Raw genomic sequence first — 115343 nt, forward strand, 5'->3', positions numbered from 1 at the left:
AAAGAAAAGGCTGCAGCCGATTACATGAAAGAGCAGCTACAGAACGTGGGCTGGGACAGAGCCACCGGCATGATGCTGTATGGCGTGCATTATGGCTTTGCCGTGGCTGAAGGCATGTATGCCCGTGATGGCAATACTATTGCCCTGGCCGACATTAAAGTACGTGATCGGCGCCGCTTTGGCTTTGACGGCATGGGCCGCCTGCGCATGAAAACCCAGGCTAACCCGAAAGGCGAGCTGATGCCCGATCGTAAATTCTGGGCTTTTAGCACCGGCGCGGATCACGACGACGAACCGTATGGGGTTGGCCTTGGCCACTGGCTATACTGGCCGGCCTTTTTTAAACGCAACGGCTTAAAGTACTGGCTGCTGTTTTTAGAAAAGTTTGGCCAACCCACAGCCAAAGGCACCTATGGCCCGAATGCCACCCCGGAAGAAAAGAAAAAGCTGCTGCAGGCACTGGCAGCCATATCCACCGACAGTGGCGTGAGTATACCGGAAGGCATGATCATAGAGTTACTGGAAGCAAAACGCAGTGGCACCGCCGATTATGTATCGCTATATGACAGGATGGACGCCGCCATTGCCAAAGTAATACTGGGGCAAACAGCGAGCACCCAAGGCACGCCCGGTAAGCTGGGTAACGACGAGCTACAAAGCGATGTACGTATTGACCTGATAAAAGCCGATGCTGATTTGATTTGTGAAAGCTTCAACCGTGGCATGGGAAAATGGCTTACTGAATGGAATTTCCCTGGTGCGGTACCGCCGCGTGTTTATCGAAAAGTTGAGCCAGACGAAGACACTGCCAAGCGCGCTGATCGTGATAAAAAAGTATTCGATATGGGCTTTAAACCTACGTTGCAGTACGTGCAAGAAAACTACGGCGATGGCTGGGAAGAAAAGCCGGCAATTGATAATGTACCGCTGGCCGCAACGGGTAGCCCTGCGGCAGCGCCAGATCCTGTAGCCGCGGCGCCTGCTGTTGAGTCAGTGCAGCAAACGGCGCTTAACGGTGCACAGATTAAATCGCTTAGCGATGTGATTGCCCAGGTGCAAACTGGCGAGCTGGACCGCAACCGTGCCAGGGCGCTTATTGAAGCCGGGTTCCCAGCCATACAGCCAGATCAGATAGAACGCCTGCTGGGCGGCAATGCCAGCTTTGCAGAGTTCGCAGCGATGGTTGCGCCAGTTGATGCACCGGTACCTCAGCAAATGTTGGAACAAACCCGCACAACTCTGGCACCAGCTACTAACGTATGGATAAACCAGATCCGGGAGTTGGCCAACAGTGCCAGCAACATGGAAGACCTACGCGACAAGCTGTTAACGGCTTACCCGGATATGTCACTGGAGCAATACGCTGATGCGCTGGCCAATGCCACAGTTGCCGCTAACCTGGCTGGGCGCGACAACGTTGTGTCGGGTACCAACTAATGGCCAGCGTTAGTTACGGCTCTGTGCCATTCGAAGAGCAGCTGGCGTTCTTTCGCAAAAAGCTGAACATACCCACTACCAGCTGGACGGATATCTATAACCGCGAGCATGACTATGCGTTTGTTGTCGCCGGCGCGAACCGGGATGACTTGCTGGCAGATTTTAGAACTGCAGTTGATAAAGCCATAGCCGATGGCACTACGCTGGAGCAGTTCCGTAAAGACTTTGACCGCATTGTGGCCAAGTACGGCTGGGACTATAACGGCGGCCGCGAATGGCGTAGCCGGGTAATTTACGAAACCAACCTGTTTAGCAGCTATAACGCCGGCCGCTATGAGCAGTTGCAGGCACAAACAGCCGCGCTGCCTTACTGGCGGTACCGGCACAGTGACGCGGTAGAAGACCCACGGCCAGAACACCAGGCGTGGGATGGCTTGGTATTACGTGCCGATGATCCGTGGTGGAGCAGCCATTACCCGCCCAATGGCTGGGGCTGCCAATGCTATGTTGAGGGCTTAACTGAAGATGATTTGCGCGCCCAGGGCAAAACTGGCCCGGATAAAGCACCGGCGATAAAGCTGCAAACCCAGCTGATTGGGAAGCGCAGCCCCGGTGGCCCGTTTGAAGTACAGGTACCTGCCGGTATCGATCCGAGCTTTGAACATGCGCCAGGGCAAAGCCGGCTGCAAAGTGCCATACCACCAGAGCGGCCAGAGCCAGCAATTGACGGCGCTACCGGCGGGCCAGGGCTACCAAATGCCAGAGCCACTGACGCCTTGCCTGCGGCCCGCAACGTGCCTGCAGAAAGGCTATTGCCAAAAGGTTTGCCCGAGGCCGATTATGCCAGCGCATTTTTGGCAGAGTTTGGTGCTACGCTGCAGCAGCCTGCAGTATTTAAAGACGTATTAGGCAGCGCGCTGGTAATGGGCAGCGAGCTATTCACCACCCGTAAAACCGGCACCCTAAAAGCCGATAAGCGCGAGCGCGGCCAGTATTTACCCCTGATGGCAGAGGCCATTAAACAGCCTGATGAAATTTGGATTCGCATGGAGTACCACAACGCCAGTGGCAAAACCGTAGTGCGTCGGCGTTACATTGCACGCTTTGCTTTGCCGGGGCAAAGCTTACCGGCCTTGGCGGTATTTGAGTGGGGTAAAGATGGTTGGTCAGGTATTACTACGTTTAACCCGGATACCGATATTAATGATTTGCGCGTGGGTGTAAGAGTTTACCGAAGGGAGTGACCGCCAGCCGACACTGGCGGAACCGGTGTAGTTGGTGGTCCTATATTGTCGGGAACAGACCCACACCAGCAAAGTAATTATAGGAAAGATCATGGCAGGCGTAAAGGCAGTAATCACATCAGACATTGGCCCCAAGCTGGCCGGGCTTATTCAAACCATTGAACACCCGGCACCGTTGTTTGGCGTAATTAACGAGTACTTGCTGCAAGCGCACCGTGCCAGGTTTAAGCAGCAGGTGTCACCTGATGGCGTCGCCTGGCAGGCTTTGTCGCCACGCTACGCCAAAACCAAGCGACGTAACGCGGATAAAATCCTTACTTTTCGCGGGTTCTTGCAGGGTACACTGCGCGGCCAGTATGACGATAAAGGGCTAGAGTTTGGTACCAACAGCCAGTATGGTGCCATACATCAGTTTGGTGGCGACATAAAACGCAAGGCCAACCAGCGCGACCTGTACTTTCGCCAGGGCAAAGATGGCAGTGTGGGCAACCGCTTTGTGAAAAAGAAAAAAAGCAACTTTGTGCAGACGGTAAATGTGGGGCCGTACACTATTCGCATACCAGCCCGCCCCTGGTTGGGTACCAGCAAAGCCGACGAGGCGACAATACTGCAAAAAACGCAACGCTACCTGCAAAATGCTGTGGCTGCCAGAAACGCGCTGTAAGCCATTTTAAGCGCTTGTGTGCTGTCACGGTGTGACAGCACCCCCTACACCCAGCTTGTAAACGTTTATAAATGCCTTTAAGCGGTATTTAAAAGTTTAGCCCCCGTTCAAAAGACACTGGATCAAGAAAATCTTACGCTGACCTCTGAAACCTGAATTGTTAATTAGGAACCAGAGGCCACCATGCCAAAACTGCTAGAAATTTTTAAATCCGGTAAGCGCACAGACAGCCAGGGCCGGGAATGGGATGGCGATAGCATTATTAACGAAGTGATTCGTGAGTACGATCCTGCCGTGTTTGCTGCGCCACTGGTTATCGGCCACCCTGGAATGGATGCGCCGGCTTATGGGCTGGTAAAAAGCCTTAGCCTGGACAAAACCATTTTACAAGCCGAACCGATGGACGTAGAGCCGCAGTTCGCTGAAATGGTCAATAACAAGCGGTTCCCCAAAATATCCTCCAGCTTCTTCACTCCCGACAATCCGGCCAACCCTACGCCAGGCAAATGGTACTTGCGCCATGTTGGCTTTTTGGGTGCGGCAGCTCCAGCTGTGCCAGGGCTGAAGATGGCGCAATTTGCCGCAGATGACGACGTTGTAACCATTGAGTTTGCCGCCAGCGATTTAGAAGTGCTCTGGTCGTTAAGTCGGCTGGCCCGCGGCATGCGCGACTGGATGCTCGAAAAATTCGGCGCCGAAGAAGCAGACCGGGCCTTGCCTGATTACGTGGTGCAGGGTTTGGAAAACCAGCGTGAACGTGAATTTATTGCGGAAGAACCATCACCGGGGTTTGCTGCCCCGCAACAACAACCGGAGGTACCCAACGTGGACCCTAACGAAAAAGCTAAACAAGAGCAGCAGGCCGCTGATTTTGCTGCGCGTGAAGCCAAGCTGGCCCAGCGTGAACTGGCCATTAAAACCGCTGAAGCTAAAGCCAGGCGTGAAGAACTGGCCTGCTTCTGCGAAAGCCAGGTAGTAGCCGGTAAGTTATTGCCGGCAGAGAAAGACGCCATGGTGTCGTTTATGGCCAGCGTGAACGATAGCGAAACGGTGTCGTTTGCGGCTGCTGATGGCGACGTTAAAACGCCAGCTGGCGAGTGGTTTAAAGGGTTCCTGCAGGCGCTGCCTGTGCGGGTAGATTTTTCAGAACGCGGCGCCGATGCCGGCACAGCAGATTTTGCCAATGACGCAACAGCCATGGCAAAAGCGGCTGGCCAGTACCAGGCAGAAATGGCAGCTAAGGGCGTGACAGTTAGCGCTACGGATGCTGTTAAGCATGTAAACGGAGCAAAACAATGAATATTCCAGGCTTAATTACCCCGCGTCGTGCACAGGCAGCGATTGCCAAGCGGCGCATTGTTAAAACCGGTACCGCAAACGGCTCTGCCGTGCAGGCTGCCAGCGCTGTTGCACCGATGCTGGGTGTTAGTACTGACATTGACGCCGATGCCGGTGAAGTAATGGACGTTGTGCGCAGCGGTCTTACGCCGGTGGAATACGGCGGTACGGTGACGGATGGCGCTTTGCTAACGTCTGATGCCGATGGCCGCGCTATCGCGGTTACCTTTCCGGTCGGCGCTAATACCTACACCATTGGCTATGCAGAAGTAGCAGGTGTGGTTGGCGACATTGGCTCTGTCAACGTAGTGCCTGGTTTTATCCCGGCTTAATACCAGCAATGCCCCAGGCATTTTAGGAGCAACAAGTTATGAGTAAAGCACCATTTCCAACCAACCCGGTATTAACGGCCATTGCTATTGCCTATCGCAATATGCGGTTAATTGCCGACGAAGTACTGCCTCGCGTGCCAGTTTCAGCTGAAGAGTTTAAGTACTTAAAGCATAACCTGGCTGACGGTTTTACTGTGCCCGATACCCAGGTAAGCCGTAAAGGCCGGGTTAACCAGGTAGAGTTTAGCGCTACTGAAGAAACTGCCAGTACCAAAGATTACGGACTAGATGCACCGGTACCGCAAAAAGATATTGATAACGCCAAAAGTATGCCTGGCTATGACCCTTTAGCCAAAGCGACCGAACAAACTACTAACCTGATTTTGTTAGACCGCGAAGTGCGCGCCAGTCAGCTGGTATTTAACAGTGCCAGCTACGGCTCCAACAACAAAGTTACGCTAAGCGGTACAAGTCAATGGAGCCACCCGGACAGCAGCCCACTGCCGGTTATTACCGATGCGCTGGATGACTGCGTAATGCGCCCGAACATAGGCATATTTGGCCGGCGTACCTCCACCATGCTGCGCCGTCACCCCAAAATTGTTAAAGCCTTTAACGGCACGCTGGGCGACGACGGCATGGTGCCGCTGCAGTTCCTTGCAGACATGTTAGAGCTGGAAGCCATTATGGTGGGCGAAGCCCGGTTAAATATTGCCCGCCCTGGGCAAGCGGTGAGCCTGGCACGGGTATGGGGTAGCCACGCTTCCTTTATTTACCGTGATCGCCTGGCAGATGCTAACAGCGGTACTACTTTCGGCTTTACTGGCCAGTTCGGCTCGCGTATTTCGGGCAGCGAATATGACCGTAATATTGGCTTGAAAGGTGGCCAGATGGTGCGCGTGGGTGAACAGGTTAAAGAGCTGATTACCGCACCTGATTTGGGCTATTTCTTTGAAAACGCAGTAGCCGGATAAACCGACTAAACCGACTACTACAACAGCTATATAGCGGGCGGCGTTTCGCCGCCTGCAGGAGAACGAAATGGAAAAGATTAACTTTGTGGTGCTGCCAGGCCAGCGATTGGACCATAACAACGAGCGAGTAACTGCAGGCGGCTCAGTACTGCTGACTGAGCAAGAAGCTGCGCCATTGTTAACAAGTCACGTTATTGCGCTGCCCGCAGATGCCCAGCAAAAGCTGCTGGCCAGTGGCGAAGGTGATGCCACAGCCGAGCTTGAAGAACTGCTGCAACTGAAGCAACAGCAGTTAGAAGAGCTGTCTGGTTTTGTCGGCACGTTACACGAGCAGATCGCAACCCTGCAAAAGGATGTTGAAGCAAGGGAAGAAGCAATGGCAGCGCTGGAAGCTGCCAGGCTGCAAGCCGAAGAAGCGGCCAAAGCAGCTGCAGAAGCCCAAATTGCTGCAGAGGCAGAAGTTACCCGGGTGAGCGCTGAACTGAAAGCCGCGACCGCTAAAGCGCCGGCTAAAACCGATAGCAAACCAAAGTAAGGAGCTGATCATGGCCGAGCAGTTAATACAGCCAAAAATAACCGGGTATCGTCAGTTAAATGACGAAGAAGCCCAGTTAATGAATCTGGTTAAAGCGAAAGGCCAGGAGTTTGGCGCCTTGCTTAATAAAGTTGAAACCTACCTGGCCGCGCAGCGCCTTGATGCTGAGCGCGTAAGCGCTGGCCCTGAAGGTACTGATTGCGATACTGGCAAAGCCGAACTGGCACGCATTGAAGCGGCGCAGCCAGGCCGCTGGTTGAACATTGGCCGCACTGATTTGCAAACCGGTGTAATGGCCGTTATTCGTGCCATTGCGCAGCCGGGTGGATTTTAACCATGTACATCAGCTTAACGCAGTTAGCCGCCCGCCCTGGTGCACAGGAACTTGCCCAAGTGGCCACACCGGCGCAATCGCGGGTAGTGAATACCGATTTAATGCTGGCCACGCTAAACGGTGCAGACCGCAGCGCCTGGCCTGCTGATGAAATCGCTGTTGCTGATGCAGCCCTGGCGCGCATTAACGACGCCATTGCTGATGCCGTAGCGATGATAGACGGCTTTCTTGGCCGCCGTGGTTACCTGCCGCTTAACCCGGTACCGGGCATTGTTACCACCTGGTGCCGGGCTATTACCCGGTACTTTTTGCACCAGGACAGATTAAAGGCCGACGACAAAGACACCATTACGCGCGACTACAAAGACGCGCAGCGGTTATTGCAGTTGACGGCCGAAGGCAAGTTTAGCCTGGGCGGCGATGATGCGGTGGTTACCACGGGTGCCGGTGAGCCGGAGTTTACCCAGGGTAGCACGACGTTTCGTGACGCGTTAAAGGATTACTGATGCTGGATACCACTCTGATAGAACAACGCTTGCGCGATGCGGTGCCCATGTATCAAACGGTAGAGGGGGCAGCAGATTACGCAGCAGTGCGGTCGCTAAGCGATTTTCGTACGCCTAGCGCGTATGTGGTGCTGGCAGAAGAACGTGGCAGCCAGGATAAAACCGCGCGTGATGTGCAACAAGCGACCGCCGTGTTTGGCGTAATTACCGCCGTGCGTAACTACCGCAGTGGCAACGGCGAGCAGCAACTGGATGACGCAAGAACCCTGGTTAAAGCAGCGCGTGCTGCGCTGGTTGGCTGGGGCCCGCAAAGCCGCGAGTTTTTCGCCTGTGCTTGGGTGCAAGGCGATGTAATGGACTACGACGAAAACACCCTGCTTTGGATTGATGTGTTTGAAACCACTTACTTTGTAAACGGAGCCTGAAAATGACCAAGAGAACTGAACAGGCAGAGGCCAGCGCCGCTGCTGTAACAGAAACCCGCGTAACAACTGAGCCGAAAAAAACGGCACCGGTTGTTAAAACTGACAACAGCAAGAATGGGCACCTGGCGGCACGCCGCGCGGCCCGTGCTAAAGCGCACCAGGAGAAAAACTAATGGGCGAGCGTATTTTTGAACAAGATACCTGCGTACTTGCAGCCGTTGAAACCACTTATGGTACCGACGCTGCCCCCACGGCTGCGGCTAATGCTATGCGTGTTAAAGCTGACATGACGCTGTTAGACGGCGACCAGGAAGCGCTGGAGTTTGATGCCGGGCGCGGTGGTAGCAAAGGCAGCATTCAGCGCAACAAGCGTATTACCGGCACCTTAACGGCCTATGTGGCTGGCAGTGGCGCAGTAGATACGCCGCCGGCCATTGCACCACTGCTGCAAGCTGCAGGGTTAAAAGCCACGATCACCGCCGCTGAAAAAGTGGTGTACACGCCGGTATCAACCGACCATGACAGCGCAACGCTGCATGTTTACCGCGGCAAAATTAAACACCCTATTGTGGGCGCCCGCTGCAATATGGAAGTAAACCTGGGCACCAGTGCGTTGCCGAAATTTACTTTCAATAACCTGATTGGCTTGTTTGTTGACCCAACCCAGGCCGGTGCATTCCAGAACTGTGATTATTCTGCGTTTACTACGCCGATGAAAACCGATCCGGTATCTATTACCACCATGCAGTTGTTTGGCCAGAACGTGAATATGTCTGATTTAGTATTCCGCCTGGGCAACAACGTGGTGTACCGCAGTGTTACCAATGACGAAAGCGTGCAGATTGTTGCGCGGATGCCACAAGTTGAGATCACCTTTGAAGAGCCGCTACTGGCAGACTTTAACTGGTGGGAAAAGCTTTCAACGTTCGGCGCCCTGGCGTACCAGATTGGCCAGGACGTGGTGGATGCTGGCCATATCTTTGAGCTGGCTGTCCCCAACCTGCAGCTGAACAGCATTACCCCCACGATAGTGGATGGCATTAGCCATTTACGTTGTGTGTTGGATGTGGTGCCAACTGAACGTGATAACGACTTTGAAATTACGTTCCGCTGACAGTGATAGCCAGGAGGTTGGCTTGTAAGCAGCCATCCTTTAAAGAAAGCGTAATAGCTCACTGGCTGAGTTAGCAGCAATACCGTGTTTCATTCCGGCAAGGATGCCGCCACCCTTTTTTGAAAGAGAGTTTTACATTATGAAAATTAAAGCGTCCGCTCTGGCGGCAAAGTTGTTTAAAGCCCAGGTTGCTGTGGTATTCCCAACCGACGAGTTAAATAAAGACGGTGAAACCGTTTATGCCACAGCCCGGTTTATTGGCCATTTCCGTGCGGTACCGGTAAGCGATGCCCAGGCTGACATGGACAAGTTAAAAGAGCTGCGCAATAGCGGTGATCACGTTGGCATGATTGGTGTTGAAGCCAAGCGCCTGGAACAGTGCTTTGTGGGTTTTGAGCCATTACCAGGGCAGGATTTTCCGGTGACCGACGACAACGACCAGCCGCTGGCTAACACCCCTGAAAACATCAAGGTGTTGTTAAACAGCCGCGAAGTGCGCGATGCCGTGCGCAAAACCTTTGAAGCCGCACGTAGCGCGGATGTACTGGAAAAAAACTTACAGAAGTAGCGCAGTGGTGGGCTGGCGGTAGCGCCAAAAACGGCCAGCGCTGTGCAGAAGCACTGCAGGCCGCCGGCGCGCCGGCTGAAGTAGTTGAACGGGTAGCAAAGCAGCAAGCGGCGATACCCGACATTCAGCCGGCCAACCAGTTAATTGTCAGCCTGTTTTTTACCTGCGCTACCCAGTGGAACTATGCCGGCATGGCTGGCGTTCGAGTGGGCTTGAACTATCAGGCTGTTGATGTACGGATATCAAAAATACCTGATTATGTTGAGCTGCCGCTGCACCTGCAGAGTGATGTATGGCAAGGCTTGGCGGTTATGGAACGCGCCTGTTTAACAGTGTGGAGTGAGCAAAGCAAATGAGTGATTTAGCGTTAGCCATTAAACTGACCACCGAAGGCGGCCAGATTGTTGTAAAAGAGCTGACGCACATCGGCCAGGCTGCAGGCACGACCAATAAAGAACTGGTTAACACCGGCGCGGCCGGTACCGCCGCTAAAAAAGGCTTTGATGATGCCGCGGGCGGTGCTAATGCGTTAAACGGCTACATGAACACCCTGAAAAGCACTGCCGCGTTGGTTATCGGCAGTTTTTCAGCCATGCAATTGATCGATAAAGGTGACGAATGGGGCCAGTACGCGGCACGTATACGTAAAGCAACAGAAGACACCGACGAATATGCCTATGTGCAGCAGCGCATGATTAGCTCTGCTAATGACACCTTCCGGGCTATTAACGAAACCAAAGAAAGCTTTATTCAAATGTCGCCTATTCTGCGTGATATGGGCTACCAGCTTGGCCAGAGCATTGATATTGTCGACAGCTTTAGTTCGCAGCTGGTCATAAACGCGGCGAACTCTGACCGGGCATCAAGTGCACAAGCCGCTCTGGCAAAATCAATTCAGGCCGGCAAAATTGACGCTGACGCCTGGCAAAGCATTTTTAGCGTAATGCCGACTGTGTTGGATAACATTACTGCAGCAACAGGTAAAACCGGCACCGAAATTCGCCAACTCGGTGTAACTGGCAAGCTAAGTATTACCGACCTAACCAATGCGCTGTTACTGAGCTACGAAGAAAATCGTAAGGCCGTTGAAGCCATGCCGACAACCGTGCGCGATGCGTTGCAGTCATTTAATACCGTTTTCAGTGAATACATCGGCTGGCAAAATGAAGCCAAAGGTATCACTGCAGATGTTGCAGACGGTATCGGCTACCTTGCTGAGAATTTTCAGGCTCTGATAAACGTGGTCGGCGGTGCTGCAATTGGTGCATTAACGTTGTACACCGCTCGAACTGTTATCGCCACGAAAGCCACTGTTATCAGTTACCGTGAGAAGCAAATAGCAGCAGCACAGGAACTGCGCCTGGCACAAGCACAGGTTATCCAAACACAAGCTACACTGGCGCAGGTTACCGCTCAGTCGACGTACGCTACTGGCAGCGCCAGAGTGATGGCCGCCACTGTTGCACATGAAGCAGCGGTTAAAAAATTAACAATAGCGCAAGCGGCACATACTACTGTTGCCAGAAGCCTGTTGGGTGTTTTAGGTGGCCCGGTTGGTTTAGCGTTAATGGCTGGTGTGGCAGCTGTCTCATTCTTATCGTTCAGCTCTTCGGCTGATGACGTTAAAGCCTCTTTGCAGGAGCTAGAGCAACCGTTTGATTCATTAATTAAAAAGTTTAAAGCATTCAATAATGACCAAAAAGCCGCAGCTTTGATTAAATGGGGTGATGCGGAAAACGAGGCAGTTTCTAAAGCAAACAAAGCATTTGATGACTTGTTGGGGCGCTACACTGGTGTAATGAGAGCATCAGTCAGTTTTGGTGAATCACTGAGTCTGGCTAATCAACTGCGTGATGCTAAAGCTGCTGGTGAAGATTTAACGCCAATTTTAGAGCGTGTTGGTGCTGAAGCTGGTGTATCACCTGAGCGTATTCAAGAATGGATTAAACTGGCGGGTGTATACGCCGACAACAAAGCGGCTGCTGAACAAGCAGCTAAAGCAATAAAAGCAGTAAAAGATGCTAGCGGTGGACCTGATCCTGTTGACGCAAAACCCAAACTGCCTACTGAAGAGAACAAAGAATTAGAGAAAGCCCTGCTGGGTGTGTACAACGCCCAGTTGCTTAATGCTACTGCAGTGGATGCTTACGGCGCGTCGCTAGATGGCATTGATCTGGAGCTGTTTAAAGCCGAGTTTATCGCTGCTGCAAAACTGCCAGACGATGCTGCAGCTGCCATTAAACGATTTGCCGCTGAAGCCAAAACCGCCAAAGCGAACTTAGACATTGGCACTTACAGTAAAGAACTGACCCAGCAAATAGCGTTGCTCGATATTCGCTTGGCCAAGGGCCAACAAGAGTTTGAAATTCAAAAAGCCCTGGCACAGTTTACCGGCGCAGATCCGGCCAGACTCACTGCGCTGCAGGCAGAACTGACCATACTGCAGCAAAAGCAGGCGCTGGCTGCTGACAAAACCACGCTGGAAGCCCTGACCAAAGAAAACGATCTGCTGATGGTGCGCCTGGCCCAGGGTGAAAAAGAGTATGAAATTCAAAAGGCGTTGGCAGCATTAAAAGGTGCCGATCCTGCTGTGCTGGAAGCGATTGAAGCCGAACTGCGTTTGCGGCAGCAGCTAACAGAACAGATCACAACCAGCGAAGAAATAGCCAGTGGTGCTTTTAGCCAGGCACTAGATGATATGACGGCCCTTAGCAGCGCTGGCCAGACATTTGGTGATGCACTTACCCAGGCGTTTGGTAGCGTGGCGCAGCAAATAAATAGCATGACTGCCGCCCAGCTTAGCTATAACAAACAGCTGGATGAACTGAGCAAAAAGAAGAAAGCCGCCCAGGCACTATCTGAAAACGACCCAAAACGAGCGACAGAACTGCTGAATATTCAGCGCACTGAAGCTAGATTATCAAAAGAAAACTTCCAGGCGCAGCTGGGGCAATTCTCCGCCTTGTCAGGTGCTGCCAGCCAGATGTTTGGCGAGCAAAGCAAAGAACGTGAAGCGCTGCATAAGCTAGAAATGGCGTTTGGTGTTGCTGAAATTGCAATGTCGATGCAAAAAGCCGGTGCCAATGCGTTAACGGCTATCACCAGTGCATTTAGTGCCCCGTTTCCGCTGAACTTTGCTGCCGGTGCCGCAATGATAGCGATTATGGCGGGCCTCGGCGTATTTAGTGGTGGCAGTTCTGCCAGTGTTCCCAGCGCTGCCGATAGACAAGCAAGCCAAGGTACCGGCACGGTATTTGGCGATTCAGACGCTAAATCTGAATCTATAGCAAATGCACTGGAACGCATCGAGTCGCTGGAGTTAGATCAGTATGTAGAACTGCGTGAGATTAATGCCAATATTAAATCGTTGTCTGCTGGCATTGCTAACCTGGCTGTGTCGCTTGTGGGCAATTACGGCAAGTTTAACGAAGATAACTACGGCGGCGAATTGGGCACCGTCAAGCGCTTCGGTAACCAAGCGTTTATTGATTTTACCCATAAGTTAGATCAACTAAGCGGTGGTATTGTCGGTGCAATTGACAAGTTGCTGGGCGGCGCGTTATCGGATATTGCCGGGAGCATTATTGGCGGCATTAGCAAAACCACCAAAAAGCTGATCGATAGCGGCATTAGCTTTGATGCGCAAGAGCTGGGCGACATATTAGCCACTGGCCTGGTTGAAGGTAGCTATTACAATGTTGTTGAAACAACCAAGCGTAAGCTGTGGGGCCTGAGTAAAAAAACCAAACAAAGCACCGAATACACTGCGCTAGACAATGCCCTGGAAACGGAGTTTGGCCGCATCTTCTCTTCTATTGGTAACTCTATTACTGCTGCCGTGGATATGCTTGGGCTAGATACCACCAAGCTTTTAGAAAACTTTGTTATCGACTTGCCGGCGCTAAGCTTTAAAGACCTGAGCGGCGATGAGATACAGGCCGAGCTGGAAGCCATTTTTAGTGCCCAGGCCGATTTGATGGTGCAATACCTGGTGCCGGCCATTGGCGAGTATCAGCAAATGGGCGAAGGGCTATACGAGACGCTTATCCGCGTTGCGCAAGAGCAGGCTGTATTTAACGCTCAGCTGGATGCGCTGGGGCTGGGTTTAAGCCGCTTTGGTGATGTGGCTGCTGAAACCCAGATTGCCATAGCGCAGTCAATCATTGAGCTGATGGGTGGCATTGACGAATTCCGCGATGCGACGTCACAGTACTTTGCAAGCTTCTATGATGAGTCTGAGCAGTTTGCGTATTTAAGCAGCTCGCTAAGCTCTGTATTTGCTGATTTGGGTGTTGCGTTGCCAGCCAGCCGTGATGGGTTTAGAGCCATTATTGACGGCATTGATTTAACCACTGAGGCGGGCCAGGCGCTATACGCAGCGCTGATGGCGCTGGTGCCGGGCCTGGATGAGTACTTTAAAGCGATGGAGCGCCAAACCGAGGCAGCAGATAAAGCCGCCGAGGCTGAGCGGAAACTTGCAGAGCAACGCGCAGCGTATAACGCGGGTAATTTATCTGAGCTAGCACGCTTTGATATGAGCCCGTTACAGCTTGCGATAGACGATTTAAACGAGTGGTACCAGAACGCTATAAAAGAAGCCGAAGAGCTGGGCGCGGATACTGGCCTGTTAACATCTATTTACGCCAGGCGCAAAGAGAACCTGGCTGAAAAGACCCTGCAGCAAGCGATCGACACTGCAAACACCGCCATGACACGCTTAGTTACCGACTACGAGCGCGCCAGTGGCGCATTGCAAAGCACGCTGCAGCAGCAAACTAATGCCATAAACGGCATGGTTAGCACCATAGCCGGCACCATTAGCAGTATTCAGCAGACGCTACCGGGTTTTGATAACGTAGCGTTTTTACGTGGCCGGGTATCAGAATTAGCTGGCGGTGTAGGCAGCGGCAGCATTGATGAGCAGTTAAGCAAAGCCGGCGAACTGCAGCAGGCTATTCAGGCACGCTATAACGCTGAGTTGGCGGCAAACCGCGAACTGCAAAGCGCAGCGCAAGGCCGTTATGATGCGCTGGCGTCTGAGCTAAACACACTACAAAGTGATTTTGAAAGCGCGGGCAATGCACTGCGTGATGCGTTTGACCAGGTTGTCGACCGTATTGCCGGCGCGGCTAAGGGCGTGGCCCAAACAGCAACGCAGATACGGCTATCAATGCCCGGTGCCGATGCAGCCGGCTATTACGCCAGCCTGGTCGGCAGCTTACGCGGCCAGTTAGGCAGCGGTGATATTGATAGCCAGTTAATGTTAGTCAGTGAACTGCAGCAAGCAATACAAGCGCGTTACAACGCTGAACTGCAGCAGCTGGAGCAAGTGCAGCAAGTGGCTGATGAGCAGTACCAACTGCAGCTAGACCAATACAACACAGCGTTAAGTACGTACCGTGAATTAGCTAAGGCTGCAGAGGCGCTGCGCGATGCGGCTGCAGCGCTGCAAATTGGTGATTTATCGCCACTTACCACAGGCGAGCGGCTACGCGAAACCCAAAGCCAACTGCAAGATGCAATGCGTGCGGCGCTTAGCGGGGATGCCAACGCGTATAGTGATGTGCAGCAGCTGGGGCAGCGTTATTTAGAGTTGGCACGGGATTTTAACCCCGCCAGCTACCAGGGCGCATTTGACTACATTACCGGTTTGTTTGACCAGCTGGGCGGTACAACAGCTACCGAGCCAACAGCACCCCGGCCGCACGCGGATACAACGCGATATGAGCAGGAGCAAATTAGCCTGGCGCAGGCGGCCCTGGCAGAGCTTGCCCAGCTGCAGCAGTTTACTCAAGCCCTGGAAGCCACGGCTGCGAACACGTTGCATAACGATTTAACCGCGTTAGAAAGCACCTATAACGCCAATACTGCCGCAGTAAATGCCCAAATGCAGCAGCTGCAAGATGAGCTGGCAGCGCTGGAGCAACAGCAAATTGTGCTTGCCCAGGCCGCGATTAGCGAGCTTGCAGCACTGCAGTCGACTGTGGCCGGCCTGCAAACGCTGGCAAATACTGAATATGCAGCCGGTGTTGAGGCATTAAAGGCCCAGTTTGCGCAGGACTCTGCAGCTATAACGGCCTCGTTTGAAACCAGCCTGGCAGAACTGACAGACCTGATGCCGGTAGAAACTGATCGTGTTGTTGCCAAGCTGCAAGAGCAGATAGATGCACTTTATCAGATGGGTACCGACATTAGCGGCGCAATACGCGAAACGCCGGCACAAACCCCTGATGTGGTGGTAAACGTGCCAGAAATTGTGGTACCGCCGGTTGTATTTCCGCCTGAACTGATTGACTCCATTATCAAGCGGCCGCCGGATGGGATTTATCCTGATCCTAATCCGATTTTAAGCGACATCCGCGATGAGTTAGCTCAGTACCGTCAGCAACCTGAAATTGTTGTCACGGTACCGCCAATTACGTTCCCAATTGAAATTTGGGATCCACTTATCAACGGTTCGATTAATGCAGTGCAACCGGCCTATCCGGATCCTTTGCCACTGCTGCGAAATATTCATGATGAGCTGCAACAGCAGCGGCAGCAAACGGCGCAAATCGCCGAGCGTCAGCAGTTCTTACAGGAGCAACAAAACCAACAGATGGCACAGCTGACAGTGGTGACAGAGCGCTTTGGCCGTGAGGTGATTGATTTATCAAACGAGCAGCTTGATCAGAAGAGGTCGATAGCATGACATATGAGCAGTGGTTAGCTACGCCTGGGCTGTATCGATGCGTGCTGGTTGAGCTGGATTATATCGATGCAGGCACATTGAAAACGGCATATTTTAGCAGCGCCGCCTTTGTTAGTGCCGGCACAGATAGCCCGGCGCATACTGCGTATGATCCATTCGTGCTTGGTGGTTTGGATTTTGAGCGCAGCCTGGCTGAGATTTTCACCGGTGCCAGCTCAAGCCGTACAGCTGATGTTGAGCTGGTAAGTATACCGGCAACTGATTGGTTAGCCGCGGCCAATGTTGCGGGCCAGGCAATACGTATTTACCTGGGAGATAAAGCCTGGCCAAAAGCCGAATTCCGGCAGGTGATTACCGGTGTTTGTGACAGCGTTTGGCCAGAAACCAGCAGTATAAGAATTAAGTTTAAAGACCTGGCTAAAGTACTACAGCAACCAGTATTAACCAGCCGACACACTTCCGGCGCGGCAAATGGCGAGCTGAAACCGCTGTGCTTAGGCCGCTGCTACAACATTAGCCCGCAGTTGATAGATGCCGGCAGCCACATTTATATGTTTAACAGCGTAGCAAGCCAGGCGGTAACCGCCGTGCGTTTTAACGGTGATGTTGTCGCGCCGGCAGATTACACAGTGAATTTAGCCGCCGGTACCATTACGTTTAGCGTGTTTCCGATTGGCGATGTAACGATGGATGTAGACGGTGCAAAGATAGCCGGCACTTGGTTGCAAACCTCAACACAAATTATCAGCTACTTGTGCAGCCGGGTTGGCATTACTGCTGATATTAGCGGTTTGCCAGGCTATCAGCTGGGGCTATATTTAACTGACGACACCCAATTAAGCGCTGCGCTGGACGACATTTGTGCCAGCGTGGGCGGCTACTGGTTATTTGACCGCCTGGGCCAGTTTACATGCCGGGCATTTAACGGTGTGCCAGTAACACAAACTGCCGCCATTACCGACGACCAAAACCTGTTCGCCAGCCGCCAGCCGCGCCGGCGCATAGCACCGCTGCACGAGTTAACCCTGGGCTATGCCCGCAACTGGACACCATTAAATACCATTGCTGCCAGCATCTATGAAAACACGCCAGACGTTGCAAAGCGTCTGGCCAGTGAAGAGCTAACAGTAACGCAATCGGCCCCAGCAGTATTGGCAGCCTATGCAGACGCGCAAACGCTGACCGTTAGCACTTTAATAGTAAGTAACACTGATGCAAATGCCGAAGCCAGCCGCCGCATGGCGCTGAGTGCTTTGCCGCGTTACGTGTACGAGACACAACAACTGGCCGCGCCGCTGCAGTGGCAACTAGGCGATGGCGCGACATTACAAACCCCCGGCGTTAACGGCAGCGATGCAGTTATAACAAAACTGGCGGAAAACCCGCTAAAAGGCGTAGTGAGAGTGGAGTTTTGGCAATGAGTAATGTGCGCATGGTGATCATAAATGAGTTTGATAGCGGTACCGTTGCGCAAAGCGTGGGTACAGCGGTTGCAAGCCTGCCTGCAACCAACATGCAAGCGTATAACAACAGCCGAATCTGGCGCAGCCTAACGGTGGCCAATTCAGTGCTACAGGGAAACTTTGCTGACATCCAGTTGATTAGTGCGTTTGTACTGTGGCGGCATAACTTGACCAACGCCGCAACCATTCGCCTGCAACTTTACGCCAGTGCAAACCAAACCGGCACAGTTGTCTATGACAGCAGCGACATTCCAGCAGTGCAGCAAATTAGCTTCGGTGACTGGGATTGGCGTATTCAGCCAGTAGTGGCCAGCGCGCTGGATGATTGGGCGGTGCGATATAGCCAGATGTGGTTTGCCGCAGTTTTCGCGGCAAGCTATAAAATCACCATTAAAGACCCGTTAAACACCACCGGCCAGCTCGATGCTACACGTATTTATATGGGCCGCCATTTTGAGCCTGCTGTGAATTTCAGCTATGGCCGCCAGTGGCAGATTGGTAGTAATGCACAGCAACTGCGTACGGACGATGGTTCACTGTTTACAACGCAATCGCCCACGTGGCGCACTAGCCAGTTTTCGCTGGATTATATAGATGAAGGCGACCGCGCAAACTTGATAAAAGCCCTGCGTTACGCCGGTACCAGCCGTGACTTTTTTATCAGCCTGTTCCCGGAGCAAGGCGGCCAAAAAGAAGTGGAAAACTCATTTGCGGCCAAGTTCAAACAGCAGCCGGTTATTACCAATTCAGCTTTCAACAATAACAAAGCGCCACTTAGCGTGGAGGAATGCTAATGCAAAAATTACCCGTACCAAACGTTGTCCTTGAGACGCAAGACCAGGGAAGTGTGTTTCAAAGTAAAATGAACAGCTTGGCAAGTGCCTGTAAAACGGCTGTTGAGGCGTATAACAACCAGATCGATGCGGCTACTACTGCTGAACAGTTCAGTGATGCCGCACAGCAAGCGTTGGCTGATGCTGATGTGACGCCGATATTGCGACAACTTAATTTGCTAACCATTGAAACTCCATCTATTAGCTTAGATTTTCAGCACGGGCTCTATTTTGCTTATGTGGCTGGAGCCGGTGTAAATAGCAATCAACTTAGCGAACTGATGCAAACAGTAAGGGATACGCCTGCTATAAGTAACGGTTTGTTAGGATTTGAAAACATCCCCTCACATACTCCCATCATTGAGGTGGACCCTGTATCACGTGAGATAATAGGACTTAAGTCAGCAGCTGCTAGGGTTAATAAACTAATAAAATCTAATAATTTTGCAAACCCTCAATGGGTTAAGAGCGGAGTTACAACATCTGAGTTAATTGCAACGCCATTGATAGAAGGTGCAAAAATCTGGAAAATCAATGAATCCTCGGCTTTTGGCGTGCACTGTATAACGCAAAATGTTTTATTAGAAGCTAATAAAGTATACACAATTGTGGTGGTAGCAAAAGCAGCAGAGCGCCAACAATTATCATTGCAAACATCATCTACAATTAACTGGCTAGAGTCCAAATCTTCCAGAGTTAACTTGCTTGATTCTACCGTAATTGACGGTCAGGGTAAGGCTACCCAATTATATGATGGCTTTATCGAATTTTCCTTAACTGCTCAGTTCGGTTCCGTCGGTGGCAGTGGTGGCGTTAATCTCTATTTGTCAAAAGATGGAGTGAACTCATACCAAGGTGACGGTGTTAGTGGTATTGAAATTTTTACAGTTGATCTAGTAGAGGGGCCAATTGCAGGTCCTCCTATAATCACTGACACTACTTCTTTAGCGACTTCATCAGATAAGCATTCTCTACCAGTGACTCACAGAGGCAGTTTTACGATCTACGGTGAATTTATAGTTTACGATTTTCCGGTCGATACTTTTGCAGCCATATGTCGCCTGGCTGACGCTGCCAATACCTCAGTACGTGGGGCGGCTATTAGGATTGGCAGAACTTCTCAAGGTACCATTTCAGCTGCTGTAGCAGTAAGGGGAGCCGACGGCATACTAACGTCTGTCCCTGCGACGAATCAGAGTGACCTCAGGATAGGCATTAATAGACTTGCTATGTCGTTTGATGCTTTGAGCAACGAATTATCAATATCATTAAACGGAGTTACAAGCAAAAATCAGGTTGATAGTGCAGATTTTTTAGAACTTTACGCAACTCATTTATATCCTATAAGCCGTATTAATATCACTTCAAGTAACACCAATCCAGAAGCAGTTCGATGTAGACGCTGTATATTTTGGCCCTACAAACTGAGCACCGAATCTCAAAACAAGTGGACGTTAATATGACAATACGAGTTATAAGCACCGATCAAAGTGGCTGCCGAATTAATTCTTCGCGTCCTTTGCAAGGCATGGATTTTTTTATAGCCTTACCAGTAACGCCTAGCGAGCAGTTTTTAGGTATCGATACATATTATTATGTTTTTCTTGATGAAGACCAGGCGAAGCAAATGTTAAATTGGTCGCCTGATACTGGCTATCAACCGCTGTTTATGCAACCCAAAGTGGTGCCACATTCTATCACTCGTCGTCAGGCCAGGCAGCAGCTACTGCTCATGGGCCTGCTAGATAATGTCGACCCGACCATTGCATCGATACCTGACACAACAGCCAGGCGCCTGGCTGAAATCTATTGGCAGGATGCCACAGACTTTGATCGCAATAACCCCTACTTGCTTAGTATTGCCGCTGCACTTGGGCTAACACCCGAGCAACTAGACGATGCCTTTATAGCAGCGGAGGCGCTATGATTTTTTACGTTGATAAAATTAACGGTGTTGCGGCTGGGCGTAAAGTGACTATGTTGCCCGTCGCAATAATTGAGAGACGTTATAAATGTGATAAAGGACTGCGGGCCCACGAAGTTGAGCACATCAAGCAGTATTGCGTTCTGTTTGTTATCGTTGGTACTTTAGGTTTGCTGCTTACCAATGCAGCTGTGGCACTGCCGGCTGCAATGATGGCACATGATTTGGCATATACAGCGATCGGCAAATACAGACTGTGGTGCGAAGTAAAAGCATACAAGAAGCAAATACAGCACGGTCTATCAATAGACAAAGCAGCTTCATTCATTTCAAAATATTACAAACTTCAGCTAACAGTAGACGAGGCCAAAAAGCTGTTAGAGTGATTGTGTATTTTGAAAAGTTTTTTCACTATGAGCAAGAATCAATTTTCGCAATTATCGCACAACAGGCGCGTTAATTTTCGCGCGCCGCTTCAGTCAGGGTATGTACTACCGACACAAACCAGTGTTCTGAGTCAGCTAAAGTTAAGACTGATAAACTGCTAAACGTACCGCCAGCCTGCTTGTAGTATTTGTTACTGTGCTGGTTGGATACGACAAGGGGCTTATAAAATGGCAGTAGCGGGTTTCTAGCTAATCCGCAGCGCTATGCCATAGTGCTGGAAAACTGCCAGGTCACGATGAAACCAGTGCTGAAACGCGCTGGTGTTGTATCCATGTAGCTCTGCAAGCTCGGCATAACGTACGGCAGTATGCAGTAAATCGGCGTAACGCCATATTCTGCCGTAAGCAACAACGTTAAGTTGCGGCTGCTCACCTAATATTTGTATCGCCTGCATAACTTTATGCAGGTAACGCAGTTCATTGGTTTGCTGTTCAGTCACGTTATGGGTTATGTATTGGCTCATGGCGATGGCTCCTTATTGCATAGCCTGAGCTTAGGTTGTCGGCTGCGCAATGAAAAGTATTAATCGCTTGAGTTAAATTTAACCTGTATCTTTTGGTTACATATGGTGGAATTAAAACGCATGCTGTTTCACTTCGTCCAGGTTCGCCACCATAATTTGCTGCGCCTGCGGGCGCGCTGCTAATTTGGTTAAATCCAGTATCAGGGTGTTAAGTCGTTCTGGACGAGTGATCTGCATCAAACACACTCCACCAGATGTACTTTGTTGGGAATGTATACGCCTCACCGTAATTTTTGTCAGTATACGCTAAGGCGTAAGTTGCATCTGTATGCGCTGTAGCGTAATAAAAGAAGTTGAGCTTGGTGGTTTACGGCTGCAACATAGTGGGTACTTATAGCAGTTCGAACACCAAAAATTATCTAAAAAGTGTCGAAAATTTCCGACAGGAAACAGCTGATGTAACGACATAACCTGTCGCGCCTATTTGCAAAAATACTCCCAGTCAGTAGAGGAGTGTTGTAATGCAAACCGCAAATCGCCAGCAAGATGATAATCATGGGTATCTTTCACAGCTAATTGACCCTGACTCCCCGGCAATTTGCCGGTTGTGGGCAATCCGGATGATTAAAGGTCGGCGCTTAACAGCTAGTATCTTTGAATCGTTGGTATTAGATGATGTGCCAGCCTTTTTACGCAAACCAGGCCGGAAATCACAAAAGCTAACCGAGGCGGCGCTGCAAGGTTATATTGAGCAGCAACTGCAAGCATTAGAGCAGCTTAATAGCCTTCAGCTGCCCGATGTACTGACCAAGAATATCGACAGCCTAAGCAAAATGATGGGGTTCAGTTTAGCGGAGCAGGCCATTTTCACCTTCGCAGTTCTGCTTAAAACAGATACCACCCTGATTAATGTCACCTCTACCATGCGGCCGATTAAAAAAACGGAGTTGGTTAAACTGCTGGCACAGGTACTGGGCCTATCAGAGCTGTTGGTGAAAAGTGCACTGAAACGAGACAGTAACTTACTTAAATCAGGTCTTTTAGTGGTGCAACCCGGGCCTGCTTTGGCGCTGGAAGAGATCTTCGACTTTGTAACCTTTAGCTTTGTAAATAGCTTATTTGAAGAGCATAAAGATGCTTCCTGTATGTTCAGGGACGTATTGCAGCAGGCCTCTTTACCTACGTTAAAGCTCAGCTATTACCAGCACATCAATACCGATCTGCAGATCATGTTGCCCTATCTGAAAAATGCGCTAACCAAGGGGATGGTTGGCGTTAATATCCTGCTATATGGCCCGCCTGGTACCGGTAAAAGTGAGTTAGCCCGGGTAATGGCAAAGAAGCTGAAAGTATCGCTATTTGAAGTAAGCAGCGAAGATGATGATGGTGATGCGATGAGCGGCTCACAGCGTTTGCGCGCATACCGTGTTGCTCAGAGCTTTTTAGCGAACACAAGCAACTTGCTGTTATTCGATGAAATCGAAGATGTATTCGTGCAAAACCCGTTTTCCCGACAGGCAGATCTTCGAAAAGGCTGGATGAACAAAGCGCTAGAGCAAAATACCGTGCCCTGTTTTTGGATAACCAATGACCAAAGAATTATTGATGATGCGTTTATCCGCCGCTTTGACCAGGTTATCGTGCTTAATACACCGCCTAAAGCACAGCGTGCAGCCTTGCTGCAAAGTGCATCAGCAAATCTACTCACGGCGCAAGAGGCAACCAAGCTGGCAGAGCATCCACAACTTACGCCGGCGATAATCAGCCGTGCAGGTAAGGTTGTCGCGCAGTTGAGCCCGCGCTTAAATCGTTCGGCTAAGGTAAGCGCATTGCAGCATCTGATGCAGCAAACCCTGCGTGCTCAGGGCTATAAAGTACAAGATACGCTGCACCAAGATGTTTTAGGGCCGGTGTACGATGCAAACCTGGTAAACACCGATGTGGCTCTTGATGAATTGGTGGCTGGCTTAAAAAACGCAGCTAGTGGCCGCTTGTGTTTATATGGTCCTGCCGGTACCGGCAAAACGGCGTTTTGTCATTACCTGGCTAACCAGCTGCAAAAAAACTTATTAACTAAAACGGCATCACAGCTTATTAGTAAATATGTTGGTGAAACCGAGCAGAATATTGCCGCAGCCTTTGCTGAAGCCAAAGAAAACGATGCGGTGTTACTATTGGATGAAGTCGACAGCTTTTTACAAGATCGCCGACAGGCCCAGCATAGTTGGGAGGTCACCGCGGTAAATGAAATGCTGGTACAAATGGAAGCCTTTGAAGGCATATTCGTCGCCAGCACGAATCTTATCCACAATCTGGATCAGGCATCACTGCGCCGCTTTGATCTTAAAGCCTGCTTTAACTATCTAAAGCCTCAGCAAGCTTTGGCACTGTTCAATGCGCATTGCCAGCAGCTTAAACTGGCGCCCTGTAAAGCCAGTGAGCAGCTCATTAAGGCACAGCTTCAACTTACTCCCGGTGACTTTGCTGCTTTGGCCAGACAAAGCCGCTTTCGGCCGTTTAATTCTGCCAAAGACTTTGCCACTACTTTGCTGCAAGAAGTGAGCTTGAAACAGGCTAACGCGACTAAGACTATTGGCTTTTTGCAGTAGCTTTAGCTTTTGCCGCCTTGCAGTAATTCGGGATAAAGCGCCATGCTCTTTTTTAAGCTCGATACAGTCCGCTGTCTCAAGCTTGCTGGCGCTAACACCTCAATGCTGCTGCAATGCGACAAAATCCACCACTGTAACTGCCAGCCATCGGGTAGGGTAGCGCTGAGCAGTTGCCAGTCGGTTTCAGTTGGGCTGAGTGTCATATCTGCTGAAATTGGCGCTTCTTGTAGTAACTGGCTTAGGCTTGGGCTTACCCTTGCTTGCAGAGTGATAATTTCACCATTAGAGAACTGCAGCGCGCCGCTTTGCAGGTATCGCTGTAAGTTGAACCCAGCAGGGCTTTGCAACTGGTTATCCGTTAAACTCAGCTTGCTAAAGCGGTGTAAGGCAAATAAGCGAACATCATCGTATCCACTAACAGTGGCAACCAAATACGAGATATGGCCACGCTGTACCAGACCTAACGGGTTTAGAGCATATTGTTTTTGCTGGCCGTCTTGCAGCGCTGTGTAAGTGACCTGCAGTTGATGGTTTTGGCTTAGGGCTTGTTGTACTTGCTCGTATAAATCGGCTGAAGTTGCAGGCGGCAGCATGGGTAAAGCAGGCGGTACCACGGCTATTTTATCCGCCAACCGGCTATTGCTATTACTGCCCTCCAGTGCCTGTAATTTGCTTTTAGCTTGGTTAAAGCGGCTGCTTAGGCCGTGCAGCAGTGCCTGCGGTAAAACGCTGTTCAGTGTGCCCTCAACCAACTGCAACATCATGGCATCGGCAACGCTAATGCCCGGTAGCTGAATATCTTTATTGTCCATCCAGCGCCATAAGTTAACGCCTTTGCTGTCGTCGCTAACGATTGGAAACACCATCGACAAGTCATTTAAGTCACGCTCTACCGTGCGTTTACTAACCTTAAACCCCTGGTTATCTAGCATAGCTTTAAGCTGCGATGCCGTTTTACCTTCGCCACGAGTGGGCAGTAAGTTCAGCAATTCCCATTGCCGGCTTAATGTAACATGTGACTTAGCAGAAGACATAAAACCCCATCCCTGAAATAACTACAAAACAGCAGCTAAAAAGCTTGCTCGGTTATTAATCTTTATGGCAATAATAGAGACGCAGCCAGGAAATAGGAAGCTACACTGCTATGCCACTAACGGACTTATCGCACGACGCACTAAAAACCTATCAACGACAGCACCGAGATGCGTTTCCCGAAAACCTGTCATTGCGTGTGCACCGGGCGTTAAGCTGGCTTAAGAAAGCCGAGCAAGCACGAACAGTGCAAGATGCCGATACTGAGTTTATTTATTATTGGATCAGCTTTAACGCCGCTTATGCCAATGAATTTGGCGAAACCGAACGCTTGGCAGAGCAGCAACACTTTCAGGCGTTCTTAAGCAAAATCGCGGATCTTGATAACGACAACCTGCTATACAAAACTATCTGGCAGCAGTTTAGCGGCAGTATCCGGCTGTTAATGGACAATCAGTATGTTTATCAGCCTTTTTGGGATTTTCAGCGCGGGCGCATTTCAGAAGCCGATTGGCAACAGCGTTTTAATACATCTAAAGCCAGCTTGAATAAGGCCCTCGCCGAAAAGAATGTACCAAAAGCATTAGCATGTATCTTCGGCCGGTTTTATACACTGCGTAACCAACTTATTCACGGTGGTGCGACCTATAACAGCAGCGTAAACCGCGAACAGTTAAAAGACGCCTGCAATTTACTGAATAAGGTTATACCGCTGATTATCGCCCTGATGATGAGTGCACCAGGGCAGCTATGGGGTGATGCGTGTTACCCGGTTATTAAGTAATTTTTTGAGTTTAAGGTTGAGGTGATTTAATGAAGCATATTGTTGAAATTTCAAAACAGGCGTTAACGCAAATGCTGCTTAATGGCTTTGAAGCTTTTGTTATTAAACACGGAGATAAAAAACGTTCGGGTATCGAGTTTCATGCCTCCTTATACGGTGATATTAAAATCTTAGATAAAGGGAAGAAATACCGTCATGTAATTGAATTTATCTCTGTAGATACATCCGCAGAGATGAATAGTGGTTCGGTAAGCTTTTCTATAGAGGCGTCTGATTTAAAAGAAGATATTGCGGAGCAGATGGGATTTTACCAACTGGGGAAAATGCACTCACATCCTTACCTCGCGCATGAAATGTCGGTTGATGAAGTTCGAAAACAAGGCTTTGATTTTTCTCCAGGTGACTTAGAAGCAATTTCCGACGCGATAGATCGATACGAAGAAGGCCTCGGCTACCATTTAGAGGTGTTATTAACGATCACGGAAATGAAGCAAAAGAACACATCATTGGACGGTCGTAAGGAATCTAATTTATTTGAGTTCTCTGTTGGCAACTGTAAATGCTTTTTGCACGCTCAAGTGTTTTCAAAGTCTGATGATAAATTGCATTGGGACGACACCGAGTTGCGTTGTAGCTTTTTAGAGCAAAACGGCCATCTCGAAGCGAATTTTGGACTTATAAAAGCCAAGAAAGGCCGCAAAAGAGTGCTGGAGTATAAGCCAAATAACTAGACGCTAGTGAGTTGTCAGCATGTCGCAACTTGCTGACGGCTAAGTTGAGGTCGATACATTTTCAAGCTTTAAAAAGTAGCGGTCTTCCAAATTGTATCCTTTCAAGAGTGCCTCTGGCAGCAACAACAAATTGCCCTGGCGCTCTAATTCTTGGTAGGTGCCTTGAAGTATCAGATGTAGCCTTTGCTGATCACAGGGCTCAACATTAGCCACCAAGCGTCGCAATAGCTGGTTGTTTAGATCAACGGGCAAAATATGCCAGCAGTTGGCATCGTCTGCCTGGCAAATCACATAGCGTTGCTCGGGCAGGTGGTCAGGTAACACCAGATAATTTTCGAAACGTTCTAATTGAATACTTTTCATAATGCTTGTTTACGGACTCATTTAACTACCACTACACTAATTAGAATTAGCGACAGCTTGCGTCGCGATAACCATAAAATCTGCGGTGGTAATGATTTATCAGGGTCTGTTGTATTTGCTGGATAAGTAAATTTTCCCCATCGCGACTTCAACTTTTGAAGTCAGCTTTTACTAAAGTGCTGATCTAACTACTAAGAGGTCAGCCTATGGAACAAGTCTTTTTAAAACCAATTTCTGCCACCACTTATCATGTCAATCCAACGGTATCGGCAGATTTAGCCATTGCCGTGCGCTGGGTGTTGCAGATACAGCAGCGCTATTACCGCTATCGTTGCGCCAAGGCACTGGAGTTTCTTGGTTTTAAAGAAGACTGCGCCGAACGTCTAATCACAGATGAGTCAGCTATAGGCTATAACCAGCTTATCAGTACCCTTGATGAGTATATTGCTTCCCAACCTGCCTTATCACTCGAAACCAATATTCAGCAGTTTGGCCAGTTATTTGGGTTAACAGCGCTGGAAGTGAGTATTTTTCGTTTTGTGCTCATCGCCCGCAGCTGGCGCCTGGTGTTCAGTGATGTGCGCGCATCAAGGTATTACGCTACCAGCAACGATGTGTTTGAGCTGGTGGCACATTGCATTAACGCTAATGCCGATGATGTGGAAATGGCCCTGATGCCAAGCTCTACTTTAGCGTTGTGCAATCTGGTAACCATGGAGCGTGGCAGTGATTTGGCTGACCATTTTAGATCGCTGCGGGTGTTTGATAAGTTGTTTGCTAACGACTGTAATCCAAACGATTTATTGCAGAAGTTCAGCCATACCGCTGAAGCTCCGGAACTTAATGCCACAGACTTTCCGTATCTTGCTGATGCCGTGCAATTAATGCAGCGTTTGTTGTCATACGCGCTTAGTAATCGTCAAACCGGAGTGAATTTTTTACTTTATGGCCCGCCCGGTACCGGTAAAACCGAGCTGGCGAAGTGGCTTGGTCATCAGGTTGGCCGCCATGTAATGGGCGTCAGCGCCTTTTCTGGTGTTGATGTGCATGGCGCAAAATCACGGCTTAATGCATTGTTGATGTGCCAACGGTTATATGCGGCCAGCGGAGATAGAGTGCTGATATTTGATGAAGCTGATGACGTACTACCCAGTCAGGTCGGCATTGCTGTGGGGAATACCGATGCGTTAAAAATGGCGATTAACCAGTTACTTGAAACTAACGCAACACCCTGCATCTGGATTTGTAACAGCATTCGTCATTTCGACTCGGCACAGCTGCGACGGTTTAGTCAGATCATTCACGTTGAAACCCCGCCGCAAGCCGTGCGGCAAAATATCGCAGAGCGTTATCTGGCTGATACCGGCGTGAGCAAAGCTTATATTTCAGCGCTGGCTTACGATGAGCAAATCAGCCCAGCACTGTTGGCGCAGCTTGCCAAAGGTAATGCAGCACTGAGTAATAGCTCGCTGCCAGACAAAGAACGTGACTTTGATTTACTGCTAAACCCATTATTGCAAGCGCGCTTAGGCCGTCGTCGCAAAGTTACTGGCCAGGCTGAGATTAACCCGGCCTATTACAATACCTCCGTGTGTATGGCGGAGTTAGCCAGGCAGTTTAAACACACGCCAGATATACGCTTATGTCTTTATGGGCCGCCGGGTACTGGCAAAACCAGCTATGCGGCTTTTTTGGCCCAGCAAGCGCAAAAGCCTTTGCTGAAAAAAAATGCCAGTGAATTACTCGGTAGCTTCGTCGGTGAAACCGAAAAGGCTATCGCTGATGCTTTTGCCGAGGCGCAGCACAGCGGCGCAATTTTATTGCTGGATGAGGTAGATAGCTTTCTTGGCAAGCGCCAGCAGGCCGAAAGGCACTGGCAGAAAACCATGACCAACGAGTTGCTGGCGCAACTCGACCAATATCAAGGCGCTTTGGTGTGCACCACTAATTTTATTGAGCTGTTAGATCCGGCGGCGGTGCGTCGTTTTGATTTAAAAATTCAGCTGGATTACTTAACAGCCGAGCAGGCCTGGCAACTGTTTTGTGAGCTGACACAGATGCTAAGCATGCCGCCGCCATTAACTGTGATCCAGCAGCAGCTTACAGCACTTAAACTCACGCCAGCAGACTTCGCCATTGTTAAACGACAAATGCGTTTGCAACCCCGTGAAGCAATTAGCAGCGATAATGTTATTGCGGCGCTGCGGGCAGAAGCCGACTTACGCCAGCCGGTAATCAATGCCATTGGCTTTGTGCATTAAGTTATGGCTAACAAGAAAGTTAAAGTTGTTGTATAACAAAGCTAATCTATTTCCACAGGGCCCATTATGGAACCGTTAATTGATGCCATTTATCGTCTTTTACCTACTAGGGCTGAAGCTGCGTTAAGTGCCAGCTTGCTGCGTGACAAGCTGGAAAATCATCATGAGTTACTTGAGTGTACTAACAAGAAAACCAGGTACCAGAAAGTGAAGCGGCAACTTGATAAGTTAGAGGCCGACAAAGCGGGCAAAATCTTTGTGCAGCCCCAGGGTAAAGAGAACCTTTACTGGAAACGATGTGAGCCAGAGCAGCAACTGCACTATTTGTTAACGCAATTATCCTTGTTTCAGGATGTGATAAAACAGCGCTTACCTGCATCACAACAGCAGCAACTTGCTGATGTGATGCAAAGCCTGCCTGACAACAAAGCGAATTGGCTGCGTAAAATCTATATTGCACCATCCAGTGTCTGGCAGCCACCCAAACTTGATCCTGCTGTTACATCTGTCGTGTATCAAGCGATAGAAGAAAACAAGGTCTTTAGTTGTGACTACACCACCTTAGATGGTATCACCCGTCGCCAAACCCTGGTGCCTTGGGGGCTAATGACCAAAGCTGAAAAGGTCTATGTGCTGGCGATTAGACGCGGCAGCACCAAGCCAGCCCCGATAACCTATGCGCTGATAAGTATCCGCAACGCTGAACTGGGTGATCGTCAAGCCTTACTGGAAGGCTTGCCGCCCGATACCGATTTGCGCACTTATTGTGAAGCTCACAATATTGGCTCTTTTGCCGCAGAGGCAAAGCAAATTACATTAGTAGTGCGCTTTTATGGTAATGCCGGGCGTAACATAAAAGAAACCCCGTTAAGTGACGATATGCAGGTGCATGAAATTAACGAGCGATGTCGCGAGGTGATTGCAACGGTGCAAAACTCGGTTGAACTGAGAAAATACCTGCGCGGCTTTGGTGAACAAGCCGAGGTTATTGCTCCGCCAGAGCTCCGCCAGCAAATGGTGGCAGAATTACATGCTTGGTTAACACGTTACCAAACAAAATAATTTGTTTAGTCAAAAGATAGCTTCATTAATTGAAGCCAGCTATTGCTAGCATTACCTCCAACACGGGGTTACATCACCCGCCAACACTCCGGAGGTCTGTATGCATGACACTGTCGCCGTATTTAAAAAACTGGTAATGCCGCTAAAACAACTGGGTTTTCACTCCGAGCGCCCGTTATTACCTATAGTGCGTGAGTTAACCCAATATACGTCGTTATCTGAAGAGGCGAAGTTAGTATTAAGTGCATGCCTGGCTGCTGATTTACAGGTGGAGGAAGACTTTGACGACAGCGCCCGATATATCACCCAAAACGTGGCTTTTTACGGCGTGTATTATGACCACAATAGCGCGGAGATTGTATTTACCAGTGAGGCTAACGGCGAACTGCTGCGTTTATCACGTCATCAAGCCGTTGGTTTACCGGTGCCGATTAAAACCGAGTTTCATCAAATCTACTTTGGTTACCTGCTAAGGCGCCAATTACTTCGCCAACAAGATGTGCTGGTGGTTACAGTCTGCCAAAGCGAGCATAACGGAGGACAAAATCATGAAATTTAATAATCGTTATGTTTCAACCGCGCTTATCCATTTGCTGGCTGACATTACCAATGAAGCGGAACAGCCCAAAAGGTTGCGAGACATGTCGATGCCTGCAGCACTTTACAGCCTGTTCGAAACCGCCTGTATCGGGTTTGGCTGGTTAATGTTCTCCATTTTTATGGGGCTTGGCTTTGAAAGCGAACTGGCCGTGGCCATTACCTGGTGTTTTGGTGCTGCCCATGTGATTACCCGGCTGTTTTTTATCAAACACTTTAACCAGTTTATCGTTGATTGTGAGAATGAAGTCAGCGACTGAGACAACACGCTAAAACGTCTTAATTTTACCAATAGGTGCCCTATGATTATATTTATCCACGGTTTCGGCTCAGACGGCTTTGGCAGCAAAGCCAAGCTGCTGCGACAATATTGCGCCCAGCAGAATATCGCGTTTATTGCGCCATCATTATCGACCATACCCGACCTGGCGATATCCACCTTAGAAGAGCTTATTCAGCAGTGGCAACGTTATGAAGAGGTCAAGCTAGTAGGCTCATCGCTGGGCGGCTTTTATGCCATGTACCTGGCAGACAAATACAACCTGCCAGTCGTGCTGATTAACCCCTCAATGGCGCCGGGCTTTACCTTGCAAAAACGAGTAGGCCAAGCTGTTAATTTTCATGATTTCTCCAGCTATGAATGGAACGAGACTCACGTGCAAAGCCTTGAAAAGTATCAGTGTTCTTTCAGTGGACAGCGTTGTTTATTATTGGTACAAACAGGTGATGACGTGCTGGACTACAAACTGGCAGTAGACAAACTACCTGACGCACAGCATGTGATAGAGCAGGGGGGCAATCATGGGTTTGAAGGCTTTGAGCGGTATTTGGATGAAGTCTTTGAGTTTATCTTAAGCCATTAACAAGGAGAGATTATGCCGTTGTATTCAGAAATTTTAAAAGAAATCCAAGACAAAAATGTACCGGAAGAGTTTAAAGTTGGTGACTTGATAAAAAAGCCTACTAGCAATAATTTGTTTAAGGTCGGTGATCAGGTTTATGCGCTAAGCACCCTCAGAACGATGCTCGCAAATCTGGCGATAGATAAAAAAGACAATTCTTTTGGCCATCATGTCCAACATGCTGAGGATGTCAAATACATTCGGGTATCAAGAGGGCTTTATCGGCTCAACTGTAACCCAGAGCAGTTGCATGCTTCGGTAGTCTCTGATGAGAATGCTGAACAAACCATCCAGGATAACAGTTCAGAACTCATTCAATTTGATATCAAGCTAACTACAGCGCCTAACAATGTTGCAGCATACGTTGTTGATTATCTTCAGCGTGTGCCGTTTCAGTATTTCTTTAAAAAGCAAAATAAAACACATCCCAAAAAACCTGCTCAAGGCTTAAATGAACGGCTAAACGCGTATTTTTGGCCCGATCTCTCTGTTAGCTGGCATAGTACCCAACAAGAAATCCAAAGCTATGTAACGCAGTTTAGAAGTATAGAATGTAATAAAGATCAGCCAGATACTGCAGAAAAATTACTAGCTTTGTTCAGCGAAATTTGTCGTTGGGGCGGTGTTAAATTACCCAGCATATCGGCTGCAGATTTGAAACTACAAGTATTTTCAGTGTTAGACATACTGGATGACGGTGGAGTCCCAGATAACAATTTTACAATCAATAGTGCGTATACCAAGCTCTATGCTATTGCCCGTCCAGATAGTTTTATTATTTTTGACTCTCGTGTGGCAGCGGCGCTTACCAGCATAATCGACTCGAAATACCACGATTTGGTTAGTCTGCCCGACTGGTCAAAATACAAAAACTTGGGATTCGTAAATGGCCGGGGAGGAAGTAGGCCAAGGTTATTACTCAATAAGTGGAAAAATGGCTATCAAAAATGGTCAGCACAAATTTCAGCCAATATGCTATGCCAAGACATTATCAGCATAATAAACACAACCCCTCTGCACTATGGCTTTGCTCAGGCAATAACGCTTCGTGAACTAGAGGCAATATTGTTTATGGAAGGTTATTAGGTGTTATGCATTAGGAATTGGAGTATGGTCGATTATTCAACTAATTTTTAAAACTTCAATTCCATAGTGTTCGAATAAAGCCCTGTCCCTCTTGAACCATTCTTTGAAAGGACTTGCATTAAAACCATGCAGCTCTGGCAGCTCAACATAACGCACTGCAGTGTGTAATAAATCGCCGTAGCGCCATATTTTGCCGTAAGCCACTACATTCAGGTCTGGCTGCTCGCCTAAAATCTGAATAGCTTGCATGACCTTGTGCAGGTAACGCAGTTCATTAGTTTGCTGTTCAGTGACGGTTAGTGTTGTGTGTGGGCTCATGGCGATGGCTCCTTTTTGCATTGCCTGACCTTAGGGTGTCGGCCGGTTTTTGAAAAGCATTAACCGGCCAGAGGAAATTTAATATGTATCTTTTGATTACATATTTGAATCAAAACGCATGCCGTTTAACTTCATCCAAATTCGCCACCATAATCTGCTGCGCCTCCGGGCGCGCTTCTATTTTAGCGAGATCCAGGTTTAGCGCTTGCACGGCATAGGGTACCAACGCAGAGCGAACGGAGATTACCCGCTTACCGTCTGTCATATTGTAATCTTCAGCAATTATGGCTTTTTGATAATCAGATAAGCGTGAATCCGGCACCAATATAATGTTCACTATAGTGTTCCAGCGCTCATCATCCTCGCGTTTTTTATCCGCATCGCCTTCAATATCATTAATGCCACGAAAGCGGCTTAGCACAAAGTCCCGAAAGTCGCGGTTTTTCTCGCAATAGGCACGCACATGCCAGCGCAGGTGAGTGCACACTAAAGTATGCGGTGCAATAATGCGGCTTTCTTCATCCGGGCTGGTTAGCGACATATAACCCATATCAATCTTTTTGCCCTCACGCGCTGCCTGCACCAGCGCCCGCAATATATCCGGGTTCACATGGCGTATGGGGTTACTAAGCATTTCAGTGTGAGCAAAGCCAAAATCCAGCTGGCTAAAGGTGTGGGCGAAATCTTTCGTGCTGGCCAGCGCATGCAAGTATTCATCCGCGAGGCCACTGGTGACTTTCGGCGTAAAAGTATCACTAGGCTTATAGCCTTTAAGTTTACTGTCATACACCAAGTTACCAGGCGCAACGTCGCGTAAATACGCATTAATGTCTTTTGACGCCTGCTGGCGGGCGATACCAAAGCTATTACACAAATGGTTGGTGGTAAGCCGGCCTTCCCACAGCGCGACAATTTCAATTAGCCGGTAGCGCATTAACAGCTCCCAGCGTAAAGGCCAGGGGGAAGGGGCTTTGTCTTTTGTTGTTGTACTATCCAGTTTTTTATCCATAAACCTGTTAGTTGTCCTTTTAATAAACATACCAGTGAATCAAAACGCAGACTCAATCAAAGCCATCATTCCTAATTTGGGAATCAATATTTCCCTGGCATATTTCGGTCGGTGACCACTAATCCCAATGTTATTGCTGATAGAGCCAGCCTAGCATCTCAGTGATACGCGTCACATCTTCTGCATCGTCAGTGTTGCCGTATTGCGATGCGTCGCGGTTTACTTTGGCGCTGACAGCTCTTAACTGATTACCCTCGGCAACAAATTCAATGACATCAATACAATGCCCACTCCAACTTCGGTGTTGGTATAAGGTATTGTTGTCAAAATAACAAAACCATTTCTCGCCCATGTCATCGGGGATAACACCACGGCGAATGGCATCACTTTCGTTCTCATCAAGCAAAATATCGAGTTTAAGCGTTGTGTATTGTTCGGGTAGGGCGTGAATATCCCAGTCATCTGCTTTGGCAACAACTGTCATAACGTTCTCCATTACGCTTTTTAAATACTGTTGCAGTTTCAGAGCATTAAGACAATGATTTTCCTGCAGTAACCTGAGAATGTGTATGATAAATCGACACTGAGTATTTACACAGCTTCTCAAATTTACCTTTTTAAGGGATGATGCAGCAGAGTTACTTTTTTCAGAGCAGGAGGCTTATGTACGATATTGTTGGTGATATTCATGGTTATGCCGATGAACTGGAATTACTACTCGCCAAGCTAGGTTATCAAAAAAAGAATAGCATTTGGCAGCACTCAGAGCGTACCTTGATTTCTGTGGGTGACCTTATTGACCGAGGTCCACAGCAAAAGCGCGCTGTAGACATCATTCGCGCCATGACAGCCAATGGCTTTGCCAAAACCATAATGGGCAATCACGAATTTAATGCGGTTGCTTATTACGTGAGAGATAAAAACGGTGAGCCGCTGCGTGCCCATACTGTTAAAAATCGCCAGCAGCATCTTGCGTTTTTAAATGAAGCAGAAGCAATACCCACCTGGTATCACGAAGCAATTAGCTGGTTTAAGCAGCTACCTGTATTGCTTGACTTGCCTGAACTAAGAGTCGTGCATGCCTGCTGGCATCCTACTTCTGTTGAGGTACTCAAAGACTACTGCACGGATAATTTCACACTTAAACCATCATATTTTAAACAGGCTAATGATTCGGCACATCCGTTATATCATGCGCTAGAAGTGCTGATGAAAGGCTGGGAGTTGAGCCTGCCAGAAGGTGTCAGCTTTAACGATAAGGATGGCCACAAACGAGACAAAATTCGTACGCGGTGGTGGTTAGAGCAAGACGGCAATTATCAGGATTTAGCTATTGGAGTGCCTGATGTCAGTATTTTGCCTAATGAGCGTGTACCATCAAGCCAAATGCCAGGATACGACAACGCCAAACCTTTGTTTATAGGGCATTACTGGCTGCATGAATCGGCAGAAGCCGTATCAGCGCATATTGCATGTGTTGATTAATCAGTGGCTGAGCAAGGCGCGTTAGTTACGTACCGCTTTAATGGGGCATCGTTTGAAAATGCGAACTTTGTCAGTGTGCCCACCCGGCCAACTGGCCACTTTAGCGCTGAGCAGCTAAACCAAGCATTTTATTTAGCCGATCCCATGCAAACCTGCTGCGTAGAAAATGAGATCACAGATGAATATCAACGTATCGCAGAGCATGCAAGAGCACTGCTGGTTGAGAGGTTTGCACTTTATGACGCCATCGAGCAGGCGTTAATAGCGGCATTCGATGAAGATTGGGTTGAGCCAAAGCATGTTATTGCTGTGTTGGAAAAACTCGCATCTAGCTGAAAACCGTACACTGGGTAAACACTCAGCATAGCCTTAATTTTTTAATTCAATACCATAACCGTATCGCAGCAGGATGCGGTTATGAAACGGAGCCCCTTCAGGATGCTGGGGAATTGGCAAGGATGCCAGGCATGGACGCAAGATTAACAAGAAGGAGGTGACTATGTGGTTTAAACATCTAACCGGTTTTACCGAACAGGGCGCAGCACAAGTTCAGCAAATGCTTTCGTTAGAAAACGGCGTGCTGACCAGCCGTGCCAATGGTAAAACATTTCAGGTAGGGCATTTAGTCACTCCGACTTTGGCTGATTTGAAAGCGGAATCTGCCGCAGTTATGCAAAGCTCTGCTTTTAATGCTCAGCCAATCAGTGTGCAAGAAGTGATCGCCGATGTACAAAGTCTGCATGCGGATCCAAAGAATGCTGGCGCACTGTTTCAGGTAGCATCACAGTTTAACTTGCTTGAAATGATAAACCCCGATGTCACACCAGACATGGGTGTAACCGGATACGAAAATGACCGCACCCAAGGCCCTGCCTGCGCTATGGCATGTGGCGGCGGGCTTATTTACCGCAATTATTTTGTACCGGTAAATGGTGAGATTGGCCAAACTGCTGAACGGCAGCTAAATATGCTCGACCAGTTCGAGCAACAGTTGCTGCCTCTAGTCAATGAACATGCTAAGCAATCCTTTGAAAGCTTGTGGCAGATGAAAAATGGCTATGCGCTGCCAAGCGCTGCACAATTAAAGGCGATTAATCTCACCCTCGAACAACTATCGCCTGCAAAAATTGAAGAACTTTCCGGTTCGATAAAAATCGGTGTGCAATACGATACCCAGGTAACCCTACAGAATTACTCGCATTTAGTTAGCCAGGCTTATTGTTCTGCCATGCCAGTAGCCTACAGTCACCAAAGCAGTGAATTGTGGCAACCGCTGGCGAGTTTAATTTTGCAGGCAGCGTATAACGCAACCTTGGCTGCCGCAGTGATTAATGCCCAGAGAACCGGCAATAATCAGGTTTATTTAACGCTGTTGGGCGGAGGGGCCTTTGGTAATACGGTAGAGTGGATTATTCAGGCGATAGAGAACGCTAATGATTTTTACAAACACAGTGGACTGGAAATCAAAATAATCAGTTTTGGTCGCAGTAAACCAATTCTGCGCTCGTTGTTGTCATAATAGTGCCAAGTTAATTTCGTAGGAAAAAACTAATTATGGATCTTAACCAAAGATTTGAAGACTATAAAAGTTATGTCAGTAATTTTTTATCTGGCTCAGAAACTAGGAAGCCGGATTTTTATGCTATCGCAGTATTTAAATGCCTTGCGGAACTAGAAAATGAGAACAAAGGCGAAAGTCATGACAGCGGCATCAAAATAATTACCAGAGAAGAGCTTCAACAGCGTGTTCAGTCATCTTTTACCGCAATTGGTAATAAACGAAGAGGTGAAGTAAACAAGTATTTATCTCATAGATACGAATATACAAAGGCTATAGAGCCAGATTTTATTAACTTTGTTTTGGAAGAGGATGGTCAAATTCACTCCAGACAAGAAAAAGTACGTGAAGGAGCAAAGAAATCAGCATATTTGATCATCGATTTCCCTAAAAAACTCGAGCTAATTAACTTTTTAACTAATCTTGACTTGAGTGGCGCCTACGAAAAACTTTCAACACAAGTTGAAGAGCAGTTTGTAGACGATGACTCTGAAAGTGTGGAGTATGAGAGTGATAGTCTGAACATGCCATTAAACCAAATCCTTTATGGCCCTCCAGGTACTGGTAAAACGTACCTCACAGTTCAGCTAGCTGTAGACGCTGCAGAACCAAGATTCAAAAAATTAATTAATAGTGAAAGCAAAGATGAAATTCGAAAAACTTACAAAATTCGATATGACGAATTGGTAAAAGAGCAACGGATACGATTTGTCACTTTTCACCAGAGTTATGGTTACGAAGAGTTTGTTGAAGGGCTGAGTGCAAAGACTGAGGGGAATCAATTAACTTACTTTGAAAAAGACGGCGTGTTTAAAGCTATTTGTGATGATGCAAAAGCTTATAGAACTGCAGCATATGAAACCGATAAAAGTGAGTTTAAAGAACGTTGGTTGGAATTTTGTTGGACATTGTCAGAAGCTGAGTCAGGAATACAAATTTCAACATTGAGTAAGAAAACTTTCTTCACCATCACTGATATCACGAATAACACTATTCGCTTTGATAAAAGCAAAGGGGATTCGGTTCATTCACTAAGTGTGAAAACACTTGAAGCAATTTACAACAACGAAAAAACTATCAAAGGTGGTTTGCAACCCTATTACCTAGCATTAATAGAGCATTTGAAACTCATTACTGTAAGATCGCAGAAAGACAGAAAGCGTAAAAACTTTGTATTGATTATCGATGAAATTAACCGCGGCAATATTTCCAAAATTTTCGGCGAGCTTATCACTCTGGTTGAGCCATCCAAACGACTTGGGCGGCCAGAAAGCCTCGAAGTGATATTACCGTATTCCGGCGATAGCTTCGGGGTGCCGGATAACCTGTACATTATCGGCACCATGAATACCGCCGATCGCTCTTTGGCGTTAATGGATACGGCACTTCGACGTCGTTTCGATTTTATTGAAATGATGCCTGACTATGATGCTTTAAGAGATGATAACGGTAATGCATATACCGTTAGTGGAGTCGATCTTGTAAAGCTTTTGGATACGCTTAATGAACGTATCGCAGCACTTTATGATCGAGAGCACATGCTTGGCCACGCCTTTTTCATGCCGGTCGTTACTGCGATAAAAGCCGGAGAACAACAAGCATTAACCGAATTAGCAAAATGCTTCCAAACAAAGATTATTCCACTGATGGCCGAGTACTTCTTCGAGAGTTGGCAGAAAATCCGTTTAGTTCTTGCTGACAATCGAAAAGAAAAAAGCATGCAACTGATCAAAAAAGAAAAAGTAGAATTTTCAGATTTGTTTGGTGATACGGATGATGAGGAAAGCTTTGACAGAGGGGTTGATACATTTAATCTTACTAAATTTGATGATGTTTTATGGCACAGTCCTGCTACCTACATAAACATGTATGAAAAAGCAAAAACCGAATGAAGCTTCAAGCTAAAGGTGGTAAGCCGGTTAACATTACTGTATTTGAATACGGCTTGCTAAGCGCAAGTGATAAGCCTGCCCATGATTCAGTGAAAACAATATCGACAGCGGCATTTGATTACCTGAAAAAATGCTGCTTATGCGATGAAACAGAATCACGGTTTTTAAAGCTAAAAATAGCGTTGGGCAGAGAGGTATTACAAGTACAAAACTATGCCGGTGTTGTGCTATGCCCGGATGGAACTCAAATCGAAATTCTGCCTAAAGTGGCTAAAGCAGCTTCGGATGCCACAGAGGTGGATAGTGCCCGACAATCTCTGTTTATGATGCTGAAATCGCTTAAACAGTTCAGGCATCTGCAAACCGAGGTTGCAGGTATTAAAACGCAAAAAATGCCACTGCTGGAAGTATTCATCGCGCAGTTTTTGCATTCAGTTAACCAGCTGATTAAAAAAGGTATCAGAAGTGAGTATGTGCGTGAGCAAAGTAACAATACGTTTTTAAAAGGCAAGTTACTGCATAGCCAACAGCTGAAACACAACTTTATCAACCAGCATCGGTTTTTTGTTGAGTTTGATAACTATTTGACCGACAAACCGGCTAATAGAGTCATTCACTCGGCATTAGCTATCGTTTCCAAGTACACCAAACTGAATAGAAATCACAAGTTGTGTCAGGAGCTGCTATTTGCCTTCAACGAGATCCCATTTAGTAAAGACCACAAACGCGACTTTTCGGCGATAACTTTGCAAAGAGGCATGGTGCACTATGACGTGCCACTTAAATGGGCGAGATTAGTGTTGGATGGCCTGTCACCGCAAGCAATGTCCGGTAAGCACCAGGCTTATTCTTTGCTATTTCCTATGGAAGCATTGTTCGAAAGTTTTGTTGCTCATTACTTAGGCAAAAATTTACCCGCTGCAACTCAGCTAACAGCGCAGGTGCAGGGAAAATCTCTTGTGCTCTACGGTGACAAAAAATATTTTTTGTTGAAGCCAGATTTGATGTTAATGCCAGCAGGACTGCCATCCATTATTCTGGATACAAAATGGAAGCTTTTAGACCAGACCAAAAGCGACGGCAAAGACAAATTCGGCTTGTCACAGGCAGACTTCTATCAAATGCTCGCATACGGTTACAAGTATTTATCGAGCAGCGGTCAGCTGGTTCTTATTTACCCCAAAAGCGCCCAGTTTGATAAACCCTTGCAGCATAGCTTTGTGTTTGACGAAGAACATCAGCTTCGGTTGTATGTGATCCCATTTGATATAGGGCATCGAGCAAAAGTACGTCTAGATTTAACCGCAGTGGGGTTACCTCATTTAAATCCTGCATAAGGTTAATCATCGCTCCCTTTAATCAGGTTATCTGCCTGAAAAACGTACACTGAGCATCTGCACAGTATGGCGTGAATTTCGAAACGCCCTAATATGACAGCACACGGATGACATGTCACTGTTGGTTACATAAAGTTAAACGCAGATGACAAGGAACAGGTGCAGGGCGCACCAACAGGATGTAATAGAGATTAACCAGGCAGGGATGCCACCTTAAGCGAACCAAGGAGAGCAAAATGAACTATGCCCAGCGCGAGCTGTTTTTAATTGCGCTTAAACAGCAATTTACCGACATTTTTAATACCAGTAAAGCGAGTAAAGATACTGCTGAGTTACGCTTTCGTGCCCAGGGGTTTGTGCATGCTGGCGAGCTGCTTGAACTGTGCAGCAGAGCGGAAGTAAAGCAGTTGATGGAAGATGTACACAAAGACGTGTTTGGTATTTCGGTGGCAGAGCGCAAGCCAAAAGAATACGACCGTCGCCAACAGGCATTAAAGCTGGGTGATTATGACTACTTTGACGAACCGGCGTTTAACCGGCTTAGATAAAAGTATGTTACAGAACTATTGTAATTCACCCCGAAAATCAATGTTCTGACAGAGCGTTATGCCTTGAACAATTTTAAGGGGGCTTGATTATTTATACTGTACAGTGATGATTTTTAGAGTTAAATTCGATAGGTATTGCTAATTCAGGGACGAATAATTGTGTCAGTCAGTTTGATGCTACTAACAAAAGATAATATCCAAGCCGATTGATACAGGAACAAATGCAAAATATGAACTCGACTAATTTTGAATTTTTACGACCAGATAACAATAATCTGGCTAACCTTTGCGGCCTGGCCGAAGCGGTTCTGTATATCGATCCGGGTAGCACACTCGTGCGTCTGCGTAGTTTTGCCGAAGAACTTACCAAAACTATCTATAAAGAAGAGTTGCTACCGCGTATGCCGCAAGCAAGCTTCTATGAGTTGATTAAAAGCCCGGTGTTTGAAGACTGCGTAAGCAAGTCACTTATCTATCAAATCAACTTTATCCGTATTAAAGGTAACGATACTGCACATGGTGCCGAAGGCGAACTGCAAAATGCGCAATTGGCACTGCATACGGCTCATCAACTGGCAATTTACCTGGCAGTAAAATATTACGGCAAAGATAAAAACAGCATCCCAGCCTTCGTTGAAGTACAAGACCCATCCAAAGCACTTAATCAGCTGCAGAAAACGGTGTCAGAATACGAGAAGGAACTGAAAAAACAGCAAGAAGATTTGGAAAAGGTTTTCGAAAAGCTTGATGCTGAGCGTGCAAAGAATGCCGATAAAATCGGCTTGCCGCCGAAGCCTGTACTGCAACGGCAAAAACAACAAAGCCAGCAAGTTGCTGACAGCCTACAGTGGAGTGAGGCTAAAACCCGGGCGTTAATGATTGACGCCATGCTGCTGCAAGCAGGCTGGGATGTTACTGACCCAGATAAAGTGGGGCAGGAAGTCGAAGTTGAATTTCCGAATAACCCCAGCGGTAAGGGGTATGTAGATTATGTGCTATGGGCCGACAACGGCCAGCCACTGGCAGTAGTAGAGGCAAAAAAATCAGGCAACACCAGCCTGCAGGCCGGGCGTGAGCAGGCGCGTATGTATGCAGACTCGCTTGAGCGTATGGGGTATCAGCGGCCGGTAATTTTCTACACCAACGGCTACGAAACCTTTATCTGGGATGACGCCCAGTACAACACCTACCGGCCGGTTTATGGCTTTTATAGTAAAGACAGCCTCGACTACGTGATTTACCAGCGCCAATATCGCGCGGCAGAACTTGAGCGGTTTAACCCGGATTTGAATATCGCTGATCGGCCATATCAAATTGAGGCGATAAAAACGGTCGCAGCACATTTTCAAAAGCAGCGACGCAAAGCATTAATTATTCAGGCCACCGGCACGGGGAAAACCCGGGTTGCCATTGCTTTGGCAGAATTGCTGCTAAGAACCGGCTGGGCTAAGCGCGTGCTGTTTTTATGTGATCGAAAAGAGCTGCGGGTGCAAGCCGATGATGCGTTTAAACAAAGCCTGCCCTCTGAGCCACGATGTGTTATTGGTGAAACTAACAAAATTGACCAAAGTGCCCGCGTATATATTGCCACTTACCCAGGCATGATAAACCGCTTCGCCCAGCTCGATGTCGGCTTTTTTGACCTTATCGTTGCCGATGAGTCGCATCGCAGTATTTATAATAAGTACCGCGACCTGTTCGATTACTTTGATGCTTTGCAGGTAGGGTTAACGGCAACGCCGGTGAAGTTTATCAGCCGTAATACCTTCGATATCTTCGACTGCGAAACCACCGATCCCACTTTTGAATTTGGTTTAGATGCGGCAATCAACAACGAGCCCGCCTACCTGGTGCCGTTTAGAGTAAAAGATCTCACTACCGATTTTCTGCGCGATGGCATTCACTACAGCCAGCTAACGGCAGAGCAGCAGCGACAGCTGGAAGAAGATCTTGGCGAAGAAGAAGCCCGCAACACCACTATTGCCGGTAAAGACATTGGTCGCAAAATTTTCAGCGAGGATACTGACCGTATCATTCTGGAAAACCTGATGAATAACGGCATTAAAGATGAAACCGGTTCATTGGTAGGGAAAAGCATTATTTTTGCCCAGCGTCAGGACCACGCCGAGCATTTAGCCAAGTTATTTTGCGAGAAGCTCTACCCGCAATACGGCAGCAAGGTATGTAAGGTTATCCACAACGATATTCCACATGTAGAAAGCCTGATTAAAGAATTTAAAAAGGCCGACAACGATTTTCGCATTGCTATCTCGGTCGATATGCTTGATACCGGTATCGACGTGCCAGAAGTGGTTAACTTAGTTTTTGCCAAACCGGTTAAAAGCTGGGTAAAGTTCTGGCAAATGATAGGCCGGGGAACACGCTTGCGGCCAAATTTGTTCGGGCTGGGTAAGCATAAAACCGAATTTTTAATTTTTGACCATTACGGCAATTTTGAATTTTTTGAACAGGAATACCAGGAGCCGGAAGATACCGGCGGTAAATCGCTGCTACAAACTACCTTCGAAGCAAGGTTAGCATTGGCTCAGGCTGCCTTAAAACATAACCATGCCGAGGCGTTTGATACGGCCGTTTCACTTTTACGCGCCGACATTAATGACTTGCCGGATAACAGTGTTGCCGTCAGACGAAAATTGCGCGTGGTGCATCAACTACAACAGACAGATTTACTGAAAAAGCTGGATGCTAAAACCCAGCACCTGTTAATAAACGATATTGCCTCACTGATGGCCGCTCGCGTGCTGCGCGATAAGCACGCCACGCAGTTAGATAAACTGATGGCCGCTATAGAGCGTTGCCTGGTAGAGCAAGCCAGCTGTTTTGAGGATGGCCGCAACGAGTTACTGGCCGAGCTGGATAAACTCGCGGTAAATATTCAGGCGGTAAGGCAAAAAGATGCGGTAATTGCCAGGGTTCGTACTGGGGCATTCTGGCAAAACCCCAGTGTAGCCATGTTAGAACAGGTGCGGGAAGAGCTGCGGGGCATTATGAAATACCGCCAACAAGCAACTGGTCCGGGTTATGACACCGCAACCACCCGCACCCGGGATGCTGGGGTAAACGAAACCGAGCGGGAAGTAAAAATTGCCGGTGCCAATGAAGCCATGCTTTATCGGCGCAGGTTAAAAGCCATCTTAGAGCAGATGGTTGCAGCAAATCCAACCTTACAAAAAATTCGCAAAGGCGAACCTATTGCCGAGCAAGAATTACAAAGCCTGACCTCAACCATTTTAACCAGTCATCCGGGTGTCAGCCTTGAGGTGTTAAACGAATTTTACGGCAGAACGGCTGAGCAGCTGCATATTACGGTGCGGGAAATGATCGGCGTAGACGTGCAAGCTATAGAAGAGCACTTCAAACGCTTTTTGCATAGCCATCCCACCCTTACTGCTAAGCAGGTGAGTTTTATGAACCTGCTTAAAACCTATATTGCCCAGCATGGCAGTATTGTGATTGAAAAACTTTATGATGCGCCTTTTACCTCGCTCTCGCATGAGGGTATAGATGGCGTATTTGCAGCTGATGACATTACCGATTTAATTTCAGTGCTTAAGCCTTTTATGCAATCCGCAGCGGCAACACCCCAAAATCAACTTAAAGGTTCACAGGAGTGACAATGCAAAATATTGAATGGACCACCAGTTTAATCGTGCTCGCTATCGTCGCTGCAGTAGTCTTAGTGGCACTCGGTTACTTTGTCGCTAAAGCATTAGCCAGCAGTACTGTGGCAGCACTAAACATGCAGTTACAACAGGCACAGCAAGCGCTGGATCAAGCCAGCAACCAAAACCAGCAGTTGCAGCATAGGCTTTCTCAAGCAGACGAGGCTTTACGGCAAAAAGAACTGGCAGAGAGTAAACTGCAGGGCCAGCTCGATGCTGCAAAAGCGAATGAGCAGCGTTTAACGGATGAGCTGGCCAGTCGCAAGGCTGAGTATCAACAGCAGAGCCAAACACTCGACACTGCTCGAGATCAAAAGCACCTGGCAGAGAAGAAGCTTGAAAATGCATTAACAGATAATGTTGCTCAAAAAGAGCTAGTGCAGGAGCTGCGTGATCGTTTAAATAAAGCCGAGAATGATATATTACAAGAACGCACACAGGTCAGCCGGCTAAAAGATGCTCTGGCGCAAGAAGGAAAAAATGCCAAAGAGCTTGAAGCCTCAAACAACGATGCCCGTGAACAGTTAAAAGAGGTAAAACAGCAATCGGTAGAGCAGCAAGCAAAATACAGCCAGCTCCAGGAACGCTATCAGACGTTAAGTAACGAACACACTGAACTGCGAACCACTCTTCAGCGCAAAGAAGAGCATTTTAAAGAGCAAATGCAGCAGCTAAGCGAAACAAAACAGTCGCTTACCAAAGAGTTTGAAAACCTGGCCAACAAAATATTCGATGAGAAAGGTAAAACCTTTACCCATACCAGCCAGGCCAGTATCGACAATATGCTTAAACCGTTCCGTGAGCAAATTGAAGGCTTCCAAAAGCGGGTTAATGAAGTGCATGACGTGTCGCTACAAGGTAACAGCACCCTGAATGCAGAAATTAAAAAGGTGCTGGATATCGGCCTGCAAATGAGCAAAGAAGCAAATAACCTCACGTCTGCTTTAAAGGGTGACTCACAGCAGCGAGGAGCCTGGGGAGAGGCGCAACTGCGACGTACCCTTGAAATGGGTGGGTTAATTGAAGATGCGCATTTTGAAGTACAAAGCCCGTTTAAAGATGCTGAAGGACGAAATAAACAAACTGATTATTTAATTAAATTGCCCGATGGTAAGCACATCATTATCGATAGTAAGGTTACTCTCAACGCCTATGATCGTGCTATATCGGCAGAAACACCAGAAGAGCACAATCTGGCAATGCTTGAGCACGCCAAAGCCGTACGCAAACACATTGATGATCTAGCCTCTAAGGACTACACCAATTTAGTTGGCATGCGGAGTCCCAGTTTTGTTTTGATGTTTATGCCCATTGAACCTGCCTATATCGAGGCACTGAAAAACAACAAAGACCTGTTTGAATATGGTTACAAGAAAGGCATTGTGCTGGTGTCACACACCACACTAATCCCAATTCTTCGCACCGTGTCAAACTTATGGATGATCGAACGCAGCAATGCTGAGGCACGTGAAATAAGTGAGAAGGCCGGTGATATCTTTAATCAGGTTTGCCTGGTGGCTGAGCGCTTAAGCAAATTGGGCGGCACCTTAAGCACCGTCAGCAATCACTATAACGCCACGGTAACTGCGCTTGCTGGTCAACAGGGGTTATATGGCAAGGTAGACCGCTTTAATCAGTTGTCCGTTAAGGTGAGCAAAAGTTTGCCACAGCTGGAAGCGGCACATATGGATTTTGAAACCGAGCGGCTATCGTTAATTGTCGAACCGATTGAAGAAAATACACAGCAACCAGAAAACAGCCGCATAGCAGGCGATGTTCTGCTAGCATCCCAGCCCGAATCAGAAACAGCAGTAAATTAATAAGCGAGCGATGCAATGCTAACAGGCCAAATTCGTAACGATATCGACAAACTCTGGGAGAAATTCTGGACCGGCGGTATCACCAACCCATTAACGGTAATTGAGCAAATCAGTTATCTGATGTTTTCCCGCATGCTCGACATGCAGGAAGACATGGCCGAACGCAAAGCCAACCGCACGGGTAAAGACTTCTCCAGGCTGTTTCCCAATACACCGGAAGGCCAACTGCTACGCTGGAAAAACTTTAAGCAAAAAAGCGGTAAAGAGCTGCAAAACCACTTAAAACAACAGGTGTTTCCGTTTTTCGCCACGCTGGGTAAAAAGTCTGATCAGCAAGACGGCTTAGGCGAAGAAGGCAGCGCCATAGAGGCGCTTGGCCATATTGGCGAGTATATGCAAGATGCCGACTTAGAGATAAAAAACGAGTCGGTACTGGTAAGTGCTATTGAAATGGTGGACGCACTGCCGCTAACGCAAAGCGATGTTAAAGGTGATATTTACGAATACCTGCTTAGTAAGCTGACTACCGCCGGTATTAACGGCCAGTTTCGCACCCCAAGGCACATTATTGATGCCATGATTGAGCTGATGAACCCTCAGCCAACAGACATTATTTGCGACCCGTCATGCGGCACCGCAGGTTTTTTGGCCCGCACCATGGAATACCTTAACCGCGTGCACTCCAGTGACGCGGGTATTTTTACCGATGAAGACGGCAACAAGCACTTCACCGGTGATAAGTTAGAGCCGTATCGTGACCATATCAACAAGCAGATGTTTTGGGGCTTTGACTTTGATACCACCATGCTGCGCGTATCCAGCATGAATATGGCGCTGCACGGGGTTAATGGTGCCAATATTTTGTACCAAGACAGCTTAAGTAAATCGATTAAAGAGCACTACCCACGCCAGGAAGAGAACTTTTTTGACATTGTGCTGGCCAACCCGCCGTTTAAAGGCAGCCTGGATGAAACCAACACCAACCCAGATGTACTGGGCTTGGTTAAAACCAAAAAAACTGAGCTGTTGTTTGTCGCGCACATCATACGCTCGCTTAAGCTTGGCGGCCGCGCCGCGGTGATCGTGCCCGACGGCGTACTGTTTGGCTCATCCAAAGCACACCAGCAATTACGCCAGCAACTGCTGGAAAACAATCAGCTTGAAGGAATCGTCAGCTTACCTAGTGGCGTGTTTAAACCCTACGCTGGGGTAAGCACTGCCATTTTACTGTTTACCAAAGGCGGCACTACCGAGCGGGTATGGTTTTATGATTTACAAGCCGATGGCTACTCGCTGGATGACAAACGCACCGAGCTTAAAGGCGAGGGCAGTAATGACTTGCCAGATGCGATTGCCAAATGGAAGCAATACCGCCAGCTGGTGGAAAGCAATGCCGCAGAGGCTGACATTGAAAAAGCTTTTGGCGATAAGAAACAAAAAGCCTTTGTGGTAGATGCCAAAGATATCATCGAGCACAAGTTTGACCTGTCGATAAACCGCTACAAACAAGTGGTGTATGCCGAACAGCAATACGAAGACCCTAAGCAAATTCTGAAAAAGCTTAAAGCGCTGGAAAGCGAGATTATGGCTGATCTGGATGAGCTGGAGGCCATGCTGTGAGTTGGCCGATGGTGAAATTGGGAGATCTTTTTAAGGTCACATCTGGCGGAACTCCTTCTAGGTCTGTTCCTGAATATTACGAGAATGGTGACATTCCGTGGATAAAAACAGGCGATTTGCATCATAGGTATATTGAGCATGCTTCGGAATACATTACCTCTGCTGGGTTAAACGCATCTTCGACGAGACTTTATCCTTCTGGGACTGTTTTAGTTGCCATGTATGGGGCAACCATCGGTGCCTGCTCAATACTCAGAATCACAGCCTGTACGAATCAAGCGTGCGCGGCTTTCACGCCTGTTGAGAAGGTAGACACCGACTATCTTTATTACTTTTTAAAACACAGTAAACCTGTATTTGTAAATGCTGGGGCCGGTGGGGCTCAACCGAATATTTCAGCCGGTTTTTTAAAGAACTTTGAAATCCCACTTCCACCACTAGCCGAGCAAAAACGCATTGCCGCGATACTGGACAAAGCCGATGCCATCCGTCGCAAACGCCAGCAAGCCATCCAACTCGCCGACGACTTCCTCCGCGCCGTGTTTTTGGAAATGTTCGGCGATCCGGTGACCAATCCGAAGGGGTGGGAGGTTAAAAAGCTCGGGGATATCGTCAGAATTCGTCGGGGAGCTTCACCTCGTCCAATCAAAGAGTTCCTCGGGGGAACAATTCCATGGATAAAAATTGGAGACGGATCAAAGGGTGATCAAATTTACCTTCATGATACTAAGGAATATGTCACTAAGGCTGGTGCTGAAAAAAGCCTTTATCTAAATGAAGGTGCTTTAATATTCGCAAATTGTGGAGTAAGCCTTGGATTCGCCCGCATACTGAAAAAAGCGGGCTGTGTGCACGATGGATGGTTAGCATTTGATGAAATAAATCCCAGTTTTAACAAAATTTTTCTTCTGAAGTGGCTCAATCAGCTTACAAGTCATTTTAGAAAGATTGCTCCTGATGGCACTCAACCAAATCTCAATACGGGCATTATGAAGCAGCAAGAATTGATATGCCCTCCTGTTGAGTTACAAGAGCGATTTGAAAACATCGTTCATTTGACGGACTCGATGCTAAATAAACTCAAAACTGCTGAGTTGGCTGACGAGCAGCAATTTTCGGCGATTAGCCAAAAAGCCTTTTCCGGCCTGTTATAACGTAAATAACAAGGATGTTATGAATATCGAACTAACCACCATTAACGATAAATACGTTTATGCCTTAAGTGCCGCGGCCGATTGGCTGACGGTATCGGAGTGGGCGCTACAGGTAGCGGAGGTATTCCCCGATTTACTGGCTAATGCCGACGCGCAGGCGGCTTGGCTCGTCAAAGGTTTTTAAAGGTAGCTGAAGAACAGATTTAAAGATGAAAAGGAGTGAAGGTGTCTGAATCAAGCGTTGTTGAAGTATGGCTACCAGTCAAACGGTATCGGTTGACAATCAAGCATCGCATTTTGACTGAATTGGGCGAGATTTCACATTTCATCCTGAATGTTCTGCATAAATATGAGCTACCTTTACAATCAATTTATGACATTACAGGTCTTAATGAGCACCAACTTCAACCTGTAATTGAGAGATTACAAGGTCTGAAGTTTATTAACGATGATCTTCAGCTAACAGAATCGGGAAAATTAACCGCTTATGCTCTTAGTCACTTACATGGTAAAGAAATTGAAGTCTATATGGATCAGAATTATGGCTCTTATTCCAGTTCTTGGTTCTTAGCTTTAAGCAATTGCGAATCCATACAAGCACTACCTGTTTCTGCTATCCAAGTCGAAACTCCGGGAAATAAAAAGTCTAATTACACTGAAGATTGTTTCCAACAAACGCAGAGATTTAAGAAAAGTCTTCCTGAGATTTTGCCGTCGCTTATTTCAGATTTTCAGCATTTTGCAGATTTAAAAAATGGCAAGTGGGGAATGGAATGGGATATCACTTTATTTAGCGTTGAGGAAAATCAACAACATGGTATCTGCATAACATTGCCGCTAAAGCGACATGATAATGCGATGCAACGCAATGATAACCTTAAAAAACCACTGCGTTTATACACCAGACTTTTAGTTTTAACGACCAACTGTAAGCAGCCAACGGGCTTTGAATGGCTGGACAAGCGAAGCTTAGCGCCTTTGGTAAACGTCTATTCTGAACATGACAACGAAGTGTATAACGACATTCCTTTATTTTATGACAGTGTTGACGGTACTGAATTAGTAGATGGTACGTTAAAAGATAACTCAACTTTTCATGAAGGTAAGGCTAATAAATTACTGCTGCATGCGATAGAGAACGAGATGTTTGACCCTTTATTGTCGATAGAGCACTATTTTTCACTAGCCTGGCAATTGCATGAATTTAGCTACTCTGAAGTAATTGAAAATATAAGTTTTTCAAATCTAATTAGGATCGATTAGTGATGAAGGTGGTAGATAAATATCAGTCGTTTGCTGAACATTTGTTTGAAGATAAACATGTAAGAAAGTATGGAATGATGCTTGTAAAGCATGGCTTTAAAGGCGCGGCAAAAAGGGTAAATCCTGTAGCCATCTATGCTGATGCAGCCTTATCAGTTATCAGTGCCTTTAATAGTTACTTTGAATATGCTCGTGAGCGTGAGATAACAAAGCAGATACTCGCCCAAAATAAGCGCATTGAAGCGGAATTAAAATCACAATTAGAAATAATGAATATTAAGTATGAAACTGCACTGGCGTTGGGTGATGAGAGAATTAAAGAGCTGTCAGACAAAGCTAAACTATCTGAGCTACAAATGAAAAATTTTATTGTGCAAATTGGCAAGCAGGTAAATATAGCTAAAACAATGCAGACGTGTATTCGACATGAGCGTGAAAATGGTTGTAGTTTCAAACAACTTCAAGATTTACAGGGTAATTTAGATCATTATTTACGCTCTTGTTTAATGATATTAATGGAAAATGTTGAATAAAGGAGAGTTAGGATGAAGAAACCGCAGCCAATCCAAGGTGAGTATGTTCCCCGAAATAGAACAGCTGAACCTACGAAAAGTACTTCTGAAACAAAACCTGATACTGGTCCAGCAATCCTGAATGACATGTTAGGAAAGCTTGATGGTGCTCAGGTGCAGCAAATTTTTACCTCATTAGCGAGTGGTTTAGTCGAGCTGGGTTCCAATGCTCTTAATTACGGTAAAGAGCGTGAAATAACAAAAAGGGTGTATGCCCAAGCTGAAGCTGATATTAAGAAATATGCAAGCGATGTTGCTCGAACTAAGGAAGAAGAGAAAACAAAGCGAAAAGAATTAAAAGTTAATGGTGACAACAACCGAAATAAACATCTTGAAAACATGATCTCAGAGACTAACTCGCATGTTCAAGTAATGGCAATCTTAAGACAAGTTGAAAGTGGTGCAATATCTCCTCAGGATTTAGTTAGTCTTATACACCTAGTTAAAACTAAGGAGGCTTAATGATTCACTTAGTGATTGGAGGTGGCATTATTTTAACGGCTGCTGCCGTTTCCTGGCTCTACAATCAAAAGACTGATGATGAATTAAGACGCCAAAGACAAGCATACCAAGACCGTGATGATATCCGGAGTAAATACCAAAATGCGTCAAGTCGGTTTCGTGAGAATCATATCACGCAGCGAAGAGAGCAGGCGTTGTCCTATAAGAGCTTGTTATTAAAAGAGCTTGATACTCATGCAAAGAAAGTTCAACCAATAGTTAACGCCTACAATGAATTGTTCGAAATAATACAATCAGAAATTAATGCCGACAGCACTAGCCCATATCGAAAGTCTGCTTTAAGAAAAGAATATGCAAGATTAGAAGATGCTAAATTACGTATCATAGAGTACGATAAGTACCTTAGCCATGAGCGTAGTAAAATTAGCGAGCTTTGGGCGAAAGGGCATTATGATTGGCTGATGCAGCGAAAAGTACCTGATGCGCTTTTACCCGTAGAGTGGCTGTATCTAGGTAAATTACTGGTTGTTGATTTTTCAGATATCGATAAGCCCCTTGAAGGAAGTCGGCATATTCTGAATTTTACAGGTGTTAACGGTGAGGCAGAAAAACAAAAAGCGTTAGCTTTGAGCTACGGCAATGAATTTCCAATTTTAGTAGTGAAGGGCCAGAGAAATCGCTTTTTTGGTTGTGTTGCTAAGGGAATTGCTTTCCACGACTATATTAGATTAAACCGACCTTTAGAGATCGTTGTTGAGCGTTATACCAGTGTAAAAAAACAGTATCTGTGTAGTTATTTTGACGGACTTGGAAGTGTAAGTCTGCCCGCTCAGAATTTAATACATACCAGCTTACGTTGCATTTCTGGGCAGCGTTTGGAGGTATATTTTGATAGTTTTGACGCAACGTTGGCGCATGATCCTTTCGGAACCAAAATTGATGGCAAAAAACTGCCACCACCATCAGTCACTGAGAAAGCACCATCTATTCAAAGGTATGACGAACTAGAGTTATATATCGAGATTGATGATAACAATTTGGTGAAAATTCCGGCAGAGTCTTCTTTTTTTGAAACTGATACAAATTGGTCTTTCTTATCTTTTGAATTAAACGATTACAGCATCCGTCTTACAAAAGGGCAGGTAGAGTTGGAGTGCGAGCTTACTGAATCACTAGACGGTTTGAGAGTTAAGAGCGTTTTTATCCACAAAAAACCACAGATTGGAACAGACTTGCCGTTTGAATTCATCTTAATCACTGCTGAACTCGATAGCAGCGATTTGTTTGGTTGGAAATATGGTATAGAACAATTACTTAACTTTGTAAGCCAGCTAACAATTAGTTCAACTTTGGCATTCGAACGAGCTAAACAAATAGAGTTTTTTAAACGCTGGCAACATGTTGTGGAGTACCAACGTAGGCAAGAGAGTGAGCGAAGTGTTGATTTTGAATGTATCCCAATGATTAATCAGGATAAAAACACTTATTACCAGTTGAAAATTGATAACGGTATTATCCAGGCTGCAACTGTTAACGATAGCTCTGTGTATTCTTTTATGAGTGATATAGAGAAATCTGATAGTGCACATTTTTTTCATTCCTGTCGTTTGCTTATTTGGGACGAGTTTCAAGCAAAATATATCCCAGCAATAGAGCGAAAAAAGCTTAATAAAGTTAGCTACTTACTGGAGCAAGGTAATGTTTTTATCGACGCACCACTATTCAGTTATCAGAAATTTGATTTTACAAATGCAAACAAGTTTCGATTAACTATAACTAAACCTAACGCAGCCTTGCAAAGACAACAGCAAGCATTAGATGCATTTTTTGAAGACCGGTTAATTGAGCCAAGGCTCAAAGAGATATTTTTAGCTCCCACTGCCTGCGCAGCAGATATGATTGCTAAGTGGTGGGATTACGACATTGATTGGAGCAGTCAATTAACTGAAAGCCAAATGAATGCTGTTAAAACAGCGTTATCGGCTAAGCATATTGCAATGATACAAGGCCCACCTGGTACTGGAAAAACAACCGTTATTGTTGAGATGCTCTATCAAATTTTAAACGACAACCCTAAACAAAGAATATTAGTTGTTTCCCAACAAAACACTGCAGTGGATAATGCGATAGTAAAATTTAAAGAAAAACACCCTCATTTAGTATCTAAAGGAGTAAATGTCGTAAGGGTAGGTAATCTGACCAAGATAGCCGACGAAATTATAGAAGATCACTTTGACACTATATTTACGCAATTCATTGAATATTGCTTAACACAGTCGTTAAATAAAGTTAATTCAATTGAAGATGTGAAATTAGATGCTTTGTATGAGTGGCGCGCGCTTTTAACTCAGATCAAAGAGTCCGGAGGGCAACATAATGTTTCGGACGAGTTCTTCACTACGATGTTGATGGACAAAAATATTATCGGTGCTACATGTGTAGGTCTTGCTGCTAGAAAGGCTGGAGTTGATCATTTGAGCTTTGACGTTGCTATCGTTGATGAGGCTGGTCGAGCTACAGTGCCGGAACTTCTAATCCCTTTGCTACGTTCAAAAAAAGCGATATTGATTGGAGATCATCATCAACTCCCGCCAAGTATTGCACCTGTTCTGCGTGAGGATAGTGCAAAAGAAGAAATGTCATTTCTTGAAGAAACTTTTTTGGAGCACAGTTTTTTTGAGATGCTATTCGAACAGTTACCTAAAGCGTGCACAGCGCAGTTGACTGAACAGTTTCGCATGGCCGCCCCAATTGGCAATTTAGTAGCGAAGTTGTTTTATTCCAAAGATGGCGAGAATCGACTAACGAATGGTTCAAAAGATCCATTGAATACCAGTGACTTCGCTGAGCGGGATTGTTTAATTTGGGTTGATGTCTGGGGCAGGCAGCAAAAACCTCATGGCACAACAAGTTTTGAGAATGAAGCAGAGGCAAAAGCCATACAAATCTATCTGATAGATTTATCAAATAGATTTACGCGAAAAATTGATGTTGCTGTGATAACGCCTTATGGAGCTCAAAAGAGGTTAATCCGCAAGCTTCTTCAGCCATATGGTACTGGTCAAATTATCAACGTCGGTACACTGTCGATAAAAGTTGATACTGTCGATAGTTTTCAAGGTAGTGAGGCTGAGCTAGTTTGTTATTCAACTGTAAGAACACATGGTTCACTGCAGTTTATCTTAGATAAAAAGAGGCTTAATGTTGCATGTTCACGAGCTAAAGAGAATCTAATTTTCTTTGGCAATAAAAGGCATCTTGAGAGCCATGAATCTGAAGGTAAGAACCTGTACCCAGTTATTATAAGTTCTGCAGAGAAGTATGCTTGGAAGAACAGTAAAATAAGTAAAATCGACAAGAAGTCATTAAGCTCTGCCTCTGTGGCCGATTAATCACAAAAGGTCACCCAATAAGGAAATTTATGCCTATACAAACCCCAGCTTTTAAGCTTATTTGCCCGTCTTGCGGCTGGAGTAAGCTATTTCCGCCGATGGGCGATGTTCGTTTTCCAGGTCAGGTGCCGGATATATGCCCTTCTTGCGGCGGTGAGCAGCTAAACCGAGTTAAACCAAACATCGCTGAAAAAATGCTAGTTAGCATCAAATCCAAGCTCTGACCAATCGGGAAAGTATAATGGCGCTATTTAATACCGACTGGACCAAAGAGCTTGAGCAGGTAAACCAGGTGGCGAAGAAAATTATTGATGATGATATCTCGCCACTAATCGACCAAAAAATAGGCTTAATTAACACCCATGCTGACGAGCTGATGCGCAAGTCAGCCTATCAGGCCGAAACCCTGGCCGATAAGCTGCTAAAAGAAATTACCATACAGCGCCAACAGCTGGTGGCTGATGTAACCAAAATAGGCCTTGTTTTTTTACTGGCGTTTACGCTTTCAGGCGCGTTGCTGATTTGGTTGTTTTTCATGTTTAAAAATGGGTTTGTTTGACCAAAGCAATTAGCGAGATTGCAGGCAAAAGCTTTACTTGGTATGACAATGGTGTTGTTAGCAGAGCCTACAGTGAGTTACAGCAAGTTTCTGGCGGAAGCAAAACATGAATTACATGAAGAACACCAAGTAAAAGAACAACCTCAAGAACAAGAAGCGTCTCAACTAAAAGACGAGACATTTGCAGAAAGCATACTCGAGTAGATATGCACGAATAAACATTATAACAATTGGGAAATGCAGTGATGAGCATGGACAGCAATATGGATACAACCAATTACAGCTTAACAAAATTATGGCCTGAGTTTTCCAGGCTTTGGGCTGGTGACTTTACCTCGCCGGAGGGCCTAAGTGCGGTATTTATAGCGCTGTTATTCGCCTTGGCAATATTCTTTTCAGTGATGTCTGTCATCAACTATTTTCGGGCAAGCCGGCATTTACGTTTTTATAAACGATTACTAAAAGGGCTGACGCTAGAGCAGTTGTTGGATAAGCGCCGTGAGTTGGTGAATACCGCCTTACAGAACCAAACCTATGGCCGTTTATGGCGCGAGTTTGATGAATCTTTGGTGCATATTCCGCAAAAGCAGAGATTGTGCAATACATTGGATGCCGGTCACTTTTTTAATACCCATACCATATCGCGTGGTTTAACCGAAAACCGCTTGCTAGCTGCGGTGCCAGGTTTTCTAACGGCTATTGGCGTTATTGGTACTTTTGCCGGTTTGCAGCTGGGTTTGGGGCCGCTTGGTGCGCTGGACCCGGCTAATGCCAAAGTGGATGATTTAACCCACGGTATTTTCGGCATGATTGGTGGTGCTTCTATCGCCTTTATGACCTCGGTATGGGGCGTATTAATCAGTGTGCTATTTAACTTCTTTGAAAAATGTTTAGAGCGCAATATTCGTTCTGCTATCAGCTCATTTCAAAACGAAGTGGATTATCTGTACCCGCGCATTACCGCAGAGCAAAGCCTTTCAAACATTGAAGATTTTACCCGCCAGAGTAATGAGCGGTTAGCTGTGCTGGATGAGAAAATTGGCAATAAAATGCAGGAGGCGATGAAAGAAGCGTCGAATGTTATTAGTGATAGCGTGGCGAATAGCTTGAACACCATATTGGGGCCTGCTATTGAGCGTTTGGTAGATAACGCACATTCAGGGTCAGAAAAGGCATTAGAGACATTACTTGACCGTTTTTTACAAGGGGTTGGTTCTGCCGGCGATTCACAAAAAGCCATGATGGAGCAGGCTGCAAAAGAAATAGCCGCAGCTTCTGTGGGTATGACTGATGGTTTGAATCAGTTTGCCACCAAACTTGATGGCCAGGTAAACAGCATGATGCAAAGAAATGCCGATGTGCTTAACCAGGTTAATGGCGCGGTGCAGCAGCAGCTTGAATCGCAAAGCCAGCAGGAAAAGCAGCGTCAGGAGCAGCTTAGCAATAGTATGGCTGACTTCATGGGCGGCCTGAAAACCCAATTGTCAGCATTAGCTGAGCAAAATGCCATGACGCTGAAAACTGTGCAGGGTGAGCTGTCCGGCCAAATAGCAGAGCAGCAAAGCCGTGAAGCTGAGAGGCAGCAACGGCTGCAACAACAGCAAGAAGCACAAAGCCAGCTGGAAAAACAACGTCAGGAGCAGTTAACCGGCAGTATGGCAGACTTTATGGGCAGCCTTAAAACCCAACTGTCAGTGTTAGCTGAGCAAAATGCCAGCACTCTTAAAACTGTGCAGGGTGAGTTATCCGGTCAGATGGAGCAGCAGCAAGGCCGGGAGTTGGCGAGGCAGAAACAACTGCAAGAACAGCTTTCAGGGTTTCAAGCTGCGCAAGAGCGGGTAACTCAAAGTATTGATAATGTGCTTGCGGTGCAACAGCAGCAAAACACAGAGTTACTAACAGGACTACGGGCAGTTATTGACCGTTTTGAACAGCTTTCAGGAAGTCACCAAAGCGCCACTTCAGCAATGCAGACTGTGTCGGCTGAATTAAAAGCCGGTTCAAACCAATTGGGATTGCTGTCGACAAATCTTAAAGCGGCTATTGAAACTTTGGGCAAGCAATTGTTAGATGCTGTTGAGGCTGCAGACGATGTAACTAAGAGTAATGCAACAACATCTGAAGTGTTTACGCAAGTTTTGGGATCACTGCAACAGGCGGGCGATCACATTACTACTGCATCTGGCACATTAAATGAGGCCGCTGGTAAAGCAGAGAGCGGTTTTATTGCGGTCGATAAGCATTTTAATACCTTGGCACAATCACTACAGTCGCATTTAACTGAAGTACAACAGCAAGTTGCTGACTTACTTAGCAACTATAGTGATCGCGTTAAAGATCAAACTGTAGCGCGGCTTAACACCTGGAACGAACACACCAACAATTACATTTCATCTATGACCGATGCTGTAAGAACACTAAGCGGTGTAGTGGATGAAATAGACGGAAAAGTCAGCCGGCGTAATGAAGGTGCCTCTGTATGAGAGGAGTAAACGGCCGCGGCAGTAATCATCAGGTTGATGAAGAGAATCCTTATTGGATCTCTTTCTCAGACATCATGGCCGGTTTATTGGTGATTTTTGTACTGGCAGCGGTGGCGTTAATTCTGGAGCTGACGCAAAAGAGTGAGCAGTGGGATGAAGCTATTCGAGAAATTGCCAAAGCCGAGCAGGTAAGAAAGGATTTACTGCGGGAGATAGAGCAAGAGCTTAATGCGATGAATATTCCGGTGAAAATAAGCGATAACGATACTGTTCTGCGTATTCCTGAAGATGTTCTGACCTTTGCACAGGGCCGCTTTGATATTCCGGATGATGAGCGTTCGCAGCAAAATGCTTTGGATATAGGCAGGGTGTTATTTAATAGCATTACCAGGGAAGAGCGCTGGAAATACCTGGATACTATTTTTGTTGAGGGGCATACCGACCCGGTGCCGTATCGCAACCAGGCGATTAAAGGTAACTGGGGACTATCGACATTTCGTGCCATTTCCGTGTGGAATTACTGGAACCAGGCAATGTCAGAAAGCTCCCGTCTGGATGCTTTGACCAACCATGTTGGTAAAAAATTGTTCTCGGTTAGCGGTTATGCTGAAACCCGGCCTGTACCGTGCTCTGTCGGCAGTACAGAAATAACGGATGGCAGCTTATGCCCTGATGGCGTAATGACGGATGAAGAATCGCTGCGCAAAAATCGCAGGATTGATATTCGCTTTACCGTGCGCCGGCCGGCGTTAGAAGATTATCAAGCCGTAAAACAGGTGATGAACTAACGATGCGCTTGCCTGATTTACTCTTTAATCTGCCTGATTGGAAAGACTCGGACTTTACGCTGGTAAAAGATGCCGAGAAAAAGGTAAAGCTTATTGGCCGTAAAGCAGGCACGGGCTCAGACACTTTTCAAAAGGCTTGCTTAAAGTTACTTAATATTGTGTTACAGGGGCGCACAGAGCAGCTTGTTGCAAACATTAATAACGCTGTTGATGTTAGGGCTTTTACCTATTTGCTCGGTGCGTCGGAGGAATTTGTCAAACATGTTTCTTTGACCCATGCTCTGCTGGATGTATTGGTATTGCCGCGTAACCCGATCAGCAAGTTAACTCTGCTGCAGTTGATCCGCGCTTATTTCGTTCGCTATGACACTGTCGCCAATACTCAGGTATTGGCGGATTGGTGCACTTTTATCTGCTTGCAGCTTAATCAACTTCATCTAACTGCTGCGCCAAGTGACTTAGCCTCTTACATTAAGCATGCATCAGTATTGTTTTCGGCCGCAGGCCCATCAGAGGTGGTGGCATTTGCCAAAAACAAGCAGAGTGATTTAGATGGTGTGTTGCGAGAGCTGGGTCTTAATGGCTTTAGTAATGGCCGTTTTCTTACCTTGTGCCGCTATCAGTATTACCTTGAAACATTAAAAACCATGCCTGTTGGTGCCGAGCACGAGATCCTGCATGAGGTTGTAAAAAAAGACGTGGTAAATGCCCCGTTTGATGAGGGGCATTTACTTGGCCATGCCATTTTAGAAATTCTTATTGACCGCTCTGCTGGTGCAGCCATTTCGGCTGCCTGGCAAAGTGCCATCCTGACTATTGCTGGCGACCCTAGGGTGCCAACATCAAACCCCAACTATCAAAAATGGTGGGTATTGTTAGGAGAGCAACGTATTGGCTTAATGCGTGGCTGGTTGAGCCGTTTTGACCTCGCCTTGTTTTTGAAGGTACTTGAGCAAAGTGCCCGGGATGGCAACATCGGCGATATGGAGCGCATGTTCGAACCACGTAAGCAGTTTATGGAGGGCTTACTTGAACAAGGGCTGGTAAGCCATTCGCGGTTGTTTTTAAGCAGGCATGCAGAACATTATTTGCGACGTTCATTTAAAAAAGAAGAGTTGCCTGAATATGCACTGGTAGATTCGGCTGAAACCTCGATGATCTATTTAAACCTTGCAGGTAAGGTGCACATGATTGAGGGTAGCCACAGCTTCAAGCTGAAATTGCTGGATAAATTGCCAGCTCAATTCAAGCTGCTGGACTACGGCAAACGGCTTTATTTTGACTCCGAATTCAGGGCGAAAATCGCCCGTATTTATCATGAAGAGTTCGGCTACCGTCGGGGGGTAGAAGAGCTGACGCATGATGTGCACTTGAATTGGCAATATAACGCCATTCGTTTCTTAGCCGAACAGGGGATTTCGGTCTCTGTACATGAGTTAATTGGTGCGGCGCGGTATCGAGAATATAAGTCGAAGTTTGGAGTGTATTAGTATGGGGATCCGCGATCTTATTCAGAGCTTTAAATCATCAGGCCAAGCAAATTTATTGCGCTGGCGTGTAGACCCGGTAGAAGGCGTCGACTTTATTATTGACCGTAAAGTGCTTGCTGATGAAGAAGGCTATGCGATAAAAAACCCTTACTTTGGTATGCAACTGGCTTACCTCAAAGGCATGGTAGAGCAGAGTAAGGCAGCAAGAAACGCCAATGGCTTTACCATTTTATCGGCAGAAATTGTCGGGCTGGGTGACGACTTCATTTCACTGTTTGATTTTCCTGACTTTTACTCTGGCAGTTATACCACCCGGATTGAAGGCAACACCGGCAAGTCGGCATTTAAAGTTGCGCTTGAGCTGGTATTACCTGATGGCGATATTGTTTCTCGCTTCAGTGTTCACGGCCCTTTGCTTAGATTAGCTGAGAATGAGATGTATATGCTACAGCCTGCAGATTGGCGGGCTTTGCAGGCACTTAAATATCATGAAAGCTTACCTGCAGATAAGCGCGGTGAGTATGAAAACAATTGGTTAATATTCCAGCTGCAGTTGGCAAAGCGCTCTGGTATGAAAATTAACCTGGCTCATTTTGACAATATTGACATTGTTCAGCCAGATACGGTTGGCGTGGCGGTTGAGACTTTGCCGAACGGTGACCTAATGCTTACACCCGCTTTTGGCGCAGGCTTTAATATTGACGATATTAAAAGCCGGTTGAGGCAGTTTAGCGCTGATGATACGCATTGCATTTTAAGGGTTAAAAACAAGTTTGTGTTGTTGGACAAAAAGAGACTTGAAGCCGCGCAAGAAATCTTGACAAACCGGCGTATCCCAAAAGCCCAAGTTGCTTCATTTCTACGAGCACCGACTGCCTATTTAAATGCGTCATTAATCGACCTGGACACCGGGTTTTCGTTGCGGGTGCATGGTGCAGAAAAATTTAGTCAGCGCTATTTTGGTGATGTTGAGAAATCTGGCGTCAATTGGTTTGGCAAGGCTGATGACTTTATAGAACCGCCTGAGCAGTTAACAACCATTATTGAAGATCAGCAGAAGTTCGACGAGGTAAAAGCATTATTTGAGGACGCCAAGCAAACTGGTGCTGAACTTATTGAAGTTGATGGCCACGTTATTGATGTATCCGACCCACAAAAAGTGCAGCGAACGCTTGATGATATTCAAGATGCCATTGTTGAGGGGCGAATTAGTCCACAACCGCCAGAGCCAGGCTTAACCGATGACGAAACTCCTGTTGCTGTCGAAAAAGCAGTTGTTGCTATAGACAGCAATGACGACAGTATCGAATACAGCAAGGACTCTCGTGTTACCGGCCTGGATTTAACACAGGTAAGTTTTGCACAAGACAATCTCAAACGTTTGCCTTATCCGCATCAGGAAGAGGGGATCCGTTGGTTGCTGGCTCATTTAGAACAGATCAGTAAAGCCGGCGAGCCCAGCGGTGCTTTACTGGCAGACGATATGGGCCTGGGTAAAACCTACATGACGTTAGTGGCCGTCGCAGAGTGGTATAAACGCTGCAGCCAGCGCAACGTATCGCAAAAGCCGGTGCTGATTGTCGCGCCATTAAGCCTTATGGAAAACTGGCAGGCAGAAGTTGATGTGACTTTTGACAAGTCACCTTTTAGCGATATGGTTGCCCTGCAAGCAGGCGGTGATCTGACCCGTTTCAGGGTAGAAGGCGCTGGCCGTGAAACGTTGCAGGAGTTTGAAGATGACGACCGGATCCAGGATGCCGAGTCTATTCGCTACGCGCTAAAAGTGGGTAAGGTATATGGCTCTGATCGGTTGGACATGCCTCGACGTCTTGTACTAACTACATATCAGACACTCAGAGATTATCAGTTTTCGTTAAGCCGGGTTGACTGGAGCATCGTTGCTTTTGACGAAGCACAGAACCTTAAAAATCCAAATGCATTATCTACCCGCGCCGCCAAGGGCCTAAAGGCTGATTTTAAGCTGTTGGCAACAGGCACACCGGTAGAGAATACACTGAAAGATTTTTGGTGTTTATTTGATACAGCTGTTCCAGGCTTGCTCGGTGCTTGGCAAACATTCAGAAAGGATTTTATTGCCCCGATCCTGGCGGCTTCCCCAGAGCAAGTAAATCAAGTTCGTATCGACGTTGGGCGAGAGCTGCGTAAGAAAGTGGGTGATTACATGCTAAGGCGGACTAAAGCAGAGAAGCTAAAAGGTTTGCCGGAAAAACGCATTTTTAATGGCGATGTAAAGGCTGGTGAAGGAAAGTATTTGCCTTTGTTATCAGCCGTGATGTCTGGGCCTCAACTGGATTATTACGATACCATCATCAGCAGGGTTAAAACCTGTAAACCTGAAGACAAGCGAGCCGTAATTCTGCCAAGTTTACGGCAGTTAAAGGTCGCCAGTATCCATCATGAAATAGATGCTAAATTGGCTATTCCTAAAGCAAACAATGACTTGTTAAAGCAAGCACAGTTATCAGTAAAACTGCAGTCTGTGGTTGCGATACTTAAAGAAATAGAGAAACGTGCTGAAAAGGTGTTGGTGTTTGCCGAAACTAAAGCTGTTCAGGCTTATGTTTGTGCACTTGTAACAAGCCTATTCAAAGTGCAGGTGGAAACCATTAATGGCGATACCCAAGCCGTCGCAACCAAGCAAGAAACGCAAACCCGCAAATCGATCATAGACCGTTTTCAAACTGCGCCTGGATTTGGCGTTATTGTAATGTCTCCCGTTGCTGCAGGGGTTGGCTTGACTGTTGTTGGAGCAAACAACGTTATCCATCTTGAGCGGCACTGGAACCCGGCAAAAGAAGCTCAGGCAACCGATAGGGTGTATCGAATAGGGCAGACACGAGATGTCAATGTGTATATCCCTATGGCTTTGCATCCGAGCTTGCGTTCATTTGACCAGCATTTAAACGGCTTATTGGCGAATAAAGTGGATTTAAGTGATGCGGTAGTTGCCAACCCTAGTATAGAGGCTACAGATCTTGCAGGGTGCTTTTAAATGCACCATCAAGTATGCGTCACTAATGCTTCAACCGATGGGTTAGACATCGACTTAGCACTTTTACCAGCAGAGCTCGGCAAGTATTCACTTTTGAATAAAACGCTTAAAGTATTAAGAATCTTTTGTTTATTACCTAAAACATAAAAAGGATAGATCATGTTTAAAAGTACAATTTTTATTGCAAGCCTTTTGTTTGTTAACTCTACAGTAGCAAATGCAGACGAAGCAGAAAGTTTTGTAAAAAAGAGCCGTAATGGTTATTGCCATTACAATACGAGTGACTTTTATACCCGCACCATGAACTATGAAAAATTCGATACATTATCTTCCTGTCTAGAATCTGGCGGTAAAATCCCTCCAACAAATTCAAACGACCATACTGCGCCGGAAGTGAAGATGAGCCGTTCAATGATTTGCCATGATAAAAGTAGTGCATTTTATGAACAAACAAAAAACTTTGTTGCATTTGAAAGTTTGGAAGCTTGCCGGTTTAACGGCGGCAAATAGTCCGATTGAAGCTGATTTTTTGTTATTCGATAGTTTGGTTTAAAAGGAATTTGTGTTGAGTTCAAGCAGTACTCAAGCCTCAGAAAATTACAGGACAGTTAACCCCCATTGGTTTATGCGCCTGTTTGGCGCTAAGCCGACTAGTTTGCAGTTAGTTGACGCGCAATTAATGTTGACCACTGCAAACGGGCAACGTTATGTCGTCAAGCCTGAATCTCTGGCTAACAACAATACAATGAACACTGGTTTATTTTTTTCTGATTTACGTTTAGCTTCAGATCAGGGCGTTGTTTTAGTAAAAGGGTTACCAAAACAAGCCTGCGAAGAGCATTTAAGTTGGCTGACCAGCATATGGTTTCGCCAGCTTACCCCAGTAATGTTGCAAGTTTTGGCAGAAATACAAAGCTTATTGGACGAGGGCTACCCCAGAACGTCAAGGCTTAAGCGAGTTGTAGCGTTGGCACGGCAAGCGATAAAGCAGTTCAGGAGATTGCCTGATAAAACAGCTTATCCAGCAATTGATTTCACGCCTTTTGAAGCATTGCAGTTTAGAGCTGAGTGGGGGGAAGCTGATTTTATTTGGCTAAGAGAACGATATCTTCAGCAGCAATTGACTATTCACCAACATTATTTTGATGAGGTTGAAAGCAAACCGCTAACAGAACGACAACGGCACGCTTGTGTGATCGATGAGGATAATAATCTGGTTTTAGCTGGGGCTGGCACTGGAAAAACCAGCACTATGGTAGGCCGTGCAGGATATTTACTGCAAAGTAGCCAGGCACGCGACGATGAAATTCTCATGCTGGCATTTGCCAATAAAGCCGCAGTTGAAATGCAGGAACGGATTGAAAAACGGCTGGGTGATTGTGGTATTACGGCGAGTACATTTCACAAGCTGGGCAAAGATATTATTGCCAGTGTTGAGGGAAAACAACCTTCTCTTACGCCACTTGCTGATGACGATAAGCTGCTGGCAAAGCATGTAAGTGACTGGTTTGAAGAGCATTTAAAGCAACCTGTTTATCAAAAATTGGTGCTGGATTATTTCCAGAATTACCTGTACCCGGTTAATAATGCCTTTGATTTTGAAAGTGAAGGGGCGTATTTCGATTACATACTGGCCAATGATATCCGCACGCTTAAAGGCGAGAAGGTAAAAAGTTTGGGCGAGTGCCTGATTGCGAATTACCTGCTCAGGCAAGGTATTGAATATCAATATGAGGCAAGTTATGAACACCCCACAGCAGATGTGTTCTTTCGCCAGTATCAGCCGGATTTCTATTTATCAGATCACGGTATTTATATTGAGTTTTACGGTATTGACCGTCAAGGCAATACTGCACCTTATGTAAACCGGCAAGCCTATCATGAAGGCATGGCCTGGAAGCAGCAATTACACCAAAAGCACGGGACGAAGCTTGTCACCTTGTATCACTATCAACATCTGGACGGTACGTTATATTCCGAACTGGATAAACAATTCGCGAACTTTGGCGTTAAGCCAGAACCATTGCCGCCAGAAGCGGTGCTTGAGACGTTGAGAGAGTTTGGTGCGATATCGGCTTTTGCACTGCTGCTAACTGATTTGCTAAAGCGCTACCGGGCTAATTGTTACGAACCGGGGCAGTTGGATAAGGCCATCGATGCGGCTGACAACCCGCAACAAGTTCAAGCTGCGTTATCATTGCTTTTACCGGTAGTTGATGATTATCAGCGCTTACTGGCTAGGAACAACCATATCGATTTTGACGACATGATAGGCAAAGCCCTTAGTTATGTAAAAAGCGGGCGCTTTAAAAGCCGTTGGAAGTATTTACTGGTTGATGAATTCCAGGATATTTCCGATGCCAGAGCCCGGTTGGTTATGTATTTGCGTGATAGCGTGCCTGGGGCGTCACTGTTCTGCGTAGGTGATGATTGGCAGGCCATTTATCGTTTTACCGGTAGTGATTTGCAGTTTACCACTGACTTTGTTTCGCGGTTTGGTCCCACTCAAACTACACCTTTGGATCTGACCTTTCGTTTTAACAATAGTATCAGCGATGTCGCCTCACGTTTTGTGCTACAAAACCCTACGCAGGTCAGAAAACAGCTGAATACCTTAACCCGTGTGACTAAACCGACCGTCTCGTTAATGCGAGCGGATAACCGCATTAGCCCGGGAGAGCCTGACCGAATAGAAAAAGTACTGCAAAAGATCAGCACGATTGCAGAACCCGGTAGTACAATTTACCTGTTGGGTCGGTTTGGCTTTAACTTACCAGATTATGCCGAATTAAAACGTTTATCCCGCCAATTTAACCAGTTAAAACTGGAGTGCTTTAGCATTCACGCGTCAAAAGGTAAAGAAGCTGACTATGTCGTCATTCTGGGATTAGAAAGCGGCAAGCATGGGTTCCCCTCACAGAAAGTAACGCATCCACTGCTGGAGGCCTTATTGCCAGCTAAGGAACAATTTGAATATGCTGAAGAGCGACGGCTGTTTTATGTTGCGTTAACCCGCGCCAGACATCGGGCATATCTTATTACCGATATGGCCGTTGCATCTGAATTTGTAGTCGAGTTAATAAACGACAAGTATCCGCTGGAACTGAATGAATTTGAAACGTCATTAAGCCAGCAGCTATTCCATCTAATCAAATGCCTTAAATGCAAAACCGGTAGCATGGTGCCAAGAGCCGGGCAGTTTGGTGCCTTCTTCGGTTGTAACAAATACCCGCTGTGTAACCACAAAGAGCGCGGCTGCAGCAAATGCAGTTCGCCGATGAAGCGAGAAGGCCGCTTCAAAGTTTGTTTGAATGATAGCTGTAATAGCTGGGTGCCGGTTTGCCCAAGCTGTGGCGCGGAATTGGTGCAGCGCACCGGCCCTTATGGCACTTTCTGGGGATGTAGGAACTACCGCAAAGAAGGTGAGAGCTGTAGCCACAAAGAGCAAGTGATTGAATTTAAGGGGCCCATGGTAAAAGGAACATAAACGTCGGCTCTGGGCTGAATTGTTAGCCCTTTTTTTATATCTGTTTGATAGAACTTATATTCACCAAATAGAAACACGAAAAGAAAAATTTTTTTAGCTTTGATCATTGCCATGTCAGAACATCATTGAGTTAACCATTAATTTTGTTCTGAGATTTTCTTCTTAGTCAGAATGGCTAGAAGCATTTTGCTAACTGATTTTTTATGATCCTAAAAGACAAAACCCAAACCAGCTCTGCATCTATCAAGCACGACGCTGGCATTAAGCAAGAACATGATGTGGCGCTTTACCTGCGCCGTGCTTATAAGAACAGTGAGCAGGTCATGGTGCTTAATGATCTGAGTATTGAGCATGATGGCGAAAGCGCGCAGATAGACCACCTTATTGTGTATACCTATGGCTTTATCGTGGTGGAGTCAAAAAGTATTCGCGGTGAGGTGAATGTAAACGAATACGGTGAGTGGACTCGCAGCTACAAAGGGCAGTGGAGTGGCATGCCATCGCCGATTAAGCAGGCAGAACTGCAGCTTAAACTGTTAAAGCAGTACCTGTGTGTCAATACCGAAAAAGTTATCGGTAAGTTCTTAGGTATTCAGCAAGGCCTGGGTGCACGTTGTTATGACGTTTTTTGTGCTATTTCAAGCGATGCCATAATCGACCGTTCCAACGCACCGAAAGATATTGCTGATAAGCTGGTAAAGTCTGAGTTTATTGCCGACGCGCTGGACAAGAAGATGAACTTTAAGAAGTTCTATAACGTTGTCGGCAAGATAGCCGATACCCGGCCAAGTTTCAGTCAAGACGAATTTAACCATGTATGCGTCACAGTGAAGTTGAAAAGGCAAGAATTATGGCACCCTTAAAAGGGAATTTTATGTATGTCAGTGAGTTAACTAGAAGTGTAAAGTGGTTGCGGGAGCCCTGATCTTTATGAAGAGGAACCGACGACCTTCAGTCTGTTGAATTTCAGATACAAAAAAACCAGCATAAGCTGGTTAAGATGTTGGTTGCGGGAGCCCTGATCTTTATGAAGAGGAACCGACGACCTTCGGCTTGTTGAATTTCAGATACAAAAAAACCTACGTTAAAGTAGGCTTGGATGTTAGTTGCGGGAGCCCTGATCTTTATGAAGAGGAACCGACGACCTTCAGTCTGTTGAATTTCAGATACAAAAAAACCAGCATAAGCTGGTTAAGATGTTGGTTGCGGGAGCCCTGATCTTTATGAAGAGGAACCGACGACCTTCGGCTTGTTGAATTTCAGATACAAAAAAACCTACGTTAAAGTAGGCTTGGATGTTGGTTGCGGGAGCCGGATTTGAACCGACGACCTTCGGGTTATGAGCCCGACGAGCTACCAGGCTGCTCCATCCCGCGTCCGTATATTACCCTTGAGCAGTGAAGGTAATAGTTTGATTTGCAAGACGTTAATTGATGACCTTTGGAATAAACAAGTCACAATTGGTTGCGGGAGCCGGATTTGAACCGACGACCTTCGGGTTATGAGCCCGACGAGCTACCAGGCTGCTCCATCCCGCGTCCGTCATTGCGGGGCGCATCTTAGTGTTTTTGCAGGCGGCATGCAAGGGCTTATCTGGTTTTATTTTTAATAACGCGCTCAACTGCTGCTTTGTTATACAAGGCGCTGCTTAATGCAGCAAAAAGTGGTGAATAAGCCGCTGTGAAAAAGCCAACCGGTTGAAGCTGCTCTTCTGCTATACTGTGCGCCATTTTTGTTTCGGGTGTATTAGCAATGCTGCAATTCTGGGCGTTAACGTCTAAAGGCGTAGAAGAGCTGTTGGCGGATGAAATTCGTCAGCATGGTGGGGAAGTATTAAAAGTAACCATGGGCGTGGTGCGCTTTACAGCTGAGCTGCGCACGGCTTACCAACTGTGTTTATGGTCGCGCCTGGCGACGCGGGTGTTACGCCTTATACAGTCTGAGCCGGTTACCGCCGACAGCGACTTGTATCAGGTGGCGCAGAAAATCGACTGGCTGCAACATATGGCGCTGCGCAACACCTTAGCGGTAGAGTGCGTTGGTAAACACCCGAAAATAGACAACACCCAGTTTGGCGCTATCCGCTTAAAAGATGCCATTGTCGATCAGTTTCGTGAAGAAACTGGTAACCGGCCTGACGTAGACCGTATGGCACCGGATGTACGCTTTCAGGTACGGTTAGATAAAGCCCATTTTCACTTTTTACAGGACTTCTCTGGTCCGTCATTGCACCAGCGTGGCTACCGTGCAGGGCAGGGCGAGGCGCCATTAAAAGAGCATTTGGCTGCGGCGTTAATAAAACGCTCTGGCTGGCAAGTAGAGCAACCTCTATTCGACCCGTTTTGCGGCAGTGGCACCATTGTTATTGAAGCGGCGCTAATCGCGCTAAATAAAGCACCGGGTTTAAGCCGGGAAAAATTTGCCTTTGAAGGTTGGCCCGGCCATCGCGATGCTATATGGCAGCAGCTAAAACAAGACGCTAAAGCGGCAGAGCGTACGTTACCGGCAACGACACAGTTTTGGGGTTCTGACTTTGATGAGCGCAACTTAGCCAAAGCTAAACAAAATGCCGCCCGTGCCGGTGTTGCCACTTTGGTACAGTTTGATTATGCCGATGCTACTGCATTAAAAGCACCAGTGTGTAATACGCCAGGTGTTATTGTTACTAACCCGCCATATGGCGAGCGCTTAGGCGATTTGCCTTCGTTAATACCGCTATACAGCAAATTTGCGCTGGCATTAAAGCAGCATTATCAGGGCTGGCGCTTAGCCATTATTACTTCAAATACTGATTTACTGCGTGCGCTGCGTTTATCAAAAAGTAAAAGCTATAAATTTACCAATGGTCCGCTGGATTGTGATTTCACCTTGTTTGATTTAACCGAAAAACAAGTGGCGGTAAGCTCTGATGCACCGGCATTGTTTTTTAGTGAAAGCAGCTCTTTTGGCAACCGGTTGGCAAAAAACCTGAAACAACTACAAAAATGGGCCAATAAAGAAGGCTTAAGTTGTTACCGCTTATACGATGCCGATATCCCTGAATATAACGTGGCAGTCGATTGGTACGACGGTGAAGTCGTGGTGCATGAATATGCAGCACCGGCCACGGTAGATGAGCAGGTATCGCAAAAACGCTTATTTGATGTGGTAAACCAGGTGCCGCAGGTGCTGGGAATTAACTCTGATAAGATGATTTTAAAGGTGCGTGAAAAGCAAAAAGGCACTTCGCAGTATCAGGCACTAAATAAAGCCGGCCAGTACAAAGAAGTTACCGAATACGGCGCTAAGTTCTTAGTTAACCTGCGCGATTATTTAGATACTGGATTGTTTTTAGATCACCGCATCACACGCAGAATGATCCAGCAGCAAGCTAAAGGCAAAACGGTATTAAACCTGTTTGCTTACACCGGCAGTGCGTCGGTACATGCTGCTATTGGTGGCGCGGCCAGTGTTACCACGGTTGATATGTCCAATACTTATTTAGACTGGGCCAAGCGCAACTTCACTATTAACGGCTTAACCGGCAAGCAATATCAGTTTGAACAGGCCGACTGCCTGCAGTGGTTAAGCCGCTGCCGTGCGCAGTTTGATTTGATTTTTGTCGACCCGCCGACCTTTTCTAACTCGAAACGGATGCAGGACAGCTGGGATGTACAGCGCGATCACGTTAACTTATTAAACCTGCTAACGGCGCGCCTGGCACCGGGTGGTAAAGTGATTTTCTCTAACAATAAACGCCGCTTTAAAATTGATACGCAGGCGTTGAATGACGCTGGCTGGCAAGTTAAAGATATTTCAGCGGCTACCTTGCCGGAAGATTACAAGCGCAACCCGAATATACATGTCTGCTTTGAGTTAACTCGCTAACGCTATGCGCCCGGCATTAACCTTGTACAGTACCTGGGGTTGTCATCTGTGCGAGCAAGCAGAGCACCTATTACTACAGGCTGGCCTGGCCGGGCAGTTTCAGGTGGTTGATATTGTTGATGATGAAGCGGCTTTTGCACGTTATCGCGTGGCGATACCAGTGCTAAAGCAGGCTGACAACGAATTGTACTGGCCGTTTGATGCGCGCCAGCTTGATAGATGGTTAAAGGATGTAAGGTAGTGGAATTATTACGTTTTCAGCAAGCGTGTCTGGCTTTTGGTACGCACCCGATTTTAGACCATGTTGATTTTAGCTTGTTTAGCGGCGAGCGAGTGTGTTTGGTAGGCCGCAATGGCGCCGGCAAATCGTCATTTTTAAAATTGCTGACCGGTCAGCAAAATTTGGATGATGGCCAAATCGTGGTAAATACCGGGGTGGTATTAAGCCGCTTAGAGCAAGATCCGCCAGCAAAAATGGAGATGAAAATTGCTGATTTTATCCGTGAGGGCGCCGGTGATTTGGCGCAGATAGCACAGCAATTTTATACCTTATCGGAAAATTTAGACGGCGCCAGTGATGCTGATTACCGCTTGTTTGAGCAACTACAAGCGCAAATGGATACCCGTGATGGCTGGGGGTTGGAGTCACGTGTGGCTGATTTATGCCAGCAGTTTGATATGAACCCCGATGCCAGTTTAGCTACCTTGTCGGGTGGCTGGTTACGCAAAGCGGCACTGGCACGGGCTTTAGCTGCCAGACCGGATATTTTATTACTGGATGAGCCAACTAACCACCTGGATGTTGCGGCGATCCAGTGGCTGGAGCAGTTCTTATTGAATTTCTCCGGCGCCATTATCTTTATTTCGCACGATAGAGCCTTTATCCGCGCGCTGGCCAGTCGCATTATAGACTTAGACCGGGGGCAATTAACCTCGCATCCGGGCAATTACCAGGAATACCTCGACCGCAAACAAAAAATGCTGGAAGACGAGCAGCAACACAATGCGCTGTTTGATAAAAAGCTGGCCGACGAAGAGGTGTGGATCCGTCAGGGTATTAAAGCCCGCCGCACCCGCAACGAAGGCCGGGTTAGGGCGCTTAAAGCGCTACGCCGCGAACGTGCCGAGCGGGTAGAAACCTTAGGTAAAGTCGATTTTAATATCGAGCAGGCCGATCGCTCTGGCAAGCTGGTGTTTGAAACTAAAGCCATTAGCTGTGGTTTTAATGGCAAAACCGTAATTGATAAACTCGACTTACTGGTAATGCGTGGCGATCGTATAGCCTTGGTTGGCCCTAATGGTGTAGGTAAGTCAACGCTGATTAAACTGCTATTAGGTGATTACAAGCATGATAGCGGCGAAATAAAGCGCGGTACTAATATTGAAGTGGCGTACTTTGATCAGCATCGCATCGCACTGGATTTAGAAGCCACAGTGCAGGACAACGTGGCTGAAGGTAAGCAGGAGATCATGCAAAACGGTAAAAGTCGGCATGTGCTTAGCTACCTGCAAGACTTTTTATTCCCTCCGGCACGCGCGCGTACACCGGTCAAAGCCTTGTCTGGCGGTGAAAAAAACCGCTTATTGCTGGCTAAGTTATTCGCCAGACCAAGTAATTTACTGATCCTCGATGAACCTACTAACGATTTAGATGTAGAAACTCTGGAATTACTGGAAGATATTCTGCAGCAATACCAGGGCACCGTGCTACTGGTTAGCCACGACCGTGAATTTGTTAATAATACCGTTACCAGCTCGCTGTTATTCGCCGGACAGGGAAAAATTATTGAAATTGCCGGCGGCTACGACGATGTGATTGCCTATCAGCAACGCAATCAAACTACTGCAGCCGTACAAAAAGTGACAAAAAATAGCCCACCGACGGTCGAACAAACACCGGTGCAGGCTTCTGTTAGTAGCGCTAAGAAGTTATCATACAAAGAAAAGCGCGAGCTGGAAGAGTTACCGGCACTGATTGAACAGCTGGAAACCCAGCTGGCAGCATTGCAGTTTACCGTGAATGACGCCGAGTTTTTTAAACAAGGCGGCGAGCAAACCCAGAGCACGTTGAACCAATTACAACATACCGAGTCGAAGCTGGCGCAAGCGTACGCGCGCTGGGAAGAATTAGACGCATAAGAATTGAAGTATATTAGGGGCTTAGAATGAAGTTAACACGCATCAGTCTGGCGTTATTGCCGCTGTTAGGTCTGTGTTCGGTACAAGCGGCGGTTTACGAAGTCGTAAAGATTGGTGAAGTAGCAGAGGTAAAATCTACCTATGCAGCAGCGATGAACAATGCCGGTGATACGGTATTTAACGGTGCAATAAAATTGCAATCGCAAGATAATTTTGGCAATAGTTTTACTAATTATCAGTACTTTAATTTTCCAATCAATTTAGATGCTATCGATTTTGACAATGAAGCTGTGCAGGCGCTGTTTACTGACGAGCAACTGGCCAGTGTGTTAAATGGCAATATTGACAACGATATTTTGAGTATTCTATTAGGATCTAATCCTGGCTCGCAGCCCACTGGCAGTGCGCTGAATTTCCTGGCTAAAGATGAGCTTGCAGCACAAAACATAGTGATGCGTGATTTTACGCAGCCAAGCCGGACAAACAGCGAATACTTGTACGATATTAACAATTCCGGTGTTGCCGTTGGCGTTGCTACGGCGCCATTTAGTTATGACAGTTTCACGCCAGCAGCAACTGAGGCAATTCCTGAGCCTGTAGCACGCAATGTTTGGACACCGGCATTGTCTTATCAACTGGGCACCGTGGTTAAAGACGGCCAGGTATCGACTCTAGCGGCGCCTTATCAGGAATTGGGCGGTGGCTATACTGTCGCCAAGGCGATTAGTGATACCGGTATTATTGCCGGTTTTGGTAGCAGCGGTATGACCGAGGCGAATAAAACCGTAGTAGCGGCCGAATGTACCGGCGCTGCAACGCCGCAAGTAACCTGCTTTAATAATAGTGCCATTGCCGGTCGCTACGAGAAGCGGGCGATGACATGGCAGCTGCAGGCCGATGGCACCGCGGTATTTTCACAGCAGTTTGGCTTTTTGGGCGACAAAAATACCGGTACAGAATTTGCTGGTGAAGGTAATAATGTGGTTACTTATTACAGCGAAGCCAATGCTGTAAATAATAATGGTTTGGTTGTTGGTGTTTCAATGTATACCGACTCCGATCGCATCGTGCGTTATCAGGTGGGTTTTTCAGTATTTGATGCGATATACCGCCAGCCACATGCCAGTATTTTTGTTGACGGCCAGGTGCTGCCAATTGTCGACCCGGCCGAATGGTTTGTATTGTCGCGAGATGCCATTGGCAGTGCGGCGGTCGCTGTGAACAATAACGACATTATTGTGGGTTATGCCCGCAAAACTATTAATAGCGGTATTCGCAGTAAAATGTTTTATCACGATTACAGCTCGGGTAAGACAACATTCGTCGATGGTTTTTTTGCCAGTTCGACTACGGTTCCCAGAGCTATTAATGACAATAACCAAGTAGTTGGCCAGGCTGAAGTGATTGTGGGTAGTACAACTAGCCGACGGTCGCATGGCTTTATTTACGATATTACCACCGACAGTTTTGTCGACTTAAACACCCAGCTTAGCTGTAACTCACCTTATAATATTGTCGATGCGACAGATATTAATGACGACGGTGACATCTTTGCTACGGCAATAGTTAAGCAAGAGCGTAGAAATCTGGTTGGTGATGTTGTGCTGGACGCCCAAGGTAACCCATTGCTGGAAGATGTTGCTATTGCGGTAAAGCTTGAAGCCGTTGCCAACGGTCAAGCGGAAAATTGTGTAACCGAAGAAAACCAGTATGTGCGTAAGGGCGGTAGTGCCGGTTTTGTCAGTTTGTTGCTGGCAAGTATGTTGTTGTTACGCCGTCGGCGTAAAGCTTAAGTATAAAAAGCTGCTTCGGCAGCTTTTTTTATCTGTATCAGTCTGTTGCTTACCAGTGCTGCTGATTATTCCATTTAAACATTAAAAAGTAATTTTTAGCTTAATTGATTATAAAAGGTTTTGTCATTAAATCTTAAACAACTTCAGCTTGTTAGTGGTTGTCAAGCAATTAATCTGTCACAAATTTATTGAACCTTTCGTTACAGTCGACTATCAATAGTGGGTAGCCGCAAGATAAGTTGCGGTTATTATTACCACATAAAAAGTTGAGGAAGACCGCCGTATGAAAAGACAAAAACGTGATCGTCTGGAACGTGCTCATGCTCAAGGTTATCGTGCCGGTGTTACCGGACGGTCAAAAGAAATTTGCCCTTATCAAGGTTTAGATACGCGCTCACAATGGTTAGGAGGCTGGCGCGAAGCCATCGAAGATCGCAATATTGGATTATTTAATAAAGGCCAGTAAGGTTATTATTGCTCAAGGATCAAAAAAGCCCCGTCAACATGTAGTACGGGGCTTTTGCCATTCAGGGCCAGTTGAACTGGCTGAAAGTGTCTACTTAAAAGCTAGAGGTATCCTGAAACAAACCTACTTTAAGGTCGGTTGCGGCATAGATGTCACGGCCATCTACACTGACTACACCATCACCAATACCCATAAACAATTTACGCTTAATGACCCGTTTCATATTGATGGTATAGGTTACTTTTTTCGCCGTGGGTAAAATCTGACCGGTAAATTTTACTTCGCCCACACCCAATGCCCGACCTTTGCCCGGGCCGCCAGACCAGCCCAGAAAGAAACCAACCAGCTGCCACATGGCATCCAGCCCCAGACAGCCTGGCATCACCGGATCACCTTTAAAGTGACAGGCAAAGAACCACAGTTCGGGTGTAATATCTAATTCTGCGATAATCTGGCCTTTACCGTACAGGCCGCCTTCTTCTGAGATATGTACGATGCGATCCATCATCAACATATTGTCTGAAGGCAACTGGCTGTTACCTTCGCCGAACAATTCGCCTTTACCGCAGGCAATTAAATCTTCTTTTGAAAAGCTATTCTGAGTCATGTATGTTTAATCCACTGAAAATACTGGCTCACTTTAGCGAACACTTGTACGCTAGACAAGTCCGATTTGTACTAACTGCTAATCTTTACGCTTAACCGTAGCAACGGCTAAAGCTATATCAACGTTATTGCCAAAGAGTGACATCATGACGAATTCGACTGGAAAAGCGCTCACTAATGCAGAAAAGCAGCAGCGGTACCGCGATAGACAAAAGCAATCGGGTAAGAAAGAGTTACGCGGTTATCTTACGCCAGAAGCGATAAGTTGCTATGAAGAAATACAAAAAAAGACGGATTGGAGTGACAGCATGCTGCTAAGCAATGCTATCAGGCTGATGTATGCTGCACATAAATGTGGTCAGGTTGGCATTTTAAACAGCTGGCTAACGGAACATAAGCGCTAAAATAGCCCAGTGATTGGTGTTGTCGTGCGAGGTTCGGCGTTATAATGCCGGCTGTATGTTTGCTAGCAGAGAGCCAAAAATGATTTTGTTTGTGCGGGATTTAACGGTTATTGATTTTTCTTATCTGTGCGAAGCACGTGGCATGCTGGGTGAGAGTTATATTGTCGATGTTGAACTGCACGGCGGTTTAGATCATGCGTCGATGGTACTTGATTTTAGTAAGGTTAAAAAAGTTATTAAGCAGGCCATTGATCAATTAGTTGATCACAAGTTGGCGATACCGGCTTTGTCATCCATGCTGCGCTTTAATAACGACAATGAACTGAGCACTTTACACTTTGACAGTGCTCGCGGAACCATTCAAATGGCCGCGCCAACTCAAGCGGTAGTGGCCGTTCCTGCTGCGCGCATAGATGAGCAAAGTTTAACTGAGTTTTTACAACAAAAGATTAAACCGTTATTGCCAGCTCATGTTGACAAGCTAGTGCTGACACTGCGGCCAGAGGCGAGTAGTAGTTTTTATTATCACTACAGCCATGGTTTGAAAAAGCATGATGGCAACTGTCAGCGTATTGCGCATGGTCATCGCTCGACAATCCAAATCTATACCGATGGTATGTTGGCCCCCCGGCTAAACAAATACTGGAGTGAACGCTGGCAGGATATATATCTGGCAACGGCTGAGGATAGCTGTGACGCTGCGGCATTAACCTATATCCAGGCTGAAGCAGGCAACCTGTGTTTTCGCTATCAGGCAGAGCAGGGCTGGTTTGAGTTAACTATGCCAGAAGCGCATTGTGAGGTTGTGCCCTGTGACACTACTGTTGAATGCCTGGCAGAGTATATTGTCACTGAGCTAACACAGTTAGATCCGACAAAACAATACAAGGTGGTTGCTTATGAAGGTGTGGCTAAAGGCGCTATCGCTACTAGTTAGTGTAAGTTGTTCAGTATCTGCACAACCTGAAGTGTATCTTGAAGGCGAGTTTACCCAAGGTGGCTTGATACGGGGTAAGGCTGAAGGTGCCAGCAAGGTGTTTTTTAATGATGTGGAGTTACCGTTAACTGCCGATGGCCGTTTTGTGTTCGGTGTTGGCCGTGATGCACCAAGCACCCATAAGCTGACTGTGCTAGAAAATGGTAAAACACATCAGCGCGAGCTGACGTTTAGCCGCCGGCAGTATGACATTCAGCATGTTAATGGTGTAGCGCAAAAATACGTTACACCGGCACCAGAGGTAACAGAGCGGATCCAGCGTGATGGCCAGAATGTGCGCAGTGCACGCACAACAATGACTCGTTTACCCTATATTTTTGATACCGCAGTCATGCCGGCACAAGGGCGAATTTCTGGCGTCTACGGTAGCCAGCGGGTATTTAATGGTGAACCGCGTAACCCGCATTATGGCCTTGATGTAGCTGCGCCCGTTGGCGCGGCAGTAGTAGCACCGCTCAATGGCACTGTGCTATTGGCAGAGGATCTATATTTCTCTGGCTTGACGTTGATTATTGACCATGGCTTTGGTGTTAGTTCTACTTTTATGCATTTGAGCAAATTCAGCGTTGCAGTAGGGGATAAGGTGGTACAGGGTAGTAAAATTGCCGAAGTCGGCGCTACCGGCCGTGTAACCGGGCCGCATTTAGACTGGCGGATAAATTGGCAGCAAGAGCGCTTAGATCCCGCACTGCTGCCAGGTTTAAATATCACTCCTTAGCGCTACTCACTTCAATATTCTCAAGCCAATGCCGACATAGCACTTCATTGGCAATACTCAGGTTGGCGACTTGTTGGGTGGCCCGGCGCAGTAGTAGTGGGCAGGCTAGCAAGCGGTCTTTGCGGTAAAAATGCAGTTCTACCCGGCTGCCCTCGGCGTAACGCGGTAGAAGTTTGCTCAGATTACTGGCATTTATTTTACGTCCATCAACCGCCAGCAATTGGTCTCCCACCATCAAACCTGCCTGATGGGCTGCGCCGCCATGGTACACTTGGGTAAGTTGCAGTAAATTGTTTACCACTTTAGTTTGCGCACCAATAAACACCGCTTGGCTTACGTCAGGCTCGCCACCTAAATCATCGGCGTGCAGCATTGATCGCAGTGTTAAATTAAGCCCCAGCTCGGTCAACGCAGTTGTTAATGGCAGTGGCGCTGGTTGATTTAACCATTGTTGGCTTAATGCTGCTAACTCGCTGTGGCCCAGCTGGTGCAGCGCCTGATACAACGCATCATCGCCGGTGCCTGTAGCCAGGTAATCTTGCCATAACTGACGCACAAGCTGTTGCAGGCTGCTACCGGCAGCACGCAGTTTAGCCTCCAGACACAGTGCCAGTAAAGCGCCTTTGGCATAGTAACTTACCACGGCATTAACCGCATTTTCATCTTGCTTGTAAAACTTGGTCCAGGCGGTGAAGCTGCTTTCTGTAAGGCTTTGTGCTTCGTTACTTGGGTTACGTGTAACTCGGCTAATGGTTTTTTCCAGCGTTTTAAGATAGCGTTTTGTGTCGATGATGCCGGCACGCACTAATGCCAAATCGTCGAAGTAGGAGGTGAAGCCTTCGTACAACCAAAGCTGAGTGGTATATTGCTCGGCATCAAGTTGGTACGGATGAAAGCAGGCTGGTTTTAACCGTTTAACCCACCAGGTATGAAAGTATTCATGGCTGCAAAGTGCTAACAGGTTTTCATAGTTGTCATCAATGTCGGCTTGCTGCGCTGAAGGCAAGTCATAGCGGCTGCACAGTAGCAGTGTAGAATTCATATGCTCTAAGCCGCCGTAACCGTCTTCGCTCACCCATAACAAAAACCAGTACTGAGTTAAATCTGCAGGTAAGCTGCCAAATACCTTAACCTGTTGCTCACAGATCCGCTGCATATCGCCACTGAATCGCTGCAGATCAGTGAGGTTGTCACCACTGACAACCAGATAGTGACTAATACCGTTGACGGTAAACTCATTTATGCTGAATTGGCCTAACAATAACGGGCTATCGATTAGGTTGGCATAGTTGTCGGCGTGGTACAGACCAAATCCTAAGGCTGCGGTTTTGTTATCGCGGGCTAAGCCCGTGGCAACACGCCAGTTTTTGTACAATGCCGATGCGGGTTTACTCAATTTAATATTGTGTGATAGCTGTTCTAAGCCATTGACACTAAGGCACAGGCAAGCCGGGTTTAGTACTGCGATTTCATCATCTATGTAGGCTGCCCGCACAGACATATCGTAAGCATATATTTGGTAGCGCACTGTTACAACGGCGTTGTTGCATTGCAACAGCCAGCGTTGTTTATCCAGTTGCTGTATCGCCAGCGCGCCATCAGTGTCTTGGGCACTAATGGCAGTAATATTGCGGGCAAAATCACGGATCATATAGCTACCGGGGATCCACGCTGGCAAGCTTAGCTCATGTTCAGCGTGTTGCGGACTAAATTGCAGCGTTACCTGCAACAGGTGCGCGCTTATATCGATGAGTTCAAATTGATACTTTACAGCTTTCATAGCATTACTCTTTGCCTGCAGCGTTGTGGCATATTAAGCTGGATATTATGCCGCGAAAACCTTGCAAGGAAAAATGATATGGCAACAGAAACGGTGTTTAGTAAGATAATCCGTCGTGAGGCCAGTGCCGATATTTTATATCAGGATGACTTGGTTACGGCGTTTCGAGATATCAGACCGCGCGCGCCGGTACATATTTTGTTGGTGCCAAATCAGTTAATTCCTACGGTAAATGATGTCGAGGCAAAACATGAAGCCGCGCTGGGCCGCTTGTTTAGCGTTGCGCGTAAACTGGCCGCTGAATACGGTATAGCGGACAAAGGCTATCGGCTTATCATGAACTGTAACGCGCACGGTGGCCAGGAGGTGTATCATATTCACTTACATTTGGTGGGCGGGCGCGCACTGGGTCCGATGTTAAGTCGCTAATGGAGATATCTGTGCGATACCATTGCAATTACAGTCAGGTTTTGTAGCATACGCCCCCTTAACGATTGGCAGGTGTAAATCGCAGCTTAACGGCATCATTAGCACAAAAGACTACTACACAAGAGACCACTATGAACAATGAAGCACTGATCGCAAAACGTATGGCACACGCCGTTACCCGGGTGACCAAAACGGTGTTTCCCGGCCGCACTAACCACCACAATACCTTGTTCGGTGGTGAGGCATTGGCCTGGATGGATGAAGCAGCGTTTATTGCCGCCACACGCTTTTGCCGTAAACCCCTGGTTACCGTCAGCTCAGATCGGGTGGATTTTAAAGAATCAATCCCTGCTGGCACTATTATTGAGCTGGTAGCAAAAGTGGAGCATGTTGGGCGCACTAGTATAAGGGTGCATGTGGATATTTTTGTCGAGCATATGTATAACGACGATCAACACAAAGCTATTTCTGGTAGTTTTACCTTTGTCGCGCTGGGGCCAGATCGCAAACCGACACCAGTACTGGGTTAGTGCAACGGTGTTATGCGATTAACACGTAGACAAACACGGCAGTCGTCAGGCTATTTTGCTGGCTGTTCGTTATAATCTGGCTATTGTGGCTTTGGCCTGCAGGTAGGCATTTTGTATAAAGCATTTGAAGACAGAAACCGCCAGTTTTGGATTGTACATACTTTAGGCTGGCTGGGCTTTACCATCGTTAACTATCTAAACTCACTGGTGCTGGAAACCCGCGACGCTTATTTAGTGGTACTGGCGTTAGACTCTTATATTGGCTGGTTAATTACTATTCCGCTGCGCTATGCCTATCAGAAGGTTTGGCACTGGGAGCCATGGAAAATGGTATTAACGGTGCTGACATTGGCTATTGTCACCGCAGCTATTTGGACGGCAGTACGTAATTTTAATTACTGGGAAATATACCGCCATGGTGCGCGTCCAGACGACTGGTTAAAGTATGTACGTGATACCCCGTTTGCGTTTTACGTCATGTTAAGTTGGAGTGGCTTGTATTTTGGCATCAAGTATTACCAAACACTGCAATTAGAAAAACAAAAGTTACTTACCGCAATGAATAAAGCGCATGAAGCGCAGTTAAAAATGCTACGTTATCAGCTCAATCCACACTTTTTGTTTAATACCTTAAATGCTATTTCGACGCTGGTATTAATTAATGAGTCGGACACGGCAAACAAAATGGTGACAAGGCTTAGTGACTTTTTGCGCTATTCGTTGTACAAAGATCCGATTAACAAAGTGCCATTAGAGCAAGAGGTGTATGCTGCCAGGCTCTACCTTGAGATTGAGAAGGTTCGTTTCTCCGAACGGTTGTCAGTCGTATTTGATTTAGAAGAGGGCACAGAGCAGGCATTAGTACCAAGCTTGATTTTGCAGCCCTTGATTGAGAATGCTATTAAGTATGCGGTAGCAAGCCAGATTGATGGCGGCAAAATTGCCATTACGGCAAAGAAATTTGGCCATGATTTGTTACTTGAAGTTGCCGACAATGGCCCAGGCATGGTGATTACCGACGGCTTACCGAAAAGTAATGACAGTGGTGTGGGTTTGGTTAATACCAAAGAGCGTTTGTCAGCATTGTACGATAATAACTTTGCTCTAGTGCTGACGCATAATCAGCCAAGCGGTTTGAAAGTAAATATCAGAATTCCATTGCAATTAGAAAAAACGGAACAGGAACATGCTTAAGGTAATAGTAGTTGACGATGAACCTTTAGCCCGCAAGGGAATGATGGTGCGGTTACAAGAGTTTGCTGACTTAGAGGTGATTGCCCAGTGCAGCAACGGACAGCAGGCAATAGAATCTATTATCGCGTTATCTCCTGATGTGGTTTTTCTTGATGTAGAAATGCCCGGCTTTGACGGCTTTGCGGTTTTGAAGCAACTACAAGCGCAACAGGTACCGTTGCCTTACATTGTGTTTGTAACTGCATATGACCATTACGCCTACAGTGCATTTGAAGTCAATGCGCTGGATTACGTGTTAAAGCCGGTTGAACCCGAACGGTTAAGACAGGCTGTTGAAAAGATCATTAAAATTTATCAGGCACAGGATACCCAGCGGCATAAAGGCCAATTGGCTGAGGCGGTAGCGAAGCTTACGGGTGATGATGCCGGCAATATTTTGCAACGGCTGGATAATGCTGAGCCGGTAGTAAATGACCGTTTCCCCGATGCGATTAGTATTAAAGACAGTGGTGAGATAACCCGCGTGCCTGTGGCCGCAATAGAGTGGGTCGACGCCGCGGGCGATTATATGTGTATTCATACCAGAGATGGCCAAACGCATATTTTACGCCGTACCATGAAAGAGCTGGAACAAGAGCTTGACCCTAAACTGTTTGTTAGAGTACACCGGTCTGCCATTGTTAATGTACACACCATTGCCAAGTTGCAAATGTTGGCCAATGGTGAGCATCAACTTATGCTTACCAATGGTCAGGCGGTAAAAGTGAGCCGCAGTTACAAAGATCGGGTCAAACAGGTGTTTAATCAGTAGTTTTGCCTTAGTCGCTGGCGATGCACTGTTGCCAGCGTACCATGTAGGGGTCAATCTGTTTCTGTTTATCGCCGGTCTTTGCCAGCGGATATAGTACTGCTTGCTGGTTTACTTCACCTGCCATCATTAAGTTAGCGCCATTGACCATTTGTTCAACGGCGTAAGCGCCCAGTTTAGTAGCCAATATTCTATCGGCGCCTACCGGTGAGCCGCCGCGCTGAATATGTCCAAGAATACAGGCTCTGCATTCGATATTCAGTGCTTTGCTCAGCGCATCAGCCAGCGCTGTGGTGCCGCCGGGATAGCTATTTTCTGCTACGACAATAATATAGCTGCTTTTGCCACGCAGTAACTGAGCATGTTGTATTGGCGTAAGTATGGTTTGTAAATTGGCTTCAGTTAATGTACCAAACTCCGGGCAAATAATTTGCTCTGCGCCGGCGGCGATGCCGGCAGATAGCGTAATATATCCGGAATGCCGGCCCATAAGTTCTACTAAAAAAATACGCTCAAAAGCATCTGCTGTGTCACGGATTTTATCAATGGCATTCAGAGCGGTATCTATCGCGGTGGCAAAGCCAATTGTGTAATCTGTACCGTCTACGTCGTTATCAATGGTACCCGGTACACCAATAAGTTGGCCTTGATAGTATTTAGCAATGGCCAGAGTGCCGCGAAAGCTGCCATCACCGCCAATAACAATAAGCCCATCCAGTTGTAAACTGTGCAGTGCTGCGGCGGCTTGCTGTGCACCGTTGTCGGTATGTAGTGCTTTACAGCGAGCACTCTTTAACAAGGTGCCACCTTGTTGAATAATATGCTGCACATGTTGCGGCAGTAGCATTTGATAATCTTGCTCTAATAGACCATTAAAGCCATGGTGAAAGCCAATAACATCGATGTTGTGTACTGCGGCGGTGAGCACAATTGCACGAATGGCGGCATTCATACCGGGGGCATCACCTCCGGAAGTTAATACACCGATACGTTTGATCATAGTTTGGCTAGCTCCAGGCATTAAACCTGGATGAAGTATAACGGCTTGTACCTGAGTAATAACTTGATATAGCGCAATTGCAGGTGCATTAGTCGAGTATGCCATTAAAGGCTGCAGACAAGCCGGTGAAAATTAGCGAAAATAGCAGGGTTACGACAGCTTGTCATCATTGCCATAAGCCGGCATCTTACTTGGACCGCTATTATGCATACAACCACAGGTAACAGCCTGTTCGGACTCTTGCTTGCGCTGACCACGGCGGTTTTATGGGGTATGTTACCCATAGCGTTAAAAATACTGCTGGATGTTATGAGCGCCAATGCGATTACCGCGATACGCTTTTTGGCGGCCGCAGTTATTGTCGGCATCTGGTTAGCAGCAAGGGCAAAGCTACCCGCAGCGACGGTATTACGTCTCCCCAAGGTTGCCTGGTTAATGGTTATTGCGGTGGTTGGGCTGCTGTCCAACTATATTATGTATCTTAGTGGGCTGAATTTTCTAAGCGCTGAAACAGGGCAGGTGGTTATCCAACTCGCGCCGTTTTTAATGATGTTAGGCGGCGTTGTTATTTTTAAAGAACGTTTACTGCTGTGGCAAAAGGTTGGTGCCTTGCTATTGGTTACCGGTTTGCTGTTATTTTTTAATGAGCGATTAGTCCAGTTGGTGCTGCAAGCGGGTAATGAAACATTAGGTGTACTGCTGATCATTGCGGCCGCAGTAACCTGGGCAGCTTATGCATTGGCACAAAAGCAGCTACTGGTGCACTACAGTTCGAAACAGATCATGTACTTGTTGTATGTCGCGGGTACGGTCGCTTTTATTCCGGTATCCGATTTTACGCCGTTGTTAACGATGAGCCAGTTGCATTGGGCATTGCTGATATTTTGTTGCCTGAATACCGTGGTTGCTTACGGAGCCTTTGCCGAGGCACTGCATCATTGGGAAGCCTCAAAAGTGAGTGCGGTATTAGCCGTAACACCGTTATTTACTATCTTATTTGCCAATATTGTCGGCTGGCTGTTTCCGGCGTATTTGGCACCACAACAGCTAAACGTATGGTCATGGCTGGGGGCGATACTGGTCGTGCTAGGCTCAGCGTTAACGGCACTAGCGCCACAGTTTGTTGAATATCGTACTGCGCGCAAAGTACGCAAGCTGCAGCGTGATGTGTTTTAACCTGGTAGCAAAGCGTAGTTTGACGGCGCTGGAACAAATATCAAAGGGGGAATAAAAAAGGGCTCTTGCAGAGCCCTTGGTGTATATCAGAGTATGCTATTGGTTTTACTTAACCTGCACTATACGACAGGTGTTGGACGCCCCGATAGTTTCCATTACATCGCCGTGCGTCATAATGACTAAATCACCGCTTTTAAGCCCGGCTTTAATTTTAATAGCTTCAATTGCTGCATCAGCCAGTGATTGGCCGTTTAACGAGGTACTGTCAAAAAACGCCGGATAAACACCGCGATATAGCGCCATCTTGTTCAGGGTTTTACTGTGGCGTGACAGCGCAAAAATAGGCTGTGGCGAGGTAATACGAGACATTAACTTCGCAGTATAGCCAGATTCGGTTAACGTAATAATGGCTTTAATTCCATCGAGGTGATTGGCCGCATACATAGCTGACAGGGCGATGGTCTCACTTATTTCGGTAAACGTGACATCCATACGGTGTTTTGAAATTTGTACACTGGGGTGCTTTTCAGCGCCGTCACATACCCGCGCCATGGCGCGTACCGTTTCAGTAGGGTACTTGCCTGCTGCCGTTTCTGCCGACAACATCACCGCATCAGTGCCGTCGAGCACGGCATTGGCCACGTCCATTACTTCAGCGCGGGTAGGCATTGGACTTTCAATCATGCTTTCCATCATTTGCGTTGCCGTGATCACAACACGGTTAAGCTGACGTGAGCGTGCAATAATACGTTTTTGCTGACCAACCAACTCAGCATCGCCAATTTCTACACCCAGGTCGCCACGCGCAACCATGACGGCGTCAGAAGCACGGATAATATCGTCCAACGTTTCATCATCTGCTACGGCTTCTGCGCGCTCAATTTTGGCCATGATACGGGCTTCGGAACCTGCAGCAACAGCCAGTTCGCGGGCTAAGCGTAAATCATCACCGCAGCGCGGAAATGACACGGCCAGATAATCGACGTCAATTTCTGCAGCGGTAATAATGTCGCGCTTGTCTTTATCGGTCAGAGCAGGTGCCGTTAAACCGCCGCCCTGGCGATTAATACCTTTATTATTGCTCAGCTTACCGCCGACAGTGACAGTGGTATAAACCCGTGCACCTTCTATTCTATCTACGATTAATTGAATGCGTCCGTCATCCAGCAACAATAAATCTGCGGGTTCAACATCCTGAGGCAACTCTTTGTAATCTATACCGACCTGATGCTCATCACCTTCGCCTTTGGCTAATTCTGCGTCCAGTATATAAGGTTGGCCTTCTTCCAGTACAACAGCACCGTTTTTAAAAGTGGAGACACGAATTTTTGGCCCTTGTAAGTCGCCAAGTATTGCAACATGGGCTCCGAGTTTGTCTGCTGCAGCACGCACCATTGCAGCGCGCTCACGGTGATCATCAGCACTGCCATGTGAGAAGTTTAAACGGAACACGGTGGCGCCGGCTTGGATCAGTTTTTCAATAGAGACTTGAGTACTGGTTGCTGGCCCCAGCGTAGCAACGATTTTAGTTCTTCTGTGCATGGTTTATTCCTGCTTGTGACGAGAGAGGGTGAAACAGTTGGTTTTAGTGTAATGTAATTTTATTACAGAATACAGCGTGGGTATGAATAAAAACGACAGGTTGGTGCAGTTGCTACAACAACTGCACCGTCATACTTAGTTGGCTAAGTCTTTTTTCTCAAAGCGTGAGCCACGTAAGCTGTCTTTGACTTTTTTCAGGTTTTCACGAAACTTGCTGCCACGGCGCAGTGTAAAGCCAGTAGCCAGAATATCAATGAGTACCAGCTGAGCGACACGTGATGCCATCGGCATATACATGTCAGTGTCTTCAGGTACATCCAACGATAATACCAAGGTGCATTCTTTTGCTAAGGGACTTTCGTAGGAGGTAATACCGATAACTGTGGCATCATTTTCACGGGCAATAGCCGCGATGTCACACAGGTTTTTTGTTCTGCCGGTATGGCTGATACACACGACAACATCACCTTCAGCGCTGTTTATTGCACTCATGCGCTGCATCACAATATCGTCAAAACATACTACCGGGACATTAAAGCGAAAAAACTTGTTTTGCGCATCGTGCGCCACGGAAGCAGACGCGCCAAGGCCAAAAAAGGATATTTTCTTTGCCTGGGTAAGTACATCGACTGCGCGATTAATGGTGTTAATATCAACCCGGGTCCTAGCCGTATCCAGCGCCGCCATGGTGGATTCAAAAATTTTTGCCGTGTAGGCCTCAGGGCCATCTTCTTCCTCTACATGGCGGTTTACATAGGGTGTGCCATTAGCCAGACTTTGCGCTAAGTGCAGCTTAAAATCAGGAAAACCCTTGGTATCCAGTCTGCGACAGAAGCGATTGACTGTAGGTTCACTGACATCTGCCATTTTAGCCAAAGCCGCTATACTACTGTGGATAGTAATTTGCGGGTTTGCCAGGATTACGTCAGCCACTTTACGTTCCGACTTACTAAAACTGTTCACGTTATTGACGATTTTTTCCAGCACATTCATCCGCAAATTCCTGACTTATAATTAAGCTGATACGAGTTGTGGCAGAGGCTGTGGCTCGTCAGCACTGTTGCCAAAGTAGTATTAAATTTACCACAAAACAACAGATCCGTTGCTAAGGCTGCCTTATTATATAAGAATAGTCAAAACATTACGCATTCTGTAATTTAATTACAAGATCTTCAGTTTACAACCCGGTTATGCTGCGTTAGTATGGCTTAAGTGTTGTAAAATTACAGCTAATTCAAGGTTCAGTTATGACATCAACAGCACAAAATTCAGCATGTGATTTAATTCTGTTTGGTACCAAGGGCGATTTAGCCCGCCGTAAATTGTTACCGGCGATGTATCAGCTGGAAAAGGCCGACCTACTCTGTGCAGAGTCACGCATTATCGGTGTTGCCCGTGACGAAATGTCATCAGAAAGTTACGCAGAACTGGTGCTAACCAACCTGAATAAATTCTTAAAAGAGCCGTTAGACAACGCCGTGTGGTTGCGGCTGAAACAAAAGTTGGTTTATGTACAACTTGATCTGTCAAATGAGCAGGAATATAGCAAACTGACTTCCGTTGCAGATATTAGTAAGCGGGTGCCTGTAAGTTATTTTGCCACTCCACCGTCTTTATTTGGTGCGATTTGTAAAGGTTTAGCGGCTGCCGGTTTGTCAGCTGAGCCAGCGCGGGTGGTGCTGGAAAAACCTATTGGTCACGACTTAGCTTCATCTAAAGTGATTAACGATCAGGTTGCTGAGTTTTTCAAGGAAAGCCAGATATACCGCATTGACCACTACCTCGGTAAAGAAACGGTACTTAATTTACTGGCACTTCGTTTTGCCAACGCGATATTTGCCGGAAACTGGGATCATAACTCTATTGACCACGTGCAAATTACCGTTGCCGAAGAAGTTGGCGTTGAAGGGCGCTGGAGTTATTATGATGACGCCGGCCAAATGCGCGACATGGTGCAAAATCATTTGTTGCAGGTGCTGACACTGATAGCGATGGAGCCGCCTGCGCGGTTAGATGCCGATAGCATTCGTGATGAAAAACTAAAAGTACTGAAAGCGCTACGCCGGATTGACATCAGCAATATTCAGGAAAAGACAGTCCGCGGACAGTATGGCAGTGGCTTTGTTGCAGGTAAGTCGGCTCCTGGTTATCTTGAAGAAGAGGGTGCACGGCCAAACAGCAAAACTGAAACCTTTATTGCTATAAAGGTAGATATTGATAACTGGCGTTGGGCTGGCGTGCCATTTTACCTGCGCACCGGTAAGCGCATGGCGTCTAAGCTCAGTGAAGTGGTTATTTGTTTCAAACCTCAGCCGCATAATATTTTTCATGCCACCTATAATCAATTACCCGCTAATAAGTTGATCATCCGTTTGCAGCCCGATGAGGGTGTTGAAATTCAGGTATTAAATAAAATACCCGGCTTGGGCGAGCACATGCGTCTGCAGGAAAGTAAGCTCGATCTAAGCTTCGATGAAACCTTTAAATCGCAGCGTATTGCCGATGCTTACGAGCGGTTATTGCTGGAAGCCATGTTAGGTAACCAGTATTTGTTTGTGCGTCGTGATGAAGTTGAACACGCCTGGAAGTGGGTTGATGGCATTTTGGATGCTTGGAAAACCAGTAACGAGCCACCGAAAAGCTATCAGGCTGGCAGCTGGGGGCCGGTAGCCGCTATTTCCATGCTGGCACGCGATGACCGTAACTGGGAAGAATAAGTCATGATGCAATTACAGCAATTTAGCGACACTGCCGCATTAAACCACGACTTCGCCTGCAGGCTGGTGAACATTTTACAACAGGCGATTGCTGAACGCGGTGTAGCATATTTAGTGGTATCGGGCGGCAAAACGCCGCAAGCATTGTTTAGCGCGCTAAGCACCACTGATTTAGCGTGGGACAAAGTTACGGTGTTATTGGCCGATGACCGGTGGTTGGATGACAGCCAGCCTGACTCTAACGAGCGGTTAGTGAAAGCAACGTTATTACAACATAACGCGAAGGCCGCCCGTTTTATCAGCTTATATGCCGACACAGCATCAGCCTTTGATGGGGTGGTGCAGGTATTACCCCGTATCGCGACATTACCGACATTTGATGCGGTGATTTTGGGTATGGGTGAAGATGGCCACACAGCATCGCTGTTTCCTTGCAGTGCACAGATCCAACATGGTCTGGCCGCAGATGCACCCGCGGTTCTGGCAACAGAACCGACAACGGCACCTTACCAACGCATATCGCTCAGTCTGCCAAGGCTACTCAATAGCCGGCATATATTTTTGCATTTGGTGGGCAGTAATAAACTTTCAGTACTGGACAAAGCAATGGCGGGTACCGATGTGTTTGCCATGCCAATCCGGGCATTTTTACAGCATCCTGTTGCGACAGTAACAGCGATGTACACAGCTTAGTAGGGGATAACGATGGATCCTGTGATTCAAAAAGTAACGGACAGAATTATTGCCCGCAGCCAAAAAAGCCGCGACATATATTTGCAGCGCTTAGAGCAGGCCAGGTTAAAAGGTCCGCACCGTGGCGTACTCAGTTGCGGAAATCTGGCGCATGGTTTTGCCGCTTGTAATCAGCAGGATAAAAGTGATTTACGCAGCCTGACTAAAGCTAACATTGGCATAGTGTCGTCTTATAACGATATGCTGTCAGCACATCAACCCTATGAGCATTATCCGGCCATTATTAAGCAAGCTGTTGCCGAAGTGGGCAGCGTGGCACAATTTGCCGGTGGCGTGCCAGCAATGTGTGACGGCGTAACGCAAGGCCAGCCTGGCATGGAGCTGAGCCTATTAAGCCGCGATATAATTGCTATGTCTGCCGCGGTTGGTTTGTCGCACAATATGTTTGATGGCGGCTTAATGCTGGGTATTTGCGATAAAATTGTCCCCGGCCTGTTTATGGCGGCAATGAGTTTTGGTCATTTGCCATTTGTTTTTGTGCCGGCCGGTCCTATGCCATCAGGCATTCCTAATAAAGAAAAAGCCCGTGTCCGTCAATTGTATGCTGAAGGAAAAGTGGGCAAAGAGGAGCTACTCGAAGCCGAGTCAGCGTCTTATCATTCAGCGGGCACCTGTACTTTTTACGGCACAGCCAATTCTAATCAGCTGGTTGTTGAAATGATGGGCTTGCATTTGCCGGGATCGTCTTTTGTAAACCCAGGTACAGCATTGCGTGATGAGTTAACCAAAGCTGCTGCGCGCCAGGTTACACGCTTAACCGATTTAGGTACTGATTATATGCCAGCAGGCAAGATGATTGATGCCAAAGCTATTGTTAACGGTATTGTGGGTTTGTTGGCAACGGGTGGCTCAACTAACCACACCATGCATCTTATTGCTATGGCGCGGTCAGCCGGTTTTATTGTGAACTGGGATGATTTTGCGGAATTGTCGGCAGCAACACCGTTGTTGACCCGTATTTACCCGAATGGCCAAGCGGATATAAATCATTTTCAATATGCGGGTGGCATGGCATTACTAATCCGCGAGTTACTGGATGCCGGTTTACTGCACGAAGATGTACAAACCGTCGCCGGGCCGGGTTTGCGCCGCTACACGCAGCAACCTGTGTTACAAGATGGCAAATTAGTATGGGTTGATGCACCGGCAACATCGCTCGACCCAGACGTGCTGGCAACAGTGAAAAAGCCATTTAAAGACCACGGTGGCCTTGAGGTGTTATCTGGCAATGTTGGCCGAGGCGTGATCAAAACTTCGGCCTTGCGTGAGGGTACTGAAGTGGTCAAAGCACCTGCAGTGGTCTTTTCCAGCCAACACGAACTAGATGCCGCGTTTAAAGCTGGTGAGCTGAATAAAGATTGCGTTGTGGTGGTTCGCTTTCAAGGGCCTAAAGCCTGTGGTATGCCGGAATTACATAAACTTACTCCTCCTCTTGGCGTGTTGCAGGACCGCGGTTTTAAAGTGGCACTGGTAACAGATGGCCGTATGTCTGGTGCGTCGGGTAAGGTTCCGGCTGCTATTCATGTCACACCAGAGGCCATAGATGGCGGCAATATTGCCCGTATTAATAGCGGTGACATGATGTTGGTTGATGGTTTAACCGGCCGTTTAGAAGTGCTGGTGCCAGAGGCTGAGTTTGCTGCACGAGAGGTTGCTACACTGGACATGGCACCAAGTTATTACGGTATGGGCCGGGAAATGTTTGGCGCGCTGCGCAGTCAGTTGACCGGTGCCGAGCAGGGAGCCTGTAGCCTGTTTACCACTGAGGAGCACTTGCATGGCTAAGCTGCCCACACATGCTATCGTCGCCGACATAGGTGGTACTAACGCCCGTTTTAGCCGCGTTTCGCTTGATAACTTGGCATTAGACAAAGTGGCTGTTTATCCCTGCGCGCAATTTGCCACCCTGGCAGATGCATTAAGCCACTATATGCAACAGCAAGCGTTAACTGACATTAAACATGTGGCAATTGCCATTGCCTGTCCGGTTACCGGCGATCATGTCAGTATGACCAACTTTCATTGGCAGTTTTCTGTGCAGGCAATGCAGCAGCAGCTGGGGCTGACAGCGTTAAATGTTATTAATGATTTTACTGCAGTCGCAATGTGTTTACCGGCCTTAACTGCCGAGCAAAAAGTTAAACTGGGCAACGGTAACACGCAAAGTGGTCAGCCTATTGCGGTATTAGGTGCCGGCACTGGCTTGGGCGTTGCACATTTACTCGAAGTTAACGGTCAGTTTCTCGCATTACCTGGCGAAGGCGGACATGTCGATTGGGCAGCACAAAATGAACAAGAGTGGTTTATTCAGCAAATGCTGGCTAAAGAGTACGGTCACGTATCGCCGGAACGCTTGCTGTCTGGCCCCGGTTTAGAAGCCATATATAAAGCACTGGCACTGCATCGTCAGCAAGTTGCTGAGCCATTGAACGCAGCTGAAATTGCCCGCTTGGCACTTAGCGGGCAAAGTTCGCTGGCGCAAGATACTGTGCAGCAGTTCTTTGCGTCATTGGGAAGCGTAGCCGGTGATCTCGCCCTGACACTCAGCACTTTTGGTGGTGTTTACATCGCCGGCGGCATTGTACCCAAGTTATTGCCTCTGCTTGCAAACAGCGAGTTTAGAGCACGTTTTGAAGCAAAAGGTCGGTTTAGCGCATTCAATCGCCAGATCGCTACCTATGTCGTGACAGCAGAGCAGCCGGGTTTAGTCGGTGCTGCGGTCTATCTGAAACAATTTTTGGCGAGTAATTAATATGGCTTTTGAAAACTGGCAGTTACAACCTGGCATCTTGTTTGAGCAAGGCCCAGTAGTACCGGTGATTGTAATAAAAGATTTAGCTGATGCCGTGCCAATGGCAAAAGCGTTGTTGGCCGGCGGTATTAAAGTGCTGGAAGTCACGTTGCGCACACCCGCCGCACTGGATGCGATTCGGCTACTTGCACAAGAAGTACCGGAAGCTATTGTCGGTGCCGGCACGGTGACTACAGCAGCACAACTGCAGCAAGTTGTTGACGCTGGCGCTAAATTTGCTATTAGCCCGGGACTGACCCGAGAACTGTTGCAAGCAGGCAAAGATGCCACAATCCCGCTTATTCCAGGTATCGCCAGTATTTCCGAGCTAATGGAAGGCACCGGTTTAGGCTACAGCCACTTTAAGTTTTTTCCGGCAGAAGCCGCTGGTGGTGTAAAAACATTGAAATCTATCCACGGGCCTTTTGCGGATATTCGTTTTTGTCCGACTGGCGGCATTAACGAAAAAAACTTCCTCGAATATCTGGCATTGCCAAACGTCAAATGTGTAGGTGGCTCATGGATAGTGCCGGACGATGCCGTGGCTAGCAAAGATTGGGGCCGCATTACCGAGTTGTGTAAAACTGCGGTTGAGCAGGCTAAAGGCTGAAAAACCGCACTACAACATCAGCGGCGAGCTTAATCGCACTAATAAACATTAAAACGCCCGGACATTCCGGGCGTTTGTTTTGAGTTTGTCGCAGAAAAGGCGTATAGTAGCGCACTTTTTACCCTGTGGGGCCGACATTGCCTGCATGCCGATTTAACCTGCTCTGGAACACACTGTGATATCAACTGCTAACATTACAATGCAATTTGGCGCTAAGCCGCTGTTTGAAAACATTTCGATTAAATTTGGCGAGGGAAATCGCTACGGTTTGATCGGCGCCAATGGCTGCGGCAAATCGACTTTTATGAAAATTTTAAGCCGCGAGTTAGAGCCCAGCGGCGGTAATGTTTTTGTTGAGCCAAATCACCGTGTAGCGAAGCTGCATCAAGACCAGTTTGCCTTTGAGAAATACAGTGTTATCGACACGGTAATTATGGGCCACGCAGAACTGTGGGCAGTTAAAGAAGAGCGCGATCGTATCTACGGTAGTGCGGAAATGAGCGAAGAAGACGGCATGAAAGTGGCCGACTTAGAAGTCGCTTTCGGTGAAATGGATGGCTACACAGCAGAGTCCCGTGCCGGTGAGTTGCTCATTGGCGTGGGTATTCCGGTAGAGCAGCATTTTGGCCTGATGTCCGCCATCGCGCCGGGTTTTAAACTGCGGGTATTACTGGCACAAGTACTGTTTGCCGATCCAGAAATCATGTTACTGGACGAACCGACCAACAACCTCGACATTAATACTATTCGTTGGTTGGAAAATGTGTTGGCCGAGCGCAACAGCACCATGGTTATCATTTCTCACGACCGTCACTTTTTAAATAGCGTATGTACGCACATGGCAGATTTAGACTACGGCGAGTTACGTCTATATCCAGGTAACTATGACGAATACATGTTTGCGGCCACTCAGTCTCGCGAGCGTTTGCTCTCTGATAACGCGAAGAAAAAAGCTCAAATAGCGGAGCTGCAAACCTTCGTCAGCCGCTTCTCAGCTAACGCTTCAAAGGCTAAGCAAGCGACATCGCGCGCCAAGCAGATTGATAAAATTCAACTAGAAGAAGTTAAAGCATCCAGCCGGGTTAACCCGTTTATTCGCTTCGAACAGCAAAAGCAGCTGTATCGCCTGGCACTGGAAGTCGAAGGGTTGAATAAAAGCTTTGGCGAACTAACCTTACTGAAAAACCTTAGTTTAACCATCGAAGTAGGTGAAAAAGTCGCTATTTTAGGTGCCAACGGTATTGGTAAAACCACCTTACTTAAATGCTTAGTTGGTGATACTAAGCCAGAATCTGGTACGGTGAAATGGTCAGAGAACGCCAAAATTGGTTATTATGCGCAGGACCATGCACATGAATTCAGTGAAGCCATGACATTGTTTGACTGGATGAGTCAGTGGAAACAACCGTCTGACGATGAACAAGCTATTCGTGGGATTCTTGGCCGGTTATTATTCTCACAAGATGAGATTAAAAAATCGGTCAAAGTGTTATCCGGTGGTGAAAAGGGCCGGATGTTGTTCGGCAAATTAATGCTGCAACGGCCTAATATTCTGGTGATGGATGAACCAACTAACCACCTTGATATGGAGTCGATTGAATCATTAAACCTGGCACTGGAACATTACAAAGGGACCTTACTGTTTGTCAGCCATGACCGCGAGTTTGTTTCCAGTCTGGCCAGCCGTATTATTGAAATTACTGACAAAGATATCCGAAACTTTGTCGGTACTTACGAAGAGTATCTGGCAGCACAAGCCGTTTAATCACACCATTGTTAATGAGACAATACTAAAGCCGGTTGATTTCTGACCGGCTTTTTCCTTGAAATTTCCGTCTTTTATCCCCATGTCTGTGTCAGAGCTGTTGAATCACGCCCGTCAAAATAGCATTTTGTGTTGTGGCATCACTAAGGTTTTAGCCGCGTAGTACATAATATATTTATACAGTTTAAGGGCTAAATAAGAGGAAGCATTATGAAAATTAATATAGGTATTGATGAAGACCAGCGTAAAGCAATTGCTCAGGGGTTGTCTGTGTTGCTAGCCGACAGCTACACCTTGTATTTAAAAACACATAATTATCATTGGAATGTTACCGGCCCGATGTTTCAGACTCTACACACCTTGTTTGAAACGCAATATAACGAACTAGCGTTAGCGGTAGATGAAATAGCTGAACGGATCCGTGCCTTAGGAGAATTTGCCCCAGGTTCTTACAAAGAATATGCCAAACTTACCAGCATTAAAGAAGCTGATGGTATTCCTTCTGCCGAAGAGATGATTAAAGATTTGGTGAAAGGCCAGGAAGCTATTGCTAAAACAGCACGTTCAATTGTACCAGTTGCAGCAGATGCCTCGGATGAGGTAACGCTTGATCTACTAACACAACGTATGACAGTACATGAAAAAACCGCCTGGATGTTACGCAGTCTGGTAGCTTAAACGTTAAGTTGGCACCGCGCTGACGCTGTTCGCTGTGCCAACTTGTTATTTGCCCGCCTTGTGGTTTTTATCAAGGTAAGTTTATAAAAACGCACTACATTGAAAAAAGACTAAGATTTTCTGACCAAAGCTTGTAAAATCGCTTGCAGCAGTAACACTTAGAGCTGACGTTAGTACATAGATGTCAGCTGAAGGAGAATCGTCAATGAAAGCGTTGCAGTATGCACAAAATGTTGCAGATCTGTTTGCTTTACCTGAAGGATACTTGCGGGTAAAAGAGCTAATGGACTCTGATACGGCCAGCTTGGATGAAATTGCAGACGTTATTTTGTTGGACCCGGTGCTAACCTCAAAATTATTGAAGCTGGCCAATAGCGCTATTTATAATCTGCCCTATCAGGTTGAAAATGTCAGTAAGGCTTTGTTGGTGCTGGGTAAAACGCAAGTTTACAACCTGGTGCTAAGCATAGGTATTTCATCAGCATGTAGCAAAGTAGATACATCGGCAATCGATTTAGAGCGATTTTGGGAGCAAAGTATTAATGCAGCCCTGATTGCGAAATTCCTCGCGCAATGTTGTAAAATCAAACCGACAGACAGATTTTATGTCGCTGGATTATTGCATAACATTGGTGAGTTGGTGGTTTTACAAAACAACACTGAGGTAGCGCATAGCTGTCAGGATTATGGTGTGGAAGAGCGTCCGTGGCAGTTACAACAACGCTTATTGCAATTTAGTTATGCTGAGTGTGGTGCTGAGCTGTTGCATTTATGGCATTTACCCGACAGTATCGTCGAACCCGTAGCCCTACAACACAACACTAAATTTGATCAGAAAAACAAAGCGCAGTTAATTATATATTTGGCAGTTAGGCTGGCGTTGGCTAATCAGCATCCGGAGCTATACTCCACCAAACAACTTATTGACCCCTTTGTGCTCGAGTTACTTGATTTAACTCAGCCCGATATACTCCGGGCTATAGATTTTTGTAATACAGAAGGTTTGTTTATCCTCTCCGTATTAAATCCCAGGATCAGCACTATTTATTAATCTATCTGCTGCATAGCTCTTATTGCGCTGTGCAGTTTTTCGGAATGCCTTTCATGAACAGCCCAAATACTAAATCGCCTCTTTACACCGCTTACGCGGGTTCTGCATTGCTAGAAACGCCATTACTTAACAAAGGTAGCGCCTTTACTGCTGAAGAACGTTTAGCATTTAACCTGGCGGGTTTACTGCCGCCGCGTTATGAAACGATTGAAGAGCAGGTTAGCCGAGCGTATCTGCAATATAAAAGCTTTGACACGGCAATCAACAAACACATCTATCTGCGGGCCATTCAGGATAATAACGAAACCTTGTTTTATAGCTTGTTACAACAACATCTCGATGAAATGTTGCCCATTGTATATACGCCAACAGTAGGGGATGCCTGTGAGCAGTTTTCTGACATTTACCGCAGTGCTCGTGGTTTGTTTATTAGCTATCAAGACCGGTATCAACTTGATGACGTGCTACGCAATGCTACGAAACGCAAAGTAAAAGTTATTGTAATTACCGACGGGGAACGTGTTTTAGGTTTGGGAGATCAGGGTATTGGCGGCATGGGGATCTCTATTGGTAAGTTGTCGTTATACACCGCTTGCGGTGGTATAAGTCCGGCTTATACCTTGCCCGTGATGCTTGATGTTGGTACCAACAATGAAAAGCTGCTTAATGATCCAATGTACATGGGGTTGCGGCACAAGCGGGTAAATCAGCTTGAATACGATGAGTTTGTCGATTTGTTTATTAAGGCGGTAAAACGGCGCTGGCCCGAGGCTATTATACAATTTGAAGATTTTGCTCAGCCCAATGCCATGCCGTTGCTACAACGTTATCGCGAACAAGTATGTTGTTTTAATGATGATATTCAGGGTACTGCGGCGGTAACAGTAGGAACCTTGTTAGCGGCGTGCAGAAGTAAGCAGGTTAAATTGTCAGCGCAAAAAGTGGTGTTTGTTGGCGCTGGCTCTGCAGGCTGTGGTATCGCAGAGCAAGTGATAAGCCAGATGGTTGCCGAAGGTGTTAGCGAGGCGCAGGCACGTAGCCAGATTTTCATGATTGACCGTTTCGGCTTACTTACCGATAGTACGCCTGGGCTGCGTGATTTTCAGCAAGCACTGGTGCAATCATCAACGGCGATAGCCGACTGGAGTTACAGTAGCGAGTTTCCAAGCTTACGTGATGTGATGAACTGCGCCAAACCCGGCGTGTTGATTGGTGTATCGGGGCAACCAGGTTTGTTCACTGAGGCCGTAGTTAAGGCAATGAAGAAAGGTTGTGACACGCCAATCATTTTCCCGCTGTCTAATCCATCGCGGCAGATTGAAGCAACGCCTGAGCAGGTAATAAACTGGACTGAAGGGGATGTCATTATTGCAACCGGCAGCCCATTTCCTGCGGTAAGTTACGCCGGTAAGCGTTATCCAATTGCCCAATGTAACAACAGCTATATATTTCCGGGGATTGGCCTGGGGGTATTGGCTTGTAAAGCCAGGTTAATCAGTGATGAAATGTTGGGCTCGGCCAGCAAAACCCTGTCTGAAGCATCGCCCTTGGCAAATACTGGTCAGGGTGGCTTGTTGCCGGCCTTTACCGAACTGGCGGCATTGAGCAAGCAGATAGCCTTTAATGTGGCCAAAACAGCGATGCAACAAGGGTTGGCATTGGAACTGGCAGATGAGTTGTTATGGCAAAAAATTAATGACAATTTTTGGACGCCACAATATCGGCAATATAAACGCGTCAGTGCTTAAGCACTGACAAAGCTGGTTACAATTAGTTTTAGACTAATCGACAGACTGCGGGTAGGCTTGGGGTGGTAATATCCACAATAACAAGGAACCCAATATAATGCGCAAGTCTTTGACAGCCTTAGCTGTAGCCGGCTTAATTGCCGGCTGCGGTCCTACGTCACAACCCACATCGCAAACCACCACCACGGCGACAGCTGTTGTTGCTGAGCAGCAGTCAGAGACCGAGCGATTAAACCAGTGGTTTGAAGCCAAATACGAACAACAACTGCAGCAAAGTCCATTGCAAATGACTTTTCTTGGTCGCAAAGATAAATATGATCAAGTTGATGACACCTCAGCAGCCGCTGAAGATAAACAATTGGCATGGTTGGGGGAAACGGTTGCAGAGCTAAAAGCAAGCTTTGATTACGACAAGCTCGAACCTGAAGCTAAAACTTCCTATGACATTTGGATATACCAATACGAACAAGCCCTGCAAGGTGTGCCGTTTCGTAGTAATGGCTATGTTTTTACCCAAATGCAAGGCATTCATGCCATGCTGCCACAAATTATGATTAACTTTCATAAAGTCGATACAGTTGAAGATATGCAGGCCTATGTCACGCGTATTGAGGGTATTAGTCGGGCATTGGTGCAACTGCTACAACGGGCGCAGGACAATGCAGCACACGATGTCCGCCCACCACGTTTTGCCTATGAAGGCGTGTTGCAGCAGATCAACAACTTAATCAGTGGTGCGCCTTTTACTGAGGTTGAACAAGACATTCCACTATGGAGCGATGCCAAAAGCAAGATTGAGGCGTTAGTGAAAGCTGACAAATTAACAGACGAGCAAGCAAAACAATTAACCGACGATACCAAGCTGGCTTTGCAAACACACTTTTTACCGGCCTATAACGCATTAAAACAATGGTTAGAACAAGACATTGCCAATACTGATGAAGTTGCTACCGGTGTGGGCAAGCAAAAAAATGGTCGTGATTATTATAACTACGCGCTAAAGGTATCAACCACCACCGACCTGACGGCTGAGCAAATTCACCAAATTGGTTTGGACGAAGTTGCACGTTTGACCAGTGAAATGAACGCCATCAAAGACAAAGTGGGTTTTGCTGGTGATTTAAAAGCATTTTTCAAATTTATTAAAGACGATGATCAGTTCTACTATCCGGATACTGATGCAGGGCGGGAGGGTTACCTGGAGGACTCGCGGCAATATCTGGCGTTTATTAACGATAAACTGCCACAGTACTTTGGCATTTTACCTAAAGCTGATTTAGTGGTGAAACGGGTAGAACCGTTTCGAGAGCAGCCTGGTGCGGCCCAACACTATTTCCCTGGTACGCCAGACGGTGCAAGGCCGGGTATTTATTACGCGCATTTGTCTGATATGCGTTCAATGCCCAAAAATGAAATGGAAGCCATTGCCTATCACGAAGGTAGCCCGGGCCACCATATGCAAATTTCGATTGCACAGGAATTGACCACAGTACCCACATTTCGTACTCAGGCCGGTTTTACCGTGTACTCAGAAGGCTGGGCATTGTATTCGGAGTTGCTGGCAAAAGAGATGGGCGCCTATCAGAACCCATACTCCGATTTTGGCCGGTTAATTACCGAAATGTGGCGCGCAGTGCGTCTTGTCGTTGACACCGGCCTGCACAGTAAAGGCTGGACTGAACAACAGGCAATTGATTACTTCTTGGAAAAAACGCCAATTGCAGAGGGTGCGGTTATTTCAGAAGTACGTCGCTACATTGTTTGGCCCGGACAAGCAACAGCTTACAAAATTGGTATGATCAAAATTCTGGATCTGCGCAGTAAAGCGCAGCAGCAATTGGGTGAAAAGTTTGATATTCGTGCATTTCACGATACCGTACTTGGCGGTGGCGCTTTACCGCTTAAAGTGCTGGAAAAACGGGTAGATAATTGGATCGCCAGGGTAAAATCGAGTTAGTTTATCTAAACGGTTAAAACCGTGCAGCTAACTTAGCCACCTGACGGCAGATAAGGGCTGTTCATCGCGTATGAGCAGCCTTTTTTGATCACTCATCACAAAAAGCCGTATATTAACGCCAATTAGCCCAATGCTGTGATGAAGGACAAGAAATGACGTTGATACGCCAATCGATATGGCTCAGTGCACTGCTGATGTGTTTACCGCTTCAGGCTCAGGTAGCCGGTGGCGGCCGGGCCGCTCAGGTGATAACTGCTACAATACAATTTGAGCAGCAAACCAGCCGGGTCGAGGCAGTGGGTACCGCTGAAGCTATGCGCTCGGTGGTGGTGTATCCGGCAGTGGCTGATAAAGTCACCAGTGTCAATTTTGTGCCAGGCCAAGCAGTCAAGCAGGGCGATGTGCTACTGCAACTTGACTCGCGGCGCCAGCAAGTAGCGCTTGAACGCGTAACCATACAGCTGGCAGACGCTGAGCGCACAGTAACCCGCTTGCAAGAGAGCCGTAAGCGCGGGGCCATTGCGCAAAGTGATCTGGATGATGCGATAACAGCACGTGATCTGCTTAAAGTGCAATTGGCCGAAACCAAAACCGAACTGGAAGACCGCACTGTTCGGGCGCCATTTACCGGTGTGGTCGGTTTTACCGACGTAGAGCAGGGCGATCGTATTACGTTGCAAACCGCCATCACTACAATTGATAACCGCGAACAATTACTGATTAACTTTAATGCGCCTGAAGCAGCACTGCCAATTCTGCAAGGTAATGCCAGCGTTGAACTGGAGCCGTGGCAAGCGCAAGGCGAGCGCATTCGTGCAGACATTGCTCAGGTAGATTCGCGCATTGATAACATCAACCGTAGTATCCGGGTGCGGGCATTATTAGATAACGCTGCAGATTTGTATCGTCCTGGCATGAGTTTTCGCGTGATCCTGCAACTGGCAGGTGCGGAATATGCGGTTATACCCGAAGCGGCATTACTGTGGGGAGCCACCAGCGCTTATGTTTGGCTGATGCAAGACGGCAAAGCCAGCCGGGTGGATGTGCAAATTAAACAGCGACTAAGTGGCCGTTTACTGGTATCAGGGGCGCTAAGTGCGAATGACAGCTTAATTGTTGAGGGCGTACAAACGCTGCGCGAAGGCCAGGCAGTTAAGGCGATAACCAACGGGGGCGCTCCTTTATGAGCCAGCAAACCCCACAGAACGATTTACCGTCATTAGCCATTCGCCGCCCGGTGTTAATTGTGGTGCTGAACCTGCTGATTATCATTGCGGGTTTTGCTGCATTAAGCGCCATTGAAGTACGCGAACTGCCCGATGTTGACCGACCTATCGTTTCTGTCACTGCGGCATTTCCCGGTGGCTCACCAGAAACTGTAGACACCGAAGTTACCAGCAAACTAGAAGGTGCAGTGGCCCGTGTTAGCGGTGTTAAATCGATTAACGCCTCCAGCGAGGAGGGGAGCTCGCGGGTACGGGTTGAGTTTCGTCCCGGTATTAATTTAGATGACGCCGCTAACGAAACGCGCGAAGCCGTTAGCCGGGTGCAACGTGAACTGCCCGATGCGGTAGAGCGGTTGTCTATTATTAAAGCCGACAACGATGCGGAATCTGTGGTTAGCCTGGCGGTATCCAGTGAAACGTTAGATTTAGAAAGCCTGACCGAGCGAGTAGAAACGGATTTAGCACCTTTGTTTTTAAGCATTCCCGGTGTGGCCGATGTGCGCTTAAATGGCGATCGTGAGAGGGTGCTACGTGTGCTGTTGGATCCACTGCGCCTGACCAGCTTTAACTTGTCGGTTACCGATGTCGCTGCAGCACTGCGTCAGGCGCCGTTTGATGTGCCTGCCGGCAGTATGAAATCGACCGACCAGCAATTGATTGTGCGTGCTGATGCCACATCAATAACTGCAGAGCAGGTTGAAGATATTATTGTTAGCGGCAATACGCGCATTGGCGATGTTGCTACAGTCTATTTTGGCCCGGCGGATGCACAAAGCCTGGTGAGGCTGGATGGTAAACCGGTAATTGGGCTGGGTGTTATTCGTCAAGCGCGGTCAAACACTATTGAGATATCTGACGAAGTTCTGGCGTTAGTCGAACAGCTAAAAAGTCGCTTTCCTGATCTGCAGATGCAGGTAACTTCGGATGACGCAGAGTTTATCCGTGGCTCGGTCAAAGAGGTCATTACCTCACTGGTGCTTACCATTGGCCTGGTGGTGGCTACGTTATGGCTGTTTATCGGCTCAGGTCGCGCCACCATTATTCCGGCTCTGTCGATACCGGTATCGTTGATTGGCGCCTTAGCGGCTATCTGGCTGATGGGGTTTTCCATTAACATTCTAACGCTGCTGGCTTTGGTATTGGCCACCGGCTTGATTGTTGATGATGCCATAGTAGTAACTGAAAACATTCAGCGTCGCCGTGCCATGGGGTTAGGCGCCCGCGCTGCCGCGGTTATTGGCACGCGGGAAGTGTTTTTTGCCGTAGTCGCCACTACCGCTGTACTGGTCGCGGTGTTTGTGCCGATAGCATTTTTGCCCTCAACCGCCGGCCGGTTATTCCGTGAATTTGGCGGTGTATTGGCCATTGCCGTCATCATTTCATCCTTTGTAGCGCTGTCACTGGTACCGGCCCTTACCGCGCGCTTACCGCTAAAAGCTAACAGCACCAGCCGCTTATCTGCCGCAGGAAATAAAATGCTGGGTTGGTACCAGCGTAGCCTGCATGTCGCGCTGGACAAAGCCTGGTGGGTATTTATTGCCAGCATGTTGGCAGCTATTGCCGCTATAAGCTTATACACGCAGCTGAACAACGAGCTAATGCCAAGTGAAGATCGGGGCAGTATCCGCATCTTTGCCCGCGGCCCGGATGGGGTTGGGCTGAATTTTATGGACCGTCAGGCCGACAAAATGGAAGATATTTTGCTGCCCTATGTTAACGGCGGTGATATCGACTCCATCTACACCGTGGTAGGCCAGTGGGACCCTAATCTGGCGTTTATTACAGTACCGTTAAAACACTGGGACGAACGTAGCCGCTCGCAGCAGCAAATTATCGATGACATTCGCGGGCCACTGGCTGCCATTCCCGGCGCCCCGGCGCGTGCCTTTGGCTCCAATAGCCTTAATTTGCGTGGTCAGGGCGGTGGGCTTGAACTGGCATTAACCGGCCAGAGTTATGCTGAAATTTTTGCTGCTGCACAGGCGTTTTCAAAAGTGATCCAGCAGCAACTGCCGCAACTAGGTATGCCGCGTATTTCATATCAGCCAACTCAACCACAGCTTAGGGTGAACATTGACCGGCGCCGGGCGCAGGAGCTCGGCGTACCATTGTCAGATATTGCCACTACATTACGTGTGGCCATCAACGGTGATGATTTGGCAGATTTAAACGTGGGCGACCAGGCCATTCCAATCATTTTGCAGGCGCAAAGTAGCCAGATAAAAGACCCTACCGATCTGGCCAATTTATATGTCGGTTCAAGCACGGGGGGGTTAGTACCGCTATCCAGTCTGGCGTATATTTCTGAAGAGGGCGTAGCGGCCGAGCTGGAGCGTCAGGCGCAGCGTCGCGCCATTGAGATGGAAATGGAGTTGCCAGCAGATCTGCCACTACAGCAAGCAGTTGAGCAGTTGCGTAGTTTGGCAGAGCAGCATTTGCCCAGTGGTATCGGCCTTATTTTTTTAGGTGAAGCTCTGACGTTTGAAGAAACGGCCCGCGAAGTAACGCTGACCTACGTACTGGCCTTTGTTATTGTATTGCTGGTGCTGGCAGCACAGTTTGAAAGCGTTAACAGCGCGGTGGTGGTAATGGCTACCGTACCTTTCGGTATTGCGGCGGCACTGTTTGCGCTATTCTTAACCGGTACCTCCATTAATATCTATTCGCAAATTGGTTTGGTGATGCTAATTGGCTTACTGGCAAAAAATGCTATTCTGCTGGTTGAATTTGCAGATCAATTACGCGATCAGGGGTATGAAGTGCGTAAAGCGGTAGAGCAGGCGGCCAGTATTCGCTTGCGGCCAATCACCATGACGTTGCTGTCTACCTTACTTGGCGGACTACCGCTAATTTTATCCACCGGTGCCGGTGCTGAAGCACGCAATGCCATAGGCTGGGTGGTGTTTGGTGGATTGGGTATTGCGGTAGTATTTACGCTGTATTTAACCCCGGTGTTGTATCTGGCGCTGGCGCGTTTTACCAAGCCACGTGCTGATGAAACTAAGCGGCTACAAACTGAACTGCAGCAAGCAGAGCAATTGGAATAGGTGTTATCAGCTAAATAAGGAGCATACCATCAGCAACAAGCGGCCCGATATAACCCCTGGGGTGAATGATCTGTGGTTTTTACCGCTGGGCGGTACCGGCGAGATTGGCATGAACCTGAACTTATACGGGCATGCCGGGCGCTGGCTGATGGTTGACTGCGGGGTTACCTTTAATAGTCCGTTATCGCCTTTGCAACAGAGTAGTTCCAGCACCGCAGTGCAAAAAGCCGAGGTGCTGGCGGCAGATCCGGCGTTTATCTGTGCGCAGCGTGAAAACTTGTGCGGTATTGTTATTACCCATGCCCATGAAGATCACATAGGCGCATTGCCTCAGTTGTGGCCGCGGTTTAATTGCCCGGTATACACCACTGCTTTTACCGCTGAAATTTTGCGGCGTAAATTAGCCGGCACGGGGTTGTTGGATAAAATGCCAATCATTGAAGTACCCAGCGGCGGCACAGTAAATATTGGCCCGTTTAGCTTAAATTGGCTGGCCATTACCCATTCCATTCCAGAACCACATGCGCTACTCATAAGCACCGCCGCCGGCAGCGTGTTTCATACCGCAGACTGGAAAATAGATGAGCAACCCATTACCGGGCGAGCCTTTAAAGCGGCGCCTTTTAAACGGCTGGCACAGCACAATATTACCGCTATGGTGTGCGACTCGACCAACGCCCTGCGTGATGGTTTTTCGGTTTCTGAAACCGCCTGCGCTGAGGCCTTATTGCAGGTTATTAAAGCTGCCACTGGCCGGGTGGTCGTCAGCGGCTTTAGCTCAAATGTCGGCAGGCTTATTTCTCTGGCACGTATTGCCGCCAAAACCGGCCGTTATCTGGCACTACTAGGGCGATCGTTAAACAATATGGTGGGTGCCGCCAGAGCAACCGGTTATTGGCCTGACGACTTACCCCTGGCCGATGCCGAGCACATTGGCTATCTGCCGCGCCATGAGGTGTTAGTCATTGCCACCGGCTCACAGGGTGAGCCACGCGCCGCGTTAAACAAGCTGGCCGATGACAGCCACCCGCAGCTGTTGTTAGAGCAGGGTGATTTAGTGGTGTTTAGCTCAATTATTATTCCCGGTAATGAAATGCTGATAAGCCGGCTAGTAGACAAATTTAACGGCCGCAATATCCAGACACTGCAAAGCCATAACACCAAACTGCCCATTCATGTTTCTGGCCACCCTTGTCGCGGCGAACTGGATTTACTCTATCGTTGGGTGCAGCCACAAATTGCCGTGCCGGTGCATGGCGAGGCCGCGCACATCGCCGCCAATGCTGGTGTGGCAAAAGCCGCCGGCGTACCGCAGCAACTTAGCGGATTAAATGGCGATTTATTTGTATTGGCCCCCTCAGCGCGGCTATGGCCGGGTTTTGCCACAGTTGGCCGCATTGTCATAAGTTCACACTGAGCTTAATTGCTGGTTGCGACGTAAGTAGTGCTATTGCTTGGCTGTCTGGTAGGAATAATGTCATCAAACTCGAAAGTGCCGGTTAGCCGGTTGTCCCGTTTTCGCTCGCTGGCATCGCTGGCAGGGCGCGTTGCCGGCGGTATGCTGGCCGAAGGCGCGCGACAGCTGGCGCAGGGTAACCGGCCCACAAAAGCCGGCATGTTATTAACCAGCGACAATGTGCGCCGCGTTGCCGATAAACTGGCGCATATGCGCGGTGCTGCCATGAAAGTAGGCCAGCTGTTATCCATGGACGCTGGTGATATGCTGCCAGCGGAGCTGAGTAACATTCTGGCCAGATTGCGTGCCAATGCCAACCCCATGCCGCCAAAACAGCTAACGCAGGTACTGCGCACAGAGCTGGGCGAAAACTGGTTGTCGCATTTCAGTGATTTTAGCTTCAGCCCTTTGGCAGCGGCCTCTATCGGGCAGGTGCATCAGGCCTACCACGACGACGGCCGCCGCCTGGCGGTGAAAATTCAATATCCGGGTATTAAGGGCAGTATCGACAATGACGTTGACAACGTGGCCACCTTGCTGCGTATCAGCGGCCTGCTGCCGGCAGATGTGGACTATCAAAGCCTGCTACACGAAGCCAAGCAACAACTTAACAACGAAGCAGATTATCGCTTGGAAGCCAGTTACCTGAACCGTTACCGTGAGCTGTTACAACATGACAAAGCGTATCTGTTGCCCGAGGTGCTGCCAGCGTTATGTAGTAGTAGTATTTTGTGTATGACCTATGTTGAAGGTGTGCCGATAGATACTTTGCAACACGACGGCCAGCAGGTGCGCGACAAGGTCATGCAGCAGCTGTTTGTTCTGCTGTTTCGCGAATTGTTTCAGTTTAAGCTGGTGCAAACCGATCCCAACTTTGCTAACTACTTGTATAACCGCGACACCGGTCAGCTGGTGTTGTTAGATTTTGGTGCCTGCCGTGATTATTCAGCAAAAATCAGTAACGCGTACCGAGATTTATTTGCCGCTGCCATCGAGAAAGACCAGCAAGCCATGGCGAATGCCCTGACCGATATTGGTTTTTTTAGCCAAAACATTTTGCCGGCACAAAAGCAAGCAGTGCTGAACTTAGTGCAGTTAGCCTGCGAGCCCCTGAACGAAAACCAGAGTTTTGACTTTGCTGGCAGTGATTTAGCCAGCCGGTTGCGTGACGCCGGCGCCGCGTTGAGCATGCAACAAAACTACTGGCACACACCGCCGGCTGATGCGTTATTTTTACACCGTAAAATTGCCGGTTTATATTTGCTGGCAGCACGGCTTAACGCCCGCACAAATTTGCGGGCACTGCTGCTACCGTTTTTGGACACAGTGAGCAGCATTACAATGAAATAACGATGCTGAAGTTACAAATCCAACTTATCAAAATCACTGCTGCTATGGCGCTCTGGTAGTTGTGGCCCATCGCCCCAATTCCGGTTCACCACAGAGCCGCGCTTTACCGCCGGGCGCTGGTCAATTTGCTTAGCCCAGCGCAACACGTTTTTGTAGCTGGCGACGTCAAGAAACCCGGCAGCGTTATACAGCCGGCCCAGCACTAAACCACCGTACCAGGGCCAGATGGCTATGTCGGCAATACTGTAGTCATCGCCTGCGACAAATTCATTCTGAGCCAGCTGTTTGTCCAGCACGTCTAACTGTCGTTTGGTTTCCATTGCATAGCGGTTTATCGGATATTCATACTTCTCTGGCGCGTATGCATAAAAGTGACCAAAACCACCACCAACAAAGGGGGCGCTACCCATTTGCCAGAACAGCCAGTTCAGCACTTCGCTGCGATTAGTGATATCTTTGGGTAAAAAAGCGTCAAATTTTTCGGCCAGATATAACAGGATAGAACCCGATTCAAACAGCTGCACATTGGTAGTGGTATCCAGCAGCGCCGGAATTTTTGAGTTGGGGTTTAGCGCAACAAAACCGCTGCCAAACTGATCGCCGTCTTTAATGCTAATAAGCCAGGCATCGTATTCTGCACCGGTTTTACCCGCCGCCAGCAACTCTTCCAGCATAATGGTTACTTTTACGCCATTGGGGGTTGCCAATGAATACAGTTGTAATGGCATCTTGCCCATCGGTAGTGTTTTTTCATGTGTCGCACCGGCAACTGGCCGGTTAATGCTGGCGAACTGGCCGCCGTTGGCTGCATCCCAGGTCCATACGTCGGGTGGGGTATAACTACTCATAAAACCTCCTGTTACGGTGTCATTGTTTGTCAAAATAAGCATAAACTGTCAGACAGTTATGGGCGGATAACGGCATAAATTCAAGCATAACAATATGATCCAACAAGAGGTTTTAGCACTAAGACATACCTAATTCGAATATGTCGCTGACACCATAGGCCATACACTGTCAGTCTGCTTACGCCAACAAGGTGATACGGTTCAACAAGATGATTAAAAACAGAAACATTAAACAGCTAGCAGCAATGCTTTGTGCCGCTGTATTAGCCAGCTGTGCTGCCCCCATACCTGAACGCGTTTCGGCAGGATCTGAAAGCGTTACCACCGCTGTCAGCATGCCGGTTAATGTCAGTTACAGTAGCCTGCTAGCAGAAGCACAAGCCGATAATAGCCTGAAGCTGGCGTATGGCAATGAGCCGCTGCAGTTTGGCCGCTTATACTTGCCACCAGAAACGACGACTGCTGCGGCGACACCGTTACTGGTTTTTATTCACGGCGGCTGCTGGTTAAATGCCTATGATATGGTTCACAGCACCGCATTTAGTCAGGCCGTAGCAAAGGCGGGCATCGCAGTATGGTCGCTGGAGTACCGTCGTAGCGGCGATGCTGGAGGCGGCTGGCCAGGCAGCCTGGACGATGTGTTGGCTGGTTTAGCATTCGCCCGGCAGAATTTAGCGACACTAGTGCCAGGCGTTACACTGGACCAGCATAATATTGTGCTGGCGGGGCACTCGGCGGGTGGTCAGTTGGCATTGTTAGCGGGTGCACAGCAGCAGGGCGCGCAGCGCAACGCGGTACGTGGCGTTATTGGTTTGGCCGCTATTACCAATTTGCTAACCTACGCTCAGGGTGGTAACAGTTGCCAGCGCGCCACCACGCAATTTATGGCCGGTACACCACAGCAATGGCCGGGGCGTTATCTGTTGGCCAGCCCGGCAATGCAACCGGCACCGGCGAAAAGCTTGTTGTTACAGGGCAGCAACGATAGCATAGTACCTGTTGATCAGGCCAGCGACAGCGGTATGCCATACCGTTTAGTGGAAGAGGCCGGCCATTTTGACTGGATCCACCCGCAAACCAAGGCCTATACACAGTTTTTAGCCACGCTAATGGAGTTAGTAGCACAGTGAGCAACGCAGTAAACCAAACCCTAAGCTACCGTGATCTGCAACAGCGTGATCTGCAGGATGTGCTGGCCAGCAAACGCCAGGCATTTTTATTGCCCGAGAACTCTATTTACCTGGACGGTAATTCGCTTGGTGCCATGCCTAAGGCAGCGGCAGAGCGCGCCCAGCAGGTGTTGTTAACAGAATGGGCAGAAGATCTGATTAAAAGCTGGAACAGTCACAACTGGATTGATTTACCGCTGCAGGTAGGTAATAAAATTGGCCGTTTAATTGGCGCGGCGGACGGACAGGTTATTTGCTGCGACTCGACCTCAGTAAACTTATTTAAAGTACTGGCCAGCGCCATGTTAATGCAACCGGGGCGCAGTGTGGTGCTGTCGCAGGCGGGTAACTTTCCTACCGATTTATACATGGTAGAAGGCCTCGCCAGCCTGCTGGGCAGCCAGCATTGCCAGTTGCAGCTGGTCGAAGACAGCGCATTAGAACAGGCCATAACCACAGATGTGGCGGTAATGCTGCTGACACAGGTTGATTTTCGCAGCGGCCGCTTACTGGATATGCAGCACCTTACTCAGCTGGCGCATGCTAACGGTGTGCTGGTTATTTGGGATTTAGCCCACAGCGCCGGAGCCTTGCCCATTGAACTGGATAACTGCGAGGTAGATTTTGCCGTTGGCTGTGGTTACAAATACCTGAACGGTGGCCCGGGCGCGCCGGCGTTTTTGTATGCTGCCAAGCGCCATCATGCCGCCCTTTGTCAGCCATTGAGCGGTTGGATGGGGCACAGCAACCCGTTTAGCTTTAACCATCGTTATGAAAAATCTGCCGACATCAAGCAGTTTTTAACCGGCACACCGCCAGTGTTATCAATGAGTGTGTTAGATACAGCCTTAGATGTGTTCCATGATGTGGATATGACGCAACTGCGCGATAAATCTTTAGCCCTAAGCCGCAATTTTGCTCAGTTGGTGGCGCAACACGACTGCCTGCAAGATTTAGCCTTAATTACGCCGCTAACCGATCAGCAGCGCGGCAGTCAGTTGGCGTATCAGCATCCGGATGCGTATGCCTTGTGTCAGGCTCTGATCAAGCAGGGCGTCATTGCCGATTTTCGCGCGCCGAATATTCTGCGACTGGGCTTTACGCCGCTGTATCTGCGCTTTATCGATATGTGGACCGCGGTTGAGATCCTGGCTGATATCGTGCGTACCGCTGAATATAAAAAAGCAGAATATGCCGTTAAGCAAAAGGTTACCTAGTGCTAAGCATAAAATGGCTGTACAGCTTGCAGCAGGTAACCGCCGCGCAGTGGGATCCGTTGTTTGGTGCTGCTATAGCTGGCGATAACCCGTTTTGCCGCCATGGATTTTTACTGGCACTAGAGCAGGGAGGCAGTGTCGATGCCGGCAACAGCCAGCATAATACCGGCTGGATTAGCCAGCATTTAACCTTGTGGCAGGGTGATACGCTGGTAGCCGCCGTGCCGGGTTATATAAAAAGCCACTCGTACGGTGAATACCTGTTCGACTGGCAAATTGCCGATGCCTACCGTCAATTTAATTTACCGTATTATCCAAAATGGCTTGCCGCCATTCCGTTTACGCCCGTGAGCGGGCCCCGATTAGGCATGCTGAATACGGTTGAAAGCGAAACTGTGTTGGCTTTAGTGTGTGAGGCACTGCAACAAGGCCTGAGTGAGCAACGTTTTTGCCGTGTGCAGTGGCTGTATACCAGCGCAGCGTTGCAACATAGCCTTAGTCAGAAGGGCTTTTTAGCCCGTCATGATGTGCAGTTTTTATGGCACAACGCCGGTTACAACCAGTTTGATGACTATTTGCAGCGGTTAACTGCACGCAAGCGCAAGCAAATCCGGCACGAGCGCGACAGCAGTGCGGGCTTTCACATCAGAACGCTGCACGGCAGCGAGCTAAGCGCAGCGCACTGGCAGGCGATAACCCACTGTTACCAGGCAACCTACTTAAAACGCTCTGGTCATATAGGTTATATAAGCGCCGACAGCTTTATACAGTTAGGTGCAAGCATGGCAGACAATATAGTGGTATTTGCCGCCTTTGCTGACAGTACCTCAGAGGATATGTTGGCCATGGCACTGTGTTTTAGCAGTAGCGATACCTTGTATGGCCGCTACTGGGGCGCACTGGTCGATGCCGACTGCCTGCATTTCGAACTGTGCTACTACCAGGGTATTGCCTACTGCATTGCGCAGCGGCTTAACTACTTTGACGCCGGAGCCCAGGGCGAGCACAAGCTAAAACGCGGCTTTGAGCCGGTAACGCGTTATGGTAGTTACTGCTTTGCCGACACACCGCTAAGCAGCGCCATTACTGACTATTTCCGGCAAGAAACAGCTCACCTTAGCCACTACAGCGCCGAAGCAATTCAGGCTTTACCGTTTAAGCATCTGTAGCGGCTATTTTTAAGTCATTTACTACTTGGTCTATCAATGTACCTTATACTGCGAAGCCAGCATAAATTTAGAGCACGCTTTTTCGTGGATCAAGATTGCAAAAACAACACTTTCTGGTTAGATTGAATAACGTTTACAGCAGAACTACAGGAAGTCAAAATGAAAAAGTGGACAAGTGCAATAATTGCGGCCGCGCTAATGTCAACAGGTGTAAGTGCTAATACACAAGACTATAAGTTAGTTACCGTCGCGGGCTATCTTAACTTTTATTTGTTGAACCTGAATGCTTGTGAAGACTTTCATCCATCAGTTCGCTCTGCAGCTTATGACGCAGAGAAAAACCTCTACCCATTGCTGGACAAACTGTACAACAAAATGGGTGGTGTTGACGGAGCCAACCAGAAGTTAGTTGCTGATATTGTGATGAAGCGGCGTAATATGTTAAACGCACAAATTACCGACGGCGATTTTACCATTGAACATTGCCAGGCTATTGTGAAGATTTTAAGCGAAGATGGTTTAGATAAAACGTTACTTAGCGCATTAAACTAAATAACGTTGTTAGACTTAAAACCGCCAGCGTAATGCTGGCGGTTTTGTTTGGCGTGTATGTCGATATTTACGCTAATGCCAGTACTGATTATGGTGAACAGGCAACCGGTGTTATTGTCAGGAGTGGGTTTTGCTGAATGTATCAGCTGTTTCTCTTTCGCTTGGTGGTCAGGCGGTGTTGCATGACATTAATTTTGCTCTAACACGAGGCGAGTTTGTTGGCGTTATTGGCCCCAATGGCGCGGGTAAAAGTAGCTTGCTACGCGTTTTACATCGTGAACATGTGCCGCAAAGCGGTAAAATCATATTAAAGCATAAGTCGTTGCAACAATTTAGCGCTGTTGACCTTGCACGTACCGTCGCGGTGGTAAGCCAAAGTCCGCCGCCGCTCTTTGCGCTGAGCGTACAACAAGTAGCAACAATGGGGTTGTTGCCACATAAAAGCTGGTTTCAATTAAACAGTAGCCACGATATTAAGCAGATCAGCCTGGCGTTAGATAAAGTTGGGCTAAAGGCTAAAACCACGCAAGCTGTAGATACGCTATCGGGTGGTGAATTACAGCGATTGCACATTGCCAGAGCTCTGGTGCAACAACCAGCATTGTTGTTACTGGATGAGCCGACAAACCATTTGGATGTGCAGTATCAACATCAGGTGTTGCAATTGGTTCGTAGCCTTGCCATACCAGCACTCGCCTGTTTACATGATCTAAACTTGGCAGCGTTATACTGTGATAAAATTCTCTTGCTAGACAAAGGTCGGCAAATCGCCTTTGGTTCTCCAGAGCAGGTGCTGCAAAGCGGGTTAATACAGCAAGTGTTTGGGGTTGCCTGTGACATTGCTTATCATCCACAACTGAAAAAGTTACAGGTAACGTTCCTACCACATCTGGGTCTTAGCACATGTTGAAGCATCACGTTCGGCCAAATTTTACCGCTGTAATGGCCACCTCTTTGTTACTGCTACTGTTTAGCATGTTTTTTAGCTTGACGTTTGGTAGTGTCAACCTAAGCATAAACGCTACATTTAACACGCTGATAGGAAGCTCGGCACAGTCTGAATTGGCCCATAGCATAGTTTGGCAGATCCGTTTACCAAGGCTACTTTGCGCTATGCTGGTTGGCGCAGGTTTGGCCATTAGCGGAGCGGTGTTACAAAATGCCAGCCGCAATCCCCTGGCAGATCCATATTTATTTGGTTTGATGGCGGGTGCGGGGCTAGGTGCAACGCTGGTCAGTGTGGTACTGCCACCACAGCTAGTGAGTATGGCGCTTGGGGCGTTTGCGGGGGCTCTATTTGCCGTGGCGTTAGTATTTACAGTATGTGCAGGACAACAGTGGCGTAAAGTTGAAATTACCTTGCTAGCGGGTGTCGCAGTGTCGTTTATGTTAAGCGCAATCAGCAGCTTTATTTTGTATTTCGCCGAACCATTTGCAGCAAACCGTATAATGTTCTGGTTAATGGGCAGTCTAAGCCGTACCGACTGGTACAGTGTATTGTTGCTAGCACCGGTAACCTTATTGGTATTTACTCTGGCGCTTGCGCTGCGCCGTCAATTAGATGCACTACTGCTAAGTGATGATTGTGCGCGTACGCTGGGCGTTAATACTTTGCGGCTGCGATTGATACTGCTGCTGTCTACCGCCTTACTGACCGCCTGTATTGTATCACAGTGTGGTGGTATAGCCTTTGTCGGCTTGATGATCCCGCATATTGTCAGACATTTTTTTGGTGTCACCTCTAGTCGCCTATTACTGGGATGTGCCGTGGTAGGGGCGTTATTTATGATCTGGGTAGATAACCTTGCCCGTACTGTGCTGCCGCAGCAAGAGATCCCGCTGGGCGTGATTACGTCATTAGCGGGTAGTGTGTTTTTTCTTATTATTATGCGCCGGCAACGGCTACAGTGACGAACTATGAGTATTGATGATCAAAAACAGCAACGCCACCGCGAGCGTCAAAAGCGGTTAAAAACGCAAGTAGATCAAGCTGTCGCTGCGGCAACAGACGAAAAAGGACTATTACTAGTAATAACCGGTAATGGTAAAGGTAAATCTACTTCTGGTTTTGGTACGGTAGCCAGAGCTGTAGGGCATGGCCTGCGTGCTGGCGTGGTGCAATTTATTAAAGGTGGTTGGGACTGCGGCGAACGTAACTTATTACAGCAACACGGTGTTCAGTTTGCCGTAATGGCGACGGGCTTTACTTGGGATACTCAAGATAAACAAGCCGATATTGCCGCAGCTGAGTTAGTGTGGCAGCAAGCCGAGGTTTTTCTGGCAGACTCCACTATTGATCTGGTGTTGCTCGATGAGCTGACCTATATGCTTAGCTATCATTACTTGCCGTTGGAGCGGGTCGAGCAAGCGCTGCAAAACCGTCCACTATCACAACATGTGGTTATCACAGGCCGTGCTTGTCATCGTCGGCTAATTGAACTGGCCGACACAGTAAGTGAAGTACAAAACATTAAACATGCGTTTGATAATGGCATTAAAGCACAGCGGGGCCTTGACTGGTGAGATTATGGTTACTGCTATTGTGTTGCTTAAGCGCGGCAGTGCAGGGCGCCGAGCAGCGTATTATTGCCCTGGCACCCCATATTACCGAAATGTTGTATGCCATAGGTGCCGGAGATAGTGTGGTTGGCGTAAGTGATTACAGTGACTATCCTGCTCAGGCGCGCGCGCTGCCTAGCGTTGCTAGTTTTGCTGGCATTAACCTGGAAGCCATATTGGCACTAAAACCAAATTTAGTTATTGCCTGGCGTAGTGGAAATCCACCGGCTGATATAAAACGGTTGCAGCACTTTGGCATCAATGTGGTTTTTTCTGACCCTATAACCCTCGATGATATTGCCACTGAACTACGTTTATTCGGTGAGCTCACTGGCCATCAGATACAAGCAGATGCTGAAGCTGCTCGCTTTAGCCATCAATTGCAGCAATTACGTACTACTTATCAGCATAAAACGCCTTTGAGGGTGTTTTTCGCAATGTCGACAGCACCGCTCAGCACTGTAGCAAACAAGGCCTGGCCACAACAGATGCTAACACTTTGCGGGGCCGACAATCCTTTTGCAACAGCAAAGGGTGACTATCCGCAGGTGGGTATTGAGCAGGTTGTTACTGCAGAGC

The 115343-nt window shown here is 47.4% G+C and carries 101 protein-coding genes, 2 tRNA genes and 1 other annotated feature (2 of these 104 only partly in view); of the genes, 88 read left to right on the plus strand and 15 right to left on the minus strand.

Annotation, left to right across the window (positions count from 1 at the left end; translation table 11 throughout):
• The 20 genes from I4W93_RS04245 to I4W93_RS04340 form a co-directional block, all read left to right on the plus strand.
• A protein-coding gene (locus tag I4W93_RS04245; RefSeq protein WP_205310620.1) for a DUF935 domain-containing protein crosses the window boundary here: on the plus strand, positions 1 to 1437 show its 3' portion. The gene continues 252 nt to the left of window position 1, outside the view; only the last 1437 of its 1689 coding nucleotides appear in the window; the start codon falls outside the window, past its left edge; its stop codon occupies positions 1435 to 1437.
• Entirely contained in the window at positions 1437 to 2681 is a 1245-nt protein-coding gene (locus tag I4W93_RS04250; RefSeq protein WP_205310619.1) for a PBECR2 nuclease fold domain-containing protein, read from the plus strand. Before I4W93_RS04245 ends, I4W93_RS04250 begins: the two co-directional genes overlap by 1 nt.
• A gap of 91 nt (positions 2682 to 2772) precedes the next feature.
• The gene (locus I4W93_RS04255; protein WP_205310618.1) at positions 2773 to 3345 is read left to right on the plus strand and encodes a phage virion morphogenesis protein; all 573 of its coding nucleotides are present in this window, start codon (positions 2773 to 2775) and stop codon (positions 3343 to 3345) included.
• A 183-nt stretch (positions 3346 to 3528) separates the two neighbouring features.
• On the plus strand, positions 3529 to 4644 hold the full coding sequence (locus I4W93_RS04260; RefSeq protein WP_205310617.1) for a hypothetical protein: 1116 nt from the start codon (positions 3529 to 3531) through the stop codon (positions 4642 to 4644).
• On the plus strand, positions 4641 to 5015 hold the full coding sequence (locus I4W93_RS04265) for a capsid cement protein (protein WP_205310616.1): 375 nt from the start codon (positions 4641 to 4643) through the stop codon (positions 5013 to 5015). Before I4W93_RS04260 ends, I4W93_RS04265 begins: the two co-directional genes overlap by 4 nt.
• A gap of 38 nt (positions 5016 to 5053) precedes the next feature.
• Positions 5054 to 5989, plus strand: a complete 936-nt coding sequence (locus I4W93_RS04270; RefSeq protein ID WP_205310615.1) for a phage capsid protein — start codon at positions 5054 to 5056, stop codon at positions 5987 to 5989.
• A gap of 67 nt (positions 5990 to 6056) precedes the next feature.
• Positions 6057 to 6524 (plus strand): hypothetical protein, encoded by a 468-nt coding sequence (locus I4W93_RS04275; protein WP_205310614.1) that lies wholly within the window; start codon positions 6057 to 6059, stop codon positions 6522 to 6524.
• A 10-nt stretch (positions 6525 to 6534) separates the two neighbouring features.
• Entirely contained in the window at positions 6535 to 6858 is a 324-nt protein-coding gene (locus I4W93_RS04280) for an Acb2/Tad1 domain-containing protein (protein WP_027670085.1), read from the plus strand.
• A gap of 2 nt (positions 6859 to 6860) precedes the next feature.
• Positions 6861 to 7364: a gp436 family protein gene (locus I4W93_RS04285; RefSeq protein ID WP_205310613.1), complete on the plus strand. Its 504-nt coding sequence runs from the start codon at positions 6861 to 6863 to the stop codon at positions 7362 to 7364.
• Positions 7364 to 7789: a phage tail terminator protein gene (locus I4W93_RS04290; protein ID WP_037053661.1), complete on the plus strand. Its 426-nt coding sequence runs from the start codon at positions 7364 to 7366 to the stop codon at positions 7787 to 7789. The genes I4W93_RS04285 and I4W93_RS04290 overlap by 1 nt, the downstream gene beginning before the upstream one ends.
• Positions 7790 to 7791: 2 nt before the next feature.
• Positions 7792 to 7962, plus strand: coding sequence for a hypothetical protein (locus I4W93_RS04295; protein WP_205310612.1), 171 nt, complete (start codon positions 7792 to 7794; stop codon positions 7960 to 7962).
• Positions 7962 to 8903 carry a phage tail tube protein gene (locus I4W93_RS04300; RefSeq protein ID WP_205310611.1) on the plus strand — a complete coding sequence of 314 codons (942 nt, stop codon included), beginning with the start codon at positions 7962 to 7964 and terminating at the stop codon, positions 8901 to 8903. Before I4W93_RS04295 ends, I4W93_RS04300 begins: the two co-directional genes overlap by 1 nt.
• Positions 8899 to 8978, plus strand: a sequence feature (23S ribosomal RNA rRNA prediction is too short). (Overlaps the previous gene by 5 nt.)
• A gap of 64 nt (positions 8979 to 9042) precedes the next feature.
• Entirely contained in the window at positions 9043 to 9471 is a 429-nt protein-coding gene (locus I4W93_RS04305) for a hypothetical protein (protein WP_205310610.1), read from the plus strand.
• Between the two features lie 122 nt (positions 9472 to 9593).
• Positions 9594 to 9827 carry a DUF1799 domain-containing protein gene (locus I4W93_RS04310; protein ID WP_224673288.1) on the plus strand — a complete coding sequence of 78 codons (234 nt, stop codon included), beginning with the start codon at positions 9594 to 9596 and terminating at the stop codon, positions 9825 to 9827.
• The gene (locus I4W93_RS04315) at positions 9824 to 16162 is read left to right on the plus strand and encodes a tape measure protein (RefSeq protein ID WP_205310609.1); all 6339 of its coding nucleotides are present in this window, start codon (positions 9824 to 9826) and stop codon (positions 16160 to 16162) included. Before I4W93_RS04310 ends, I4W93_RS04315 begins: the two co-directional genes overlap by 4 nt.
• Entirely contained in the window at positions 16159 to 17583 is a 1425-nt protein-coding gene (locus tag I4W93_RS04320) for a hypothetical protein (RefSeq protein WP_205310608.1), read from the plus strand. The genes I4W93_RS04315 and I4W93_RS04320 overlap by 4 nt, the downstream gene beginning before the upstream one ends.
• The gene (locus I4W93_RS04325; protein ID WP_205310607.1) at positions 17580 to 18419 is read left to right on the plus strand and encodes a hypothetical protein; all 840 of its coding nucleotides are present in this window, start codon (positions 17580 to 17582) and stop codon (positions 18417 to 18419) included. The genes I4W93_RS04320 and I4W93_RS04325 overlap by 4 nt, the downstream gene beginning before the upstream one ends.
• Positions 18419 to 19921 carry a phage head spike fiber domain-containing protein gene (locus I4W93_RS04330; protein ID WP_205310606.1) on the plus strand — a complete coding sequence of 501 codons (1503 nt, stop codon included), beginning with the start codon at positions 18419 to 18421 and terminating at the stop codon, positions 19919 to 19921. Before I4W93_RS04325 ends, I4W93_RS04330 begins: the two co-directional genes overlap by 1 nt.
• On the plus strand, positions 19918 to 20385 hold the full coding sequence (locus I4W93_RS04335; RefSeq protein ID WP_205310605.1) for a hypothetical protein: 468 nt from the start codon (positions 19918 to 19920) through the stop codon (positions 20383 to 20385). The genes I4W93_RS04330 and I4W93_RS04335 overlap by 4 nt, the downstream gene beginning before the upstream one ends.
• The gene (locus tag I4W93_RS04340; protein WP_205310604.1) at positions 20382 to 20768 is read left to right on the plus strand and encodes a hypothetical protein; all 387 of its coding nucleotides are present in this window, start codon (positions 20382 to 20384) and stop codon (positions 20766 to 20768) included. The genes I4W93_RS04335 and I4W93_RS04340 overlap by 4 nt, the downstream gene beginning before the upstream one ends.
• A gap of 245 nt (positions 20769 to 21013) precedes the next feature.
• Here I4W93_RS04340 and I4W93_RS04345 read toward each other — a convergent pair whose 3' ends face one another.
• On the minus strand, positions 21014 to 21292 hold the full coding sequence (locus tag I4W93_RS04345; RefSeq protein ID WP_205310603.1) for a hypothetical protein: 279 nt from the start codon (positions 21290 to 21292) through the stop codon (positions 21014 to 21016).
• A gap of 111 nt (positions 21293 to 21403) precedes the next feature.
• Positions 21404 to 21529 carry a hypothetical protein gene (locus I4W93_RS20300; RefSeq protein WP_255604586.1) on the minus strand — a complete coding sequence of 42 codons (126 nt, stop codon included), beginning with the start codon at positions 21527 to 21529 and terminating at the stop codon, positions 21404 to 21406.
• Positions 21530 to 21813: 284 nt separating this feature from the next.
• Here I4W93_RS20300 and I4W93_RS04350 point away from each other — a divergent pair, with 284 nt between their 5' ends.
• Entirely contained in the window at positions 21814 to 23901 is a 2088-nt protein-coding gene (locus I4W93_RS04350; protein ID WP_205310602.1) for an ATP-binding protein, read from the plus strand.
• Between the two features lie 2 nt (positions 23902 to 23903).
• Here I4W93_RS04350 and I4W93_RS04355 read toward each other — a convergent pair whose 3' ends face one another.
• Entirely contained in the window at positions 23904 to 24935 is a 1032-nt protein-coding gene (locus I4W93_RS04355) for a helix-turn-helix transcriptional regulator (protein WP_205310601.1), read from the minus strand.
• 110 nt (positions 24936 to 25045) lie between these two features.
• On the opposite strand from I4W93_RS04355, the gene I4W93_RS04360 reads away from it, so the two are divergent.
• Together I4W93_RS04360 and I4W93_RS04365 are read left to right on the plus strand one after the other, a co-directional pair.
• Complete coding sequence (locus I4W93_RS04360; protein ID WP_205310600.1) at positions 25046 to 25717, plus strand: HEPN domain-containing protein; 672 nt, start codon at positions 25046 to 25048, stop codon at positions 25715 to 25717.
• A gap of 29 nt (positions 25718 to 25746) precedes the next feature.
• Entirely contained in the window at positions 25747 to 26448 is a 702-nt protein-coding gene (locus tag I4W93_RS04365) for a hypothetical protein (RefSeq protein WP_205310599.1), read from the plus strand.
• A 39-nt stretch (positions 26449 to 26487) separates the two neighbouring features.
• Here the strand turns inward: I4W93_RS04365 and I4W93_RS04370 are convergent, their stop codons facing one another.
• Positions 26488 to 26811, minus strand: a complete 324-nt coding sequence (locus I4W93_RS04370) for a hypothetical protein (RefSeq protein WP_205310598.1) — start codon at positions 26809 to 26811, stop codon at positions 26488 to 26490.
• A 206-nt stretch (positions 26812 to 27017) separates the two neighbouring features.
• Here I4W93_RS04370 and I4W93_RS04375 point away from each other — a divergent pair, with 206 nt between their 5' ends.
• The 6 genes from I4W93_RS04375 to I4W93_RS04400 all read left to right on the plus strand — a co-directional run bounded on the left by I4W93_RS04375 (position 27018) and on the right by I4W93_RS04400 (position 32719).
• Positions 27018 to 29072, plus strand: a complete 2055-nt coding sequence (locus I4W93_RS04375; protein WP_205310597.1) for an AAA family ATPase — start codon at positions 27018 to 27020, stop codon at positions 29070 to 29072.
• A gap of 66 nt (positions 29073 to 29138) precedes the next feature.
• Positions 29139 to 30134 carry a helix-turn-helix transcriptional regulator gene (locus I4W93_RS04380; protein WP_205310596.1) on the plus strand — a complete coding sequence of 332 codons (996 nt, stop codon included), beginning with the start codon at positions 29139 to 29141 and terminating at the stop codon, positions 30132 to 30134.
• A 100-nt stretch (positions 30135 to 30234) separates the two neighbouring features.
• Positions 30235 to 30693, plus strand: a complete 459-nt coding sequence (locus I4W93_RS04385; RefSeq protein WP_205310595.1) for a hypothetical protein — start codon at positions 30235 to 30237, stop codon at positions 30691 to 30693.
• The gene (locus I4W93_RS04390; RefSeq protein ID WP_205310594.1) at positions 30683 to 30991 is read left to right on the plus strand and encodes a hypothetical protein; all 309 of its coding nucleotides are present in this window, start codon (positions 30683 to 30685) and stop codon (positions 30989 to 30991) included. The genes I4W93_RS04385 and I4W93_RS04390 overlap by 11 nt, the downstream gene beginning before the upstream one ends.
• A gap of 42 nt (positions 30992 to 31033) precedes the next feature.
• Positions 31034 to 31594, plus strand: a complete 561-nt coding sequence (locus tag I4W93_RS04395; RefSeq protein ID WP_205310593.1) for a YqiA/YcfP family alpha/beta fold hydrolase — start codon at positions 31034 to 31036, stop codon at positions 31592 to 31594.
• 12 nt (positions 31595 to 31606) lie between these two features.
• Complete coding sequence (locus I4W93_RS04400) at positions 31607 to 32719, plus strand: hypothetical protein (RefSeq protein WP_205310592.1); 1113 nt, start codon at positions 31607 to 31609, stop codon at positions 32717 to 32719.
• A gap of 36 nt (positions 32720 to 32755) precedes the next feature.
• Here I4W93_RS04400 and I4W93_RS04405 read toward each other — a convergent pair whose 3' ends face one another.
• The 3 genes from I4W93_RS04405 to I4W93_RS04415 all read right to left on the minus strand — a co-directional run bounded on the left by I4W93_RS04405 (position 32756) and on the right by I4W93_RS04415 (position 34530).
• Complete coding sequence (locus tag I4W93_RS04405) at positions 32756 to 33037, minus strand: hypothetical protein (protein ID WP_205310591.1); 282 nt, start codon at positions 33035 to 33037, stop codon at positions 32756 to 32758.
• A 109-nt stretch (positions 33038 to 33146) separates the two neighbouring features.
• Entirely contained in the window at positions 33147 to 34046 is a 900-nt protein-coding gene (locus tag I4W93_RS04410) for a WYL domain-containing protein (RefSeq protein WP_205310590.1), read from the minus strand.
• 130 nt (positions 34047 to 34176) lie between these two features.
• Positions 34177 to 34530 (minus strand): hypothetical protein, encoded by a 354-nt coding sequence (locus I4W93_RS04415; RefSeq protein ID WP_205310589.1) that lies wholly within the window; start codon positions 34528 to 34530, stop codon positions 34177 to 34179.
• 179 nt (positions 34531 to 34709) lie between these two features.
• Between I4W93_RS04415 and I4W93_RS04420 the strand changes: the two genes are divergently transcribed.
• The 24 genes from I4W93_RS04420 (at position 34710) to I4W93_RS04535 (ending at position 67515) form a co-directional block, all read left to right on the plus strand.
• Positions 34710 to 35531, plus strand: a complete 822-nt coding sequence (locus tag I4W93_RS04420) for a metallophosphoesterase (RefSeq protein WP_205310588.1) — start codon at positions 34710 to 34712, stop codon at positions 35529 to 35531.
• Positions 35532 to 35534: 3 nt separating this feature from the next.
• The gene (locus I4W93_RS04425) at positions 35535 to 35867 is read left to right on the plus strand and encodes a hypothetical protein (RefSeq protein WP_205310587.1); all 333 of its coding nucleotides are present in this window, start codon (positions 35535 to 35537) and stop codon (positions 35865 to 35867) included.
• 163 nt (positions 35868 to 36030) lie between these two features.
• On the plus strand, positions 36031 to 37050 hold the full coding sequence (locus tag I4W93_RS04430; RefSeq protein ID WP_205310586.1) for a hypothetical protein: 1020 nt from the start codon (positions 36031 to 36033) through the stop codon (positions 37048 to 37050).
• Between the two features lie 35 nt (positions 37051 to 37085).
• Positions 37086 to 38981, plus strand: a complete 1896-nt coding sequence (locus I4W93_RS04435) for an McrB family protein (protein ID WP_224673249.1) — start codon at positions 37086 to 37088, stop codon at positions 38979 to 38981.
• Positions 38978 to 40318 (plus strand): McrC family protein, encoded by a 1341-nt coding sequence (locus tag I4W93_RS04440; RefSeq protein ID WP_205310585.1) that lies wholly within the window; start codon positions 38978 to 38980, stop codon positions 40316 to 40318. Before I4W93_RS04435 ends, I4W93_RS04440 begins: the two co-directional genes overlap by 4 nt.
• Positions 40319 to 40554: 236 nt before the next feature.
• A complete protein-coding gene (locus tag I4W93_RS04445; protein WP_205310584.1) occupies positions 40555 to 40866 on the plus strand; it encodes a hypothetical protein in 312 nt (103 codons plus the stop codon).
• Positions 40867 to 41096: 230 nt separating this feature from the next.
• Positions 41097 to 44501, plus strand: coding sequence for a type I restriction endonuclease subunit R (locus I4W93_RS04450; protein ID WP_205310583.1), 3405 nt, complete (start codon positions 41097 to 41099; stop codon positions 44499 to 44501).
• A 2-nt stretch (positions 44502 to 44503) separates the two neighbouring features.
• Positions 44504 to 46369, plus strand: a complete 1866-nt coding sequence (locus I4W93_RS04455) for a DNA recombination protein RmuC (protein WP_205310582.1) — start codon at positions 44504 to 44506, stop codon at positions 46367 to 46369.
• A gap of 15 nt (positions 46370 to 46384) precedes the next feature.
• Positions 46385 to 47989 carry a type I restriction-modification system subunit M gene (locus tag I4W93_RS04460; RefSeq protein WP_205310581.1) on the plus strand — a complete coding sequence of 535 codons (1605 nt, stop codon included), beginning with the start codon at positions 46385 to 46387 and terminating at the stop codon, positions 47987 to 47989.
• Positions 47986 to 49143: a restriction endonuclease subunit S gene (locus I4W93_RS04465; RefSeq protein WP_205310580.1), complete on the plus strand. Its 1158-nt coding sequence runs from the start codon at positions 47986 to 47988 to the stop codon at positions 49141 to 49143. Before I4W93_RS04460 ends, I4W93_RS04465 begins: the two co-directional genes overlap by 4 nt.
• A gap of 19 nt (positions 49144 to 49162) precedes the next feature.
• Entirely contained in the window at positions 49163 to 49327 is a 165-nt protein-coding gene (locus I4W93_RS04470; protein ID WP_205310579.1) for a hypothetical protein, read from the plus strand.
• Positions 49328 to 49368: 41 nt separating this feature from the next.
• The gene (locus tag I4W93_RS04475) at positions 49369 to 50406 is read left to right on the plus strand and encodes a hypothetical protein (protein ID WP_205310578.1); all 1038 of its coding nucleotides are present in this window, start codon (positions 49369 to 49371) and stop codon (positions 50404 to 50406) included.
• A 2-nt stretch (positions 50407 to 50408) separates the two neighbouring features.
• Entirely contained in the window at positions 50409 to 50939 is a 531-nt protein-coding gene (locus I4W93_RS04480) for a hypothetical protein (RefSeq protein ID WP_224673250.1), read from the plus strand.
• A gap of 12 nt (positions 50940 to 50951) precedes the next feature.
• Positions 50952 to 51440, plus strand: coding sequence for a hypothetical protein (locus tag I4W93_RS04485; protein WP_205310576.1), 489 nt, complete (start codon positions 50952 to 50954; stop codon positions 51438 to 51440).
• Positions 51440 to 54832 (plus strand): DEAD/DEAH box helicase, encoded by a 3393-nt coding sequence (locus I4W93_RS04490; RefSeq protein ID WP_205310575.1) that lies wholly within the window; start codon positions 51440 to 51442, stop codon positions 54830 to 54832. Before I4W93_RS04485 ends, I4W93_RS04490 begins: the two co-directional genes overlap by 1 nt.
• 241 nt (positions 54833 to 55073) lie before the next feature.
• Positions 55074 to 55391 carry a hypothetical protein gene (locus I4W93_RS04495; protein ID WP_205310574.1) on the plus strand — a complete coding sequence of 106 codons (318 nt, stop codon included), beginning with the start codon at positions 55074 to 55076 and terminating at the stop codon, positions 55389 to 55391.
• 18 nt (positions 55392 to 55409) lie between these two features.
• Positions 55410 to 55595, plus strand: coding sequence for a hypothetical protein (locus tag I4W93_RS04500; RefSeq protein ID WP_205310573.1), 186 nt, complete (start codon positions 55410 to 55412; stop codon positions 55593 to 55595).
• A 59-nt stretch (positions 55596 to 55654) separates the two neighbouring features.
• Positions 55655 to 57874, plus strand: coding sequence for an anti-phage ZorAB system protein ZorA (zorA, locus tag I4W93_RS04505; RefSeq protein WP_205310572.1), 2220 nt, complete (start codon positions 55655 to 55657; stop codon positions 57872 to 57874).
• Positions 57871 to 58662 (plus strand): OmpA/MotB family protein, encoded by a 792-nt coding sequence (locus I4W93_RS04510; protein WP_205310571.1) that lies wholly within the window; start codon positions 57871 to 57873, stop codon positions 58660 to 58662. Before zorA ends, I4W93_RS04510 begins: the two co-directional genes overlap by 4 nt.
• 2 nt (positions 58663 to 58664) lie before the next feature.
• On the plus strand, positions 58665 to 60152 hold the full coding sequence (locus tag I4W93_RS04515; RefSeq protein WP_205310570.1) for an EH signature domain-containing protein: 1488 nt from the start codon (positions 58665 to 58667) through the stop codon (positions 60150 to 60152).
• A gap of 55 nt (positions 60153 to 60207) precedes the next feature.
• Positions 60208 to 63165: a DEAD/DEAH box helicase gene (locus tag I4W93_RS04520; protein WP_205310569.1), complete on the plus strand. Its 2958-nt coding sequence runs from the start codon at positions 60208 to 60210 to the stop codon at positions 63163 to 63165.
• Between the two features lie 159 nt (positions 63166 to 63324).
• Positions 63325 to 63675 (plus strand): hypothetical protein, encoded by a 351-nt coding sequence (locus I4W93_RS04525; protein WP_205310568.1) that lies wholly within the window; start codon positions 63325 to 63327, stop codon positions 63673 to 63675.
• A gap of 145 nt (positions 63676 to 63820) precedes the next feature.
• On the plus strand, positions 63821 to 66652 hold the full coding sequence (locus tag I4W93_RS04530) for a UvrD-helicase domain-containing protein (RefSeq protein WP_205310567.1): 2832 nt from the start codon (positions 63821 to 63823) through the stop codon (positions 66650 to 66652).
• 203 nt (positions 66653 to 66855) lie between these two features.
• On the plus strand, positions 66856 to 67515 hold the full coding sequence (locus tag I4W93_RS04535; RefSeq protein ID WP_205310566.1) for a nuclease-related domain-containing protein: 660 nt from the start codon (positions 66856 to 66858) through the stop codon (positions 67513 to 67515).
• A gap of 436 nt (positions 67516 to 67951) precedes the next feature.
• Here I4W93_RS04535 and I4W93_RS04540 read toward each other — a convergent pair.
• Both I4W93_RS04540 and I4W93_RS04545 read right to left on the minus strand, forming a co-directional pair.
• Positions 67952 to 68028 (minus strand) — tRNA-Met (locus I4W93_RS04540).
• 85 nt (positions 68029 to 68113) lie between these two features.
• A tRNA-Met gene (locus I4W93_RS04545) sits at positions 68114 to 68190 on the minus strand.
• Positions 68191 to 68404: 214 nt separating this feature from the next.
• Between I4W93_RS04545 and rlmKL the strand changes: the two genes are divergently transcribed.
• The 5 genes from rlmKL (at position 68405) to rmf (ending at position 74917) form a co-directional block, all read left to right on the plus strand.
• Complete coding sequence (gene rlmKL, locus I4W93_RS04550) at positions 68405 to 70519, plus strand: bifunctional 23S rRNA (guanine(2069)-N(7))-methyltransferase RlmK/23S rRNA (guanine(2445)-N(2))-methyltransferase RlmL (protein WP_205310565.1); 2115 nt, start codon at positions 68405 to 68407, stop codon at positions 70517 to 70519.
• 4 nt (positions 70520 to 70523) lie between these two features.
• Positions 70524 to 70760 (plus strand): glutaredoxin family protein, encoded by a 237-nt coding sequence (locus I4W93_RS04555; protein WP_205310564.1) that lies wholly within the window; start codon positions 70524 to 70526, stop codon positions 70758 to 70760.
• Positions 70760 to 72658: an ATP-binding cassette ATPase Uup gene (gene uup, locus I4W93_RS04560; RefSeq protein ID WP_205310563.1), complete on the plus strand. Its 1899-nt coding sequence runs from the start codon at positions 70760 to 70762 to the stop codon at positions 72656 to 72658. Before I4W93_RS04555 ends, uup begins: the two co-directional genes overlap by 1 nt.
• A 26-nt stretch (positions 72659 to 72684) precedes the next feature.
• Positions 72685 to 74451 carry a DUF3466 family protein gene (locus I4W93_RS04565; protein WP_205310562.1) on the plus strand — a complete coding sequence of 589 codons (1767 nt, stop codon included), beginning with the start codon at positions 72685 to 72687 and terminating at the stop codon, positions 74449 to 74451.
• A gap of 283 nt (positions 74452 to 74734) precedes the next feature.
• A complete protein-coding gene (rmf, locus tag I4W93_RS04570) occupies positions 74735 to 74917 on the plus strand; it encodes a ribosome modulation factor (RefSeq protein WP_166839548.1) in 183 nt (60 codons plus the stop codon).
• Positions 74918 to 75011: 94 nt separating this feature from the next.
• Here the strand turns inward: rmf and fabA are convergent, their stop codons facing one another.
• Positions 75012 to 75524: a bifunctional 3-hydroxydecanoyl-ACP dehydratase/trans-2-decenoyl-ACP isomerase gene (gene fabA / locus I4W93_RS04575; protein WP_205310561.1), complete on the minus strand. Its 513-nt coding sequence runs from the start codon at positions 75522 to 75524 to the stop codon at positions 75012 to 75014.
• Positions 75525 to 75669: 145 nt separating this feature from the next.
• On the opposite strand from fabA, the gene I4W93_RS04580 reads away from it, so the two are divergent.
• The 3 genes from I4W93_RS04580 to I4W93_RS04590 are packed head-to-tail and all read left to right on the plus strand — an operon-like array spanning position 75670 to position 77642.
• Positions 75670 to 75927: a hypothetical protein gene (locus I4W93_RS04580; RefSeq protein ID WP_205310560.1), complete on the plus strand. Its 258-nt coding sequence runs from the start codon at positions 75670 to 75672 to the stop codon at positions 75925 to 75927.
• 55 nt (positions 75928 to 75982) lie between these two features.
• Positions 75983 to 76864 carry a 6-carboxytetrahydropterin synthase gene (locus tag I4W93_RS04585; RefSeq protein WP_224673251.1) on the plus strand — a complete coding sequence of 294 codons (882 nt, stop codon included), beginning with the start codon at positions 75983 to 75985 and terminating at the stop codon, positions 76862 to 76864.
• Complete coding sequence (locus tag I4W93_RS04590) at positions 76827 to 77642, plus strand: M23 family metallopeptidase (protein ID WP_205310558.1); 816 nt, start codon at positions 76827 to 76829, stop codon at positions 77640 to 77642. The genes I4W93_RS04585 and I4W93_RS04590 overlap by 38 nt, the downstream gene beginning before the upstream one ends.
• On the opposite strand, the gene I4W93_RS04595 is transcribed toward I4W93_RS04590, so the two are convergent.
• A complete protein-coding gene (locus I4W93_RS04595; protein WP_205310557.1) occupies positions 77632 to 79422 on the minus strand; it encodes a M61 family metallopeptidase in 1791 nt (596 codons plus the stop codon). The two genes, I4W93_RS04590 and I4W93_RS04595, sit on opposite strands and share 11 nt — an antisense overlap.
• 78 nt (positions 79423 to 79500) lie before the next feature.
• On the opposite strand from I4W93_RS04595, the gene I4W93_RS04600 reads away from it, so the two are divergent.
• From I4W93_RS04600 to I4W93_RS04615, 4 genes are all read left to right on the plus strand, one after another.
• A complete protein-coding gene (locus I4W93_RS04600; RefSeq protein WP_205310556.1) occupies positions 79501 to 79851 on the plus strand; it encodes an HIT domain-containing protein in 351 nt (116 codons plus the stop codon).
• A 131-nt stretch (positions 79852 to 79982) separates the two neighbouring features.
• Positions 79983 to 80381 carry an acyl-CoA thioesterase gene (locus I4W93_RS04605; RefSeq protein ID WP_205310555.1) on the plus strand — a complete coding sequence of 133 codons (399 nt, stop codon included), beginning with the start codon at positions 79983 to 79985 and terminating at the stop codon, positions 80379 to 80381.
• Positions 80382 to 80492: 111 nt separating this feature from the next.
• Complete coding sequence (locus I4W93_RS04610) at positions 80493 to 81575, plus strand: sensor histidine kinase (protein ID WP_205310554.1); 1083 nt, start codon at positions 80493 to 80495, stop codon at positions 81573 to 81575.
• Entirely contained in the window at positions 81568 to 82386 is an 819-nt protein-coding gene (locus tag I4W93_RS04615; protein WP_205310553.1) for a LytR/AlgR family response regulator transcription factor, read from the plus strand. Before I4W93_RS04610 ends, I4W93_RS04615 begins: the two co-directional genes overlap by 8 nt.
• Positions 82387 to 82393: 7 nt before the next feature.
• Here the strand turns inward: I4W93_RS04615 and I4W93_RS04620 are convergent, their stop codons facing one another.
• On the minus strand, positions 82394 to 83383 hold the full coding sequence (locus I4W93_RS04620) for a 6-phosphofructokinase (RefSeq protein WP_205310552.1): 990 nt from the start codon (positions 83381 to 83383) through the stop codon (positions 82394 to 82396).
• Between the two features lie 204 nt (positions 83384 to 83587).
• On the opposite strand from I4W93_RS04620, the gene I4W93_RS04625 reads away from it, so the two are divergent.
• The gene (locus I4W93_RS04625; protein ID WP_205310551.1) at positions 83588 to 84559 is read left to right on the plus strand and encodes a DMT family transporter; all 972 of its coding nucleotides are present in this window, start codon (positions 83588 to 83590) and stop codon (positions 84557 to 84559) included.
• 105 nt (positions 84560 to 84664) lie between these two features.
• Here I4W93_RS04625 and pyk read toward each other — a convergent pair whose 3' ends face one another.
• Together pyk and I4W93_RS04635 are read right to left on the minus strand one after the other, a co-directional pair.
• On the minus strand, positions 84665 to 86101 hold the full coding sequence (gene pyk / locus I4W93_RS04630; protein ID WP_205310550.1) for a pyruvate kinase: 1437 nt from the start codon (positions 86099 to 86101) through the stop codon (positions 84665 to 84667).
• Between the two features lie 135 nt (positions 86102 to 86236).
• Positions 86237 to 87094: a MurR/RpiR family transcriptional regulator gene (locus I4W93_RS04635; protein WP_205310549.1), complete on the minus strand. Its 858-nt coding sequence runs from the start codon at positions 87092 to 87094 to the stop codon at positions 86237 to 86239.
• A 254-nt stretch (positions 87095 to 87348) separates the two neighbouring features.
• Between I4W93_RS04635 and zwf the strand changes: the two genes are divergently transcribed.
• From zwf to I4W93_RS04705, 14 genes are all read left to right on the plus strand, one after another.
• Positions 87349 to 88818 (plus strand): glucose-6-phosphate dehydrogenase, encoded by a 1470-nt coding sequence (zwf, locus tag I4W93_RS04640; RefSeq protein ID WP_205310548.1) that lies wholly within the window; start codon positions 87349 to 87351, stop codon positions 88816 to 88818.
• Positions 88819 to 88821: 3 nt separating this feature from the next.
• Positions 88822 to 89511, plus strand: a complete 690-nt coding sequence (gene pgl, locus I4W93_RS04645) for a 6-phosphogluconolactonase (protein ID WP_205310547.1) — start codon at positions 88822 to 88824, stop codon at positions 89509 to 89511.
• Between the two features lie 12 nt (positions 89512 to 89523).
• The gene (gene edd, locus I4W93_RS04650; RefSeq protein ID WP_205310546.1) at positions 89524 to 91356 is read left to right on the plus strand and encodes a phosphogluconate dehydratase; all 1833 of its coding nucleotides are present in this window, start codon (positions 89524 to 89526) and stop codon (positions 91354 to 91356) included.
• A complete protein-coding gene (locus I4W93_RS04655) occupies positions 91349 to 92323 on the plus strand; it encodes a glucokinase (protein WP_205310545.1) in 975 nt (324 codons plus the stop codon). Before edd ends, I4W93_RS04655 begins: the two co-directional genes overlap by 8 nt.
• A gap of 1 nt (position 92324) precedes the next feature.
• Entirely contained in the window at positions 92325 to 92972 is a 648-nt protein-coding gene (locus I4W93_RS04660) for a bifunctional 4-hydroxy-2-oxoglutarate aldolase/2-dehydro-3-deoxy-phosphogluconate aldolase (RefSeq protein WP_205310544.1), read from the plus strand.
• A gap of 175 nt (positions 92973 to 93147) precedes the next feature.
• Entirely contained in the window at positions 93148 to 94737 is a 1590-nt protein-coding gene (locus I4W93_RS04665; RefSeq protein ID WP_205310543.1) for an ABC-F family ATPase, read from the plus strand.
• A gap of 210 nt (positions 94738 to 94947) precedes the next feature.
• On the plus strand, positions 94948 to 95415 hold the full coding sequence (locus I4W93_RS04670; RefSeq protein ID WP_205310542.1) for a Dps family protein: 468 nt from the start codon (positions 94948 to 94950) through the stop codon (positions 95413 to 95415).
• A 205-nt stretch (positions 95416 to 95620) separates the two neighbouring features.
• On the plus strand, positions 95621 to 96466 hold the full coding sequence (locus I4W93_RS04675; RefSeq protein WP_205310541.1) for an HDOD domain-containing protein: 846 nt from the start codon (positions 95621 to 95623) through the stop codon (positions 96464 to 96466).
• Positions 96467 to 96519: 53 nt separating this feature from the next.
• Complete coding sequence (locus I4W93_RS04680; protein WP_205310540.1) at positions 96520 to 98214, plus strand: NAD-dependent malic enzyme; 1695 nt, start codon at positions 96520 to 96522, stop codon at positions 98212 to 98214.
• 97 nt (positions 98215 to 98311) lie between these two features.
• Positions 98312 to 100171, plus strand: a complete 1860-nt coding sequence (locus tag I4W93_RS04685; protein WP_205310539.1) for a DUF885 domain-containing protein — start codon at positions 98312 to 98314, stop codon at positions 100169 to 100171.
• A 152-nt stretch (positions 100172 to 100323) separates the two neighbouring features.
• Complete coding sequence (locus I4W93_RS04690; protein ID WP_205310538.1) at positions 100324 to 101358, plus strand: efflux RND transporter periplasmic adaptor subunit; 1035 nt, start codon at positions 100324 to 100326, stop codon at positions 101356 to 101358.
• Positions 101355 to 104444, plus strand: a complete 3090-nt coding sequence (locus tag I4W93_RS04695) for an efflux RND transporter permease subunit (protein ID WP_205310537.1) — start codon at positions 101355 to 101357, stop codon at positions 104442 to 104444. The genes I4W93_RS04690 and I4W93_RS04695 overlap by 4 nt, the downstream gene beginning before the upstream one ends.
• 109 nt (positions 104445 to 104553) lie before the next feature.
• Positions 104554 to 105861 (plus strand): ribonuclease J, encoded by a 1308-nt coding sequence (locus I4W93_RS04700; protein WP_224673252.1) that lies wholly within the window; start codon positions 104554 to 104556, stop codon positions 105859 to 105861.
• Positions 105862 to 105918: 57 nt separating this feature from the next.
• Entirely contained in the window at positions 105919 to 107250 is a 1332-nt protein-coding gene (locus I4W93_RS04705; protein WP_224673253.1) for an ABC1 kinase family protein, read from the plus strand.
• Positions 107251 to 107261: 11 nt separating this feature from the next.
• Here the strand turns inward: I4W93_RS04705 and yghU are convergent, their stop codons facing one another.
• Positions 107262 to 108098, minus strand: coding sequence for a glutathione-dependent disulfide-bond oxidoreductase (gene yghU, locus I4W93_RS04710; RefSeq protein ID WP_205310535.1), 837 nt, complete (start codon positions 108096 to 108098; stop codon positions 107262 to 107264).
• A gap of 209 nt (positions 108099 to 108307) precedes the next feature.
• On the opposite strand from yghU, the gene I4W93_RS04715 reads away from it, so the two are divergent.
• The 8 genes from I4W93_RS04715 to I4W93_RS04750 all read left to right on the plus strand — a co-directional run.
• Positions 108308 to 109228 (plus strand): alpha/beta fold hydrolase, encoded by a 921-nt coding sequence (locus tag I4W93_RS04715; RefSeq protein ID WP_224673254.1) that lies wholly within the window; start codon positions 108308 to 108310, stop codon positions 109226 to 109228.
• Entirely contained in the window at positions 109225 to 110484 is a 1260-nt protein-coding gene (gene kynU, locus I4W93_RS04720; protein ID WP_205310534.1) for a kynureninase, read from the plus strand. The genes I4W93_RS04715 and kynU overlap by 4 nt, the downstream gene beginning before the upstream one ends.
• Positions 110484 to 111653: a GNAT family N-acetyltransferase gene (locus tag I4W93_RS04725; protein ID WP_205310533.1), complete on the plus strand. Its 1170-nt coding sequence runs from the start codon at positions 110484 to 110486 to the stop codon at positions 111651 to 111653. Before kynU ends, I4W93_RS04725 begins: the two co-directional genes overlap by 1 nt.
• A 159-nt stretch (positions 111654 to 111812) precedes the next feature.
• On the plus strand, positions 111813 to 112205 hold the full coding sequence (locus tag I4W93_RS04730) for a hypothetical protein (RefSeq protein WP_205310532.1): 393 nt from the start codon (positions 111813 to 111815) through the stop codon (positions 112203 to 112205).
• Positions 112206 to 112335: 130 nt separating this feature from the next.
• Complete coding sequence (locus I4W93_RS04735; RefSeq protein ID WP_205310531.1) at positions 112336 to 113115, plus strand: ABC transporter ATP-binding protein; 780 nt, start codon at positions 112336 to 112338, stop codon at positions 113113 to 113115.
• Positions 113109 to 114116 (plus strand): FecCD family ABC transporter permease, encoded by a 1008-nt coding sequence (locus tag I4W93_RS04740; protein ID WP_205310530.1) that lies wholly within the window; start codon positions 113109 to 113111, stop codon positions 114114 to 114116. Before I4W93_RS04735 ends, I4W93_RS04740 begins: the two co-directional genes overlap by 7 nt.
• A 6-nt stretch (positions 114117 to 114122) precedes the next feature.
• Positions 114123 to 114728, plus strand: coding sequence for a cob(I)yrinic acid a,c-diamide adenosyltransferase (gene cobO / locus I4W93_RS04745; RefSeq protein WP_205310529.1), 606 nt, complete (start codon positions 114123 to 114125; stop codon positions 114726 to 114728).
• A protein-coding gene (locus I4W93_RS04750) for a cobalamin-binding protein (protein ID WP_224673255.1) crosses the window boundary here: on the plus strand, positions 114725 to 115343 show its 5' portion. The gene runs 215 nt beyond the window's last position; 619 of the gene's 834 nt are visible here — the first part of the coding sequence; its start codon is at positions 114725 to 114727; the stop codon falls past the right edge of the window. The genes cobO and I4W93_RS04750 overlap by 4 nt, the downstream gene beginning before the upstream one ends.

Origin of the sequence: Rheinheimera maricola (assembly GCF_016918075.2) — a bacterium.
Taxonomy (GTDB): domain Bacteria; phylum Pseudomonadota; class Gammaproteobacteria; order Enterobacterales; family Alteromonadaceae; genus Alishewanella; species Alishewanella maricola_A.

What these genes read in the sequence shown, in the direction of transcription:
- I4W93_RS04430 (WP_205310586.1), top strand. Translation starts at nt 36,031, where the DNA reads ATGTGGTTTAAACATCTAACCGGTTTTACCGAACAGGGCGCAGCACAA.
- zorA (WP_205310572.1), top strand. Translation starts at nt 55,655, where the DNA reads ATGGATACAACCAATTACAGCTTAACAAAATTATGGCCTGAGTTTTCC.
- pyk (WP_205310550.1), bottom strand. Translation starts at nt 86,101, where the DNA reads ATGCACAGAAGAACTAAAATCGTTGCTACGCTGGGGCCAGCAACCAGT.
- I4W93_RS04690 (WP_205310538.1), top strand. Translation starts at nt 100,324, where the DNA reads ATGACGTTGATACGCCAATCGATATGGCTCAGTGCACTGCTGATGTGT.
- I4W93_RS04405 (WP_205310591.1), bottom strand. Translation starts at nt 33,037, where the DNA reads ATGAGCCCACACACAACACTAACCGTCACTGAACAGCAAACTAATGAA.
- I4W93_RS04695 (WP_205310537.1), top strand. Translation starts at nt 101,355, where the DNA reads ATGAGCCAGCAAACCCCACAGAACGATTTACCGTCATTAGCCATTCGC.
- I4W93_RS04585 (WP_224673251.1), top strand. Translation starts at nt 75,983, where the DNA reads ATGTTTGCTAGCAGAGAGCCAAAAATGATTTTGTTTGTGCGGGATTTA.
- I4W93_RS04350 (WP_205310602.1), top strand. Translation starts at nt 21,814, where the DNA reads ATGCAAACCGCAAATCGCCAGCAAGATGATAATCATGGGTATCTTTCA.
- I4W93_RS04285 (WP_205310613.1), top strand. Translation starts at nt 6,861, where the DNA reads ATGTACATCAGCTTAACGCAGTTAGCCGCCCGCCCTGGTGCACAGGAA.
- I4W93_RS04320 (WP_205310608.1), top strand. Translation starts at nt 16,159, where the DNA reads ATGACATATGAGCAGTGGTTAGCTACGCCTGGGCTGTATCGATGCGTG.
- I4W93_RS04705 (WP_224673253.1), top strand. Translation starts at nt 105,919, where the DNA reads ATGTCATCAAACTCGAAAGTGCCGGTTAGCCGGTTGTCCCGTTTTCGC.
- edd (WP_205310546.1), top strand. Translation starts at nt 89,524, where the DNA reads ATGGATCCTGTGATTCAAAAAGTAACGGACAGAATTATTGCCCGCAGC.
- rmf (WP_166839548.1), top strand. Translation starts at nt 74,735, where the DNA reads ATGAAAAGACAAAAACGTGATCGTCTGGAACGTGCTCATGCTCAAGGT.
- I4W93_RS04700 (WP_224673252.1), top strand. Translation starts at nt 104,554, where the DNA reads ATGAACCTGAACTTATACGGGCATGCCGGGCGCTGGCTGATGGTTGAC.
- I4W93_RS20300 (WP_255604586.1), bottom strand. Translation starts at nt 21,529, where the DNA reads ATGCAGATCACTCGTCCAGAACGACTTAACACCCTGATACTGGATTTA.
- yghU (WP_205310535.1), bottom strand. Translation starts at nt 108,098, where the DNA reads ATGAGTAGTTATACCCCACCCGACGTATGGACCTGGGATGCAGCCAAC.
- I4W93_RS04490 (WP_205310575.1), top strand. Translation starts at nt 51,440, where the DNA reads ATGATTCACTTAGTGATTGGAGGTGGCATTATTTTAACGGCTGCTGCC.
- I4W93_RS04290 (WP_037053661.1), top strand. Translation starts at nt 7,364, where the DNA reads ATGCTGGATACCACTCTGATAGAACAACGCTTGCGCGATGCGGTGCCC.
- rlmKL (WP_205310565.1), top strand. Translation starts at nt 68,405, where the DNA reads ATGCTGCAATTCTGGGCGTTAACGTCTAAAGGCGTAGAAGAGCTGTTG.
- zwf (WP_205310548.1), top strand. Translation starts at nt 87,349, where the DNA reads ATGACATCAACAGCACAAAATTCAGCATGTGATTTAATTCTGTTTGGT.
- I4W93_RS04515 (WP_205310570.1), top strand. Translation starts at nt 58,665, where the DNA reads ATGCGCTTGCCTGATTTACTCTTTAATCTGCCTGATTGGAAAGACTCG.
- I4W93_RS04660 (WP_205310544.1), top strand. Translation starts at nt 92,325, where the DNA reads ATGGCTTTTGAAAACTGGCAGTTACAACCTGGCATCTTGTTTGAGCAA.
- I4W93_RS04360 (WP_205310600.1), top strand. Translation starts at nt 25,046, where the DNA reads ATGCCACTAACGGACTTATCGCACGACGCACTAAAAACCTATCAACGA.
- I4W93_RS04270 (WP_205310615.1), top strand. Translation starts at nt 5,054, where the DNA reads ATGAGTAAAGCACCATTTCCAACCAACCCGGTATTAACGGCCATTGCT.
- I4W93_RS04450 (WP_205310583.1), top strand. Translation starts at nt 41,097, where the DNA reads ATGAACTCGACTAATTTTGAATTTTTACGACCAGATAACAATAATCTG.
- I4W93_RS04275 (WP_205310614.1), top strand. Translation starts at nt 6,057, where the DNA reads ATGGAAAAGATTAACTTTGTGGTGCTGCCAGGCCAGCGATTGGACCAT.
- I4W93_RS04675 (WP_205310541.1), top strand. Translation starts at nt 95,621, where the DNA reads ATGAAAGCGTTGCAGTATGCACAAAATGTTGCAGATCTGTTTGCTTTA.
- I4W93_RS04595 (WP_205310557.1), bottom strand. Translation starts at nt 79,422, where the DNA reads ATGAAAGCTGTAAAGTATCAATTTGAACTCATCGATATAAGCGCGCAC.
- I4W93_RS04455 (WP_205310582.1), top strand. Translation starts at nt 44,504, where the DNA reads ATGCAAAATATTGAATGGACCACCAGTTTAATCGTGCTCGCTATCGTC.
- I4W93_RS04535 (WP_205310566.1), top strand. Translation starts at nt 66,856, where the DNA reads ATGATCCTAAAAGACAAAACCCAAACCAGCTCTGCATCTATCAAGCAC.
- I4W93_RS04255 (WP_205310618.1), top strand. Translation starts at nt 2,773, where the DNA reads ATGGCAGGCGTAAAGGCAGTAATCACATCAGACATTGGCCCCAAGCTG.
- I4W93_RS04580 (WP_205310560.1), top strand. Translation starts at nt 75,670, where the DNA reads ATGACGAATTCGACTGGAAAAGCGCTCACTAATGCAGAAAAGCAGCAG.
- I4W93_RS04280 (WP_027670085.1), top strand. Translation starts at nt 6,535, where the DNA reads ATGGCCGAGCAGTTAATACAGCCAAAAATAACCGGGTATCGTCAGTTA.
- I4W93_RS04730 (WP_205310532.1), top strand. Translation starts at nt 111,813, where the DNA reads ATGAAAAAGTGGACAAGTGCAATAATTGCGGCCGCGCTAATGTCAACA.
- I4W93_RS04340 (WP_205310604.1), top strand. Translation starts at nt 20,382, where the DNA reads ATGATTTTTTACGTTGATAAAATTAACGGTGTTGCGGCTGGGCGTAAA.
- I4W93_RS04495 (WP_205310574.1), top strand. Translation starts at nt 55,074, where the DNA reads ATGGCGCTATTTAATACCGACTGGACCAAAGAGCTTGAGCAGGTAAAC.
- I4W93_RS04380 (WP_205310596.1), top strand. Translation starts at nt 29,139, where the DNA reads ATGGAACCGTTAATTGATGCCATTTATCGTCTTTTACCTACTAGGGCT.
- I4W93_RS04410 (WP_205310590.1), bottom strand. Translation starts at nt 34,046, where the DNA reads ATGGATAAAAAACTGGATAGTACAACAACAAAAGACAAAGCCCCTTCC.
- I4W93_RS04510 (WP_205310571.1), top strand. Translation starts at nt 57,871, where the DNA reads ATGAGAGGAGTAAACGGCCGCGGCAGTAATCATCAGGTTGATGAAGAG.
- I4W93_RS04470 (WP_205310579.1), top strand. Translation starts at nt 49,163, where the DNA reads ATGAATATCGAACTAACCACCATTAACGATAAATACGTTTATGCCTTA.
- fabA (WP_205310561.1), bottom strand. Translation starts at nt 75,524, where the DNA reads ATGACTCAGAATAGCTTTTCAAAAGAAGATTTAATTGCCTGCGGTAAA.
- I4W93_RS04685 (WP_205310539.1), top strand. Translation starts at nt 98,312, where the DNA reads ATGCGCAAGTCTTTGACAGCCTTAGCTGTAGCCGGCTTAATTGCCGGC.
- I4W93_RS04355 (WP_205310601.1), bottom strand. Translation starts at nt 24,935, where the DNA reads ATGTCTTCTGCTAAGTCACATGTTACATTAAGCCGGCAATGGGAATTG.
- I4W93_RS04250 (WP_205310619.1), top strand. Translation starts at nt 1,437, where the DNA reads ATGGCCAGCGTTAGTTACGGCTCTGTGCCATTCGAAGAGCAGCTGGCG.
- I4W93_RS04370 (WP_205310598.1), bottom strand. Translation starts at nt 26,811, where the DNA reads ATGAAAAGTATTCAATTAGAACGTTTCGAAAATTATCTGGTGTTACCT.
- I4W93_RS04590 (WP_205310558.1), top strand. Translation starts at nt 76,827, where the DNA reads ATGAAGGTGTGGCTAAAGGCGCTATCGCTACTAGTTAGTGTAAGTTGT.
- I4W93_RS04420 (WP_205310588.1), top strand. Translation starts at nt 34,710, where the DNA reads ATGTACGATATTGTTGGTGATATTCATGGTTATGCCGATGAACTGGAA.
- I4W93_RS04315 (WP_205310609.1), top strand. Translation starts at nt 9,824, where the DNA reads ATGAGTGATTTAGCGTTAGCCATTAAACTGACCACCGAAGGCGGCCAG.
- I4W93_RS04565 (WP_205310562.1), top strand. Translation starts at nt 72,685, where the DNA reads ATGAAGTTAACACGCATCAGTCTGGCGTTATTGCCGCTGTTAGGTCTG.
- I4W93_RS04375 (WP_205310597.1), top strand. Translation starts at nt 27,018, where the DNA reads ATGGAACAAGTCTTTTTAAAACCAATTTCTGCCACCACTTATCATGTC.
- I4W93_RS04335 (WP_205310605.1), top strand. Translation starts at nt 19,918, where the DNA reads ATGACAATACGAGTTATAAGCACCGATCAAAGTGGCTGCCGAATTAAT.
- I4W93_RS04260 (WP_205310617.1), top strand. Translation starts at nt 3,529, where the DNA reads ATGCCAAAACTGCTAGAAATTTTTAAATCCGGTAAGCGCACAGACAGC.
- I4W93_RS04620 (WP_205310552.1), bottom strand. Translation starts at nt 83,383, where the DNA reads ATGATCAAACGTATCGGTGTATTAACTTCCGGAGGTGATGCCCCCGGT.
- I4W93_RS04390 (WP_205310594.1), top strand. Translation starts at nt 30,683, where the DNA reads ATGAAATTTAATAATCGTTATGTTTCAACCGCGCTTATCCATTTGCTG.
- I4W93_RS04460 (WP_205310581.1), top strand. Translation starts at nt 46,385, where the DNA reads ATGCTAACAGGCCAAATTCGTAACGATATCGACAAACTCTGGGAGAAA.
- I4W93_RS04325 (WP_205310607.1), top strand. Translation starts at nt 17,580, where the DNA reads ATGAGTAATGTGCGCATGGTGATCATAAATGAGTTTGATAGCGGTACC.
- I4W93_RS04330 (WP_205310606.1), top strand. Translation starts at nt 18,419, where the DNA reads ATGCAAAAATTACCCGTACCAAACGTTGTCCTTGAGACGCAAGACCAG.
- I4W93_RS04670 (WP_205310542.1), top strand. Translation starts at nt 94,948, where the DNA reads ATGAAAATTAATATAGGTATTGATGAAGACCAGCGTAAAGCAATTGCT.
- cobO (WP_205310529.1), top strand. Translation starts at nt 114,123, where the DNA reads ATGAGTATTGATGATCAAAAACAGCAACGCCACCGCGAGCGTCAAAAG.
- I4W93_RS04525 (WP_205310568.1), top strand. Translation starts at nt 63,325, where the DNA reads ATGTTTAAAAGTACAATTTTTATTGCAAGCCTTTTGTTTGTTAACTCT.
- I4W93_RS04365 (WP_205310599.1), top strand. Translation starts at nt 25,747, where the DNA reads ATGAAGCATATTGTTGAAATTTCAAAACAGGCGTTAACGCAAATGCTG.
- I4W93_RS04345 (WP_205310603.1), bottom strand. Translation starts at nt 21,292, where the DNA reads ATGAGCCAATACATAACCCATAACGTGACTGAACAGCAAACCAATGAA.
- I4W93_RS04480 (WP_224673250.1), top strand. Translation starts at nt 50,409, where the DNA reads ATGAAGGTGGTAGATAAATATCAGTCGTTTGCTGAACATTTGTTTGAA.
- I4W93_RS04555 (WP_205310564.1), top strand. Translation starts at nt 70,524, where the DNA reads ATGCGCCCGGCATTAACCTTGTACAGTACCTGGGGTTGTCATCTGTGC.
- I4W93_RS04305 (WP_205310610.1), top strand. Translation starts at nt 9,043, where the DNA reads ATGAAAATTAAAGCGTCCGCTCTGGCGGCAAAGTTGTTTAAAGCCCAG.
- I4W93_RS04635 (WP_205310549.1), bottom strand. Translation starts at nt 87,094, where the DNA reads ATGAATGTGCTGGAAAAAATCGTCAATAACGTGAACAGTTTTAGTAAG.
- I4W93_RS04605 (WP_205310555.1), top strand. Translation starts at nt 79,983, where the DNA reads ATGAACAATGAAGCACTGATCGCAAAACGTATGGCACACGCCGTTACC.
- I4W93_RS04385 (WP_205310595.1), top strand. Translation starts at nt 30,235, where the DNA reads ATGCATGACACTGTCGCCGTATTTAAAAAACTGGTAATGCCGCTAAAA.
- I4W93_RS04295 (WP_205310612.1), top strand. Translation starts at nt 7,792, where the DNA reads ATGACCAAGAGAACTGAACAGGCAGAGGCCAGCGCCGCTGCTGTAACA.
- pgl (WP_205310547.1), top strand. Translation starts at nt 88,822, where the DNA reads ATGATGCAATTACAGCAATTTAGCGACACTGCCGCATTAAACCACGAC.
- I4W93_RS04615 (WP_205310553.1), top strand. Translation starts at nt 81,568, where the DNA reads ATGCTTAAGGTAATAGTAGTTGACGATGAACCTTTAGCCCGCAAGGGA.
- I4W93_RS04395 (WP_205310593.1), top strand. Translation starts at nt 31,034, where the DNA reads ATGATTATATTTATCCACGGTTTCGGCTCAGACGGCTTTGGCAGCAAA.
- I4W93_RS04400 (WP_205310592.1), top strand. Translation starts at nt 31,607, where the DNA reads ATGCCGTTGTATTCAGAAATTTTAAAAGAAATCCAAGACAAAAATGTA.
- I4W93_RS04715 (WP_224673254.1), top strand. Translation starts at nt 108,308, where the DNA reads ATGATTAAAAACAGAAACATTAAACAGCTAGCAGCAATGCTTTGTGCC.
- I4W93_RS04625 (WP_205310551.1), top strand. Translation starts at nt 83,588, where the DNA reads ATGCATACAACCACAGGTAACAGCCTGTTCGGACTCTTGCTTGCGCTG.
- I4W93_RS04300 (WP_205310611.1), top strand. Translation starts at nt 7,962, where the DNA reads ATGGGCGAGCGTATTTTTGAACAAGATACCTGCGTACTTGCAGCCGTT.
- I4W93_RS04415 (WP_205310589.1), bottom strand. Translation starts at nt 34,530, where the DNA reads ATGACAGTTGTTGCCAAAGCAGATGACTGGGATATTCACGCCCTACCC.
- I4W93_RS04445 (WP_205310584.1), top strand. Translation starts at nt 40,555, where the DNA reads ATGAACTATGCCCAGCGCGAGCTGTTTTTAATTGCGCTTAAACAGCAA.
- I4W93_RS04440 (WP_205310585.1), top strand. Translation starts at nt 38,978, where the DNA reads ATGAAGCTTCAAGCTAAAGGTGGTAAGCCGGTTAACATTACTGTATTT.
- I4W93_RS04680 (WP_205310540.1), top strand. Translation starts at nt 96,520, where the DNA reads ATGAACAGCCCAAATACTAAATCGCCTCTTTACACCGCTTACGCGGGT.
- I4W93_RS04655 (WP_205310545.1), top strand. Translation starts at nt 91,349, where the DNA reads ATGGCTAAGCTGCCCACACATGCTATCGTCGCCGACATAGGTGGTACT.
- I4W93_RS04600 (WP_205310556.1), top strand. Translation starts at nt 79,501, where the DNA reads ATGGCAACAGAAACGGTGTTTAGTAAGATAATCCGTCGTGAGGCCAGT.
- I4W93_RS04740 (WP_205310530.1), top strand. Translation starts at nt 113,109, where the DNA reads ATGTTGAAGCATCACGTTCGGCCAAATTTTACCGCTGTAATGGCCACC.
- I4W93_RS04435 (WP_224673249.1), top strand. Translation starts at nt 37,086, where the DNA reads ATGGATCTTAACCAAAGATTTGAAGACTATAAAAGTTATGTCAGTAAT.
- I4W93_RS04485 (WP_205310576.1), top strand. Translation starts at nt 50,952, where the DNA reads ATGAAGAAACCGCAGCCAATCCAAGGTGAGTATGTTCCCCGAAATAGA.
- I4W93_RS04265 (WP_205310616.1), top strand. Translation starts at nt 4,641, where the DNA reads ATGAATATTCCAGGCTTAATTACCCCGCGTCGTGCACAGGCAGCGATT.